We start from the raw sequence: 115,343 nt of genomic DNA, 5'->3' as shown, positions 1-115,343 counted from the left end.
CTTCTCGAAAAACAAAGGGAAGTCTATGATCTGCTGATTGATGAAAATGTAAAACGGGTACAGCTGGAAGAGTCTGTCGCCGAAGTGAATGAACAGCGGGGAAAGCTTACGGACACCATTCGTGTCTTCAACCAGTCGACCCAGGAAGTGAACAGCGCCCTTGAAGAAACCCAGAAGACAGAAGAGTGATGAATACATTGTATTATAGTACAGATAATACCTTGTATTACTACAGAAATACGTTCTGCAGCCTGCCGCTCAGTGAGCGGCGGGATACTGTGGAAGGCCGGCGCTCCATGGATTGACCGTTCTATCCAGTTTCAGTATACTGAATAAGGAACGAACGTTGTATCAATGAAAATCAGGATAACATCTAATACAGATTACAAGAAGGAGAGTTGCTGAAATGGCTGCAAAAAAGAACGCGCAGTTCGATCCAGTGAATACGCTTCATGAGATCGAAGAGAAGTTTGACATGTTCCAGATTCTGAACGAAGACGGGAAGATCGTGAATGAAGAGGCAGATCCGAAACTGTCGGATGAAGAATTGACGGAGCTCATGGAACGCATGGTATATACGCGGATCCTGGATCAGCGGTCCATTGCGCTGAACCGCCAGGGCCGTCTCGGCTTCTATGCACCGACTGCAGGACAGGAAGCGTCTCAGCTGGCTTCCCATTATGCACTGGAAAAAGATGATTTCATCCTCCCGGGATACCGGGATGTTCCGCAGCTGATCTTCCACGGGCTGCCGCTTCACATGGCATTCCTCTGGTCGCGCGGACATTACCTCGGCAGCGACCTCGCTGAAGGGCTGAACATCTTCCCGCCGCAGATCATCATCGGAGCTCAATATGTCCAGGCTGCCGGAGTGGCACTCGGACTGCAGAAACGCGGCAAGAAGAATGTTGTCATGACATACACAGGGGACGGCGGTACGTCACAAGGGGACTTCTATGAAGGTATCAACTTCGCAGGTGCATTCCGATCCCCGGCAATCTTCGTCGTGCAGAATAACCAGTATGCCATCTCGACACCCCGCTCTGTCCAGACAGCGGCGAAAACGCTTGCACAAAAAGGGATCGCAGCCGGTATTCCAAGCATCCTCGTGGACGGCATGGATCCGCTCGCGGTCTACGCAGCGACGAAAGATGCCCGTGAACGTGCACTCAACGGAGACGGACCGACACTGATCGAAACTATGTGCTACCGGTACGGACCGCATACGATGGCGGGAGATGATCCGACACGCTACCGTACATCCGATATCGACAGCGAATGGGAAAAGCGTGATCCGATCGTCCGGTTCCGCACGTATCTTGAAGCGAAGAACCTGTGGAGCGAAGAAAAAGAGAACGAAGTGATCGAACGGGCGAAACAGGAGATCAAAGACGCGATCAAACAGGCCGATCAGGCGCCGAAACAGAAAGTGACGGACTTCCTGAAGATTATGTACAAAGGCGATATGCCATATAATGTGAAAGAACAGTTTGACATCTACACAGAAAAGGAGTCGAAATAACCGATGGCACAAATGACGATGATCCAAGCAATTACCGATGCAATGCGCACGGAATTGAAGAATGATGAAAACGTGCTCGTATTCGGTGAGGACGTCGGGAAAAACGGAGGCGTTTTCCGCGCGACAGAAGGTCTCCAGAAAGAATTCGGCGAAGAGCGTGTATTCGATACACCGCTTGCGGAATCCGGAATCGGCGGCCTGGCGATCGGTCTGTCCCTCACAGGCTTCCGTCCGGTCATGGAGATCCAGTTCTTCGGCTTCCTGTTCGAAGTCATCGACTCGGTCAGCGGTCAGGCTGCACGGCAGAGTTTCCGTACTGCAGGCAAGCTGAACGCGCCGATCACAATCCGTTCACCATTCGGCGGCGGCGTAGCGACACCTGAAATGCATGCAGACAGTCTCGAAGGGATCGTTGCGTCCCAGCCGGGCATCAAAGTCGTCATCCCGTCGACTCCGTATGATGCGAAAGGCCTGCTGATCTCAGCTATCAAAGACGAAAACCCGGTCGTGTTCCTGGAGCACATGAAACTGTACCGTTCGTTCCGTCAGGAGGTCCCTGAAGAGGAATACACGATTCCCCTTGGCAAGGCAGACGTGAAGCGGGAAGGGTCGGATATTACGATCATCGCTTACGGTGCGATGGTGCAAGAGAGCCTGAAAGCTGCAGAAGCGCTTGAAAAGGATGGCCACTCAGCGGAAGTGGTCGACCTGCGCACAGTCCAGCCGCTCGACGTGGAGACGATCATTGCCTCCGTTGAAAAGACGAACCGCGCCATCGTCGTGCAGGAAGCGCAACGCCAGGCAGGAATCGCCGCAAACGTCGTTTCGGAAATCATGGAGCGCGCTGTCCTCAGCCTGGAAGCGCCTGTCCTCCGTGTGACTGCGCCGGATACGGTCTACCCATTCGCACAAGGTGAGAACACTTGGCTGCCGAATGCTGCCGACATCACTGAAACAGCCAAGAAAGTCCTGGACTTCTAAAAAACTACCGACAGACTAAAAAGAGAGGGTGGATCACGTGGCATATCATTTTCGCTTACCAGATATCGGAGAAGGAATTCACGAAGGCGAAATCGTAAAATGGTTCGTTTCCAAAGGGGACACCATCAACGAAGACGATACATTGCTTGAAGTGCAGAACGACAAATCAGTTGTGGAAATCCCATCCCCGGTCTCCGGGACAATAGAGGAAATCCTCGTCCAGGAAGGGACGGTCGCTGTCGTAGGGGACAAGCTGATCCGTATCGACTCCCCGGATCACGAAGACGCAGAAGATGACGAAGCTCCGGCAGAACAGCCGGAGGAAAAGAAGGAAGAAACGGAAGCGCAAGTCCAGTCCGTGGCTGAAGCCGGCCAGAAAATCGATAAGGAAGAGGCTCCTCAGCAAGAGGCAGGTAAGGGTGAAGATACGACGCCTGCAGCGGGTTCCGGTAATGCAGATCCGAACCGCCGGGTGATCGCGATGCCGTCCGTCCGTAAATTCGCACGGGAAGAGGGCGTCGACATCCGCCAGGTATCGGGGTCAGGCAAAAACGGCCGCGTAATGAAAGAAGACATCGAGGCATTCAAACAGGGCGGAGGCAAGCCGCAGGCGGAACAGCCGGTGGCAGAGGAAGCATCCGGAGCTTCTGCTGAAGCAGCACAAACAGCAGAAACGAAACCTGCAGAACAGGCGATCCCTGAAGGGGACTTCCCTGAAACCCGTGAGAAACTGTCCGGTATCCGGAAGGCGATCGCAAAAGCGATGGTAAATTCGAAGCATACAGCGCCGCATGTCACATTGCTCGACGAAGTCGACGTGACCGAGCTTGTAGCACACCGCAAGAAATTCAAGGAAATCGCGGCGGAACAGGACATCAAGCTGACGTACTTGCCGTATGTCGTGAAAGCACTCGTTTCGACACTGCGCAAGTTCCCGGAACTCAATACATCGCTCGACGATGCTGCGGATGAACTGATCTACAAGCATTACTTCAATATCGGTATCGCGGCGGATACGGACCGCGGACTCCTTGTGCCGGTCATCAAGCATGCTGACCGCAAATCGATGTTCGCGATTTCGAAAGAGATTTCGGAACTCGGCGGAAAAGCGCGTGACGGCAAGCTGTCACCAGCGGAGATGAAAGGCGCGTCATGCTCGATCACGAATATCGGATCGGCCGGCGGTCAGTGGTTCACTCCGATCATCAACCATCCGGAAGTCGCGATTCTCGGCATCGGCCGTATTTCCGAAAAACCGGTCGTCAAAAATGGTGAAATCGTTGCTGCACCTATGTTAGCATTATCATTAGTGTTTGATCATCGGGTGATCGATGGTGCAACAGGCCAGCAGGCGCTCAACCATATTAAGCACTTACTCGGAAATCCAGAACTTTTATTAATGGAGGCGTAAACCATGGTAGTAGGAGACTTTCCAATTGAAACAGATACGCTCGTAGTCGGTTCAGGTCCCGGAGGATACGTTGCAGCGATCCGCGCAGCACAGCTCGGCCAGAAAGTGACGATCGTCGAGAAGAATACAATCGGCGGCGTCTGCCTGAATGTGGGATGCATTCCGTCGAAAGCACTCATCTCAGTCGGACACCGCTTTGTGCACGCGCAAGGATCCGATGACATGGGGATCACAGCATCAGACGTCAAGCTCGACTTCAGCAAAGCGATGGCATTCAAAGAGAGCGTCGTGAAGAAGCTCACCGGCGGTGTTGAAGGCCTTCTGAAAGGGAACCAAGTCGAAATCGTCCAGGGGGAAGCCTACTTCTCTGATGCGAATACAGTCCGTGTGATGGACGAAAAATCCGCACAGACGTATAAATTCAAAAATGCGATCATCGCAACAGGCGCACGTCCTGTCGAAATCCCGAACTTCAAATTCTCCGAGCGCATCATCAACTCGACAGGTGCACTCGCATTGAAAGAGCTGCCGAAGAAACTCGTCGTCATCGGCGGAGGCTACATCGGTACGGAGCTCGGTTCCGCCTATGCGAACCTCGGGTCGGAAGTGACGATCATCGAAGGTGCGGACGACATCCTGTCCGGCTTCGAGAAGCAGATGACGCAGCTTGTGAAAAAAGACCTGAAGAAAAAAGGCGTCGAAGTCGTCGTGAAAGCGACTGCCAAAGGTGCTGAAGAGACGGACAGCGGTGTCAAAGTGACATATGAGGCAAAAGGCGAAGAAAAGACTGTCGAAGCGGACTATGTACTTGTGACTGTCGGGCGCCGTCCGAACACTGATGAAATGGGCCTGGAAGAGCTTGGCCTCAAGTTTGAAGACAAAGGCCTTCTCAGCGTCGACAAGCAGAGCCGTACGAGCATCCCGAACATTTACGCGATCGGTGATATCGTGCCGGGCCTCCAGCTTGCACACAAAGCTTCCTATGAAGGGAAAATCGCTGCGGAAGCGATCGATGGACAAAAATCGGAAGTGGACTACCTGGCAATCCCGGCTGTCTGTTTCACAGATCCTGAGCTTGCAACAGTCGGCCTGAATGAGAAACAGGCAAAAGACGAAGGTTATGAAGTAGCAGTCGGTAAGTTCCCGTTCGCAGCAAACGGCCGTGCGCTTTCCCTGAACGCAACTGATGGTTTCGTGAAACTCGTTGCACGCAAGGAAGACGGCCTCCTGCTTGGGGCTCAGATTGCAGGTGAGAATGCATCTGACATGATCGCTGAAATGGCGATCGCTATCGAAAGCGGCATGACACTGGAGGATGTTTCGATGACCATCCATGCACACCCGACACTCGGGGAGATCGCAATGGAAGCAGCCGAAGTGGCGCTTGGCAAACCGATCCATATCCTTTCGAAATAATCACCTGAAAGAGCCTGTCCGGCATGCGCCGGATAGGTTTTTTCAACTATGCATACACTGTTCATGAATGGAGGGAGTCAGATGGAATACAGCTATCCGATACGGGCCGACTGGTCGACAGAGGAGATTGTGATGGTCACCGAGTTTTTCAATGCGATTGAACAAGCATTCGAGAACGGAATCACGCGAAGGGACCTCCTGCAGGCGTATAATGCGTTCAAAAAAGTCGTTCCGTCCATGGCGGAAGAGAAAACGCTTTTCAGGGAGTTCAAGGAAGTGAGCGGTTACGAGAGCTACAAAGCCGTGAAACCGGCCAAGGAAGGCGCCGACGGGGACCTCATCAAAGTCGGAGCAATCTGAACAAAAAACGATTTGGGCAGTGTGCGGTACAAGCATACTGTCCAAATCGTTTTTTACCGCTTATTGCCCGGCGACCTTCTCATATACGGGCAGGAGTGTTTCGAATGTCTCGTCTGCATATGCCAGGAATTCCTCTTCGGTCATCCGGGCAGCTTCCTCACGCTTCAGATGACGCCCGACGAGGAATTCGGCCTTCTTGACATCGTTCAGCCGTTCCAAGAGCTTGCGGATCCCTTCTTCGCCCACTTCCCCGATCGTTTGGGCGTCAGGCTTCATATGATCCCCTGAGACGATATAATCCGAAGGGAGCGCGGTCAGCAGCTTTATATCGTTCTGCAGGCGCTCGGAAATCCCTTTTTTGTCAGGGTTCTCATAAATGACCGCCAGTATGATGAACAGATGGGTCTTCCACAGGCCGATCTGGAAGTGCGGAAGCGCCTTGTAGCCCCGTTTTGCAGGTGCGAAAGCGACCCAGCTGTCCGACGGCGGATTCACCGTGCGCCGGGCGTGTTTTGCAATATGAGCGAAGAATTCCCCTTTTCCCCACGCCGAAAGAATCGGCGCATACCGGTCGCCGAGCATGGCGAACTTCGGCTGGATCTGGTTTTGCAGCGCACTCATGCGTGCCTCCAGTCCGGGTAATTCGAATACGGTAAAATCCATCTCCGTCCAGAAGGTTTTCGACAATTCATATTCCCCTTTCCTTTTTCCGTGTTTATAACTAAAGGCAATGGGGAACAATTTAAGACAAGAGGGCATACAACTAGTTGTCCCAACGGTTCCCGCATATCTTATGGTAACAGGAAAAGGCACATACTTTCAAAAAAGGGGTGTTCACCATGAAACAGGTCGTTCATGTGATACGCAAAGCTGACGTTGAGAAGGAATTCCTGAAAGTGCTGAACTTGGAACTTGACTATGAATTGGCCACTCTCCATGATGCACTGGAGGAAGAGGATGCCAAGCAGATTGCGAAAAGTAAAAAACGGCTCACTGAAATCCATAGTGAACTGGAGAAACTGAATGGGTTTTAACTTGATACCTATCCTTTATCATTAGAAAGGCCTCTGGTCATTGTTCTCTGAAAAGGGATCATGCACAGGAGCCTTTTTTGTTTGGGGCATACAAGCTGTGCTATACTGAGGGAAGCAGAACTGGAGGGATCGGACATGGACTGGGGGGCTATTGACCGTTATGCGAAATCGCTCATTAAAGAAGCGGGGCACCATATAAGATATTCATTTTTCACCGATATAGAAGTTAGTGCAAAATCCTCGCCGGACGATCTCGTGACGAATATCGACAAGGAGATCGAGCAGTTCTTCATCCGCCGCATCCGCCAGGACTTCCCTGATCACCGTATTATGGGGGAGGAGGGTTTCGGGGACCGGATCGATTCTCTGGATGGTGTCATCTGGTTCCTGGACCCGATCGACGGGACGATGAACTTCATCCATCAGAAACGGAATTTCGCCATTTCGCTCGGAATTTACCGGGACGGTATCGGAGAACTCGGGTATGTCTATGACGTCATGGCGGACGACCTGTATTCGGCAGCGCGAGGCGAAGGGGCCTATCTGAACGATATCCGGCTTCTGCCCCTGCAGGAAGTTGAGCTGGAGCAGGCGATCATTGGCGTGAATGCGAGCTGGGTCGCGCCGAACCGCTATGCGGAGCACGAACCGATGATCGAACTTGTGAACCGCTGCAGAGGGACACGCTCTTATGGCTCTGCCGCTCTTGAACTCACACACGTAGCAGCCGGGAGGATCGATGCGTACTTGTCGATGCGCCTGTCGCCATGGGATGTTGCAGGCGGAATGGTGATTGCAGGCGAAACAGGCGCCGTTGCATCCAATATGGATGGGGAGCCGCTCAGCCTCCTCGGCCAGGAGACATTCGTTGTCGCGAACCCGTCGCTGCATCAGCGGCTGCTGGATGACCATCTGAAATTGAAAAAGTGAAGAACAGACCGGGCAGCCGGTTCGTTCTTCACTTGTCCATTTTATAGAAGACCTTGTTCACGGTATTTCTTTTTTGTTTTGAAGCCGTTGCCCATGACCAGCACAAGGGAAAGTATGGCCGCGAAAGCGAGCAGATAGCTTTTCACGCCGACCGCAATCCCGATCATGAACATCGAAAGAATCGCACCCAGGGAGTAGACGACGAACACCCATTTGACATTTTTCAAAAAAATACGCCTCCCGATAAAAGTAAATCGTTTTTTCTCGATGGTTCTTGTGCTATAATAACACAGTTAATCAACTGAATAAAGACAGATGGAGTGAAACAATGACAACTTTACGCAATGATATTAGAAATATAGCCATTATCGCCCACGTTGACCACGGAAAAACGACACTGGTCGACCAGCTGCTCAAACAGTCGGGGATCTTCCGCTCGAACGAGCATGTCGATGAGCGGGCGATGGACTCGAACGAACTGGAACGCGAACGCGGAATCACGATTCTTGCAAAGAATACAGCAATCGAATACGAAGGCACAAAAATCAACATTCTGGACACACCGGGACACGCCGACTTCGGCGGGGAAGTGGAACGGATCCTCAAGATGGTCGACGGTGTCGTGCTCGTCGTCGATGCATTCGAAGGCTGCATGCCGCAAACCCGTTTCGTCTTGAAGAAAGCCCTGGAAATCGATTTGAAGCCGATTGTCGTCGTCAATAAGATCGACCGCGAATTCGCCCGTCCGGAAGAAGTGGTCGATGAAGTGCTGGAACTGTTCATCGAACTCGATGCCAATGATGACCAGCTTGAATTCCCTGTCGTCTTCGCCTCAGGGTTCAACGGAACAGCGAGCCTGTCACCGGATCCTGCTGATCAGGAAGATACTTTGAAAGTGCTCTATGATGCAATCCTCAACAAAATTCCTGCGCCGGTCGACAACCGTGACGAGCCGCTCCAGTTCCAAGTATCGCTTCTCGATTACAGCGACTACATGGGCCGTATCGGTATCGGCCGCGTCTTCCGCGGAACAATGAAAGTCGGTCAGCAGGTAAGTGTCATGAAACGGGACGGTTCGGTCAAGAACTTCCGTGTCACGAAAATGTTCGGATTCCTCGGTCTGAAACGGATCGAGATCCAGGAAGCGTATGCGGGCGACCTGATCGCCATTTCAGGAATGGATGATCTGGATGTCGGCGAGACAGTCTGCCCAACCGATCATCAGGAAGCACTGCCGCTCCTGCATGTTGACGAACCGACACTGCAGATGAAATTCCTCGTGAATAACAGTCCGTTTGCAGGCAGGGAAGGCAAGTGGGTCACATCCCGGAAGATTGAAGAACGCCTGGAGCAGCAGCTGGAAACAGACGTATCGCTCCGAGTGGATCCTACAGATTCCCCGGATGCCTGGATCGTATCAGGCCGCGGTGAACTGCATTTGTCCATCCTCATCGAGAATATGCGGCGTGAAGGGTTCGAGCTGCAAGTATCGAAGCCGGAGGTCATCGTGAAAACGATTGACGGCCAGCGCTGTGAGCCTGTGGAGAATGTCCAGATCGACGTGCCTGAAGAGTATACCGGCGCTGTCATCGAGTCGATGGGTGAGCGGAAAGGCGAAATGCTGGACATGGTGAACAACGGAAACGGACAAGTCCGTCTGACATTCCTTGTACCGGCACGCGGCCTGATCGGGTATTCGACCGACTTCCTGACGCTGACCCGCGGCTACGGTATCCTGAACCATTCATTCGCAGAATACAAGCCGATGTCTGCAGAGAAAGTCGGCGGACGCCGCAACGGAGTGCTCGTCTCCATGGAAAACGGAAAAGTGACTGCGTACAGTATCATGCAGCTCGAAGACCGCGGCACGATGTTCGTCGAAGCGGGAACTGATATTTATGCCGGCATGGTCGTTGGCGAAAACACGCGCGAAAATGATATCACCATCAACCTGACACGTGTGAAGCACGCGACAAACGTCCGTTCCGCAACGAAGGATCAGACAGTATCGACGAAGAAGCCGAAGCTGCTGACACTTGAAGAAGCCCTTCAATATGCAGCGGACGATGAGTACTGCGAGGTCACTCCGGTATCCATCCGCCTGCGGAAGAAGATCCTGGATAAGAACGAACGGGAAAAAGCGCAGAAAAAGAGCAAATAAGCTGCGCAGGGAAAGGAATGTGTTGAATGAAGGTGGAGGATTCAGAGCTCGTAGCGACGAAGATGTCCGGGATCGCAAAGTTCATCTATGAACTGATGCCGAATTTCGATGCCGCCGGCTACGTGCTGTTCGCCCTCGTGTTTTTACTGTCGGCCCTCGTCTATAAGCTGGGGTTTGCCAGGAAACTGAGACCGGTGCAAAATCTTGTCATTTACATCTTTTTGTTCATCGGCTGCCTCGTGCTGACGTTCTTAGCATTTTTCCTTCCGATTGTGGAAGGACTGATCGTGGCGGCACTGATTCTGATCATTTACAGAGTCCGCCGTCTCAACGAACACAAAAAAGATCCAGTCGCATAATTTGCGGCTGGATCTTTTTTTAGAATCCGTCTTCAGCGGGATGGGAACTGCGGCGGAATACATAATGACCGCTTTCCTTCCGCTGTTCGGTCAATGCACCGATCCGGTCCCTGCAGGATTCACACATGAACGTATGGATCGGCCGGTTCCGGAGCTTCTTCGCCAGCGGATCCTCATCGTCGAGTTTACTGATTTCATCGCATAGTACACATTTCACGCGCATTGCTTCACCTCATTTCAGCTGATCCGGATGGAAGTGACACCTTTGATGGGGCTGTCCAGATTGGATCCGTCTTTTTTCAGGATATGGACCGGTCCGTCTTCTTTGATCGGCTTGCCTTTGAGGCTGAATTGGAAGATCAGGTTCTTCGCTTCCTCGATGGGGAAGTCGACATCCCCTTGCGCCGTCACGAATGTCATCGTTGCTGCATCGGGGGCCGGTTCGGCGTTCTTCAGGAACGGTTCGAAAATCATGCCGAACGTTCCGGTCAGCATTTTCTGCTTCTCGTATTTCTTTTCGGATTTCAAAGTCGGAGGATAGGTTGCGCCTTCCATGATTTCACGCGACCAGTGCTTGCCCATCCGTTCTTTGTAATCTTCCATTTCGTCGATCTCCTCTTGTTCCGTCGTGAAATAGGTGTCCAGGTCGATCCGGCGGTCATCGAATATCCAGACAGTCGGATCTATTGTAATCGTATGCTTGACGTTTCCTGTGATCGGTATGATGGTTTCCAAAGTAAAGCCTCCCAGCTCAGTCATATGTCAGTACCAGTATAACGCCTTTTGCGTCCGACCGGTAGTCATCCAGCCGGGCGACTGCACTCTTTCGGGAATTACTTGCAATTTCGACGCTATAAAGCTACAATTTAGGGTATAGCACCTTGCAGAAAAAAGAGGTTTGGGGGGGCGTCCTCATGGATACGGAAGTGCAGGAAACATATCAGGAGAAGGCTATCATGCAGCTGCAGGCGGATGCAGATAAGATCGCACAGCTCATTAAAGTGCAGATGGATAACTTGACGATGCCGCAATGCCCTTTGTACGAAGAAGTTCTGGACACACAGATGTATGGGCTGTCCCGTGAAATCGACTTTGCTGCCAAGCTCGGCCTAATTGACAGGGAACGCGGAAAGAGTATTCTTTCGGCTCTCGAAAAAGAAATGAATATATTGCATGAACTCAGCATGAAAAAATAAACAAAAGACTCAAACTCACTCACAGTTTGAGTTTTTTATTTACAGATACGAGGGATTTTTCTTGAAAAGTTATGCCAAGCGGCTGTTCCGCCATTTTGATTTCCCACTATTTTTCATATATTTAGTATTGCTCCTGTTCGGTTTGGTCATGGTCTACTCCTCCAGTATGGTATGGGCTGCCAACCGGTATGGGAAGCCGGCGGACTACTTCTTCAGCCAGCAGCTCAGAAGCGTGTTCATCGCAATCCCGGCGTTCCTCTTCACGGCATTCCTTCCTTACAAACTGTACAGGAAGAAGCAGTTCATGATCATATCGGTATTTGTCATGCTCGTCCTGCTGCTTCTCGTCCATTTCATCGGTTTCGGAGGCGAAGTCGGATCGCAGAGCTGGATCAATCTCCCGATCGGCAGCCTGCAGCCGTCAGAAGTCGCGAAGATTGTCATGATCATCTATTTTGCAGGCGTGTTTGCGAACAAATATGACGCCGGTACCATCAACAGTATCAATAAAGGGATTGCACCGCCAATCGTCATCCTTGGGCTCGCTGTCGCGTCTGTCATGTCCGAGACGGATATCGGTGCAACCTTTATCATCATTACAACTTCGATCTGTGTCATGGCCGCAAGCGGCATCAATCTGAAAACTTTCGGCAAACTGAGCGGATTCGTTGCCGGAATACTTGTCCTTGTCGGCATCTTCCTGTTCTTCACATGGGATAACATAATGACAGAGGGCAGGCTCGGGCGCTTTGCTGCGTACCGTGCACCTTTCGAATACATGCAGGGGTCCGGCCTCCAGATCGTCAATGGTTTCATTGCGATCGGCGCGGGCGGCCTGTTCGGCCTGGGACTCGGGAACTCCGTCCAGAAAATGGGCTACTTGCCGGAGCCGCACACGGATTTCATCATGGCGATCATTTCCGAGGAACTCGGAATCTTCGGTACGGTAATCGTTATCGGCGGTCTCGGCTTCCTTGTCTTCCGTGCATTCTCACTTGCACTGAAGACGGCTGATCCGCATGCGAGGATGCTCGCTTCCGGCATCGGCGCCCTGATCGGCATCCAGACATTCGTCAACTTGGGCGGCCTGACAGGGCTCATTCCGCTGACGGGTGTCACGCTTCCGTTTATTAGTTATGGCGGAACTTCGATTATTCTGTTATCTTTAGCATTAGGAATATTGATGAATATTTCAATGTTCACGAGATACGAAAAGAATAAATAGAAAAGGGCGTGCCGAAGGTGGAAATGAAATCGATCAAAAAGATTCTGGTTGCAAACCGCGGGGAGATTGCAATCCGTATTTTCAGAGCCTGTACAGAGCTTCAGATCCCGACAGTCGGTATCTATTCAGCAGAAGACCGCGGGTCGTTCCATCGTTATAAAGCAGATGAATCCTATCTGGTGGGGGAAGGGAAGAAGCCAATCGATGCCTATCTGGATATCGAAGGGATCATCGACATCGCAAAAAGGTCCGGTGCCAATGCCATCCACCCCGGATACGGTTTTCTGGCGGAACACGAAGAATTTGCGGCACGTCTTGAACAGGAAGGCATCATTTTCATCGGGCCGACCTCGCGTCATCTCGATATGTTCGGAGACAAGGTCAAAGCACGCACGCAGGCTGTCCGGGCGGGCATTCCGGTCATTCCGGGTACGGACGGACCGGTACGTTCTGTGGAAGAAGTGGGGGCGTTCGGTACTGCCCACGGCTACCCGATCATCATCAAAGCTTCACTTGGCGGAGGCGGACGCGGCATGCGGATCGTCGAGCGGGCTGACGATGTTCAGGAAGCTTTCAGCCGTGCGAAGTCGGAAGCGAAATCAGCATTCGGCTCCGATGAAGTGTATGTCGAAAAGCTGATCCGCAATCCGAAGCATATTGAAGTGCAGATCATCGGTGATACACATGGAAATATTGTACATTTGTATGAACGTGACTGTTCAGTGCAGCGCCGGCATCAGAAACTCGTCGAAATCGCTCCGGCCATCTCGCTCTCAGCTGAATTACGACGGGAGATCTGTGATGCGGCTGTCAAGCTGATGGCGAATGTCAGTTACATAAACGCCGGAACCGTGGAATTCCTGGTGGCAGATGGCGAGTATTACTTCATCGAAGTGAACCCCCGTATCCAGGTGGAGCATACGATCACCGAGATGGTGACCGGCATCGATATCGTCCATACGCAGATCTTCGTAGCGGATGGCGGGAATCTGCACACAGGCCATGCTGCAGTGCCGGAACAGGAACAGATCCCCTTGTTCGGGTATGCAATCCAAGCGCGCGTCACGACGGAAGATCCGCTCAATGACTTCATGCCCGATACAGGCAAGCTGTCAGTATACAGATCAGGAGGAGGATTCGGTGTCCGGCTGGATGCAGGGAATGGCTTCCAGGGTGCCGTCATCACACCTTATTATGACTCCCTTCTCGTGAAAGTATCGACATGGGGAACCACATTCAGGGAAGCAGCGGCCAAGATGGACAGGAACCTGCAGGAGTTCCGGATCCGGGGCATCAAGACAAACATCCCGTTCCTTGAAAATGTCGTCCGGCATGAAAGTTTCATAACAGGGGACTATACGACGAACTTCATCGACGAGGCTCCTGAATTATTTGAATTCCCAGTTAAAAAAGACCGTGGAACGAAAGTGCTCAACTATCTGGGGACGATCACCGTCAACGGCTTCCCGGGAATCGGCCGCGGTTCGAAGCCGGTCTATGGCACTCCCCGCAAGCCGGAACTGGATCTGTCAGTACCGCCGAAGCCAGGAACGAAACAGATATTGGACGAACGGGGTCCCGAAGGGCTGGCAGAGTGGGTCAAGGACCAGAAGGATGTCCTGCTGACGGATACGACATTCCGGGATGCACACCAATCCTTGCTGGCCACTCGGGTCAGGACGGCCGACATGACAAATATCGCAGCGGAATCCGCGCGTCTCATGCCGGATCTGTTTTCATTCGAAATGTGGGGCGGCGCCACATTCGACGTGTCCTACCGGTTCCTGAAAGAGGATCCGTGGGAACGGCTTGCACGCCTGCGGGAGCAGATCCCGAATGTCTTGTTCCAAATGCTGTTCCGCGGCGCCAATGCGGTCGGCTACAAAAACTATCCGGACAATGTGATCCGGGAATTCGTGAAGGAAGCGGCCTCTTCCGGCATCGATGTCTTCCGGATCTTCGACAGCCTGAACTGGATCAAAGGCATGGAAACGGCGATCGATGCCGTCCGCCAGGAGAACAAGGTCGCAGAAGCGGCTCTCTGCTATACAGGCGACGTGCTCGATCCGATGCGGACAAAATATTCGATTTCCTACTATAAAGAGATGGCGAAGGAACTGGAGAGCGCCGGCGCGCATATCCTTTCATTGAAGGACATGGCCGGACTGCTGAAGCCGGAAGCTGCCTACCAGCTCATCTCCGAGCTGAAAGAGACAGTGGCCATTCCGATCCATCTCCACTCACATGACACGAGCGGCAATGGGATCGCCATGTACAAGCGGGCGATCGAAGCGGGTGTCGATATTGTCGACACGGCACTCGGCGCCATGTCCGGCCTGACCTCCCAGCCGTCCGCAAACTCGCTCTATTATGCGCTGCAATACGGCAGCCGGGGTGTCCGGACAGACATCCAGGCACTTGAGGAGCTCTCCTTCTATTGGGAAGACGTCCGTGCCTACTATTCCCATTTCGAAAGCGGGATGATCAGCCCTCATTCAGAAGTCTATGTCCATGAAATGCCGGGCGGCCAGTATTCCAACCTGCAGCAGCAGGCGAAGGGTGTCGGGCTCGGAAACCGATGGAAAGAGGTCAAGGATATGTTCTCCCGGGTCAACATGCTGTTCGGGGACATTGTGAAAGTGACACCGTCTTCAAAAGTGGTCGGCGATATGGCGCTGTTCATGGTCCAGAATGATCTCGATGAGAAAGCGGTGCTCGAGCGCGGACAGTCGATCGACTTCCCTGAATCCGTCATCGAATTCTTCGAGGGGTATATCGGACAGCCATACGGCGGATTCCCCGAGGAACTGCAGAAAGTCGTGCTAAAAGGCCGAAAGCCGCTGACGGAGCGGCCGGGCGAACTGCTGGAAGCAGTCGATTTCGAAAAGGTGAAAAAGGACCTTGCCGAAAAATTGGACCGTCCGGTGACGATGAAAGACGCTCTGGCGTCTGCGCTGTATCCGAAGGTGTTCGATGAATACGCGGCGATCCATAACGATTTCGGCAATCTCTCGGTCATCCAGACGCCGGAGTTCCTGTACGGCATGCGGCTCGGCGAAGAGATCGAAGTCGAGATCGAAAAGGGGAAGACCCTCATCGTCAAACTGGTGTCCATCGGAGAACCTCAGGCGGACGGCACGCGGATCGTCTACTTTGAACTGAACGGCCAGCCGCGTGAAGTGGTCATCCAGGACGTCAGTGTCGAAACGGATGTCGTGAAGAAGCAGAAGGCCGATCCGGGCAACGACGCGCACATTGCCGCAACGATGCCGGGCACTGTCCTCCAGGTGGCCGTGTCGAAAGGCGACCGCGTCCGCCGCGGCCAGCACCTGCTGATCACCGAAGCGATGAAGATGGAGACAACCATCCAGACACCGTACGATGGCGTCGTGAAAGAAATCCACGTCTCGCCGGGGGAAGCAATTTCAACAGGCGATCTCCTCATAGAGCTGGAGCATTGAATACGAAGACACCCGCCGGAATTTCGGCGGGTGTCTTTTGGCTATGGAAAAGATATATGGCTCATCGATACGGAGATTTGCTCATAAACTGCCGGATTCCGCTCATAAACTCGGGAAAGTGATCATAAAAAGAGGATTCCGCTCATAAACTCGGGAAAGTGATCATAAAAACCAGATTCCGCTCATAAACCGGCGTATCCGCTCATAACTTCACAATTTCCGGCTCCTGCAGGCGGATTGCTGCGCCCTGTTGGCACCCTGCCCCGTGCGCTGCGCGCCAGTAAAAGCCTGGCTTGTCGGCTCCGCTGCGCTCCGCATTTTCTGTGGAAATTGCATGGCAAAGGTGCCTTCTCCTCACGAAGTGATCATAACTTGGCGTTTTCGCTCATAAACTCGGGAAAGTAATCATAAATCTCGGATTCCGCTCATAAACCGGCGAAAGTGATCATAAACTGCAGATCCCGCTCATAACTTCACAGATTCCTTGGGTCCGCACCGTGTGAAATAGCCGGCTGGCCACAAGAGGCACTACCGGATAAACCGGTTCCGCCCTGAAGGTAATTCCCCTACAAAAAACAGCCGCCTGGTGCAAGAAACCAGGCGGCTGTTCATCTTACGGCTTATGCACACGCACGCGGGACAACAGCAGAATCATATACGTGAGCAGTCCGAACAGCAATGTGATGAAGAGCGAATGGAGAAGCGCCACTATCAGATTGAGCCGTGTGAAGACGGACAGCATGCCGGTGACCGCCTGTGCGAGCACAAGCAGAAGGGCGATCGACCAGCCCCAGAGGAGCACTTTCTGATCACGGTAGTTGCGATAGACATGGAACGCGATATACGCGAGCCACACGACGATGAGTGCCGCAGCCGTCCGGTGGCCCATCTGGACCCATTCGTTCAGCGTGGATGGCAGTTCGAAGCGGTCATTCCGGCACAGCGGCCAATCCGCACAGGCAAGACTCGATTCCGTGTGACGGACGAGCGCGCCTGTGTAGATGACGAGATACGAATAGACGGTCACGCCGATCGTATGGAATTTGAGTGTCCGTCCGACTTTCAGACGGTCGGCATCGAACTTCTTATCGACTTCGAATATGAGCAGGGTGAGCAGCAGGACAGCCGCAAAGGAAATAAGGGAAATCCCGAAATGCAAGGCGAGGATGAAATCGCCCTGCCCCCACTTTACCTGCGCTGCCCCGATCAGAGCCTGGAGTATCAGGAAGAACACCGCCATGAATGCGAGGAATTTCGTTTCCCGCACGTGGCCGATCGCTTTCCAGGACCAGACGGCCAGCACGACGATCAGGATTCCGACCACACCCGTGACGAGACGGTGGGAGAATTCGATGAGCACTTCGGTCGTGATCTCATCAGGGATGAGCTGACCGTTGCAGCCCGGCCAGTGACGTCCGCAGCCCATTCCGCTGTCGGTTTTCGTGACGAGCGCACCGCCCAGCATGATGAGCAGCATCCCGATTGTCGCAGCGACTGCAAACCACTTCAGATAATTATATCGTTTCAAGCGTAGGCACCTTCTTTTGATAAATATCGACCAGCAGACAGGTCTCTAATTTTCAATGATAGAGAATCCCGTGTTAAAACACAATGGCGGAATGGGAGAACCGGCAGGACAGACCAGTTTTTCACAAAACGTTCATAAAAAAGACCCGATAACTTCACAAACGGCAGCAAGTAATGATTTACTATAGAGGGTGCACTGTATAAATCCTCGCAAGACTGTGCAATTCTATACAAATTGCGTTTATGTATAGAAATTGTGAAGGATTTTCGATATAGTTAAGTATAGCGGTCATTTTCAACCGGTTATTGAAAGGGGGAGTCAAATGTCGAACAGTCGGACGACTGCTGCACAGACAGCACCGGAGACTGCAATCACACCAACATTCTTGAAAGACTTCTTGGCCTTGATTAAAATTGGGATTGTGAATTCCAACTTGATTACTGCGTTCACAGGTCTCTTCTTGGCATTCCAGTTTGCCGGCGTCAGCTTCATACATAGACTGGATCTCATGATTGCAGTGCTTTTTGGAACCGCCCTCATCATTGCCGGCTCGGCCGCACTGAACAACCTGATCGATCGGGATATCGACCCGATCATGACACGGACAAAGACAAGGCCGACGGTCACAGGACGTTTCAAAGCACCTGCAGTTCTCGCAGCCGCACTACTTTTCATTCTAATCGGTGAAATACTTCTGTTCTCAGCGAACACGGTGACAGGCCTTCTTGGTTTCGCCGGAATATTCAGTTACGTTGTGCTCTATTCCATGTGGTCGAAGCGCCGACACGTCTCCAATACGATTGTCGGAAGCCTTTCCGGAGCTGTCCCTCCGCTGATCGGCTGGGCTGCTGTCGACCCGACGCTCGGTCTCGGTGCATGGGCGCTCTTCCTTATCATGTTCGTCTGGCAGCCGCCTCATTTCTATGCGCTTGCCATGAAGAAGACGGAAGAATACCGGGCTGCCGGTATCCCGATGCTCCCAGTCGTCAAAGGATTTGCGCGGACGAAGAAATCCATGCTCGCATGGGTCGTGCTGCTGTTCCCGCTGCCATTTCTGCTGAGCGGACTCGGCACTGCATTCATCATTCTGGCGACGCTGCTGAATATCGGATGGCTGATGCTTGCGCTGAATGGATTCCGTGCAAAAGACGATTTGAAATGGGCGATGTCCATGTTCATCTACTCATTGAATTACATGACAATCTTGTTTGTCTCGATGATTATCTTCTCGATATTCATCTAACCCATCGGAATTCTTTCTTTGACAGGAATTCATTATAGAGAGGTCACTGCTCCTCAAATGGAAGAAAAACATTATTGGAAAGAGAGGGATTATGAAGCGATGATGAAAGGACTCAAAAAATGGCGTCTCCTGTCCTTGTTAGCTGTATTGACTGTTTTCTTGGCAGGCTGCGGTCAACAGGAATTATCTACGCTTTTGCCGGCCGGCCAGGTAGGTAAAGACCAGTTCAAGCTGCTTATGCTTGCTTCAGGTATCATGCTGCTCGTCATTATTGTCGTAGTCGTAATTTATGTATTAGCACTGATTCGTTTCGGCCGTAAGAAACGGGGAGAAGACTTCATTCCTGAACAAACGGAAGGAAGTCAGAAACTGGAGCTGATCTGGACGATCATCCCGATCATCCTCATCACAATCCTCGCTGTGCCTACTGTGTATTACACATACAAACTGGGTGATGTGAAAGCGATGGAAGAAGTCGACGATGACGGAAATGCGAAACACCTCGTTGTCGATGTCACAGCCAAGCTGTACTGGTGGGAATTCGGTTATCCCGATCTCGGTATTGTGACGGCACAGGAGCTGGTCGTGCCGACAGACGAGAAAGTATACTTCAACTTGAAGGCAGCTGACGTCAAGCACTCCTTCTGGATTCCTGCAGTCGGCGGTAAGCTGGATACGAACGTCGAGAACCTGAACAAGTTCTATCTGACGTTCGATCAGGAGTCGAAAGATCTGAAAGACGGCGTATTCTACGGTAAATGTGCCGAGCTCTGCGGACCGTCCCACTCCTTGATGGACTTCAAAGTCAAAACTCTCCCGCGTGACGATTTCAACACATGGGTGAAAAACATGAAGGCGACAGCGGATAAAACCGAAGTTGCCAATGCAGATGGTGAAGAAGTATTCAAATCCAGCTGTATCGGCTGTCACGCAAATTCAGGTGTCGGCGACAGCGGGGCGCAAGGGCCTAACCTAGCAGCCTTCGGTGACCGCAACCGTGTTGCCGGATTCATCGAACACGATAAGGAACATTTGAAAGAATGGATCAAAAATCCACAGAAACTGAAACCGGGCAACAAAATGCCTTCTTTCGAAGATCAGCTGTCCGATCAGGAGATCGACGACTTAGCTGAATACCTGCTTGGCCTTTCCGTTGAGCAGTAACACGCAATGCGATATTGAAGAGGAGGGTAAAACAACGTGAGTTCTGTTGCTCAAAAGAGAAGTTTCGGCGCAGCGTTCTGGGATTGGATGACAACAGTCGACCATAAGAAGATCGGTATTCTATATCTGATCGGCGGCGGTTTCTTCTTCGTCCTCGGCGGAATCGAAGCGATGCTCATCCGTATCCAGCTGCTACAGCCGAACAATGACTTTGTTAGTGCCGGTCTGTACAATGATTTAATCACGATGCATGGTACCACTATGATCTTCCTGGCAGCCATGCCGATATTATTCGGGTTCATGAACTACATCATGCCGCTCCAGATCGGTGCCCGTGACGTAGCATTCCCGTTCATCAACTCACTCGGATTCTGGATGTTCTTCTTCGGGGGACTGTTCCTGAATATTTCCTGGTTCCTCGGCCAGGTGCCTGATGCAGGGTGGACATCGTATGCGTCCTTGTCCATTGCCTCACCAGGCCACGGTATCGATTTCTATGCGATCGGTCTTCAGATCGCCGGGGGCGGTACGCTCATGGCAGGGATCAATTTCCTTGTCACGATCATCAACATGCGCGCACCAGGTATGACATACATGCGGATGCCGCTGTTCACATGGACGACGTTCGTTGCGTCCGCGATGATCCTGTTCGCATTCCCGCCGCTGACTGTCGGATTGTTCTTCCTGACATTCGACCGGATGTTCGGTGCGAATTTCTTCGACCATACAATGGGCGGAAACACAATCATCTGGGAGCATATTTTCTGGATCTTCGGTCACCCTGAAGTATATATCCTGATTCTCCCGGCGTTCGGTATTTTCTCCGAGATCTTCCCGATCTTCTCGAGAAAGCGCCTGTTCGGATATCCGGCGATGGTCTTCGCGACTGTGCTGATCGGATTCCTCGGCTTCATGGTATGGGCTCACCATATGTTCACTGTCGGTCTTGGGCCTACAGCGAACGCGATTTTCGCGGTAGCGACAATGGCGATCGCCGTTCCGACCGGTGTCAAGATCTTCAACTGGCTCCTGACGATCTGGGGCGGAAGCATCCGTGTCACGACACCGATGCTGTATGCACTCGGTTTCATCCCGTCCTTCGTAATGGGCGGTGTCACAGGCGTCATGCAGGGTGCTGCGCCTCTTGACTACCAGCTGCACGATTCGTACTTCATCGTCGCCCATTTCCACTACGTCATCGTCGGTGGTGTCGTGCTTGCGATCCTGGGCGGTCTGCATCTGTACTGGCCGAAAATGTTCGGTACAATGCTCAATGAAGCACTTGGTAAGATCACGTTCATCTTCTTCTTTGTCGGTTTCCACTGTACGTTCCTGATCCAGCACTGGCTCGGGTTCTGGGGAATGCCGCGCCGTGTCTGGACATATATGGACGGACAGGGCTGGAATACTGCCAACGTGATCAGTTCAGTCGGTGCGCTGCTGATGGCTATCGGTGTCATCGTACTGGTCATCAACATCATCATGACGGTTGCGAAGAACGAGCGGATCGGAAACGACCCTTGGGGAGACGGACGTACGCTCGAATGGGCGATCCCGTCACCACCGCCGTTCTACAATTTCACGGCCACTCCGCTCGTCCGCGGATTGGATACAGTCTGGATCGAGAAGTCCGAAGGCAACATGACAGGCCTTACGCCTGCTGAGCCGATTACGGATATCCATATGCCGAACGGTTCCATCATTCCGTTCCTCATGACATTCGGTCTGTTCGTCGCAGGATTCGGTGCTATGTTCCACCAGGAAACGTCTTGGGGTCTGCCGGTGCTGATCTTCGGTCTCGCCTGGACATTCGTTGCAATGGCAGCGCGCTCATTGAAAGATGATCTCGGTTTCCATGTCACGAAAGAACAGATCCAGCGCGATGTGGACAATGCAAGTAAAGGGGGTCGTATCTGATGGATTTGAATAAGAAATTCACCCCGGAAACGTGGCCGGAACATCCGGAGCGTGCGACACTCGAAGCAAAAAACAAATTTGTCGGGTTCTGGCTCTTCCTTGGCGGGGAGACGATCCTGTTCGCGACGCTGTTCGCAACGTATATGGCTTTGAAGAACAAAGGGCCTAGCGGATTCGGTTTCTCCACTCAGGAACTATATGAACTGCCATTGGTCTTTGTCATGACGCTGCTTTTGCTGACGTCTTCACTGACAAGTGTGTACGCCATGCACCATATGAAGAGCTTCAACTTCAAGAAAATGCAGCTGTGGCTCGGGATTACGGCACTGCTCGGACTCGGGTTCCTCGGACTGGAAGTGTATGAGTTCTCCCACTATGTGAAAGAAGGATTCACGTTCGGCAACAGTGCGTTCAGTTCTTCCTTCTTCACACTTGTCGGAACGCACGGTTTCCACGTTGCGATTGGGCTCGTATGGGTTACACTGCTGCTGTTCCGTAATGCGGGACGCGGGCTGAACTTGTATAACGCGACGAAGTATTATACATTCTCGCTCTACTGGCACTTCATTGACGTTGTGTGGGTATTCATCTTCACAGTAGTTTACTTGATGGGAGTGATCGGATAACATGGCAGAAGTAGAAATGTACAAGAGAACACCTGTCGAGCAGGACTTGCTCGTCCGCCGTTCGAAAGAAACAATGCGCGGCCAGGTGATGATGTTCTCTCTTATGATTTTCATGACGCTTGCCTCGTTCACGTTCGTTGTAGCTTATCAGCAGGGAGTCGACGGCTTCACGAAGTATCTTGTGATTCCGGTACTGTTCCTCTTTGCGGCTGTTCAAGTAGCACTGCAGCTTTATTATTTCATGCATATGAAAGACAAAGAGCATGGCGTTCCTCAGATGTTCATGTTCACTGGAGCCCTTCTCGGCTTCCTGATCCCGCTTGCATTCGTCACGATTGTATGGTGGTAAGCAGTTCAACAACCTCCGACTTCGGCCATTGGTCCAAGTCGGGGGTTTTCTGTTTTGTCTGATGTCAAAGAACGTTCATTGTGTTATCCGTCCGGACGTTCTATAATGAAAACAGAACTCATAAAAGGAGCTGGGGCAATTGCCGTTAAGCATATTTGGCTTCCGGGCGCTGTGGAGCCCGTATTTTTTCATCTTTCTCGCTGCATTGACCTTCCTCTATTTTCTGCTGACGAAAAAATGGAGATCGCGTTTTGAAGGGACTGAGCCGGTGACGAACCGGCAGATCATAACATTCCTCTCGGCGATGGTCCTTCTGTATATTGTGAAAGGATCACCGATGGACCTGATGGGGCATATCCTGTTCTCGGTCCACATGTCACAGATGGCGATCCTGCTGCTGATGATCGCACCGCTCTTCATCATCGGGATTCCGAATTTCCTATGGAAGAAAGTGTTCAGCTATCCGAAGATTGCGAAAGTCATCCGGTTCTTCACGAAACCGGTCATCAGCCTGCTGCTGTTCACACTGATGTTTTCACTCAACCACTACCCGCTCGTGCTCGATACCATCAAGCTGAGCCTGCCGTTGCATACAGCGTTCACGCTCGTCCTTTTCGCATCAGCCTTGTTCCTCTGGTGGCCGGTCTTCAACACACTGCCGGGTGAGCCGAAGCTGCATGGTCTGAAAAAGATCGGCTATGTCATCCTCAGTGCCATCTTCCTCACACCTGCCTGCTCGCTCATCATCTTCGCAGATGTGCCGGTGTACGAGACGTACAACAGCGGGGAAGCGTGGCTGCAGGCAATGGCTCTCTGCGTGCCGGCCGGAACCTTGTCAGGCCTGTCGATTTCCGGGCCGGAACTGTTCACCAGTATGCCGTCCGTCTATGATCAGCAGCTCGGCGGAATTATCATGAAAGTCATACAGGAACTGCTGTATGTATTCATCATCGGCAAGGTCTTCTTCACCTGGGCTCAGGAAGAGCAGGACAATGCCGACGAAATCACGCAGAGAGACCTGCTGGAACGCAAAAAGCTGTCTGTACACGGATAATCACTGTACCCTGAATAGAAATGGAGAACGCCTATGGACATCCCTTTTTTACCGACGCTGAGTACCGCACTCATTGTCCTGTCGGGTGTGCTCGTCATCATCGGATGGGTTCTCATCAAGAAACAGCACAGACAGGCGCATAAGAATGTCATGATTGCTGCGGCGGCCGCGGCACTGATGTTTCTGATCATCTACTTGTCCCGGACTGTTATTGTCGGGAACACATCCTTCGGCGGTCCGGACAGCATCAAGATCTATTACACGGTATTCCTGATCTTCCATATCTGCCTGGCAACGTTCGGTGCTGTGCTCGGTGTGTTCTCGCTGGTGACCGGGTTGAAGGATAACCTGCCCAGACACAGGAAGCTGGGCCCCGTCACAAGCCTTGTGTGGGTGTTTGCAGCACTCACGGGCGTTGCGGTCTATCTGCTGCTGTACGTCTTCTACAAAGGCGGGGAAACCACCTCTATGATCAAAGCCATCCTCGGATTCTGACGAAAAAACACGCATACCCGCTGACGGGTGTGCGTGTTTTTTCGTTGTGCCGGTCTATATTTTGAAATTCAGCTTGATGATCCCCGCCTCAATCGCGGTCGTGAACAGGATGACGACCATCGGGCCGATGAAGAACCCGAGGACACCGAATAGCTTCAGGCCGATGAACATGCCGATCAGCGTCGGAAGCGGCGACAGGCCGATCTGGGAGCCCATCACTTTCGGCTCGACCGTCCGCCGGATGATCAGGAGGACAGCCGCCAGAATGGCCAGCTTCGTTCCCATGGCGACATCGCCGCTGACAAATTCATAGAGCGCCCACGGTGCCAGGATGATGATCGAGCCTAGTATCGGAATGACGTCGATGATCCATATGATGATTGACATGACCACTGCATATCTCGGCACGATCAGGAGCAGGCCGACAAAGGCTGCCGCCAGGATGATGAAGCTGACGAGCAGCTGCGCTTTCAGGAATCCGATCACTGTGGCATTCAGCCGTGTTGTCATGTACCTGACTTTTTCAGCTGTCCTGATTGTAAGGCGGTTGTACACTCCCCGTTTCAGCTGCGGCAGTTCCAGCATGAATAGGAACAGGGCGATCAGGAATACGATGAAACTGACAAGGAAATTCGGGATCTCCGCTGCGAGTGCGATAATCCGTTCGTAACTCACCAGTTCAAGGAGCGATGTCTGCATGGACTTGAGCGCCGCCGTGAACTGTTCTTGTGTCGCTTTCACAATATCCGATGGAAGACCGGATGTGTACCTCAGCAGTTTGTCCTGCATATCGATCCAGACGCCTGACAGCGAGTTCAGATACTCAGGTGCGTCTTTCGTGAACTGGACAATGCGTCCGATCAGCGACGTGACAGAGTAGTAGATCCCGACTGCCACAAGCAGGACGACGAAGATGAAAACGGAAATGACCGCAAGCTTCCGCTTCCACTTGAATCTCCGCTCCACAAGTTTCACAAGCGGGTCGATCAGCAGAGCGGTCAGCAGCGCCAGAATGAGCGGTATGGAAACCGGGAGTATAAAAACTAACGCAGTGATGGCGATCACTGCAAAAAGCAAAATGAACAACGTTCTCTTTGTCAACCACTTCGACACCCGGCATACCTCCAAAACGTGTATTATATCTATTATAGCCAATCCGGCTGGAAATGGATATGCAAAAGGCGAGTGTTTCTGATATAGCGGGGCGGCAGAACAAAAATGCCGGCGGCCTGTCTACGGACAGACCGCCGGCGTCTCTTAGTGCCGGATCAGCGTTATTTCAAATTTACAGCCTGCAGGTCTTTCACGAACGCTGCAATCGTCTTCTTGCAGTCGTTCACGACGAATGGCGGATAGAACTCGTCCTCGCCGTATTCGACGCCATGCGGATAGTAATGCTTCCCAAGCTGCGGTGTGATGAATTCCAAAACTGCATCATTGCTGCCGATATCGCCGCCGGGTGTGATAGCGTAGACGCGAAGGTAGTAGATCCCTTCTGCGACTGTATATTTCTTGTCGAACGTCACACGCTCATAATCCCACTGGCCGGCCAGAACCAGGTCATACTTGGCCGCGACTTCTTTAGCGATCGGAAATGTGACCGAAATGTCTTCCAAACCTGTGTTGATAAAGTCCATATCCCAATTTCCTCCTTAAACAGCAGTTCATCGATAATGATTCGTCTTTAATCATAGAACAAAAGGGGAGCGGTTGCAATGGCAACATTGTGGCGCCGGCTGCTGTCCGGCAAACGGGTGGGAAAAGAGTGACTTCCTGCCGGCAAGTCCATTACAATGGAGGAAAGACAGTTCGCGTAAGGAGGAGGGAGAACGTGAAACGGATCTGGAAAGTGGCACTGCTGTTAGTTGTGGTCCTGGCGTTCTTCTATTTTTGGGATGACGGGTTCAAGGAGAACGATCCGCTCGAGTCCCCTGTCAAACCAGGAACGGCCATCAGCGGGGGGGAAGGGCTTCAGCAGCAGGAGGAAGGCAGCATGGCCAAACGGCCGGACCGCGGGATTTCTACATTTGTCGGTAAACCGGCATCCGAACTGCTGGAAGCGTTCGGGAATCCGGAACGGAAGGACTTGTCGGCGTTTGGCTTCGAATGGTGGATCTACCCCTCTGATCCGATGGTGATGGCTGGAGTTTCAGATAACGTGGTGAACCAGATCTACAGTGGAGACCGGGAGGCGGATGTCTATCCATACAGCAATGGGCAGAGCAGTGAGGACATTTACCGGAGCTCCCTCATAGAATCGGAACTGGCGGTCGGCGAGGGAGACAACCAATATACATTTGTCCTGAACGGTGAGGACATCAAGAATAAGATGCTGATCCAGTATGACGGCCTGTTCGCACAGCTCTATATCGACGAGACACAGGGGGAACTGGAAGCCGTGCGGTTCGTCGAGCCGATGACACTTGTGAAGCAGCAGCCGTACGACCTTTTCTATAAAGGTGAGATGGTGGACGTCAAGAAACCTTCATCGGAAGACCAGTTTGCTGTCGATCGGGCACTGGAACGGCAGATTCTCGATATTACGAATCTGTACCGGGGGAATCACGGACTGAATAAGCTGAAGAAGGACTACCGGCTGCAGGTTGTCGCCCGGGAACACAGCAAGGAAATGGCGCTGGAGAATTACTTTTCACAAGATTCGCCGACATCCGGGACACTCGCCAACCGGCTGAAGCTGGCGGACATCGAGGTGAAGAAGGCTGGGGAGAACATAGCGCTGAACTATACGGACGCCATCGAGGCCGTCCATGGCTGGCTGAATTCCCCTGCACACCGGGACGTGCTGCTGGATGAAGATTTCACCCATATCGGAACGGGTGCCTACGGCAATTACTATACACAGAATCTTGTTCAGGAAATCGAAAAACCGGCTCCCTGACAGTCAAGGAGCCGGATGGACCCATGTGCCTTCCTCGGTTCCGGCAATCCCTCGTATATAGAGAGGGGTTGCTGTTTTTTTTGCATAATCAGCAGCGCGCTGCTGGATGATCGGATGACCGGTCTGCAGGAGGGGCAGGAATTGGTCGATGGTCAATTCTTCGAGTTTGCGTGCACCTTCATGCCGACGGGGATCGGCAGTCATGACGCCGGGGACATCCTTGAAGAACTCGACATGCCGGGCGTTCAGGCAGCTGGCGAGCACCACCGCAGTGAGATCGCTGCCTCCCCGGCCGAGTGTCATATACTCACCGTCTCCGCTGATACCCTGGAAACCCGGAATTATGACGCAAGGCACCTGCTTGAATGCCTGTTCGTAGGCGCTTGTCTCCACTCGGCTGATTGCCGCATTACCGAATTCCCCTTCTGTGAAGATGCCGGACTGGCGGCTGTGCATCACTTTGTTCGCTATGCCCGCTTCTTCAAGTTCGGCACTCAGCACTGCTGAGGCAAGCAGTTCACCGCAGGAGGCGGCGAGATCAGAGGCCGCTGTTCCGGGATGGAAGGACGGGGTGATCGACAGGAGCCGGTCAGTGGAATAAGGGCTCTCCTGCCGTCCGATTGCGGACACGACTACAACTGCTTTCCCGTGCTCCAGCAATCCTTCACGAATCCGCTCAATACATAACCGGCGCTGCACCCTATCCTTCATGGCAGCGCCGCCGAATTTTTGTATGATCATCTCTTCTCCCAACTTTCCTCGTGACATTTGCTCATGATGTTTCATACCTTACAGTAGGTTCATCCTTACTATATTCTGCAGGTTGGAAAACGTTCGGGAAGGAGTCATATATAATGCATCTGATTGAGCTGCTGAAAAACTGGCCGTGCACGGTGAAAGGGGAATGGCGGGATGTCAAAATCAGGAGTGTTACGGAGCATCCTGCCCGCGTCTCTCGGAACAGCTTATTTGTCGCACGGAAAGGCGCTAGGTTCGACGGTCACCAGGCGATCGATGAAGCGATTGCGAAAGGGGCGGCTGCAGTGGTGATCGACCGTCCGGTTTCTTCATTGAAACTTGCAAAATGGGCAGAGACAGGAACGGCGATCGTGACTGTGCCGGACAGCAGCAGATTCCTGTCGTACAGTGCTGCAGAACTGGCAGGCAACCCATCGGAAGAGCTGCAAGTCATCGCTGTGACAGGAACGAATGGTAAGACGACAGTGACCCATTTCATCGGTCAGCTGCTGAAGGAAACAGGTGTGAAAGCGGCTGTCATCGGAACGACGGGCTGTTATATAGACGGGAAGCGGCTGGACATCCCGATTCCTTCATTGACTACACCGACCGCGGAGTACCTGCATCCATTACTGCAAGTGTGCAGGCTGGAAGGTGTCACACATGTCGCCCTGGAAGCCTCATCCATCGGTTTGGAAAGAGGACGGCTTGCTGACTGTGCCATCGATATCGGCATCCTCCTCAATGTCGGCACGGATCACCTCGAAGACCATGGCGGCCGGGAAGCGTATGTCGCAGCCAAAAAGAAGCTGGTCACCCTGTCCCGTCAGGTCATCGTCAACGAGGAAGACCCCGTCTGCATGAAGATGGCGGAAGACGCTGCTGTGCCGGTATACAGATTCTGCCGCAGCGAGTATATCGGCTGTTTGGCGTCCGGCAGCATGATCAGCAAGATGCCGACCGGACTCCATAACAGGCTGAATGCCATGGCCGCTGCAAGTGCGGTCCGGCTGCTCGGCATACCCGAACAGGTCATAGAACGGTCGTTCAGTGCGCTGGCGCTGCCGCCCGGCCGGCTCCAGCTCGCGGAAAGTGTGAACAGAAGGGTGTATATCGATTACGCCCATTCACCGGATGCACTGGAAGCGGTCCTGCAGGCGGTCTCCGGGCTGAATCCGAAAAGGCTTGTCTGTGTATTCGGGTGCGGAGGGAACAGGGACCGTGAGAAACGGCCGCTCATGGGGCGGATTGCAGAGAAGTACTGCGACCATGTCGTCATCACATCCGATAATCCGAGAGATGAGGACCCCGGGATGATTGCCCAGCATATACTGCACGGCGTCAAGCATCCGCATAAGATAGAGGTCGAGCTGGACCGTCGGACGGCGATCCGCAGGGCGGTAGGCAGCAGCGGGCCGGATGATATTGTCGTGATTGCCGGCAAAGGGCATGAGACTGTCCAGATCATCAATGAAGACAGCATCCTCTTTTCCGATTATGAAGAGGCGATGGAAGCGCTGAAGGCGGATCAGCTCCTGTAAGAATCAGCGGATGCACTTGTTCCCTCTATTTGGTATACTGTAGGAGAATGGAGGGAATGTATTTATGATGATGACCAACGAATGGCTCGACATCATCGAACAATCAGACGAATTGGCAGACATGATCCTGACATCCGATGTCCTGTCTGATTATCGCTCCGCCCACCGTGCAGTTTACGGGGATGCCGAACTGGTCCGTAAGATCAGGGAATTCTCCGAACTGAAGGAACGGTATGAGGAAGTGCAGCGGTTCGGACGATATCATCCGGATTACAATAGAGTGATGAAAACGATACGCCTCGACAAGAGGGCCTTAGATATGAATGAAAAAGTCGCGGCACTGCGGCTGGCGGAAAATGACGTCCAGTATCTGCTGGATGAAATCAGCGCCACGGTTGCCCGCGCCGTATCCGAATCCGTCAAACTGCCTTCCGACAATACGTTTGTCACGGAAGAGAGCTGCGGAGGCGGCTGCGGATCGGGGGGAGGCTGTTCCTGCTCTGCATGAACATACCGGCAAACTGAAAAGGCTGTACGGCAACCGGGATTCCCGGTACTGCCGTACAGCCTTCTTCTCATTCGGCATCCGGGTCGAGCGATGCCATCACAGTACGCGGCTCGGACGTGATGAACCCTGACACACCTGCGCCTGCCAGCTTGACGACAGAATCCGATGGTGCGTTTTCAACGTAAACGGCAATGTTCAGTCTCCTCAAGAACTGGATGAAGCCAACGCTTGCAGTCTGAAAAGGCCCCAGCTTGCCTGACAGCACGAAGAAATCGCTGCGCGGCTTATACAGATGGCCGAACCGGCTTGAATAGGCTGCATAGGCCTGTTTCAGTTCATCACGTCCTGCGCCGGATGCTGCCCTGTATTGCGTATATAAATTGAACCGGTCCACTTGGTCATCGTACGGACTGATAACTGCCACCTGATCCTGAGCGTCACATTCCTCCAGCAGTTTCCATAGTTTGGACGGCATCAGGCTGCCTTCATATGTATCCGGCGAGTCGGCCAGACGGATGACGAACAGCAGATGGGGGTATGCGGCGAGCATATTTTGCAGAAGGCAGGGCTGTGCAGACTGATGATCGGTATCGTCATGTGAAGTGATGATGATCTCTTCTTCCGGTGTGAGCCGGATATCCACAGCCAGTCCATGGACGCCTAGAGCTGCGGCATCCGCTGCTTGAACATCGCAGTCCGCCGAACCGGCAAGCTGCTGCACTACAATCGGTCCGTCAAAATCCAATGCTTCTTTGTTCCCGCGTGCAGACGGCCGGATGAGTGCTTTGGAAGCGGCCCAAGCTGCGGCTCCCGCCGCACCGACTGAAAGGGCAACCTTCGTCTTCTTTCCCATGTCCCATTCCTCCTTTTAGCTGTTGCTGGGTCCATTATATGACATAACAGGCGAGCTGTCAGTAAAGCCCGGTTGCTGATTTTTCAACAAATATGGTATTGTAAAGGGTAAGAAAAGAGGGATCCCATTGGTTGATCGTCAAGGAGTCATCATTTACCTCCATCACTTGAAACAGGCGAAATCGTTCCGTAAATACGGTCATGTCCATTATATATCAAGACGCATGAAATACGTCGTGCTCTATTGCCGTCAGGAAGAGGTCGATGACGTCATACGGAAAGTGGAAAAGTTGTCTTCCGTAAAAAAAGCCGTCCCTTCCTACCGGCCGTTCGTCCGGACGGAGTATGAAAACGCACGTCCTGACAAGGCGAAAGAGTACGACTATAAAACAGGGCTCTGATATCAGTCGAGCGGCGGAAGCAGATGGTTCAGCCTGAGCACGCCCGTGACATACTGATAATACAGTCTTGTCTCCGGGAACTCGGAAGAATGCTTGAGCTCGACCGGTACAGGACGGCTGCCCGCGGCTGCGGCAGCATCTTCGAACAGCTGCTGCCGTCTGGACATACGGCCGCTGTCAGCCGGTATCCCTTCCCGGCAGATGTAGATCGGGCAGAATCCGCCGTCTCCCGCCGGTGAAAAGGATGCCGCGGGCGACAGTACGCGCTTGCCGCCAGCTGTGGACGTAAACAGGAAGGTCCGCTGGAGACGCGACGCATTCGCAGTAATCAGTTCACATAGTTCGTAAATATCAGAGTACCCTTCACCCAGCTCGATGAATCGCTGCTGTTTCATAAGAAAGCACACCTTTCAAAAAGTATCTTTCCTAATCATAGCATGGCTGCAGCACGTTTGCAGACCCGGATGACAGGAGCAGCCAAAGGAGTGGCACGGATGAGAGTGATCGCAGGGAGCCGGAGAGGCATTCCCCTGAAGACGATAGACGGGACGAATACCCGCCCGACTTCAGACAAAGTTAAAGAAGCGTTGTTCAGTAAGCTGGGTTCTTTTTTTGACGGAGGGATTGCTGTTGAGCTTTTCGGCGGCAGCGGTTCGCTGTCATTGGAATCCTTATCGCGCGGTGCAGATGAGGCGTGGGCGTTCGAGAAGAATCCGAAAGCCTGCGCCATCATGAAAGCGAATGCCGAGAAATGCAGGTTCACATCGGAGCTGCATATTGTCCGCGGTGATGCAAGGACGGCAGCCAAGCGGCTGGATGCGGAAGGTGTGAAAGCTGACCTGCTGTTCCTGGATCCGCCTTATGCCAAACGGGAGTACTATGATCTGGCGCTTCAGTTTGCGGAGGCCGGACTGCTGACGGACCGGGCGGCTATCATATGCGAGCATGACAAACAGCTTGAACTGCCTGCATCTTTCGGCAGTTATACAACAAGCGGTCCGACGGTGTACGGGGGAAGTGCACTATCTATTTACAGGAAATGAGGGTGTATGATGGGGAAAGTGGCAGTAGTGCCCGGCAGTTTCGATCCGCTGACGAACGGTCATCTGGATATCATCAAACGGGCCATCAAGATCTTTGACGAAGTGCATGTAGCGGTGATGAACAATTCGTCCAAGAAACCGCTGTTCTCGGTGGAGGAACGGCAGCAGCTCATCGCACAGGCAACTGCGGAGTATCCGACGGTGAAAATCGATTCGTCGTCAGGACTCCTGATCGACTATGCAAAGAGCATCAACGCATCCGCCATCGTCAGGGGGCTGCGTGCAATATCCGACTTCGAATACGAAATGCAGATCACGTCCATGAACAGGTTCCTGGATGAAGACATCGAGACATTCTTCGTCATGACAAAGAACCAATATTCGTTCCTGAGCTCAAGTATCGTCAAGGAAGTCGCCAAGTATGGCGGGGACGTTTCGGCACTTGTACCGGAAGCGGTGGATCGTGCGCTGAAGAAAAAGTATACATAAACAGGCAATGGGAAGGCGGATGCCATTCCCATTGTTTTTTAGGTTCAGGACAAATTTCCGCTGATTCTGCATATCTCAAAGAAGGAGATAAAGAAAGAGCGGGACAGCCGCGACGCTGAAGATCCGGCCGATGACATAGGGCTTCAGCGACAGTTCAGCAGAGCGGGCGATGACGAACACCTGCATATGGATACTCAGTCCATTGACGGACAGGATTGCCGCGATCAGGTACGGGAACATCGGTGAACCGAAAAAATGCTGAGCGGCCGACTGGACCCCCGACGTCATCTCGAATACGGACAGGACAGCCGTCTTCACGATTCCCATCTCGACCGGGGCGGCCGCCTGGATGACATCCGTCAGCACACTCCCGAGGGAGGAGAAGAAGACGACCGTCGTGGCGACCAGGATGATGATTCCCGAAGACTCCTTGAAGGCGTCCAGCAGCGGAGCGGTGCTCGGTTTGCGCTGCGGAACAGACAGCTGCCGGTCCGCCGGCGGTCTACGGTTCGCCAGCAGCAGGAGGACACCCAGGAAGAAAATGATATTGGCAAGGTGGATAGCAATCAGCAGCTTCCATCCCGACCAGGTATCCCCGAACAGCTCAAGCCCGATATACCCGACGATGAACATCGGGCCGGGCGCATGGCAGGCCGCAAGCAGCAGGCTGCTTTCATAGGCGGACAGCTGGCCATTCCGCTTCATTTCACTGACCGTTACTGCACCGACAGGGAAACCGCCGAACGATCCGAGCGTGTAGGCTTTGAGATAACGCAGCCATCCTTTCGAATTTGTGCCGGTAGCCGGTAATTTCAACAGCCATTGGGTAAGAATGATGTAGGGAAGCAAATAAGGAAGCAGCGCCTGGGTGAATAATGAGGCGCCTGTCACGGCTCCATCGTGGGCGATCCCCGGACGGAGGATGAACAAAGCGATCAGCGCCCAGATCATCAGTACGTTCACCATGCCGTCATGGCACAGCCGGTCAGGATAACTTTCACATGTGCGGCTCCTTTCATAGCACTCTGGTCAGCCAAGAGTGTAATCGTTGTGCTGCTTATTTTCCCGATGGTACACTTAACCATATGTAAACAAAGTACAGGCTATTAACGGAGGTGCAGGTAAAATTACTTTCAAGCGAATCGGCATAACTGCCCTGCTGGCCGTTTTGGTCACACTGTTCATGGTCTTACCACTGGACGGTTATGTATCCCAGCCGGGGGGCGCCTATGAACTGTCCCCGCTCGTCCATGTGGAGGACGGAGACGAAGAAGACACCGGGACATTCAGCCTGATGACGATTTCGGTCGGCAAGGCCACACCTGCCACTTATCTGTGGGCGCACCTCTCGGATAAGATGAAACTTCTGCCGGCGGATAAAGTGCGCCGGCATGGTGAAGACGACCGGGAGTATAATATCCGCCAGCTCCGGCTCATGTCGGACTCCCAATTCAATGCCATCACCGTCGCTTTCGAAAAAGCCGGGAAGCCTGTGGAAATCGATTTTGCCGGGATCTATGTCCAGCTGGTCGTCGACGGCAGTGCCTCGGATGGGAAGCTGGAAGCCGGAGACCGGATCACCGGCGTCGACGGGAAGCGTCTGACGGAACCGGACCAGTTTGCAGCGTACGTGACGGACCAGAGAAAAGGGGATACGATAGAGGTTGAAGGCGCCCGTGAAGGGAAACCCTTCAAAGAGGAGATCACCTTGAAGGAGATCCCTGGAGCGAAAGGGAAAGTGGGCCTCGGAATCCAGTACCAGGAAGACAGGTCATTGAAAACAATCCCGAAAGTGACATTCAACACGTCCGATATCGGCGGGCCTTCCGCCGGCCTCATGTTCACTCTTGAAATCATCAACCAGCTCGACAGCCGGGATATTACGAAAGGCTATACGATCGCCGGTACCGGTGAAATGCTGCCGGGCGGCACAGTCGGCCGCATCGGCGGTATCGACTTCAAGGTGATGGCAGCTGATCGGGACGGAATGGAGATTTTCTTTGCACCGGATGATGAGCTTCCTGAAGAAGTGAAAGCAGCGAACCCGGGCATCAGGAGCAACTATGAGGAAGCCGCGGAAACGGCAGAAAAAATCGGCACGACCATGAAGATCGTGCCGGTGAAGACCGTCGATGATGCCCTGAAGTATCTGGATGGTCTGGAACCGAAGAAATGATTCAGTCCGAAAGAAGCGGAGGGGTCCTGAAGTCGAGGCCAGTCAGCGGATGGACCGGATCGATACCGAATGCATAACAGTCCGAGACATGTGCAGAGATATCGGCTGATACGCTGTCGTGGGCGGCGAGACGGCTGACAGCCGGGAGTGCGAGCCGGCCTTTCTGTTCTTTCAGATAGCGCCGGCCTGCCGCTGTCATGCCGAGCACCCGCAGATGATCCGGATTTCCCGCCGCGATGCGCTGCTCATAGGTGAACCCTGTGAGGATATGGACGAGCATGCGCTGCAGGCGTGTCCATGTATACCGTTTCGATTTCACCTGTGCCATGAACGAAGCAAAGTCCTCCGATTGTTTCGCCGCTTTGTACAGCAGGTGCTCGATGCCTTCAGTAATATCAGCTATTCCGCCAAGCCGTTCCGGCCCGTCACGCAGGATCTGGAAGCGGAGCAGCGGATAGAACGAGTCCCAGCTGCCGAACCGGGAACGCTGTGCAAGCCAGTCGCTGAGGAGCTCATAGGTCGCTGCCGGGACGTATGCCCGGATGCCTTCCAGCCGGCCTCCCTCGCTGAACAGTTCTTTCCGGATGCCTGTCGCGCTTGCGATATGCGTATCGGCAGAGATATCATCGTAATACCCGGCGCCTAAGCGGGGAATCGTGACGGCTCCCATGCGGGATCCGATTTCATCCGCCGCCTCCATATAGTGGAACCCGAGGATGTTGTTCGGTTTGGACAGGTCTGCACAGACGGGATCCTCCTGTGATTGGCGGATTGTCAGTTCATACGCGTCATTGAGGGCTTTTGGATAGCTGATGCCCGACTTCACCGCATTCCGCACCTGTTCTTCGTAATATGGCCGATTCGATTTGATCCGCCTGAGTGTTTCGGCGAATGGCCCGATCGCTCCCTGTTCGCTTCCGAAGCAGTAGCTTGAACAGCATGCCGCATCCAGGAGGCGGATGGCGCCGTCCGCGAAGCCGGATGCGTTCGCCGTCGCCGTTTCATACGGCAGTTCGATGACGAGGTCGATGCCGTTCTCGAGCGCCATCGCCGTCCTCGTCCATTTATCGACAAGTGCAGGTTCACCGCGCTGCAGGAAGTTGCCGCTCATCACAGCGATGACAGCGTCCGATCCGGTCAGCTGTCTTGCCTGTTCGGCGTGATAGCGGTGTCCGTTATGGAACGGGTTGTATTCGGCAACAATTCCGACTGCTTTCATGAGTCTCACGCTCCTTTGGTCTGTGGTCCGCATAGTATTCAGTATAAAGAATAACGGAAGCTGGTGACAAGAAAATATCTTGACATCTATTTTACTCCGCTATATAATCAAAAGTGTTGTCTTGAGGTGATAGGCATGAAATGGTCAATTCATCAATTGCGAAAGTTCAAGCAGGGAAGTATACCGCTTGACGAAGTGGTGGATCTCAGTTCCGTCAAGGAGAAGAATCCCGAAATCCGGGAGATCTCACCTGTTCATCTGACAGGCTACTGTACAGTCGGTTCCAAGAAAATTTCGTTCCATTTCCGGTTGGAAGGTAAGATGATCCTGCCGTGTGCCCGCACATGGAATGATGTGGATTATCCGTTTTCCATCGAGACGGACGAGCAGTTCAGCTGGGACGAATACGTTCTGGCACAGGATGATGAAATCTTCCCGGTGACGGGGGATACGATCGATCCAATGCCGCTTTTCGAGGAGCTGATCCTTCTGGAAGTCCCGATGCAGGTCTACTGCGAAGGGGCGGAAGCCATGACGGAAGCATCCGGAACAGGCTGGTCCTATACGACCGATGAAGAGTACAATAAGCAGCTGGAGGAAGAGCAGGAGACCAAGACGGATCCGAGACTTGCGGACTTAGCAAGATTTTTTGAATCCGATAACGACTAGTCGAAATAAGGAGGTGCCTCTAATGGCAGTACCAAAGAGAAGAACATCTAAGACCAAAAAGAACATGCGCCGTACACATTACAAATTACAGGTTCCAGGTATGACAACTTGTGAAAATTGCGGTGAAATGAAGTTGGCACACCGCGTTTGCAAATCATGCGGTCAATACAAAGGGAAAGTTGTTGCAGGCGAATAATCAAGATTCTGCCGCAATACTTTGGCAGCTCATCGCTGTCTCGAAGACTGCCGGGAAACCATGGTTCCCGGCAGTCTTTTTCTATGCGGAAAACCAACAGGGGGTGCTGAAATGTCTTATTCAATTTCCAGGGACGGACAACTGCTGACGTTTTCGATTGAGCGGCCGGGTGTGCGCAATGCGGTCAGCCATGACGTGATGGACGGGCTGGAGAAGTTCATCCGGCAGCTGGAGACGGATGGGTCCGTCGAATGGGGAGTCGTCACATCCACCGGCAGGAAAGCGTTCTGTTCAGGCGGGGACCTGTCGGAGTTCCACACGCTTCGGACCGCTGACGAGGCGCGTCCGATGCTCCTGCGGATGACCCGGCTGCTGTACCGGCTGGCAGCTGTACCTGTCCCGGTCATCGCCCTCATGGACGGCACGGCGGTCGGGGGCGGCTGTGAACTTGCCGCCGCCTGCGATTTCAGGCTGATGCGTGCAGATGCCCGGGCAGGGTTCATCCAAGGGACCCTCGCTATCACGACAGGATGGGGCGGTGCGTCCCTCCTGTATGAGAAAGAGAGCCTGCATGCGCCGGCACTGCAGCTCCTGATGGGCGCGAAACTCCATGAGGCCCGGACGCTTGAGGAAGCCGGCTGGATTACGTCCGTCTACACCGATGGCAAGCAGGAAGCACTCGTCCGCTTCCTGGACGGATTCCGCACGATCAGCCCCGGTGTCCTCCATGCCTACAAGATGGTCGCTGTAAGGAGGTTTGTACAGACGGGATTGGAGCACCGGATGCTCGAGGAAGCGGAGCAGTGTGCAGTCCTCTGGGAGTCGGATGAGCATCATGAAGCAGTACGGCGGTTCAGGGAGAAAACAGGACGTCCTAAAGATTGAATTTTGCAAAGATAAGAGAATGGTTGAAAACGATTTCAATTATCAGATAAACTAGGGAAAGATACATGAAACTCATCTATCTTACCAGGAATTTATTGACGAGGAGGAGAAGAGGATGGCAGAAGTTCGTTCATCTATGACAGGCACAGTATTCCAGATCGAAGTGGAAGTCGGGCAGGAAGTGAAAAAAGGGGATGTCGTCGTAATTCTCGAGTCCATGAAAATGGAGATTCCCGTGGAAGCCGAAATGGACGGCAAAGTCGCGTCCATTGAAGTGAAAGAAGAAGATTTCGTCGATGAAGGGGACGTCATCCTGACATTCGAAGGATAAGCAGATCACTGAATGGGGGTATTTGCGTGACGAACAGCACAGAAGAACAAAAGGGGTATAACGGTAAGCTCGAGGAACACCTGGCTGCCATTTTTGCCGGCGGCCAGCAGAAGTACCACGATAAAGCAGCCGAGCAGGGAAAATTATTCGTGCGCAAGCGGCTTGAACTGCTCTTCGATAATGGTGAGTATACAGAGGACGGCCGCTTTGCAAACTGCGAAGCAGGTGATCTGCCGGCGGACGGGGTTGTCACAGCCATGGGGAAAGTCGGCGGGCAGACGGTCTGTGTCATGGCGAACGATTCGACCATCAAAGCGGGCTCTTGGGGATCACGCACCGTCGAAAAGATCATCCGGATCCAGGAGACAGCGGAAATGCACAGGGTGCCGATGCTGTATCTGGTGGATTCCGCAGGTGCACGTATTACAGACCAGCTGGACATGTTCCCGAACCGCAGAGGGGCCGGCCGGATCTTCCATAACCAGGTGAGGCTGTCAGGGTTCATCCCGCAGCTGTGCGTCCTGTTCGGACCGTCTGCAGCAGGTGGTGCTTACATACCGGCCTTCTGCGATTTGGTCATCATGGTGGACGGAAACGCATCAATGTATCTCGGCTCGCCGCGGATGGCCGAGAAAGTGATCGGTCAGAAGGTGTCGCTCGAAGAGATGGGCGGCGCGGAGATGCACTGCTCGGTCAGCGGCTGCGGCGATGTGCTCGCAGACTCGGAAGAAGAAGCGATCGCAGAAGCAAAACGGTATCTCGCTTTTTTCCCGGCCAACTTCACTGAATCGGCTCCGCTCAAAGAGGCCGTTGCGGCCAAAACAGGGCGCACGCTAGAGGAAATCATCCCCGAAAACCAGAATGCGCCCTTCAATATGTATGAAGCGATCGACACGCTGATCGATGAAGACAGCTTTTTCGAGGTGAAGAAGAAATTCGCGCCTGAACTCATTACGGGTCTTGCCCGGATCGACGGCCGGCCTGTCGGTATCATTGCCAACCAGCCGAAAGCGAAAGGCGGCGTCCTGTTTGTCGACTCCGCTGACAAAGGGGCGAAGTTCATCAACCTGTGTGATGCCTTCTCAATTCCTCTCCTGTTCCTGGCAGACGTACCAGGCTTCATGATCGGGACGAAAGTGGAACGGGAAGGGATCATCCGCCATGGTGCCAAACTGATCATGGCGATGAGTTCCGCGACGGTACCGAAAATTTCCGTCGTTGTCCGGAAAGCATATGGTGCAGGTCTCTATGCGATGGCCGGCCCGGCATTCGAACCGGATGTGTGCATCGCCCTTCCGACTGCACAGATTGCCGTCATGGGTCCTGAAGCAGCGGTCAATGCCGTCTATTCCAACAAGATCGAAGCGATTGAAGACCCGAAAGAACGCCGGGCATTCGTTCAGCAGAAACAGCAGGAATACAAAGCGGAAATCGATATTTACCGGCTTGCATCTGAAATGATCATCGACGAGATCGTCAAGCCTTCGGATCTGCGGGCTGTGCTTGCGGACAGGTTTGCCCTGTACAGCACGAAAGAAATTCCGCAGCCTCCGCGCAAACACCCGGTATATCCTGTATAATCCGGTATAACGGCTGCCCGGATCGTCTCTGTAAGGGATGGTCCGGGCAGCTTTTTTCCAATGGGAGGGCTATTATGGAGATTGTCATTGCAGGGGCAGGAGCCATCGGGATGCTGATGGGTTCCTATCTGGCGGAACAGGGGCATGGTGTTTCTTTTCTCACGCGCCGGCCCGGCCAGAGCCTGGCATTACAGAAGAACGGCCTGCTCCGCATCGGGGACACCGGCGGGCGGCGGTTTGCGGTGAATGCTTTCACAGAGCCGTCTGACGCGCCGGACGGAGCCCTATGGATTGCGGCGGTCAAATCAGGCAGCCTGCCTAAGCTTTTTGACTCCCTGACGAGCGATGTCCGGATCGGCTACATGCTGTTCATCCAAAATGGGATCCGGCATTTCGAGCAGGCGGATGACCTGCTGTTCCCTTCCATCGGGTTCGCTTCCATCACGCACGGCGCAAACAGGGAGAACGACTGGACGGTCCGCCATCTCGGCAATGGTGTGACAGCCGCTGCACATTACAGGGGGGACCCGCAGCCGTTGGAAGAATTGTGCCGGCAGATGGAAGAGCCGTTCCCGTTCCGGCTGCAGCCGGATGCTCGGGCCATGCTGTACCGAAAGCTGCTGCTCAACTGCTGCATCAATCCGCTGACCGCTCTGCTCGGGATCAGGAACGGGGAGCTTGTTTCGCGGGAGAATGCCTGCAGACTGATGGAAGATGTGTACTATGAACTGGCGGAAGCCTATCCGGATACCGCAGGCCGACTGTCCTTCGCAGATGTAATGACGGTGTGCCGGAACACCGCCGCGAACGAATCATCGATGCTGACGGACCGCAAAAACGGTGACCCCATGGAAATCGACACGATTGTCACCGCGGCCATCGGACCGAATCGGGAGCGGATGCCGGTGCTCGGCCAGCTGGAGAGGCTGCTGAAAGCTATTGACGAAAGGGTAGACCACTGATGAAAGAAGCAATGCAGCATGGACTTGCATTTTTGATAATAGTGCCGTATGTACTGTCCGCCATTTTATTTGCCGGAAGCCGTCTCGCCGGGCGGTCGCAAGTGAAATCGATCCGCATGGCAGCCGACTGGACGGTGCCGCTGCTCGTCATGGCGACTGCATTCGTCCTGGACAGGATGGCTGCACACGCATGGCTGATCGTGGCGTCAGGCATCCTGATTGCAGGGATCGGGTACGCTGTAGCGGAGCGGGTGAAGAGCAAGGAATTCAGTATGCTGCGGATGCTGCGCAACTATTGGCGGATGCTCTTTATCGTGTTTTCCCTGCTCTATCTCGTTCTCCTGGTGATTGGCGCAGCCACGGAGTCTGTCGGATTCCTTGTGCAGTAGACGGCAAGCGTATGTTTTTAAACGCTCGGGGCGGAGTGCTATACTCAGACCATACACAGTTGGCGAAAAAGGGGCTCGAATGATGAAAATTGCATCACATCCTATACATAAGAACAAAATCATGGAGTCATACGGGAATGATCAGGAGTTTGCCGCATCCTATTTCGATTATGGCAGAGGAGAGAATGATTTCAGCAGCCGCCTGGAGGAATTGGACAGCCGGATGTACCAGCGGAAAGAACTGACGGGTACGATCCGGAACTTTCTTGAGCCATACGGGATCTCGGAGTCACAGGCCGCGAACCTGAAGGCGCTGGAAGACGGTGCAGTCGCGGTGGTCGGCGGTCAGCAGGCCGGTCTGCTGACAGGTCCTCTCTATTCTGTGCATAAGGCGATCACCGTCATCCTGCTCGCCCGGCAGCAGCAGGTGAAATTGGGCGTACCGATCGTGCCGGTGTTCTGGATTGCAGGAGAAGACCATGATATCGACGAAATCAATCATATCTACGCGGAACAGGATGGCCGGCCGCTGAAACGGCAGTATCCCGAACGGTTTGTCCTGAAGACGATGGCATCGGAATCTGTCTACAGCCAGGAACAGATGGCGGAATTCATCCGGCTCATCTTCCGTGACTTCGGGGAGACGGTCCACACGAAGCAATTGCTTGCAGACGTATTGGAAGCCGCGGAGCATGAAACGACGTTCACCGGCTTCTTCGTCCGTCTCATGAACGGGCTGTTCAAGGAGCACGGCCTGCTGATGATCGATGCGGCGGACCGGTCGTTCAGGGAACTTGAGAAAGATCATTTCAAGCAGTTCATCCGGAAGTCGGCCGAATTGGCGGCAAGTGTCGCGGAGACCGAATCACGGTTCAGCACAGAAGGCTACGGAGCGCCGATCGAAGCGTCAGGAGACGCGGCGCATCTGTTCTATGTCCATGAGACGGGACGTGTCCTGCTCAGCAGGAAGGATGGCCTGTTCGTCAACGAAGCTGCCGGACTCCGTTTCACGGAAGAGGAATTGCTGGCGACTGCAGAGAAAACACCTTGGCTGCTCAGCAATAATGTCGCAACAAGGCCGATCATGCAGGACCTGATGCTGCCCGTTCTTGCGTTTGTCGGCGGTCCCGGTGAAATCGCCTACTGGGCGTTGTTGAAGCCGGCATTCCGCCTGTTCGGCATCAAGATGCCGATCGTCGTGCCGCGCATCTCGATCACACTCGTCACCCGGAACGCACAGCATGCACTCGAGAAGACCGGTTTGACGGTCGACAGGGTCCTGGCGGGCGAAACGATCATCCGCCGCGAACAGTTTCTGGATGAGCAGAGGGACGAAGGGATGGACTCACTTCTCGGCGAGACCGTTGACCTGCTGACTGTGCAGTACGCAAAAATCCAGCAGCATCTCGGCGATACGGATCTGGGTGCGCTTTCAGAAAAAAACCTTGGGTACCATCTCCGCCAAGTGGAATTCCTGCGGGAGAAGACGGAAGACGCGCTGCTGCGGAAGTATGCAGCGGCTCTCGGCAGCTACAACCTGCTGGAGGGCGATCTGTATCCGGAACGCAATCTTCAGGAACGGACCTATACACCGTTCAAATACCTGAACGAATATGGGCCGTCCCTGATCCGCGATCTCCTCGCCGAAGAGATTCCATCGGACGGCAGCCACGTCATCATCTATCTATGACAATTCGAAAGCACATGATCTGCGCGCAGAAGCGCAGGTCATGTGCTTTTTTGGCTGCGCCAATCGGCGGTGCCGATCCCTGGTATAAGCGCGTGGCTAAAGCGGTTTTAACTGCGACTCGCGCGCAAATCCAGGTCCGGGTCGAAGATAGACGGGCCACGCTTGTGAGTTGACCGCAAAACAATCCGAGCAGCAAACCAGCCAGAACAAACGGCAGCCTGCGAACTGGAAAAACCCGGCCCATCAACCTGCTGGTCCTGGTTGAAAAACACCGCCCTGAATTGTAACAAACGTAATAATCTCAATGAATCGAGTGCTATTGATACAAATTCATTGCAAATACAAAAATGGGTGGAGGAAAGTGGGGGGATGTGGTACATTAAACTTATATAGTGGGGTGAAGGGTATGTTCATGGGTGAATACCAACATTCAATCGATACCAAAGGCCGTCTGATCATCCCTTCGAAATTCAGGGAGCATCTTTCGGATGGTTTCGTATTGACCCGCGGACTGGATAACTGCCTCTTCGGCTACCCGATGAATGAATGGAAGAAACTTGAAGAGAAACTGAAAGCGCTGCCCGTCACAAAGAAAGACGCACGGGCATTCACCCGTTTCTTCTTTTCAGGAGCCACCGAAGCCGAGCTGGATAAGCAGGGGCGTGTCAACATTCCCGCTTCCCTTCTCGGCTACGCCAAAATCGCGAAAGACTGCATGGTCATCGGTGTATCCGGCCGTTTTGAAATCTGGTCGGAAGAAATTTGGCAATCCTACTATGAAGAGTCTGCGGACTCCTTCAACGACATTGCAGAGAATATTATGGACTTCGATTTTTAATCAGTACCAGATGACATGGAAAGCAGGCGGTACCCGTGTTCGATCACACAACAGTATTACTGCATGAAGCAGTGGATGGGCTGGCGATCCAGCCGGATGGAATCTATGTCGACTGCACGCTCGGCGGTGCAGGTCACAGCAAAGAAATCGCAAAGCAGCTTTCTGGCGCAGGCAGACTGATCTGTTTCGATCAGGACATGACAGCAATCGAAGCCGCAAAAGAAACACTTCATGACTACTTGGACCGGGTCACATTCATCCATTCGAACTTCAGCCGCATCAAAGAAGAACTGGCCGCTATCGGAATTGAATATGTCGATGGCATCCTCTATGACCTCGGCGTCTCATCGCCGCAACTGGACACCCCGGAGCGCGGATTCAGCTACAACCACGACGCGCCGCTCGACATGCGGATGGACACGGATGCACCGTTGACCGCGTTCGACGTGGTCAACGAATGGAGCTACCAGGATCTGATCCGGATCTTTTTCCGGTACGGAGAAGAGAAATTTTCGAAGAGCATCGCCCGTAAAATCGAGGAAGCCCGCTCGGAACAGCCGATCCGGACAACCGCTGAACTTGCGGAACTCATCAAAGCAGGCATCCCTGCGGCGGCCCGCCGTACAGGCGGCCACCCGGCAAAACGTGTATTCCAGGCAATCCGGATTGCCGTGAATGACGAACTCGGGGCTGCCGAAACGTCATTGACCGATGCGATCGATCTGCTGAATCCGAAAGGCCGGATCAGCGTCATCACGTTCCATTCCCTGGAGGACAGGCTGTGCAAAACAATTTTCAAGGAAGCCTCGACACTGCCTGAGCTGCCGCCGAATCTGCCGGTGATTCCGGAAGGTCTGGACGTGAAGCTAAAGCTGATCACCCGGAAACCGATCCTGCCAAGTGAGGAAGAAATAGAGGCAAACAAACGAGCCCGCTCTGCGAAATTGAGAATCGCAGAACGCAAGTGAAAGGGGAAAAAACGGAATGGCATTGGAACAGAGAAAGTTTGAACCTACGTACATACCGGAACAGGAAACGCAGACATCTCCTGCCGCTGTCCCTGCTCCGAAACCCCGGAGGCTGTTTTCACCCGGAGAAAAATTCCTTGCTGTTGTGTTCCTTGCTGCGGTTGTCATGTTCTCGACGACGGTCCTGCATACACAGGCGCAAATCAACGACACCAACAAGGATATGCACTATCTTTCAAACAAAATCGAGGAAACATCAAAACAAAATATTGAATTGTCCAACCAAGTAAGTGAAAAATCGACATATGAGCGCATTTGGGAAAAAGCAAAGGAACTTGGCTTGAATCTGAATGAAAGTAACGTAAAGGTCGTGCCTGGACGATGAAAAAAAAGAAATTTCGATTTCAAGGTGGAGCCTTTCTGATGCTGTTTATATTTGGAGGGCTCTTTTTCCTTTTGTTCGGAAGAATGCTCCAGATTCAGATCACCGGACAAATCGACGGCCGTGCTCTCGCGGCGATGGCGGATCAGAAATACTTGAAGGAATCCGTCCTGCGGGCCGATCGCGGTAAAATCGTCGATCGCGCAGGTGAAGTGATCGCCACGGACACGCTCAGCTACCGGCTTGTGGCCGTGCTGAGTGAGAAGGCTTCCAAAGGCTCGAAAAAACAGCAGCACGTCACGGATTTTGAAAAGACGGCCGATGTGCTGAGCCAGTATCTCGATATGGACCGGGATGCGATTTTGGAACGGTTCCAAAATGCTCCGGCCGATGCGTATCAGATCGAGTTCGGGAAAGCCGGACGGTCGATTTCAAACGAAACTGCAGATGCCCTCAAAAAAGAGGAACTACCGGGAATCCGGTTTTTCGAGGACAAGAAACGGCTGTACCCGAACGGAAAATTCGCGTCTTACTTAGTCGGCTTTGCCATGCCTGAAGAGATGAAGGACAAAACAGTCCGGACTGTCGGCAAGATGGGGCTCGAAAAAACGTACGATAAACAGCTGACCGGCACGGATGGGAAGATGAACCTCAAGACTGACCGCTGGGGCATACAGCTGCGGGATAACGAAAAGCAGATCGAGGCACCGAAAAACGGACAGACGATCCAGCTGACCCTCGACAAGACGATCCAGAACTTCGTGGAGGACGCGCTCAACCGTGCGGAAAAGGAATATAAGCCGGAGAAGATGCTGGCAGTCGTCGTGAATCCGAAAACCGGCGAGATCCTGGCAATGAGCCAGCGGCCGTCATTCCACCCGGGAACCCGGGAAGGGCTGACTGATAATTGGCTGAACGAGGCTGTCGAGGAAACATTCGAACCGGGTTCGACCATGAAGATGTTCACTCTGGCTGCCGCTATCCAGGAGAACAAATGGGATCCGAATGCATTCTATAAATCAGGGGAGTACAAAATCTACGACCGGACCATCCGGGACGTCAACCGGACCGGATGGGGGACGATCACCTACCTGGAAGGGTTCCAGCGTTCGTCCAACGTATCGATGGCGTACCTGCTGGAACGGATGGGCGATCAGACATTCATCGATTACTTGAAGAAATTCGGGTTCGGCAAAAAAGTGGGCATCGACCTGCCGAACGAAGCGTCCGGAATCATCCTCGATAACTATCCAAGTGAGCGGCTGACGACTTCCTACGGACAGGGGTCTACTGTGACTCCGATCCAGATGATCCAGGCTGCAACGGCAATCGCGAATGACGGAAACATGATGACCCCGTATGTCATCGACCAGATCATCGATCCGAATACCGAAAAAGTAGTGGAACAGCACTCCGCTGAGGCGAAAAAAAGCCCGATTTCCGAAGAGACAGCAAAGCGGGTGCGTGAGGTCCTGGCATCCACCATCACTTCAGAACACGGTACAGGCAAAAAATTCGCGCTCGACGGGTATGATGCGGGCGGAAAAACAGGCACTGCGCAAATTCCCCGCACTTCAGGAAAAGGATACAGGGCCGGGAACGGCAACTATCTATATTCATTCCTCGGCATGGCGCCGATCGATGATCCCCAGCTGCTGACCTATGTACTTGTCCAGCATCCACAGCTGAAAGAAGGAAAATACGGCTCCGATCCGACTTCCGAAATCTTCACGTCTGTGATGGAGAGCAGCCTAAAGTACCTGAACATCGCTCCGGACAGTGAGCATGCGGACAATACAGTCACGATGGAAAATTATGAAGGAGCACCGTCCGGTAAGACGGCAGCTGCACTGAAAGAAAAAGGGCTCATTCCTGTCATCACCGGTGAAGCCGGGGATATTGCTGCACAATCGCCGGCGGCAGGTACGGAACTGACACCAGGTTCCGTCGTGATGCTGCAAACATCGGGTAACACCTTGCTTCCTGATTTCACGGGATGGTCGAAACGACAGATCCTGACATTCAAAAGTTTTACCGATCTGGACATCCGCGTGAATGGGGAAGGCTATGTCGTCAAGCAAAGTCTGTCCGCAGGCTCTGCGGTCACGGAAAGCGACCCGGTTGTCATTACACTCGAAGAGCCCGAGCAAATGACGGCACCGGAAACGGAAGAAGAACCCGGAGAAGAGAGCCCATCTGACGGGGGAGAAACAGAAGAGGATATTCTGGGCGGATGAATAGCAGCGCTCGCACTCTCATAAATTAGCAGTAAAACGAGAGGTGTGAGCGCTTTTGAAGCAACTGATTGGAACGCAGTCGAAAAAGAGGCTGCGGGCCGTGTTCATTATTTTTCTGCTGATGATCGGTGCAACTACAGGCAAATTGTTCCACGCGCAGATCATTAAGCACGAATGGCTGAAGGAACGGGCGGAGGCCAACTGGGACAGGGAAATCCCGTTCGGCGGCGTCCGGGGAGAGATCGTGGATCGCAATCAGAAGCTGATTGTCGGCAACCAGCTTGCCCCGACGCTGTATTTCATGCCTTCCCAGCATCCGGATCCGCAGGCAGCGGCCGCCAAAATCGCAACCGTCCTGAAAGTTGATGAGAAAGCGCTGGCAGAGAAGATGAGCAAGAAAGAATACATGGTGAAGCTCGCACCGGAAGCGAAAAACATCACAAAAGCGCAGGCGGATGAAATCACAGCTCTGAAAATCCCCGGTCTCTATACGGGCGTCGACTTCATGAGAAGTTATCCGCACGGTGAAATGCTGTCCCGCCTGCTCGGATTCACAGGGTATGACGGACAGGGTCTCGCTGGGATCGAATACGAATATAACGAGTTCCTGAGCGGGAGCGGTGACAAGATCCGCATGTATACAGATGCGAAAGGAACCCCTCTCCCTCATGTGGATGATGATTTCAAAGACGGTGAAGAAGGTTCATCCGTCGTCCTGACGATCGACGCGGAGATGCAGGAGGTCGTGGAACGGGAATTGTCGCAGGCCATGGAAAAGTATGACGCCGCGCAGGCGCTGGCGATTGTTATGAACCCGAAGACAGGGGAGCTGCTGTCACTTGCTTCCGCACCCACATTCGACCCTGCTAATTACCAAAAAGCGAATCCGGATATCTACAACCGCAACCTGCCCGTCTGGATGACATTCGAGCCCGGGTCCACATTCAAGATCATGACGCTCGCTGCCGGACTGGAAGAAAAACTCATCGATCTCGACAATGAAACCTTCAACGATCCGGGTTATACTATGGTAGGCGGCGCACGTCTCCGATGCTGGAAACGGGAAGGGCACGGTCATCAGTCGTTCCTGGAGGTAGTCGAGAACTCCTGTAACCCGGGGTTCATCGAGATTGGCCGGAGGCTCGGGGAAGAACGTCTTTCCTCCTATATCCGCAATTTCGGTTTCGGTGAATCGACCGGTTCCGGTATCGCGGGGGAAGCGAAAGGGATCCTGTTCGCGAAAGATGCGTTCGGACCGGTGGAACAGGCGACCACTTCGTTCGGCCAGGGGATTTCCGTCACGCCGATCCAGCAGGTCCAGGCCGTCGCTGCGGCGGTGAACGGCGGGATGCTGTACAAACCGTATATCGTGAAGGAGATACTCGGACCGGATGGAAAAGCGAAAGTGTCCTATGTCCCGGAGATGAAGCGGCGGGTCATCAGTGAAGAAACGTCAGCCGAAGTCCGGAGGGCCCTGGAATCAGTCGTTGCCAAAGGGTCCGGCCGCAATGCATTCGTCGACGAAATCAGGGTGGGCGGCAAAACAGGGACAGCTCAGAAAGTGCAGGACGGTGTCTATAAGGACGGTGACTACATCGTCTCGTTCATTGGCATCGCGCCGGCAAACGATCCTGAATTGGTCGTCTATGTCGCAATCGACAGTCCGAAAAACTCCGTCCAGTTCGGAGGCGTCATCTCGGCACCGATCGTCGGACGCATCATCGAGGAGATTGCACCGCTGGCAGGCATTGAGCCGCAAAAGGACCAGCTTGAAAAAGAATATCGCTGGGGAGATCCGATCACACAGCGTACACCGGATCTGATCGGCCTGACAAAGAATAAGCTGGCCGAGCAGCAGCATACCATCCGCATCGAATGGCATGGCAAGGGCAAGAAAGTCAAAAAGCAATTGCCGCTTCCTGATACGGAAATCCATGAAGGTGACGTGATCCATGTCTATACGGAGTAACGGCACCATCATTACTGAACCAACAACCAGTTTGGGAACATAGAAGGAGATTTACAAATGACGCTCGTCACTACAATTACGGCAATCGCCGTAACATTCGGCCTAACGGCTATCCTGGGCTATGCCATCATTCCGCTGCTTCGGCGGATGAAGTTCGGTCAAAGCATCCGAGAAGAAGGACCGGAAGCCCATATGAAGAAAGCAGGCACCCCGACGATGGGCGGACTGATCTTCCTTGTCGCAATCCTGATCGCCACGCCGATCCTGTCTTACATAAATGGTGTCCTGACAACACAGACGATCGTCCTGCTGCTGGTCTTGATCGGATTTGGAATCATCGGATTCCTGGATGACTTCATCATCGTTGTCATGAAACGCAATCTGGGGCTCACGTCCCTGCAGAAACTGATCGGGCAGATCATCATTGCGATTTTCGCATTTTTCCTATTGAAACTCGGACCGTTCGATACGGTCATTTCCATTCCGTTTATGGATTTTGAAATCGACATGGGTGTCTTCTATGTCGTCTTCCTCATCTTCTGGCTGGTCGGATTCTCCAATGCGGTCAATCTGACAGACGGCCTGGACGGACTCGTGTCGGGTACATCCTCGATCGCATTCGCTGCATTCGGGATACTGGCGGTCGCCTATAACCAGCAGGACATCGCCATGTTCTCGTTCGTCGTCTCCGGCGCGATGCTCGGCTTCCTCCTGTTCAACATGAAACCGGCACGGGTCTTCATGGGAGATACCGGATCGCTTGCGCTCGGCGGGGCGCTTGCGATGATTTCGATGCTCATCAAGCAGGAATTCCTCCTGCTGATCATCGGGATCGTCTACGTCATCGAAACACTGTCTGTCATTATCCAGGTCATCAGTTTTAAAACAACCGGCAAACGGGTATTCAAGATGAGTCCCATCCACCATCATTTCGAACTTTCGGGATGGTCGGAGTGGAAGGTCGTGCTCGTATTCTGGAGTGTCGCTTTCCTGGCGGCTGTACTCCCCGTCTTAATGGAGGTGATGTAAATGATCAACGCAGCACAATTCGAAGGAAAGAAAGCACTCGTACTGGGACTTGCGAAAAGCGGCCATGCCGCTGCAAGCCTTCTGGCATCCCGGGGAGCGGAAGTCACCCTGAATGACGCCGCACCTGATGAAGGCAATCCATTGGCAGCGGAACTCCGGGAAATGGGAGTGACGGTCATCTGCGGCGGACACCCTGCCGATATTTTGGATGGGGGCTTCGACTTCATCGTCAAAAATCCCGGAATCCCTTACCGGAACCCCGTCATCGTGAAGGCCGAGCAGGTCGGGATCCCCGTCTGGACAGAGATAGAACTCGCATATCTGGTCAGTGAAGCGCCGATCATCGCCATCACCGGGTCGAACGGGAAGACAACTACGACAACGCTGCTGTTCCATATGCTCAATATCGGTGAGCGTCATCCTCTAATTGCAGGGAATATCGGGACAGTGGCAAGTACTGTCGCATCTAAAGCGAAATCTGATGAACTGATCGTCCTGGAAGCCTCGTCGTTCCAGCTGATGGGCGTTGAACAGTTCCGTCCGCATATCGCCATATGGACAAATTTGTATGAAGCTCACCTTGACTATCATGGCAGCCGTCAGGCCTATGCGGAAGCGAAAGCGAGAATCACGGAAAACCAGCAGGCTTCCGATTATCTTATCTACAATGCGGATCAGCCTGAGCTGCTGCGCTACATAGCCGATACCCGGGCGGCCATGATCCCGTTCACTGTAAAAGAGCGGCAGGCGGAGGGGATTTCTGCGGATGACGAGCAGATCTACTGGCTCGGCAATCCAATCATCAGCCGCAGCAAAATCATGCTGCCGGGGGAGCATAACCTGGAGAATATCCTCTCGGCAACTGCTGCTGCCATCCTTTCCGGCTGCGGCCAGGCAGCGATCGAGAGTGTACTCAGCTCCTTCACTGGCGTACGGCACCGCATGCAATTCGTGAAGGAAGTCGACGGCAGGAAATTCTATAATGATTCTAAAGCGACAAATACACTCGCAACAAAAAGTGCATTGTCCTCGTTCCGTACTCCGACTGTCCTGATTGCGGGCGGACTGGACAGAGGCCATTCCTTCGAGGAGCTGAGGCCGCATATGGCGAATGTGAAAGCTGTCATCGGAATCGGGGAGACCGCCGACCGCCTGCTTCAATTTGCCGAGTCGTGCGGTGTTCAGACTCTCCGTGAGACAGACACGCTTGCTGCTGCAGTGGAAGAAGCCTTCAGCGTCTCCGCAAAAGGGGACACGGTGCTGCTGTCACCTGCGTGTGCCAGCTGGGACCAATATCCGAATTTCGAAGCACGCGGTGATGAGTTCATCGAGGCGGTACAGCGTCTGAAAGTGTAAGGCGGCAGCCGGCAGGCTCCGTACAAATACAACCGCGAAAGGATGCATCTACTGGGTTCCAAATACAGAAACCTGTTTCTCATTGCAGCTGTCAGCCTGACGCTGGTCGGTGTTCTGTTCGTCCATTCGGCTGCAGCCTACTGGGGACAGATCCGCTATGCGGATGCGGCGCCATTCGCCCTGAAACAGCTCATTTACATAGGCGTTTCCATAGGTATCGCTTATATGATGATGCGTTCACCGCATCTTTCTAACGAAAAGTTCTGGACAGTCTTCTACATTGGAACAGTCGTCCTGCTCGCTGCTGTCCTGATTCCCGGGATCGGGGCTGTCAGGAACGGGTCACAGAGCTGGATTGCACTTGGCCCCGTCAGTCTGCAGCCGGCCGAGTTCGTGAAAGTGGCATTGATCGGCAAACTGGCGATGAGCATGACCCAGAAGCCGGGCAGACGTGTGTGGGACTGGCGGCATTTTGCGCTTATCCTTCTGCCGTTTGCACTGATCATGATGCAACCTGACTTAGGCTCAGCCGTCATAATGATCGTTTCGGCATTCGTCGTCCTGTTCATAGCCGGGTATCCCCTTTCTTTCTTTGCCTTCCTCGGTTTTGCGGGCATCGGTTCGTTTGCAGCGCTTGTGCTGGCGGCCCCTTACCGGCTGGACCGCATCAAGTCCTATATCGATCCATGGAGCGATCCGCTCGGAAAAGGGTTTCAGGGCATCCAGTCGCTGTTCGCAATCGCACCCGGCGGACTGCTCGGCCACGGGTTCGGCAACAGCCGGCAAAAGTATTTGTACTTACCGGAACCGCAGAATGATTTCATCTTTTCGATTATAGCGGAGGAGACGGGATTCCTTGGAGCGGCGGCGGTGCTTGCGCTGTTCGTCTGCCTGATGATCGGCGCCTTCGGGATCGCTGCAAGAACTGCCGGCTGGCGGGAATGCCTCGTCGTTTCCGGGATGGCTGCGATCATCATCTTCCAGACGTTCCTGAACGTCGGAGTCGTTTCCGGTCTGCTGCCCGTTACAGGGGTGACGCTGCCTTTCATCAGTTATGGGGGATCTTCCATGCTGACAACCTGGCTTGCCGTCGGAGCCATCCTGCACTTTTCAAAAGGCAGGAAAACAGATTGAGTGAAAAGGAGGGGGAGGAATTGGAAAAAGTTATCGACATTGAAGACCGGATTCCCTCCATGCGGAAAAAACGCCGCAGGAAGACGAACCGCAAATTCATCCTTGTCGTGCTCCTATTTGTCACAGCACTCCTCATCCTCCTTTACTTTCAATCTCAAATGAGCAAAATCGACCGCATTGATGTGAATGGGACTGCTCTTCACGACCGCGATTACTACTTGCGGCAGGCAGGTTTGGCAGAAGGTGATTCCCTTTGGGGGTTCAGCGCGCCGGAAGCAGCTGCGCGGCTCAAGGAAGCGGAAGGTGTGAAGGACGCAGCGGTCAAACGAAAATGGCTGAGAAGCGTCACGGTGCATGTTGACGAATGGGAACCGGTTGCACTGCTGGAGGAAAAAGGCGAGTATGAGTTCATTCTCGAAAATGGTGAGACATTCACTCCGGAGTCCGGTGCAGCGGCAGACGTACCGATTGCCGCAGGGTTCACGACGAAAGAACTCCGAAAACAGTTATCATCCCAGCTGCTGCAGATCGACAGCACCGTCTATCAGCTCATTTCCGAAGTGCACCTGCCGGACAAGAAGAACCCGGACAGTGCCGTCCTGTATATGGATGATGGATATGAGGTGCATGCATCACTTTCAACAATGGCGGACAAGCTGTCGTATTACCCTGACATCGTCAATGAGCTGACAGGTTCAGAGAAAGGGATCATCGACGTGGAAGTCGGTACGTATTTCACGCCATACAGCAAACTGGATGGCGGCGGTAAAGCAGGTGAGGATGATGGGAAAGAAGACGGAGAAGAAGACGGAACCGCAGACGGAGACGAAAGCACCGGAGATGCCGATTCGTAAAAAACGGAATAACCGGATTTGGTATGTGCTTGTGTTCCTTGTCTTCGGGTTCATATTGGCGTTCTCCTACCGGACACTCGGACCGGGTTCCGAGTCCCAGAGAATCCATTCCGAGATGGAGGACAGGGAGGAGAGCTACCGGTCGGAGCTGATCGAGCAGAAAGAGCGCAATAAGCAGCTGGCCGATGAAATCACCGCCAAACAAAAGAAAATCACGCAGGCGGAACGAAATTTGAGTGATTCGGAACAAGATCACGATTCACTCGTGAAAGAAGCAGGAGATCTCCGGCTGCTGCTGGGGGCGGTGCCGGCCAAAGGGGAAGGGCTGCGCGTGTCTCTCGAAGACGGGGATTATGATCCCGCTCAGCAGAATCCTAACGAATACATTGTCCATGAAAGCCAAGTGCTCACTGTCGTGAACGAATTGAAGATTGCCGGTGCACAGGCTTTGTCCATCAATGGACAGCGCCTGAGTGCCAATTCGAGCATCAAATGCACCGGCCCGGTGATCACAGTGGATGGACGGACTTTCCCCGCACCTTTCGTCATTGAAGCGATCGGGGATACGGACACACTGAATTCATCGCTGACCTTGAAAGGCGGCGTCATGGATACACTGCTGCTTGATAATATCGTGATGACAATCGAAAAGAAAAAAGAGATCACCATGTCCGCACTGCGGGAAGAAGGACAAAGTTGAACCTGTTGAGAGAGGAGGGACGGACATGCGGCGCAGTTGGATGTTCACAGCCATCCTGTTCATCGTCGGGTTCATGGTAGCTGTCCAGTACAATACCGTCCAGCAGCCTGATGAACGCGACACCCGTGATATATGGGCGATCCGTAACGAACTGGCGAAAGAGCGCAAACTCCATTCCGAACTGCTGACTGAAGTGCGGGGACTCGATGAAACTCTTAAGAAATACAGCGGGTCGGAAAAAGGACAAGCCGGACAAGCGCTGTCTGAGACGGTCCGGGAACTCCGTGAACAGGCAGGCATGACAGAACTCACCGGTCCCGGCATCGTCATCGATGTCAAGCCTTCCGAAGAAAGTATTGCACTCGGGACGCCCCTCCATGAAGTGAGTCCTGAACTGCTGACGCGTTTTGTCAACGACGCCAACCGTTTCAAGGATATCAACATGGAGATCGACGGAAAGCGGATCACCGCATTGAGTGCAATCCGGGATATCAACGGAAACACGACCGTCAATGGACTGCCCGTCCAGATTCCGCCATTCCAAATTAAAATCATATCAGCGGACATGAAGAATAGTGAAAAATTGTATAACTTTCTGCAATCGTCTTCGTTACTGGATGATTTCTATCTGGATGACTTTGTCCTGGAGATCAGCCAGCCGGCTGAAGACGTGACGATCAGCGGACGTACCGATCCGTTCGAAAATCGATTTTTGAAAGAACTGCCAAAGGGGGACTGACCATGTGGCTGCCGATATTAGGTCTCATACTCGGCGTATCACTCGGATTTCTGACGGACATACAAATACCGCAGGAATATGGCAACTACTTGTCAATTGCTGTCCTGGCGGCGCTTGATACGCTGCTTGGCGGTATACGGGCACATATGCAGCGCGTGTATGATGACCTGGTGTTCATCAGCGGATTCTTCTTCAACATCCTCCTTGCAGCGGCCCTTGCATTCCTCGGCGTCCACTTAGGAGTGGATCTCTATTTGGCTGCCATCTTCGCTTTCGGTGTGCGGCTGTTCCAGAACCTGGCTGTCATCCGGCGCATCCTGCTGACGAAATGGTCGGAGGTCCGCAAAGTTTCTGCGGCAAATAATTCAAAATGAAAGGATTTCGAGAGGAGATGGCGAAAATATTTAGACAACACACTCACAATACAATAGAATGGAAGAAGAGTCACAATGGGAGGTGCCAAAGATGAGTCAGTCAAATATGTATGTATCACTCGACATCGGGTCCTCCACTATCAAAGTCCTTATCGGTGAGGTGGATGGCGGATCCCTGCATGTGATCGGGGTCGGCAATGTACAATCCGCCGGTATCCGGAAAGGATCCATTGTGGACATAGACGCAACGGTCCAGTCGATTCGCAAAGCGGTCGAACAGGCGGAACGGATGACCGGCCTGCGTATCCAGGAAGTGATCCTCGGGATCCCTTCCAATGGAGTGGCGCTGCAGGACGTCAAAGGCGTTGTCGCCGTCAACTCCGAAAATCGTGAAATTACAGATGATGAATTGGATCGTGTCATGGAATCTGCGCAAGTGATGTCCGTTGCACCTGAACGCGAAATCGTGAATATTATCCCGAAACAGTTCATCGTCGATGATTATGATGAAATCAAGGATCCAAGGGGGATGATCGGTGTCCGTCTCGAAATGGACGGTACAATGATCACCACCTCGAAAACACTCGTGCACAATATTCTGCGCTGCGTGGAGCGTGCAGGCCTTTCCATCCGTGAAATCTACCTGCAGCCGCTCGCATCGGGGACATTCGCCCTGACAGAGGATGAGATGAACCATGGAACGGCGTTCATCGATATCGGCGGCGGGTCGACGACGGTGTCCGTATTTTGGGACAACCGGTTTGCGGCGACAGCGGTCCTGCCTGTAGGTGGCGACCATATTACAAAAGACCTTTCAATCATCCTGAAGACGCCGACGGAGCAGGCCCGCAAGATCAAACATCAATACGGCCATGCTTTCTATGATGATGCGTCGGATGATGAGCTGTTCGAGGTCCCGGTCATCGGGGCGGATACAAAAGACCAATACAGCCAAAAATACATATCGGAGATCATCGGAGTCCGTCTTGAGGAACTGTTCGAACTGGTTCTTGAAGAATTATACCGTATGGGCATCCGGGATCTGCCGGGTGGAGTTGTGCTGACAGGCGGCACAACGAAGATGGACGGCATCCTGCAGCTCGCGCGCCATGTCCTGAATACGCGTGTGCGAATTTATACGCCCGAGTATATCGGGGTGCGTGAACCGATGTATTCAACGGCGGTCGGTCTGATCCGTTATGCCAGCATGGAAGATGCATTCTTCGGGTTCCACAGCGCCGAATCGGTTGGACAGGCGAGCGAGGAAACCGCGACTGCGGCCCCAGTGAAAAAGAATCAGGAACCGAAACAGCAGAAGGAATCGATCATCGGCAAAACCAAACGCTTCTTCGACAGCTTTTTTGAATGAACCAATGCATGTCCAGTACTGAAGTTGAATGATTAGGAGGAAAATAAGATGCTAGAGTTTGATACAAATATCGAAGCACTCGCGGTCATCAAAGTAATCGGAGTTGGAGGCGGCGGCAATAACGCGGTCAACCGGATGATCGAACACGGTGTACAGGGCGTGGAATTCATCGCAGTGAATACGGATGCGCAGGCACTGAACTTGTCACAGGCTGAAGTGAAGCTGCAGATCGGCGGCAAGCTGACACGGGGACTGGGTGCAGGCGCCAACCCGGAGGTCGGTAAAAAGGCCGCTGAAGAGAGCCGCGAGCAGCTTGAAGAAGCGCTGCGCGGAGCGGATATGGTGTTCGTCACAGCAGGCATGGGCGGCGGAACCGGGACAGGTGCTGCACCTGTCATCGCGCAGGTCGCAAAAGACCTCGGCGCACTGACTGTCGGTGTCGTGACGCGGCCGTTCACATTCGAAGGACGCAAGCGGTCGACGCAGGCGATCGGCGGAATCACTGCTATGAAAGAATCGGTCGATACGCTGATCGTCATCCCGAACGATAAGCTGCTCGAAATCGTTGACAAGAACACACCGATGCTGGAAGCGTTCCGCGAAGCGGATAACGTCCTCCGTCAGGGTGTCCAGGGTATCTCAGACCTGATCGCCGTGCCGGGACTTATCAACCTGGACTTTGCAGACGTCAAGACAATCATGTCGAACAAAGGTTCAGCCCTTATGGGGATCGGTATGTCGACCGGTGAAAACCGGGCATCGGAGGCTGCGAAGAAAGCCATCTCCAGCCCGCTGCTCGAAACGTCGATCGACGGAGCGAAAGGTGTCCTCATGAATATCACGGGCGGTTCGAATCTGAGCCTGTTCGAAGTGCAGGAGGCTGCAGACATCGTCGCGTCCGCTTCGGATGAAGACGTCAACATGATCTTCGGTTCCGTCATCAACGACGATTTGAAAGACGAAATCGTCGTCACGGTCATCGCTACCGGCTTCACCGATGAACAGATCTCAGCAACGCGCGGAAACCGGACTTCGGGTTACGGCGGAGTCCGCCAGCGGGAGACACAGGCGCCGCAAAGCCATGCGCCGCAGTCCAATCCTGCACGGCATGAAGAGCCGCAGCACCACCAGCCTTCTCAGCAGGAGCCTGTGAGGAACCACACACCTCAACAGCAGCAGCAGCCGCAGGACGATGGTCTGGACATTCCGACCTTCTTGAGGAACCGGCGCCGCAAATAAATGAACATACAAAAAACCTCTGACATTTCTGTCGGAGGTTTTTTTCTTTTCTGACGTTCGGTTCCTGTCGAACTTTTTTCAGGAATGATGACGCAGACTGACAAAACTCTTACGGGATGCATGGTAGTCTTGCAGACAAGGAGGACAGCCTATGTATGGAGAAATCATGATCGGTGTCAATCTGGTATTCAATTACACTGTACTGGCGTTCGCCAATGCTGCGGGGCAGATGCGCACCAGCAGGAAGCGTCTCGCTGCCGCGGCATTTGCAGGAGCACTGCCGGCGGTTATCTTCCAAGGGTCACTGGCCGCTTCGGGTGCCGCCCTGCTTCTGATGGTCGGCACAGCTTTCGGGTTCAGGATGAAGCAGCTGGCCGGTGCAGCGGGACTCGTACTGATGGGCGCCCTCCTGGCAGGCGGACTGCTCTCGGCGATCCCCTTCAGCGAATGGGGGCAGGCGGGCCATGTCCGGACAGCACTTTTTGCAGGACTGGCATTCGCTGTGCTGCAGTTCGTCAAAGGGAAATGGCTGTCTGTCCGCCAGCTGAGCCGGCTTTCGGAATTCCGGAGCTCTTCCGTCCTTCGGCTCTTCGGCCGCTCCCTCCCCGTTGAAGTGTTCATCGATACGGGCAACAGCTGCACGGAACCGCTGTCAAATGATGCCGTCCACTTCGTCTCGCTGCGTGCTGTCCGGGAGGCCATACCGGAAACCCTGCTCCGCCGCCTGGAAAACGCATTGGATACAGGCATTCCCGACCTGTCGACGTTTCCTGAAGACAGCCGGAAGCTGCTGCGCCTGATACGGATCCAGACAGTGGACGGCACCGGCTGGGCAGTCGGCATCCGGTTCGATGAATGGGTCCTTGAAGGCGGCCGGCGGCTTGACCCAGGCTACATTGTACTGACTTCAGAGAACACCCGGTATCCGCATCAGGCGTCCGCAATCTTACACGTCTCAGCCTTGGAAACAGGAGAAGAAAGGGGAATGGTGCATGCTACATGAACTGAAGAAATGGCTTGCAGTCTTGTCTGGGATCTTCAAGAAGAAGAACGGAACATTTTATATCGGCGGTCATGAGTCGCTGCCGAAACCTCTCACACGCGAGGAAGAGGCCGAGACGATCGCCGCCTATATGGCCGGGGATCAGCAGGCGCGCGATCGCCTGATCGAGAAGAACCTCCGGCTTGTCGTCTACATCGCCCGCCGTTTCGATAATACGAATACGCATATCGAAGATTTGATCAGTATAGGGGCGATCGGTCTCATTAAGGCGATCGAGACGTTCAAAAGCGATAAGAACATCAAACTGGCAACGTATGCCTCACGCTGCATCGAAAACGAAATTCTGATGCATCTCAGGAAAACGAACCGTCTCCGTTCGGAAATCTCGTTCGATGAGCCGCTGAACTCCGATGCGGACGGCAACGAGCTTCTGCTGTCCGACATACTCGGGACGGATGAAGATATCATTACGGACGATGTCGAAAAGAAGATGGAGCGCCAGCATATGATCGAAGCGGTCACGACGCTCAGTGATCGTGAACGCCATATCATGGAATGCCGCTTCGGCCTGACAGGGAAGATGGAGATGACGCAGAAAGAGGTGGCCGACCTGCTCGGCATTTCCCAGTCTTATATTTCACGTCTCGAGAAGAAAATCATTTCGGATCTGCGTGAACGGCTCAACCAGCCGATCACCTGATGGGTATAATTGGCGGTATCGAAAACCGAATAGAACACCACTCCGGGGATAAGCTATCCTGTACAGTCATCTACAGAATACGGAGGAATTCAGATGGTACGTACAAGAGTGGAAATCTGCGGTATCGATACATCTACTTTGCCGCTTCTGTCGAGTGAGGTAATGAAAGAGACGTTCATCCGCCTGCAAAGCGGCGATGAATCCGCACGTGATGAGTTAGTGACAGCCAATTTACGTCTCGTCCTGAGTCTGGTCCAGCGGTTCGCCTATCGCGGTGAACCGGCGGATGATCTGTTCCAAGTCGGCTGTGTCGGCTTGCTGAAGTCGATCGACAACTTCGATTTAAAACATAATGTCAGGTTTTCAACATACGCTGTCCCGATGATCGTCGGGGAGATCAAGCGCCATCTGCGCGATCACCATACCGTCCGCGTGTCGAGGTCGCTGCGGGATATCGCTTATAAAGCCATCCGTGCGAAGGAAGATTTCATCAACGAACATCAGCGTGAACCGAGAATATCGGATCTGGCAGCGCTGACAGAAATCCCGGAAGAGGACATCCTGCTTGCATTGGACGCAATTCAGGACCCGATGTCACTCCACGAGCCGATGAACGGAGATGGCGGCGATCCGATCTATATGATGGATCAGCTGCATGACAAAACGGTTTCAGAAGAACGCTGGCTGACGTACGTGTCGATGAAGGAAACGATGACCGAGCTGGACGGCCGGCAGCAGCTGATCCTCTCCAAACGTTTCTACCTCGGCCAGACACAGACGGAAATCGCAAAAGAACTCGGGATTTCCCAGGCACAGATTTCAAGGCTCGAAAAGCAGGCGATCGCTCAAATACGAGCTGGCATGGAACAGAGCAAATAATGACTTGACGCAATGTGCATCGCGCATTGCGTTTTTTTTGCGGGCTTGTGCATAGACTGTGAAGAAGGAGGGATTCTATGCGGTTTTCAGAAATCCAAAAGAAAGAAGTGATCGATCTTAACCGCGGGAAGTTTCTCGGTTTCGTACAGGATGCTTCGATCGATGTCACAGACGGTAAAATACAGACGCTTCATATTGGTGGTACGGAGCGCTCGTTATTCATGGAGTCGCGGGTCAAGGACCAGAAACAGGTGAGATATGAGGAAGTGGTCACCATCGGTAAAGATATCGTGCTGATCCAAAAGAAACTGCCCCCTGGAATGACTAATCATTGATAACTGACGCACTGCTTGGTACAATGGAACAAAGTATCCAGAAAAGTAGTGAAGATGATGACACGTTTACAACAGCGAATCACCATAATCGAAGAGGACGTGCGCCAGGCGTGTGAACGGGCCGGCAGGGATCGCGGGGACGTAACAGTCGTTGCAGTCACAAAACAGGTGTCCGGACAGCGCGCAAAGGAAATTCTCGGCGAAGGGATCATCCATCTCGGGGAGAACCGTCCGGAAGGGCTTCTGGCCAAACAGGAAGTGATTCCTCAAGGTGCGGTCTGGCATTTCATCGGGAATGTCCAAAGCCGCAAAGTGAAGGAGATCATCGAACGGATCGACTACCTGCATTCCCTCGACCGCCTCAGCCTGGCGAAAGAGATCCAGAAACGTGCCGTCGAACCGATCGACTGCTTTGTACAGGTCAACGTCTCCGGTGAAGCTTCAAAATCGGGTCTTGCTCCGGACGAGACCGAAGAATTCATCAGTAAGCTGCGCGAATACGATAAGATACGTGTCATCGGCCTGATGACGATGGCACCGAATACGGAAGACGATCAGCTGATCCGATCCGTGTTCAGGAGTCTCCGCGAATTGCGGGACAAACTTGCTGCCAAGCAGATGCCGCATGCACCGGTGACGAAGTTGTCCATGGGGATGTCAAATGACTACATCATTGCAATCGAAGAGGGCGCAACCCATGTGAGGATCGGGACAGCACTCGTCGGTTCGGAAAGCGGGGGAGACGAATGAGCATCAAAAACAAATTCGAGAAATGGTTCTACCTTGACGAGGAAGAAGCGGCAGCCCAGGAGGCGGAAGTCCGGCAGCCGGCGCCTGTGAAACAGGAGCGCAAGCCGGGCAAACCGGCTCCGATGAAAAACGCCCCGATGCCGAAACCATCCCGTGAAAACCAGCCGGCCGGGAACATTGTCAGCCTCCAGAGCGTCCAGAAATCATCGAAGGTCGTTCTTTTGGAACCGAGGGTCTATGCAGAAGCCCAGGACATTTCCGAGCATCTGATGAACAAGCGTGCTGTCATCGTCAACCTGCAGCGGATTGACCGCGATCAGGGCGTCCGGATCGTCGACTTCCTGAGCGGTTCCGTCTATGCGCTCAACGGGGACATCCAGCGGATCGGCACGGATATATTCCTCTGCGTGCCTGAAAACGTCGAAGTGAATGGCTCCATCTCCGACTATATGAATGAAAGAAACTGAATGAGGTGTACCGACCGTAATGGATTTATTACTGCTTCAACTATTTAAAGTGATCAGCTTAGCGCTGACTGTCTACTCGATAGCTCTTGTCATCTATATCCTGATGTCATGGGTGCCGGCTTCGCGGGATACTGCGTTCGGAAGGATTCTAGAAAAGATTGCAGAACCTTATTTGGGGTTTTTTCGGAAATTCATCCCGCCGCTCGGCATGATCGATATTTCTCCAATCGTAGCATTGCTTGCGCTCCGTCTGATCGAAAGAGGGCTCGCATCGATATTCATCTGGCTGCTGAATGTCCTGTAAGTACAGGATTACCAGACCTGACAGAAAACATCACATCCTCACTCCGTGGGGATTTTTTTATAAGGAGACAGACCAATGGATGGCATCTTGCAGCATTTCAGAAAAGAAGAACAGCCCTTTGTCGAACTCGTGCAGGACTGGGTCCGGGAAGTCGAGGACCTCTATTCCCCGAAACTGACAGGTTTCCTCGATCCGCGTGAGCGGTTCATCGTCCAGTCGGTGGTCCGGGGAAGCGGCCTCCTGACAGCGGAACACGGCGGTTTCCAGGAGGCCGAACGGAAACGGCTGCTTCTGTATCCCGATTATTATGCACCGACGGAGGAAGATTTCCAGATTGCCGTCTTCGCCATCCGCTATGCGGCGAAATTCGTGACACTCGAACACCCGGCCATTCTCGGTTCCCTGATGGGGCTCGGTCTCGACCGCTCGAAATTCGGGGACATCCGTCTGGAAGGCGAAGCCGCCCAGTTTGCAGCCGCCTCGGAAATCGGCGCGTATCTGGAGGCGAATTTCACATCCGCCGGAAAAGCGAAAGTCCGTCTTGAAGAAGTCGGCACGCCCGAAGAGTATATCGAGACGGACGAAGAATGGACGGAGGAGACCCGGATTGTCAGCTCCCTCCGCCTGGATACCGTCCTGTCTTCACTGCTCAATAGTGCCAGGCAGAAATCGGCTTCGTATATAACAGGCGGAAAAGTGAAAGTGAACTGGCGTGTCGTCGAGCAGCCGTCTTTCGAACTGAACGAATCGGACGTGCTATCCGTCCGGGGGTACGGGCGCTTCAAAGTGATCGCCATCGAAGGGCGCACGAAAAAGGACAAGATCCGTCTGGTTGCCGGGAAGTTGGAATGATTTTTCAGGGACGGACTTTAGAAAAAGCCGGTTTTCTGTTATAGTCAACGGTAGATGCATTAAGATCATCAAAAGGGGAGAGACTTGAATGGCGCTTACACCAATTGATATACATAACAAGACGTTCGGCAGCAGATGGCGGGGCTACGACGAAGACGAAGTGAACGAATTCCTGGAGCAGCTCATGAAAGACTACGAAAACCTGATGAACGAAAACAAGGAATTGACACGCAAACTGAAGGAGACCGAAGATCAGATTGCGCATTTCAATGCGATCGAGGATACGCTGCAGAAGTCGATCATGGTGGCGCAGGAAGCGGCTGAAGACGTCCGCCGCAACTCCACACAGGAAGCGAAGCTGATCATCAAGGAAGCGGAGAAGAATGCAGACCGCATCGTCAATGAAGCACTCTCCCGTTCCCGTGAAATCTCGATGGAAATCGACGACTTGAAGAAGCAGTCGAAAATCTTCCGAAACCGCTTCCGCATGCTGATCGAAGCCCAGCTGGACCTAGTGAAAATGGATGACTGGGATGAACTGCTGGAATATGAGGCAAACACGAAGAAGCTCGAAACAGCGGCCGCAGACGACGAGTGACCGCAGCTTGACGAAAGACCCTGCCGCAATTATAATATGGTTCATATTACAAGACAGGCGCTGAAAGAGACAGTACTTTCCAGACAGGTGTGATGCCAGCGAGCCGGGGAGGGTGGGAGCCCGGCCAGACACATGGGAAGGAAGATCACTCCGGAGCCGGACTGCCGACCGCAGTCCCGGAACACACCCCGTTACGGTGTTCGAGAGGCAGCTGTATGACGCAGCTGCAACTAGGGTGGTAACGCGAGCACAATCCTCGTCCCTTTTTGGGGACGGGGATTTTTAGCGTTCAGGATAGTGGATGTACGTGCTTGGGACCGAGCTTGGATGACTAGAAACCGAGGAGGAATTGGAATGGATTATAAAGAAACACTGCTGATGCCGAAAACGGACTTCCCGATGCGCGGCGGCCTGCCAACGAAAGAACCGCAGATGCAGGAGAAATGGGATCAGGAAAACATGTACCGGAAAGTGCAGGAACGCACAAAAGGCCGGCCGGTGTTCATCCTGCATGACGGACCGCCTTATGCGAATGGCGATCTCCATATGGGGCATGCGCTCAATAAGGTGCTGAAGGATATCATCGTCCGCCATAAATCCATGACGGGCTACCATGCGCCGTACGTGCCGGGCTGGGATACGCACGGTCTGCCGATCGAGCAGGCACTCGTGAACAAAGGGGTCAAACGGAAAGAGCACAGCATCGCGGAATTCCGTGAAATGTGCAAAGAATACGCCCTTCAGCAGATCGACAACCAGCGCTCGCAATTCAAGCGGCTCGGTGTGCGCGGTGACTGGGAGAACCCGTACATCACACTGAAGCCTGCATTTGAAGCGCGGCAGATCAAAGTGTTCGGTGATATGGCGAAAAAAGGCTATATCTACAAAGGACTCAAGCCTGTCTACTGGTCCCCATCATCGGAAACCGCTTTGGCGGAAGCGGAGATCGAGTATCAGGACAAAAAGTCGCCGTCCATCTACGTCAGCTTCCCGGTCCGTGACGGAAAAGGTCTTCTGGACGATGACGTCAACTTCCTGATCTGGACGACGACACCTTGGACGATTCCTGCAAATCTTGGTATTTCCGTGCATCCGGACTTCGTCTATACGGTTGTTGCAACAGGCGGGAAAAAGTTCCTCGTGGCAAAGGACCTCGTCAAACAGCTGGCAGAGGAACTTGCATGGGAGGATTATGAGACAGCAGGCGAATACAAAGGCCGCGAACTTGAACTGATGACTGCAAGCCATCCGCTCTATGACCGTGAATCCCTCGTCATGCTCGGCGAACACGTCACAGCAGATGCAGGTACGGGCTGCGTCCATACAGCACCCGGCCACGGGGAAGATGACTTCCACGTCGGCAAGAAATACGGGCTCGGCGTCCTGTCCCCTGTCAATGACCGCGGTGTCATGACGGCGGAGGCCCCGATGTTCGAAGGCCTCTTCTACGAAGACGCGAACAAAGCGATCACCGAAAAGCTGAAGGAAGTTGGCGCACTCGAAAAGCTGTCATTCTTCACCCACTCCTATCCGCACGACTGGCGGACGAAGAAACCGGTCATCTTCCGGGCGACGTCCCAGTGGTTCGCGTCGATCGAGTCATTCCGCGGTGAACTGCTGGAAGCGATCCGCAACACGAAGTTCACGCCGGCCTGGGGCGAGACGCGCCTGTTCAACATGGTGCGCGACCGCGGGGACTGGTGTATTTCCCGGCAGCGTGTATGGGGTGTTCCGATCCCGGTATTCTATACGGAGAATGACGAGCCGATCATCACAGATGAGACGATCGATCACATTTCCAATCTGTTCCGTGAACACGGATCGAACATCTGGTTCGAGTGGGACACGAAAGACCTGCTTCCGGAAGGGTTCACTCATCCGGGCAGCCCGAACGGTTCGTTCACGAAAGAGACGGATATCATGGATGTCTGGTTCGACTCGGGATCGACCCATCAGGGTGTGCTTGTGGAGCGTGACGACCTGTCGTATCCGGCGGACCTGTACCTGGAAGGCTCCGACCAGTACCGCGGATGGTTCAACTCATCCCTGACGACAAGCGTCGCCATCAACGGCATCGCCCCTTACAAGGGACTGCTGAGCCATGGCTTCACCCTCGACGGCGAAGGCCGTAAAATGAGTAAATCGATCGGCAACGTCATCCTGCCGTCCAAAGTGATGAACCAGTTCGGTGCCGATATCCTGCGCCTGTGGGTAGCTTCCGTCGACTATACAGCGGACGTCCGCGTGTCCGACTCGAACTTCAAACAGGTGTCCGAAGTGTACCGGAAGATCCGCAACACGGTCCGGTTCCTTCACGGTAATACGTCAGACTTCAATCCGGCGGAGGATGCAGTGCCGTTCAGCGGGCTCCGTCCTGTCGATCAGTATGTCTACGCGAAACTGCAGGACCTGATCCGCGAAGTGCGCGATGCGTATGAGAACTATGAATTCGCAGTCGTCTATCATGCCATCAACTCGTTCTGTACGAACACATTGAGCTCATTCTACCTGGATATCGCAAAAGACGTCGTCTATATCGAAGCTGCGGACCATCCGCACCGCCGGGCGATGCAGACGGTCATGTACGAAGCGCTGATCACCCTGCTCAAACTCGCAGCACCGATCCTTCCGCATACAGCGGATGAAATGTGGGCGTATCTCGAGCATGAAACAGCAGAGAGCATCCAGCTGACGGATATGCCGGATGCGCAGGATCTCGGAACCGAAGAACTGCGCAGCGCATTCGACCAGCTGATGGCTGTCCGCGATGATGTATTGAAAGCACTGGAAGAAGCACGGAACAGCAAAGTGATCGGCAAATCGCTCGAGGCGCATGTCTCCGTCGCGCTCCGCGATGACCTTGCTCCGCTTTTTGAAACCGGGGACATCAACTTCGCCCAGTTCTTCATCGTTTCGGAATTCAGCGTCATGCCGGAATCGGAGCTGCCTGCACAGGCGGAACAATTCCCGTCCGGCAAGATCGCCGTCGGGAAAGCGTCCGGTGAAAAATGTGAACGCTGCTGGACGATTTCAGAAACGGTCGGGCAGGACGGCAAGTATCCGGAACTGTGCGCACGCTGTGCAGACGTCGTATCGCACCATTACGCATAATTGACAACATCCGACACTGCAGAGACGCCGGCCAGCCGGCTGCTGCAGTGTCTTTTGCGTGACGTGCCGTTTGGCGTGTACGCAGCCCTCCGGGGTATGATAAACTTAAACCGACACTGCAGGACGGAGGGAACAGGTTTGCTGATTTATTACAGTATCGCGGTGATTGTCATTTTGCTCGACCAGCTGACAAAATGGGCAGTCGTATCTTCAATGGAAATCCGGGAGCGTATTCCGCTGATCGACCCGTATCTCAGTCTGCTGTCCCATCGGAACCGCGGCGCGGCATGGGGCATGCTGGAAGGGCAGATGTGGCTGTTCGCCATCGTGACGGTCGCGGTCATCGCAGGCATCGTCTACTTCTTCCAGAAGGAAGCGAAAGGCAGGCCGCTGTTCGCCTGGGGACTGATGCTGCTGCTGGGCGGAGCGATCGGTAACTTCATCGATCGGATGGTACGCGGGGAAGTCGTCGATTTCGTCAGTGTCCTCATCCCGGTCATCAACTATGATTTCCCGATATTCAACGTGGCGGATGCCGCATTGACGATCGGTGTCATTCTCGTCATCCTGCATCTTTTATTGGAAGAAAAAAAGGATAAGAAAGCAAAGGTGGACTAATGGAGCAGATTCAATACATCATCGAACACGAAACAGCCGGGGAGCGGATCGACAAAGCACTGACAGCCGCCAATCCCGACTGGTCACGGACGCTCATCCAGCAATGGGTGAAAGAGGGGATCGTGCTTGTCAACGGCAGCACGGTGAAGGCGAATTACAAGGTGAAGGACGGCGACGTGCTGACGGTCGATGAGCCGGAGCCGGAAGAACTCGATATCCCTGCAGAAGATCTGGATCTTGATATCGTCTATGAAGATAAGGATGTGCTTGTCGTCAATAAGCCGAGCGGGATGGTCGTCCATCCGGCACCCGGCCATACGACAGGGACGCTTGTGAACGGTCTCATGTATCATTGTGACGACCTGTCGGGCATCAACGGCGTCATGCGCCCCGGGATCGTACACCGGATCGACAAGGATACTTCCGGGCTGCTCATGGTAGCGAAGAACGACAAGGCCCATGCCTCGCTTGTGGATCAGCTTATGGCGAAATCAGTGACGCGTGTCTATACAGCCCTCGTGCACGGACATATCCCGCATGACAACGGCACGATCGACGCGCCGATCGGCAGGAATCCGAAAGACCGGCAGAGCATGGCGGTCGAGAATAACGGCAAAAATGCCGTCACCCACTTCAAAGTGCTGGAACGTTTCGGGGATTTCACACTCGTCGAATGCCGGCTGGAGACGGGGAGGACCCATCAGATCCGTGTCCATATGAAATATATCGGCCATCCGCTTGCGGGAGATCCGAAATACGGACCGAAAAAGACGATCGAGTTCGACGGACAGGCATTGCACGCAGGTACGCTCGGATTCGTCCATCCCGTATCCGGCGAGTATATGGAATTCGAAACGCCGCTGCCTGAAAATTACAGACAGCTGCTGGATGAGATGCGCGCAAAATAAGGTTGACGCGCATTCCGGAACACGGTATGCTTGTAATAGAAATCGAATAGCGGACCTTTAATGCCAATCCAGAGAGGTTGGGAAGGATGCACGGATTTCCAGGACGCCTGCCTGAGGGGGAGGCTGTCATCTGGATACGATTGCGCATGCAAACCTTCCTGCCCGAACGACGGCCGGAAGGTTTTTTGTTTGGGCACAGACATGCCGCTGAGACGTCACAAGTGGAAATCGAGGAGGAACCGGAATGGCAGAAAAAGCGAATATCTTGGATGAAAGTGCGATCAACCGTGCACTGACACGGATCGCCCATGAAATCATCGAACGCAACAAAGGGATCGACCATTGCATACTTGTCGGCATCAAGACACGGGGAGCTTTCCTGGCAGCCCGGCTGGCGGAGAAGATCGAACAGATCGAAGGCCGCCCAATCCGGACAGGCGAACTCGATATTTCGCTGTACCGGGATGACCTCGGACTGAAATACGAGAACAAGGAGCCCCTGGTGAAACAGGTCGATATCAACTACAGCCTGGCAGATGAAAAGGTCGTGCTGATCGATGATGTGCTCTATACAGGAAGAACTGTGCGGGCTGCGATGGATGCGGTCATGGATCTCGGCCGGCCGGCAGCGATCCAGCTGGCGGTGCTCGTCGACCGGGGACACCGGGAACTGCCGATCCGCCCGGATTTCGTCGGGAAGAACATCCCGACATCGAGCGGTGAGCGGGTCGTCGTCAACTTGACGGAATCCGACAGCGAAGACAGTGTCACCATCCATTCCAGATAATCGACCCAAGATTCGGAGGCTGTATGCAAATGGCAGAAAAAGTATTGGACGTCCATGAAAAACCGGAAGCCGGCAAATGGCTTGCGCTCAGTCTCCAGCATATGTTCGCGATGTTCGGGGCGACGATACTCGTCCCCCAGCTCGTCGGACTGAGCCCTGCAATCGCACTGCTGACGAGCGGAATCGCAACACTGGTGTTCATCGTCATAACGCAGGGGAAAGTGCCCGCCTACCTCGGCTCCTCATTCGCCTTCATCGTACCGATCCAGGTGGCGACGAAAACAGGCGGAATCGGCAGCGCCATGATCGGCAGCATGTTCGTCGCACTTGTTTACGCGATCGTGTCACTCATCATCTGGAAGACCGGGCATAAGTGGATCATGAACATCCTGCCGCCGGTCGTTGTCGGGCCGGTCATCATGGTGATCGGTCTCGCAGTCGCACCGACGGCTGTCGGGATGGCGAGCCGCATCGACGTGGACGGCGTGTCCACCTACAGTCTTCTTCATTTTTCGGCAGCGATCGTCACGCTGGCCGCCGCGGTCATCTGCATGATGTTCTTCCGCGGCGTCATAAGCCTGATGCCTGTGCTGATCGGAATCATCATCGGCTACATCTACTCGGCGGTCATCGGTATCCTGGACTTCCAGCCTGTCATGGAGGCGAAGTGGTTCGCATTTCCGGACTTCCTGATTCCGGGCGTCACATATGACTTCGTCGTGACACCGACACTGCTGTTCATCATGGTGCCGATCGCGATTGTCACGATTTCCGAGCATATCGGCCATCAGCTCGTGCTCGGCAAGGTCGTGGAGCGGGATTTCATCCGCGATCCGGGGCTGAACCGCTCGCTGCTCGGTGACGGGGTCGGGACGCTGATCAGCGGTCTGCTCGGCGGACCGCCGAAGACGACGTATGGCGAGAACATCGGCGTCATGGCGATCACCCGGGTCTACAGCGTGTATGTCATCGTCGGAGCCGCCGTGTTCGCCATCCTGTTTTCGTTCCTCGGAAAAGTGATGGCGCTCATCGCAACGATTCCGACAGCGGTGCTCGGCGGAATTTCGATCCTGCTTTTCGGGATCATCGCATCATCCGGCCTCCGTATGCTCGTCGACAACCATGTGGATTTCGACAACCAGCGCAACCTGGTCATCACGTCGATCATCCTGGTCATCGGCATCGGCGGCGCCTCGCTCAATTTCAGCGAGACATTCCATATCGAAGGGATGGCACTGGCAGCGATCGTCGGCGTGCTGCTCAATCTGCTGCTGCCTGGCCGGGAGAAGCAGACACTCGAGGATCATCCGGAAGATCCGATCTTCATCAGCAAAGACAACTGAATACGCGTGACCTTTTAACATTGTACTGAGAGACAAGGAAAGGTTTATGTGAATGGTGTCCTGGACTGACAGGACCCGTCTGTACATAAATAGCCTTCCTGCCTGCCGGGAAGGCTTTTTTTACGGCCTTTCCTCAACTAAAGGAGGATGACAGCATGGAAAACTTACTGACAATGACACAATTCAACGAAGAGGAAATCATGGAGATCCTGAATTATGCGGAATATTTGAAGCGCCACGGCATCCGTGAATTGCCCGGGAAATACTTGGTGAGCAACCTGTTCTTCGAACCGAGCACCCGGACGAAACTGAGCTTCGAAATCGCGGAACGGAAATTGGGTCTTGAGATCATCCAGTTCGATCCGGGCCACTCGAGCACGACAAAAGGGGAGACGCTGTTCGATACAGTGAAGACCCTGGAAGCGCTCGGTGTCAACGCGGTGGTCATCCGTCATCCCGAAAAGGATTATTACAAGCAGCTGGAAGGCATCAGGATCCCCGTCTTCAACGGAGGGGACGGCACTGGTCAGCATCCGAGCCAGTCGCTGCTGGACCTGTTCACCATCAAAGAGGAATTCGGCAGTTTCCGCGGCTTGAATATCGTCATCGCAGGAGATCTGTCACACAGCCGCGTCGCCGCTTCCAATGCCGAAGCGCTGAGGAAGCTCGGTGCGAACGTCAGTTTCGTCTGCCCGCCGGAATGGTCCGGCGACTACGATGCGCTGCCGGAGTGGGATCAGATCATCGGAAAAGCGGATGTCGTCATGCTGCTGCGTGTGCAGCACGAGCGCCATGATGAAAAGATGAGCTATTCGAAAGAGGAATACCACGCCCGCTACGGTCTGACCGAAGAACGCGCAGCAAAGTTGAAAGAGGATGCAATCATCATGCATCCTGCGCCCATCAACTGGGGTGTCGAAATCGCTGAATCACTCATGCATCATGCGAAGCTGCGTGTCTACGAAGCGGTGGAGAACGGTGTCTATATCCGCGCGGCAGCGATGGAAATGATTTTACGGGGAGGAAACGTACATGCACAAGCTGCTCCGAAATATCTGGCTATATGATGAAACACCCGAAGACCTGAAGGACGTCCGTATCCGGGACGGGCGGATCGAGGAAATCGGGAAGGGACTTGCGGAAAACGATGCAGAACTGATCGATGGCAAGGGGCTTTGTCTCGCACCCGGGTTCGTCGATGTCCACGTCCACTTGCGTGAACCGGGCGGAGAACGGAAAGAGACGATTGCGACCGGTACGGAAGCGGCGGCAAAAGGCGGCTATACGACAATCTGCGCAATGCCGAACACGCGGCCTGTCCCGGACACGGCGGAAAATTTGGAATACGTCAATGACTTGATACGCCAGCATGCATCGATCCGGGTGCTGCCGTACGCATCCATTACGATCCGGGAAGCCGGGAAGGAGCGGACGGACCTTGCAGAACTGAAAGCGCATGGTGCCTTCGCGTTCACGGATGACGGCGTCGGCATCCAGGAAGCCGGGATGATGTACGAGACGATGCAGGATGCCGCGAAGCTCGATATGGCGGTCGTCGCCCATTGCGAAGACAATACACTGATCTATGGCGGCGCGATGCACGAAGGGATCCGCAACAAGGAACTCGGACTGCCGGGCATCCCGTCAGTGGCTGAGTCGGTCCACATTGCACGGGACATCCTGCTCGCTGAAGCGGCAGGCGCCCACTACCACGTATGCCATGTCAGCACGAAGGAATCCGTCCGGGTGATCCGGGATGCGAAACGGGCAGGCGTGCGTGTCACCGCTGAAGTGACACCGCATCATCTGCTGCTGACCGAGCACGATATTCCCGGCGACGACGCGATGTGGAAGATGAACCCGCCGCTCCGGGGACATGAGGACCTGGCAGCTCTGAGAGAAGGGCTGTTCGACGGCACAATCGATTTCATCGCCACTGACCATGCACCGCATACAGCGGAGGAAAAAGCGGCAGGATTCAAGAAGGCGCCGTTCGGGATCACAGGGTTCGAAACAGCCTTCCCGCTTCTGTATACGCACTTCGTAAAAAACGGGGACTGGTCGCTGAAGCAGCTTGTGGATTGGCTTGCAGGTAAGCCGGCTGACGTATTCCGCCTTCCTTACGGGAAGCTCGCAAAAGGAATACCGGCGGATCTCGTGCTGCTCGATCTGTCGGCAGAACGGACGATCGAGCCGGCGTCATTCCTCTCAAAAGGCAAGAACACGCCATTCGGAGGGACGACATGTACAGGATGGCCTGTCATGACGCTGTACGGCGGACAGACAGTCTATGAAGATAAGGAATAGGAAACACAGATAAGACAGAGCAAACAGACAGGATGACAGCAAAGGAGGTCCGCAAATGATACTGCAAGACAAGATGGTCATTCGAAGCAAACGTCAGCTTGCTGACCGCATCATGGAAATGGAGCTGGAAGGGGAACTGGCGGCGGAAATCACATCGCCCGGCCAGTTCGTCCATATTCGGGTAACCGATACATATGAGCCGCTGCTCCGCCGGCCAATTTCAATCGCTTCCTATGACAGGGACCGCCGGCGGATGACGATCATCTTCCGGGCGGAAGGAAGAGGGACGCAAATCCTTGCGGAAAAAGCTGTGGGTATCTCCGTCGACGTACTCGGACCGCTCGGGAACGGGTTTCCGAGCGGGCAGCCGAAGCCGGGCGAAACGGTACTGCTGGTCGGCGGAGGCATCGGGGTGCCGCCGCTCTACCAGCTGTCGAAAGAGCTGACAGCTGCGGGTGTCCGTGTTGTCCACGTGCTCGGGTTCCAGACGGCATCCGCCGTCTTCTATGAACAGGAATTCTCAGCACTCGGCGAAACGCGGATCGTCACAGCTGACGGCACTGCCGGCGAGAAGGGATTCGTGACGGATTCCCTACGTGCGCATCCTGTCGATTTCTCTGTCTATTATACATGCGGACCGACACCTATGCTGTCCGCAGTGCAGGAGGCGTATGCCGGCAAACCCGGCTACCTGTCATTCGAGCAGCGGATGGGCTGCGGCATAGGCGCCTGCTTCGCCTGTGTCTGTGAAACGAAAGAAACTGACAGCCGGCCGTACGTCAAAGTCTGTTCGGACGGACCGGTATTCCCAGCAGGGGTGGTGGCCATATGAACCGGTTGGCGGTGGAACTGCCGGGCCTGTCACTGAAGAACCCGATCATGCCGGCATCAGGCTGTTTCGGCTTCGGCAAGGAGTACGGCAATCTGTATGATCTGTCCCAGCTCGGCGCGATTATGATCAAAGCGACGACTCTGGAGCCGCGCTTCGGAAACCCGACGCCGCGTGTCGCAGAAACGGCAGCCGGCATGCTGAATGCCATCGGCCTGCAGAATCCCGGCCTGGCCAGCGTGCTGCAGGATGAACTGCCGCGGCTTGCAGAGATCGACGTGCCGATCATCGCGAATGTCGCGGGTTCCGAAGTGGCTGATTATGTCCAGGTGGCGGAAGCGATCTCACAAGCGCCGAACGTCCAGGCGCTGGAACTGAATATCTCGTGTCCGAATGTCAAATGCGGAGGGATCGCATTCGGCACGGATCCGGTTCTCGCCGGCGAACTGACGGCGGCGGTCAAAGCCGTATCGTCCGTGCCTGTCTATGTGAAATTGTCGCCGAATGTCGCGGACATCACTGTGATCGCACAAGCTGTCGAAGCAGCCGGTGCAGACGGACTGACGATGATCAATACACTTGTCGGCATGCGGCTCGACCGGAAAACCGGCAAGCCTGTCATCGCGAACAGGACAGGAGGGCTGTCCGGCCCTGCGGTGAAGCCCGTCGCGATACGGATGATCCATGAAGTGAGCCGGGCAGTCGGAATCCCGATCATCGGAATGGGGGGCGTGACGGACACAGGGGACGTCATCGACTTCCTGTCGGCGGGCGCAAGCGCGGTCGCCGTCGGTACGGCGAACTTCGTCAATCCGTTCGTCTGCCCGGAGATCATCCGCGAACTGCCGGCAGCGCTTGATGAAATCGGGGCAGCCACGGCAGCGGAGTTAATCGGAAGGAGCCACAGAGTATGAATACATCACCGATCATCGCACTCGATTTTGAAGACGGACAGTCGGCCATGACCTTCCTCGAGCCGTTCGAGACAGGAACGTTCGTGAAAGTCGGGATGCAGCTGTTCTATAAGGAAGGTCCTGCAGTCGTCCACCAGCTGAAAGAGAGAGGGTTCGACGTGTTCCTCGATTTGAAACTGCATGATATCCCGAATACGGTGAAGTCGGCGATGACTTCAATCGCTCAGACTGGCGCGGATCTGGTCAATGTCCACGCGGCTGGCGGTGCGGCCATGATGGAAGCGGCGCTGGAAGGGCTTGACAAGGGGACGGCGGCAGGGGGACGGCGCCCTTCGCTCATAGCGGTGACACAGCTCACCTCCACCACCGAAGAACAGATGCAGCGTGAACAGCTGATCGGACGGACGCTTGATGAGTCCGTTCTGCATTATGCAAAGCTCGCGCAGACAGCCCGCTTGGACGGCGTCGTGTGCTCTGTCCTGGAGACAGGGAAGATCGCCGATGCCTGTGGGAAGGAATTCCTGAAAGTGACGCCGGGCATCCGGATGGCGGATGATGCGGCGCACGATCAGAAGCGGATCGCAACCCCAACGCAGGCGAGGGAGCTCGGATCGACACATATCGTCGTCGGCCGGTCGATCACCCAGGCGGCGGATCCGCTCACAGCCTATCGGGAAATCGTGAATCAATGGAAAGGGATGGATGGACGATGATGAAACAGGAGATTGCAGAAATATTGCTGAACGCGGAGGCTGTGACACTCAGTCCCGACGAGCCGTACACATGGGCGTCCGGCATCGAGTCGCCGATCTACTGTGACAACCGGCTGATCATGTCCGACCCGGCCGGACGGCGCCGGGTGGCGGAAGGGCTTGCGGAGATCATCCGCAAACAGTATCCAAACACAACAGTCATCGCGGGAACAGCGACAGCAGGAATCCCGCACGCTGCCTGGGTTGCGGACATCCTTGGCCTGCCCATGGTCTATATCCGGTCGAAAGCGAAAGGGCACGGACGCAGTAAACAGATCGAGGGCCGTGTGAAACCGGAGGACCGCGCAATCATCGTGGAAGATCTCATTTCGACAGGGGGCAGCAGTCTGACGGCAGCGGCAGCACTCCGTGATGAGGGTATACCCGTGGAAGGGATCGTCTCCATCTTTACATATGGTCTCGACAGCGCCGATCAGGCATTCGCGGAAGCGGATCTGACGTATACAAGTCTGACGGATTTCGATGCGCTGGCCGAAGTGGCGGCACGCACAGGCGCCATCCGCCAGGAATCCCTGGCTCCGCTGAAGGACTGGCACGGCAGATTGAAGACAGGGGCACTGCACAATTGACAGGAAGCAGGGATGGCCTCCCCTGCTTCTTTTTTGGTTCCAGGAAGGAATGATATCTTGATCGGCTGGAAAAGCATCCTGCGGGGAAGGAAGCGGAGATCATCGAGAGTTTGGCCGCGGGAGTGGGGCTGGACGGAGGCTGATTGTGAAGTTATGAGCGCAGCGGGCCTGTTTATGATCACTTTCGGGGTTTTATGAGCAGATCCGGACGTTTATGAGCGGAATCCTGGTTTTATGATCACTTTTCCGGATTTATGAGCGGAATGGTCTGGTTTATGATCACTTTCAAGTTTCCCGGGGCGTCCCTGCTGCAAGGACCGCCAATAACCACTGGGAATACGAAAAAACCGGCGGGGCTGCTGCCCTGCCGGTGTGCTGATCATGCTTTCAGTTTGCGGACGAGGTCCTCGTCCGGTGTGACATAGACCGTCTGCTGTTCAAAGTAGATAACAAAGCCGGGTTTCGAGCCGTTCGGCTTTTTCACATGCCGCACTTCCGTGAAGTCGACCGGCACGGAAGCGGAGCCGCGCGCTTTGCTGAAATAGGCAGCAAGTGCTGCCGCCTCCTGGATCGTCCCGTCATCGGGCTGTTCGTCATGGATGACGACATGGGAGCCCGGGATGTCCTTCGTATGCAGCCAGATATGATTGCGGGCGGCCAGCTTCGATGTCAGCCAGTCGTTCTGCCGGTTGTTCTTGCCGACGGAGATCTTGGTGCCCGACGTCGACACGTAGGACTCCGGCATCGGCTTTTTCGGCTTCGCTTTCTTCTTGCCTTTCCGTGCTTTCATCAGCCCGAGATCTGCCAGTTCATCCCGGATTTCGTCGATATCATCGGTCGATGCCTGCATGACCTGCTGCTTCACCATTTCGAAATAGCTGATGTCCTCGGCTGCCTTTTCGAGCTGGTCGGCAATCTGGATCAATGCATTTTTCGCTTTTGCATATTTCGAGAAGTAGCGCTGGGCATTCTCGATGACCGTCTTGCGCGGATCGAGCGGGATGGTGACCGTCGTGCCCTGTTCATAATAGTTGTCGACTTCCGCTTCCTTCTGCCCTTTCCCGATTGCATAGCTGTTCGCGGTCAGCAGTTCGCCGTAGAGCTGGAACGTATCGAGCCGCCCGGCATCCTTGCGTTCCTTCTCGAGTTTCTGGACTTTCAGTTTCAATTTCGCGATCTCGTTGTCGAGCCAGCGCTCGAGATCGGCGGCCTGCGCCTTCACCCGCTCACGGACCGCACGTGCAAAGTACACTTTGTCGAGCAATTCGCCGAGAGTCGGATAGAGCGTCGGCGGCTGACCGGTGAAGGTCAGATCCGCTGCCGAGAACAGCAGCTTGCCGTCCTTCTCGACTGCATTCGGTCTGAATGGACCGTCCGAGAAAGTGCGCACGAATTCATTGTACACATCGAATGCCCGCGGGCTGTCCGCATTGTGCATCCGGTACAGCAGCTCCTCGGCGTGGACGGGAGAGAAGCCGGACAGACGGCCGACGACCGCTTTCGGCGAGTCGAATTCCGGCAGCAGTGTGTCGAATTCCTGTTCCGTCAGTTCGAACGGATCGAGTTTGTCCTGGGCGGGTGCCGGTACATACGGCTGGCCCGGCATGATGGTCCGGTAGCTGTTGACCGCAGGCGGCAGGTGCTTCAGACTGTCGACGATCATATTGCGTTCCGGATCGATCAGCACAAAGTTGCTGTGCCGGCCCATGGTCTCGAAAATGATTTCGCGTTCCATATCATCGCCGATTTCGTTTTTCGAACGGATCCTGAATGTAAGGATGCGGTCCGTGCCTGTCTGCCGGACAGCGGTCACCGTGCCCCCTTCCAGGTGTTTCCGCATCGTCATGCAGAACATCGGCGGTTCCGATGGGTTCTGGATCGTCTCTTCCGTGAACTGGACACGTGCATAGGAAGGATGGACCGAAAACAGCAGTTTCCGGTTCTGTCCCTCAGCACGGATGACCAGCACGATCTCCTGGGCGTTCGGCTGATGGATCTTCGTGATCCGGCCGTTTTCGATTGCTTGCAGTTCGCGTCTCATCGCGGTTGTGAACAACCCGTCAAATGCCATGTGAATTCCTCTTTCTTTTCGTTTTCTCCATTTTAGCACTAGACGGCTGACATATGGTATAATACGAATACATTCTTCGGATCGTTCCCGGTCAGGGCTGATTTGAAAAGAAAGACTATAGTTTAGAAGAGGGATTCCATGTTTAAACAACGAGGGCTTTTGATTGTCCTGTCCGGCCCCTCGGGTGTCGGAAAAGGGACTGTCCGGAAAGAACTGTTCACACAGCCGGATACGAATTATGAATATTCGATTTCGATGACGACGCGGCTGCCGCGGGAAGGCGAGACGGATGGCGTCGACTATTATTTCCGTCCGCGCGAGGAGTTCGAACGCCTCATCGCGGAGGGCAAGCTGCTGGAGCACGCCGAGTATGTAGGGAACTACTACGGGACGCCGCTCGATTATGTGAACGAGACGCTCGACTCCGGTCGGGATGTCTTTCTCGAAATCGAAGTGGTCGGCGCAGCGCAAGTGCGTGAAAAGATGCCGGACGGACTGTTCATCTTCCTGGCGCCGCCGAGCCTGTCGCATCTGGAGCAGCGGCTCGTCGGCAGGGGCACGGAAGTACTCGAAGTCATCGCATCGCGCGTTGCAAAAGCGCGGGACGAACTCGAGATGATGGATCTGTATGATTATGTCGTGGAGAACGACGAAGTCTCGAAAGCGTGCGACCGCATCAACGCCATCGTCACAGCGGAGCACTGCAGACGAGAACGTGTCGAAGAACGCTATTTAGCTATGCTGGAAGGGGAATGAAACCAATGCTGTATCCATCGGTAGATTCACTGAAAGAGAAGATCGATTCGAAGTACACGCTCGTATCACTGGCAGCGAAGCGCGCCCGTGATATCCAGGAAAACCATAACGAAGAGACGATGAAGTACAGATCGCACAAAAATGTCGGCAAAGCACTGGAAGAAGTTGCAGCCGGCCTGCTGAACAAGCAGAAGACCGATGATTCGATCGTCTATGAAGACGAGATCTGAGAACTCCCAAGCTGAATAAGAAATGGACGCTCCCTTAGAAATCGATTTTCTTGGGGAGTTTGTCATTTTTGGAAAGGATTGAACATCTTGCTGACAAACAAAAAGATCTTACTTTGCGTGACAGGCGGCATCGCAGTCTATAAGGCGGTGGCACTCGTGAGCAGACTGAGCCAGGCAGGTGCGGCGGTCAAGGTGGTCATGACGGAATCCGCCACGGAATTCGTCCGGCCCCTGTCGTTCCAGGTCATGTCCCGGAATGATGTCTATACGGATACATTCGATGAGAAGGACTCCTCCGTCATCGCGCATATCGACCTTGCCGACTGGGCAGACCTGATCATAGTCGCTCCGGCGACCGCGAATGTCATCGGCAAGCTCGCGAACGGGATCGCGGACGATATGGTCACCACACTGCTGCTTGCGGCGACAGCCCCGGTCTGGATAGCGCCGGCCATGAATGTCCATATGTACGAGCATTCGGCAGTCCTGCGGAACATCGACCGTCTGGCGCGTGACGGCTATGAATTCATCGAACCGTCGGAAGGGTTCCTGGCCTGCGGCTATGTCGGCAGGGGACGTCTCGAAGAACCCGAGAAGATCACAGAACTGGCCGCTGCCTTCTTTACAGAGCAGCCGCAGCGTCCGCTTGCGGGCAAGAAAGTGGTCGTGACAGCCGGCCCCACCCTGGAACGGATCGATCCTGTGCGGTACATCTCCAATTTTTCAAGCGGCAAGATGGGCTATGCGATGGCGGAAGCCGCAGTCGCACTGGGGGCGGACGTCGTCCTGATCACAGGGCCGGTTGCACTCGATCCTCCTGAAGGTGCGGCGGTTGTCCGTGTCGAAAGTGCTGCTGAAATGCTGGAAGCCGTGCTTGCGCAGTATGATGATGCCGATTATGTCGTGAAATCGGCGGCTGTCGCGGATTATCGCCCGCAGACCGTGCATCCGAACAAGATGAAGAAGAAAGAAGGCAATTCGGTGCTGGAACTGGAACGCACGGCCGATATCCTGAAAACACTCGGTGACCGGAAGACGCACCAATGCCTCATCGGGTTCGCAGCTGAGACGGATGATGCGATCACGTACGGAAAAGGGAAACTCGCTTCGAAAAACCTGGATTGGATCATCGTCAACGACGTGACGGATCCGTCAGGCGGTTTCGGAAGCGATTCGAACGTCGTGACCCTCCTGTCGAAAGACGGCAGTGAAACACCGTTTCCCGCCATGGAAAAACGGGCGCTTGCGAAGGAGCTTCTGACAGCTGTCGCGGCGCAGGGATCTGATGCGCAATGATCGCAGAAGTGATTGTGGATGTTGCCGCCTATCCGATCGACAGGCCTTTCGACTATAAGATCCCGGAACTGTTCCGCGGATTCGTCGAGCCCGGCATGCGGGTCAAAGTGCCATTCGGTCCGCGCAAAGTGGCAGGTTATGTCGTCGGGCTGAAAGAGACGAGCGGTCTGGATGAGACCAAGCTGAAGTCCGTCGAGCAGCTCATCGATTTCGAACCGGTCCTGTCGCCGGAACTGCTCGAAATGTCGAAATGGCTGGCGGAAGATACGCTCGCCTACCGGATCGATGCCCTGCAGGTCATGCTGCCGGCAGCGATGCGTGCGAAGTACGAGAAATTCATCGTCGCTATGAAGCCCGATGGGATCCAAGGCGAGGCACTCATGGATATGATGGGCGGCAGGGAACGGGTGCCGCTGAAAATGGCGGATACCCCCGAATTGCTGAAACAGCTGAAGGCCGCCGCAGCGAGCGGAGCGGTCCGTGTGGAAACACTCGTCAAGCAGCAGACCGCGGTCAAGAAAGTCCGTATGATCACCATCCAGGATGCGGCTTCGATCGAGGGGGTTCTGTCCGGGCTGTCCAGACAGGCAGCCAAACAGCGCAGGCTCCTTGAGTGGATGCTCAGCCATGCAGGTGAATCGATGGAAGCCGGACGTCTGCTGAAAGAGGCGGACGTCACTGCGACCGTCCTGAAAAGTGTGATCGACAAAGGGGCGGCGCAGGAGAATAAGACAGAAGTGTACAGGGAGCCGGAAGATGTCCGCATGGAAGAGGCTGCCGTCCCCCGTGAGCTGACCGCCCATCAGCAGGAGGCGGTCGGGCAGGTGACGGACGCATTCCGTAACGGACAGGACAGCGTATTCCTTCTCCACGGCATTACCGGCAGCGGCAAGACGGAAGTCTATCTGCAGACGATCGAGGAAGTCGTGAAAAACGGCCGGGAGGCGATCGTCCTCGTGCCTGAGATCTCCCTGACCCCGCAGATGACATCGCGTTTCAAGGAACGTTTCGATGATCAGGTCGCTGTCATGCACAGCGCCCTTTCTGCGGGCGAGAAGTATGATGAATGGCGAAGGATCCACCGGAAGGAAGTGAAAGTGGTCGTCGGCGCAAGGTCGGCTGTGTTTGCTCCTTTCGAAAATCTGGGCATCATCATCCTGGATGAAGAGCACGAATCGACCTACAAGCAGGAAGACTCACCGCGCTACCACGCGCGCGACGTCGCGATCTGGCGCGCTGCCTACAACCGCTGTCCGGTCATACTTGGCAGCGCAACCCCTGCACTTGAATCGTATGCACGCGCTTCGAAAGGGCTCTATCACCTTCTAGAGCTGCCTGTCCGGGTGAAAGAGCTGGCACTCCCGTCCGTCCATGTTGTCGATATGCGGAACGAACTGAAGGAAGGCAACAGGTCGATGTTTTCCGTCCCTCTCGCCGAAGCGATCCGGGAACGGCTGGACAGGCATGAGCAGACCGTGCTGTTCCTGAACAAACGCGGATTCTCTTCTTTCGTACTGTGCAGGGACTGCGGCACGACGATCCAATGCCCGAACTGCGACATCTCCCTGACCTACCACCGGGCCAGTGAAAGCCTGAAATGCCATTACTGCGGTCACGAAGACGCGGTTCCGCAAGAATGCCCGGAATGCGGCAGTGAGCATATCCGTTTCTTCGGCACAGGGACGCAAAAGGCGGAGGAAGAGATCGGCCGCCTGTTCCCGGAAGCCCGTGTACTGCGGATGGACGTCGACACGACAAGGCAGAAAGGGTCGCATGCCCGCCTCCTGCAGAAGTTCGGTGAAGGGAAAGCGGATATCCTGCTCGGCACCCAGATGATCGCAAAAGGGCTCGATTTCCCGAACATCACGCTCGTCGGCGTGCTCGCAGCCGACACGACCCTCCACCTGGCCGACTTCCGGGCTGCCGAGAAGACGTTCCAGCTGCTGACGCAGGTGAGCGGGCGGGCCGGCAGACATGAACTGGAAGGGGAGGTCTTCATACAGACCTATACCCCTGAACACTATGCGATCGAACTGTCGAAGGCCCAGCTCTATGAGCCGTTCTATGCGATGGAAATGGGGGCGCGCAAGCAGTTCGGCTATCCGCCGTTCTACTATATCGTCAACATCCAATTCAGCCATGAGAACCTGCTGAAAGTCGTCGAGTATGCTGAAAAGGCGGCACGTTTCCTGACAGAGAGGCTCAGTCCGGAAAGTGTGCTGATCGGACCGACAGCATCGGCGGTCAGCCGGGTGAATAATAGATATAGGTACCAATGTCTGATAAAATACAAAAAAGAACCGAAACTGACAGAGACACTGCAGGCGCTCATCCGTCATTACCGCACCGGATGGATCAAAGACGGGCTCCTGCTGTCTGTGGATAAATCCCCGGTCGTCATCTATTGACGGGGCGAGAAAAGAGGAATTCGTTTGACTGTACTGGAAATCGTGAAATACCCTGACAAAATACTTGAAACGAAAACAGCGGAAGTCGTGAAGTTCGACCGCAAGCTGCACAAACTGCTCGATGACATGATGGAAACGATGATCGCATCAGACGGTGTCGGCATCGCAGCGCCCCAGGTCGGACAGTCGATCAGGGCGGCCATCGTCGATATCGGCGAAGGGGATCCGCCGATCGAGCTCATCAATCCTGTCATCACCGCAGTGGGCGGGGAAGACACCGATCTTGAAGGATGCCTGAGCTTCCCGGATCTGTATGGAGAAGTGAAGCGGCCGTTCTTCGTGCGGGTGGAAGCACAGGAACGGGACGGCTCCCTGTATGAACTCGAGGCGGAAGGCTATGAAGCCCGGGCGATCATGCACGAGATCGATCACTTGGACGGCATCCTGTTCAATACGAAAATCAGCCGCATTGTCGATGCTTCGGAATTCGACGAACCGGATGAAACGCTGGCGGCGTTAGGAGAGGACGTGACGGAAAATGAGTAGACTCGTGTTCATGGGCACGCCTGATTTTTCAGTGCCCATCCTGCGTATGCTCCACGAAGAAGGCCACGAGATTGCAGCAGTCGTAACGCAGCCGGACCGGCCCGTCGGACGCAAGCGTGTCCTGACCCCGCCGCCTGTGAAAGCGGAGGCGCTGCGTCTCGGACTGCCTGTCATCCAGCCTGAAAAGCTGAAAGGATCAGAGGAACTTGCAGAGATCATCGCACTTGAGCCGGATCTCATCGTCACAGCCGCTTTCGGCCAGCTTCTGCCGAACGATTTGCTGGATGCCCCGAAACTCGGCTGCATCAACGTGCACGCCTCACTGCTGCCGGCCTACCGCGGCGGTGCGCCGATCCACCAGGCCGTCATGGACGGCTGTGAAGAGACCGGCGTGACGATCATGTACATGGTGCAGAAGCTCGATGCCGGGGACATGATCTCACAAGTGAAAGTGCCGATCACGGAGACTGATGATACCGGCAGCATGTTCGGCAAGCTTTCGGCTGCCGGTGAACAGCTGCTGAAGGAGACGCTGCCCTCCATATTGGAAGGGACGAACGAACGGATCCCGCAAGACGAGACGCTCGTGACATTCGCCCGCAATATCAGCCGCGAACAGGAACGGATCGACTGGAACCGGCGCGCGCGGGATATCCATAACCAAGTGCGCGGCCTGTCGCCATGGCCGACAGCCTTCACGACCTTCCGCGGGGAAAACGTGAAGATCTGGAAAACCGAAATGGCCGAAGGTTCAGCGGACGGAGCTGCCGGTGACATCACGGATATCCAGAAAGACCGGATCATCGTCCGGGCCGGCGACGGAAATTCCGTCGCCATCACGGAGCTCCAGCCTGCCGGCAAGAAGCGGATGACGGCATCGGTCTTCCTGAACGGTTCCGGAAACGACTGGAAAAAAGGGGAGCGTTTCGTATGACGGCAAAGAAGAAGACGATCTGGAAAGGGAATGTCCGTGACGCTGCCCTCTCGATCCTCCTCGAAGTGAGCCGCAATCAGGCCTACAGCAACCTTCTGCTGACGAGGACGTTCGAAACGTATGATATCAAAGACCAGGACAAAGGGCTCCTGACGAATTTGGCGTACGGCACACTGCAGCGCAGACTGACGCTCGATTACTATCTCGAGCCGTTCATCAAAGGGAAGCTTGATGACTGGGTGCGTGAGCTGCTGCGCCTGTCGCTGTATCAGATTGTGTACCTGACGAAGATTCCGCCCCACGCGGCCGTCAACGAAGCCGTCGAAATTGCGAAGCGGCGCGGTCATAAAGGCACGGCGAGCCTGGTCAACGGTGTGCTCCGTTCCGTCTTGCGGCAGGGCGTCCGCTCGATTGATGATATTCCCGACGAGACGAAACGGCTTGCCCTTGCAACGAGCCATCCTGAATGGCTGATCCGCAGATGGATCGACCAGTACGGCATGGAAGAGACCCAGCGGATGGCGGAAGCGAACAACATCCCGCCGGTCAATACAGCGCGTGTCAACACGGTTCACACGACAGTGGAGAAAGCGCTCCATCAGCTGAAGAGCGAAGGGGCGAAAGCCGAAATCGGCAAAGTGGTCCCTGAGGCGATCTACTGCCATAGCGGCAATGTCGCTAATACGTATACGTACACGAAAGGCTGGCTGACCGTGCAGGACGAAAGCTCCATGCTGCCGGTCTACGCACTGGATGTGCAGCCGGGCATGAAAGTGCTCGATATGTGTGCGGCACCAGGCGGCAAGACGACTCAGATCGCAGAGCATCTGGCGGATACCGGTGAAGTCCATGCACATGACCTGCATGAGCATAAGCTTGAACTGATCGAACAGAACGCGGACCGGCTCGGACTGAAATCGATCTGGACATCGAGCGGCGACAGCCGGGAACTCAGGGATGTGTATGAAGCGGAATCGTTCGACCGAATCCTCGTCGATGCACCGTGCAGCGGTCTCGGTGTCATCCGTCGCAAACCGGAAATCAAGTACAACAAGACGGAACAGGACGTCGAATCGCTTGCCGAAATCCAGGCGGAACTGCTGGAGACGGCATGGACACTCGTTAAACCGGGAGGCAAGATTGTCTACAGTACATGCACGGTGGATAAAACCGAGAATGACGGCGTTGTCCTGCATTTCCTCGAACGGCATCCGGAAGCTGAAAAGGAAGTGCCGGAATTTTTCCGGGAGGCCGGTCTTTCAACACCGAATGGCATGCTGCAAGTGATGCCGCACCACTTCGGGAGCGACGGCTTCTTCGCAGCGGCCATCGTGAAGCCGGAGCTTGAGCAGTAAAGTCAGAAATGATTGGGGGAAACGATATGCTGTTCAGTGTTCGGACGGACATAGGCAGGAAACGTACGTTCAATGAAGATCAGGCTGCTGTATTTGAACTTGATGACGGAACCGTACTCGCCGTCATAGCAGACGGGATGGGCGGCCATCGGAGCGGTGATGTAGCGAGTGCAATGGCGGTCAGGCTGATGGGGGAACTTTTCAGCGGACTCCGCGGCCATACTCCCGGGCATGCCGAGAAATGGACAGCCTGGCTGGATGACTGTGTGCGGGACGTCAACCGGCTCATTTATGAGAAAGCGCAATCATCTGCGGAACATGAAGGGATGGGGACGACACTGGAAGCAGCCGTCTTCCAGGGCGGAAACTGCTACATCGCACATGTGGGGGACAGCCGTGTCTATAAAATCCGCGCTAATACGATCACACAGATCACAAAAGATCATTCCTACGTCAATGAGCTGCTCGCAAGCGGTGAAATTACGGAAGCTGAGGCGGAAGTCCATCCTCAGCGAAATTGGATCATGAGAGCTGTCGGTTCCGAACGCAGCATCCGGCCTGATTTCTATCACGTCCCATTTGAGTATGGCGACTGTCTGCTCATGTGTACGGACGGGCTGAGCAACAAAGTCGATGAAGGAACGATGCGGGAACTGATCGAAGCGGATGGTACGGTGGACAGCAAAGTAACGAAGCTGATCGATCTTGCGAATGAACGGGGCGGAGAGGATAATATCACAGCGATCCTGCTCACACTCCCTGAACAGGGAGCGGATGCTATATGATCGGTAATCGGATCGGGGACCGCTACGATATCATCGGCACGATCGGCGAAGGGGGCATGTCGAAAGTCTACCTGGCGCATGACCTTATCCTTGACCGTGACGTCGCCATCAAAGTACTTAATTATGAATTTGCGCACGAAGAAGAGCTGAAACGCCGTTTCCAGCGGGAGGCGCTGTCCGCGACAAGTCTAACCCACCCGAACATCGTCAATATTTTTGACGTGGGTGAAGAGGGAGAACTCCATTATCTTGTAATGGAATATGTCAAAGGCATGACGCTGAAGCGCTACATACTCGAGCAGGGCCCGCTTTCGCCCGAAAAGACGATTCCGATCATGCTGCAGCTGACAGCCGCGATTTCAAATGCACACCATAACGGCATTATCCACCGTGATGTCAAACCGCAGAACATCTTGATGGACGAAGACGGGAATGTGAAGATCACCGACTTTGGTATCGCCATGGCGCTGACAGCGACGTCGCACACGAAAACGAACTCCGTCCTCGGTACGGTCCACTATCTTTCGCCGGAACAGGCACGGGGAGGCATGGCGACGAAGAAGTCCGATATCTATTCACTTGGCATCGTTTTCTACGAGCTGCTGACCGGAAAGCTGCCGTTTTCCGCGGAATCCGCCGTGGCAGTCGCATTGAAGCATCTTCAGGAAGAAACTCCATCCGTCCGTGCGGAACACCCGGAAATCCCGCAGAGCGTGGAGAATATCATCCTGAAGGCGACGGCGAAGGATCCGCGCCACCGATACGTATCCGCAGATGCCATGTATGAAGATTTGCAGACATCCCTGAGTCCGTCGCGCGCGCGCGAAGCGAAATTCACGCTGCCCTTTGATGAGGATGAGACCCGGGCCCTGCCAGTCATCAAAGATGTGCCGCAGCTGATCGATCCGGAAGAGACAGTGAAGCTCGATCCTGTGAAACCTGCACCGAAGCAGCCGAAATCGGATCCTTTGAAAAAGAAGCGGAAAAAGTGGCCTTGGCTGGTCGCCGTGTTCCTGCTGCTGATTGCAGCCGGAGCGATTCTGTATCTGACGGGCGTATTCGATCAGCAGGCGACCGTACCGGATGTCCTTGGCAAGACGGAAGCTGATGCAATCGCCCTGCTCGAAGAAAATGGGCTGGTTGTCGACGGCAAAGCAGTCGAGCAGCCTTCTGAAGAGTACGAAGCGGGTGAAGTTTTCCGGACAATCCCGGAAGCGGGCAAGGAACGGGACAAAGGGAGCGCTGTGAAACTGTATGTCAGCACCGGCAAGGAGACAATGACCTTCAGTGACTATTCCGGACGTGAATACAAGTCCGTCAAAGAGCGGCTGGAAACGTATGATTTCCGTTCCGTGGAGGCCGAAGAAGTGTACGACGACAAACCGGAAGGGACGATCCTGAGTCAGGATCCTGAGCCGGATACGGAAGTCGTACCGAGCGAGACGGATGTCGTCTTCACCATAAGCAAAGGGCCTGAGCTCGTTACATTGGAGAGCCTCACCGGCTACACCGATGATCAGCTCAATGCCTATGCAAAATCATCCGGCTTCAACATCACCGTGAAAAAGCGCACGCATTCCGACAGCATCCCGGAAGGACAGGTCCTGAGCCAGGATCCTGCAGCGGGGCAGTCCCTGCCGATCGGAGCGAAAGTCGATGTCATCGTCTCGAAGGGTCCTGCACAGAAACCTGTCAAGCTGTACGTGAAACGCATCAAGATCCCGTATGAAGAGGCTGCTCCGGATGGGTCGGATGAAGACGGGGAAGACGAGGACAAAAGGGAGCCGCAGACCGTCCGCATTTATATCCAGGACAGGTCCCATTCAATGACGGACCCTGCAGAGAAGTTTGACATCACGGAAGACACCGAAAAACAGATTACCGTCGAGCTGGAAGAAGGCCAGCGGGGCGGCTACAAAGTGATGAGAGGTTCCACTGTAGTGGATGAAAAGACATTCGATTACAAAGACATTCAATAAGAAAGAGGGATAGGATGCCGGAAGGACAAATTCGAAAAGCGCTCAGCGGTTTTTATTACGTGAACGATGAAGGGGCCACGGTCCGTTCCCGGGGACGCGGCGTATTCCGGAAACGGAAAATCACCCCGCTCGTCGGCGATTGGGTGACCTATGTGCAAGAAGGCGGAGAAGACGCCACAATCACCGAAATCCACCCGAGAAAGAATGAACTGGTGCGCCCCCCTGTTTCCAATGTGGACATCGCGCTGCTGGCTGTTTCCATCGTCGAGCCGGCGTTCAGTCCCGGACTGCTGGACCGGTTTCTCGTGCTTGTCGAATCGCACGGAATCGAGCCCATCATCTGCCTGACCAAGAAGGACAAAGCTGCGGCTGCGGAATTGGAAACTGCAGAACAGTGGGCCGGCTACTACAGATCCATCGGCTATCCGGTCCTTATGACGTCAATCGGCGATCCGGAAATCCTTGACCTCCTCAACCCTTATTTGAAAGGGAAGACAGCGGTTCTTGCCGGCCAGTCGGGTGTCGGGAAATCGACGCTGCTGAATACGCTGCTGCCGGAGCTGCTGCTCGAGACAGGGGTGATTTCGGAATCCCTCGGGCGCGGTAAGCATACGACCCGTCATGTTGAACTGCATGAAGTGGCAGGCGGTCTTGTTGCGGATACGCCGGGCTTCAGCTCACTCGAGTTCGACACGATGGAAAAAGAGGAGCTGGGCAGCTGTTTCCCGGAAATCGCGGCCGCGTCCGAGCAGTGCAAATTCAGAGGCTGTCTGCATTTGAAAGAGCCTTCCTGTGAAGTGAAGCGGCAGGTGGGATCCGGTCAGATCCTGCAGAGCCGCTACGATAACTACCTGCAGTTCCTGCAGGAAATCATGGACAGAAAGCCGAGGTATTAATAGAATGATCAAACTGGCACCGTCAATCCTATCAGCGGATTTCGCGAAATTAGGAGAAGAGATCAAAGAAGTGGAGCGGGGAGGCGCGGACTGGATCCATGTCGATGTAATGGACGGTCATTTCGTCCCGAACATCACGATCGGCCCGCTGATCGTCGAGGCGATCCGTCCGGTGACGGACCTGCCGCTCGATGTCCATCTGATGATCGAGGAACCGGACCGATATATCGAACAGTTCGCAAAAGCGGGCGCCGATTATATCACCGTCCATGTGGAAGCGTGCCGTCATCTGCACCGCACCGTCCAGCTTATCCGGTCGTTCGGTGTGAAGCCGGGCGTCGTGCTGAATCCCCATACCCCGGTGGAAACGATACAGCATATTCTGGAAGATATCGACCTGGTGCTGTTCATGACCGTCAATCCGGGATTCGGCGGGCAGAAGTTCATCCCGTCTGTCGTACCGAAAGTGAAGCAGTTGTCCGATATGCTGAAAGAACGCGGCCTGTCCGTAGACATCGAGATCGATGGCGGTATTACACCTGAAACGATCGGTGTCTGTGCGGAAGCGGGAGCTACTGTCTTCGTTGCAGGGTCCGCCATCTACAATAAGGAAGACCGCGCAGCGGCCATCCGCGATATCCGCGAAGCTGGCGAGCGGGCACTCGGCAAGTGAAGACGATCATCATATGTGCAGGAGGGCCGGAGGATGAACTGATTCCTCTGGCTCCTTTTGCAGAAGAGGATGCCTGTTTCATCGGAGCGGACAGGGGAGCTGTCCATCTGCTTAAGGCGGGGATCACGCCGGCGGCGGCTATCGGGGATTTCGATTCAGTGACAGCTGAGGAGTTTGCGGCAATCGAAGCGTCGGGCTGCCCGGTCGACCGCTGGCCCGCAGAGAAGAACGAGACGGATACGGAGCTGGCACTGCAGACGGCTCTCCAAATGGATCCCGGCCGTGTGATCATCACAGGCGTGACCGGCGGCCGTCTGGATCACATGTTTTCGGCCATCCAGCTGCTCGGACGGTATGCAGCCCTGCAGACAGGGACAGAACTGCTGCTGGCCAACCGGCAGAACGAAATGAGGATTCTGCATGCCGGCTCTTCGGAAGCCGTCCGCAATGCAGCCTATCCCTATCTGTCATTCTTCCCGCTGACCGAAACCGTCGAAGGGCTGACACTGCGGGGTGTGAAATATGAAGTGACCGGCGAAACGATGCATTTCGGTGACACGCGCTTCACGAGCAATGAAATACTCGGACCGTCCTGTACTATCTCATTCCGCACGGGCATATGTTTAATGGTAAGGAGCTCAGATTCCTGAAAGGAGTGGGAACTTGCGGATTTATACATTTACATTGCCTAAGTTTGTCAGCGGAATTGTACGGAAGTGCATGGTGGTGTTCTCGAAAGAGGAAACAGCGAAAGCGAAGACGAAACCAGCTGCCGCTTCAGCGAAGAAACGGAAAAAACGCAACGAAAAAACGCCGGGCTGACCACAGCCTGGCGTTTTCTTTACGTTGCGGTCTATTATACACGCTGAACTTTACCTGATTTGAGTGCGCGGGCAGAAACCCATACACGCTTCGGCTTGCCATTTACAAGAATACGGACTTTTTGAAGGTTTGCACCCCAAGTACGTTTGCTGGAGTTCATTGCGTGGGAACGGTTATTCCCCGAGCGTGCTTTGCGACCTGTAATTACACATTCTTTAGCCATTTTATAACCTCCTCGCGAATGATGATTAATATAATTCGCATACTAGAACAATTTATCATATCCACAAGAGGCTTGCAAGCTTTTTTCACTGTTCTTTCAAGTAGTATTCCTTTACACGACAAAGAAAACGCTTGCTTTCTTTTCTTATAAGGGGTGATATAGTACAATGATGACAGTGAAACTGGATGCAGGAGGGATCGTGGCATGTCAATTCAATTGGAAAACGATTATGGCAAGATTGATATAACGAATGATGTGATCGCCCGGGTCACCGGTGAAGCTACAGTCGAATGTTATGGTGTTGTCGGCATGGCGTCCAAGCACCAGATTCGGGACGGGCTTACTGAAATATTGCGCAAAGAGAATTTCAGCAGGGGCGTCATCGTAAGAAACGCAGGGGCCGATATGCAGATCGATCTGTACATTATTGTCGGATACGGGACGAAAATCACGGAAGTTGCCTACCAGGTGCAATCCAAAGTGCAGTATACACTGAAAAAAATACTCGGATTGACGATTGGTGCCGTCAATATTTACGTACAGGGCGTTCGTGTAACGAACCTGTGAAGGAGGAACACAGTTCAATGAAGTCGATCGATGGACAGAAGTTTGCGGAAATGGTGCAGATGGGTGCACATCACCTCAAACAGAATGCAGATTATGTAGATTCTTTAAACGTATTCCCGGTGCCGGATGGCGATACAGGGACGAATATGAATTTGTCGATGACCTCCGGGGCGAAAGAGACGGCGGCGAACAGCTCCGGGCACCTCGGCAGGACATCACAGGCGCTGTCGAAAGGACTGCTGATGGGCGCGCGGGGCAACTCAGGTGTCATCCTGTCTCAGCTGTTCAGAGGATTCGGGAAAGCGGTCGAAGATAAGGAGACCCTGACAGCGGGTGAATTTGCCGCTGCTCTTAAGTATGGCGTGGAAACAGCCTATAAAGCGGTCATGAAACCTGTCGAGGGCACGATCCTGACAGTTGCCCGTGAGGCGGCACAGCAAGCTGTGGAAACAGCTGCGGAAAGCGATGACCTGATCCAAGTGATGGAGGCGACAGTCGCTGAAGCGAAACAATCGCTGAAACGGACACCGGATCTGCTCCCTGTCCTGAAGGAAGTCGGCGTTGTCGACAGCGGCGGCCAGGGGCTCGTCTATGTGTACGAAGGATTCCTCGCTTCGCTGAAAGGGGAGGAACTGCCGGAGCGTACAGTTGTCCAGTCGATGGATGAACTTGTCAGTGCAGAGCATCACCGCAGCGTCCAGGGATTCATGGACACGGCGGATATCCAGTATGGCTACTGTACGGAATTCATGGTCAGGTTCGAAGAGGACAAGACGAAAGACCATCCGTTCGATGAAACCCAGTTCAGGCAGCAGCTGAGCGAACTCGGTGATTCGCTGCTGGTCATTTCCGATGAGGAGATCGCAAAAGTACATATCCATACGGAAGACCCGGGTGACGCACTGTCATACGGTCAGACGTTCGGTTCCCTCATCAACATCAAGATCGAAAACATGCGCCAGCAGCATATGGATATCGTCGGTAGCCCGGCGTCCGGAAATGCGGGCAAGGAGCCTGCTGCGAAGCATCCGTATGCCATCGTGACCGTCGCCATGGGCAGCGGAATCGCTGAATTGCTCAGGAGCATCGGGGCTTCCTATGTCATCGAAGGCGGCCAGACGATGAATCCGTCGACGGAGGACATCGTGAAGGCGATCCGGGAAGTCGGCGCTGAGCGGGTCCTGATCCTGCCGAACAACAAAAACATAATCCTGGCAGCCGAGCAGGCAGCGGAACTTGCGGGCATCGAGGCGGCAGTCGTGCCGACAAAGACGGTCCCTGAAGGGCTGGCGGCAATCCTGGCATTCAATCCGGAAGCGCAGGTCTCCGCGAATGCCAAAACGATGACAGCAGCAGCGGCAAGTGTGAAGACCGGTCAGGTGACGACCGCAGTGCGCGACACGACAATCGACAATGTCTCGATCCATAAGGACGATTATATGGCGATTGCGGACGGTAAGATCACGATTGCGACACCGTCACTTGAAACGACGATGAAAGCCCTGATCGGTGAACTGATTACTGAAGATGACGAAATTGTCACGATCATCTATGGGGAAGACGTGTCGGAGAAGGAAGCGGAAGAGATGGCCGCCTACATCGAAGGGCAGTCCTCCAACGTGGAGATCGAGCTGTACAGCGGCAGGCAGCCATTGTACCCATATATCCTTTCAGTGGAATGATGTAAAACGACAAAAGCGTCCCAGCCTTGCTGGAGGCGCTTTTCCTATGGGCATAGACGTTCGTGATTTTTGTTATCCGGCCGTTTTTCGTGTAGAATGGAAACTAGGAAGATGTGTAAAAAGGGGGAGTTTTCGTTGAAATATAGATCCGTATTTGAAATCATCGGTCCTGTCATGATCGGTCCGTCATCATCCCATACAGCAGGTGCTGCCAGGATCGGACTAGTTGCACGCGATCTGTTCGGCAGGCAGCCGGATTGGGCGCGTATCCATCTGTATGGATCGTTCGCCGAAACCTACAAAGGGCATGGAACGGACGTAGCGATCATCGGCGGCCTGCTCGGATATGACACATTCGACGAACGCATCCGGACAGCTTTCGACGATGCGGGGAAACTCGGCATGTCCTTTGAATTCATCGCAGAAGAGGAAGAGGCGGATCATCCGAACACCGCAAAGCTTGTGATCGGCGATGACGAAGGTGTCATGGAACTGGTCGGGATCTCAATCGGCGGCGGCACAATGGAAGTCGTTGAGCTGAATGGTTTCACACTGCGGCTGTCAGGTCATTTCCCGGCGCTTCTCGTCGTCCATGATGACCGTGCAGGTGTCATCGCAAATGTCTCGAACGCTATTGCCGCCCAGGATATGAATATCGCACATATGGAAGTCGGCAGAAAAGAGAAAGGGAAGATGGCGCTGATGGTCATCGAAGTCGATCAGGTCGTGACCGATGAGCTGATCGAGCAGCTGCGTGCTCTTCCGAACGTCACACAAGTTTCGACATTGGCAAACTGAGGAGGCGGACAACTATGGATATTTTGTTTTCAACAGTGAAGGAATTGGTGGAAGTTGCTGAGAAGGAACAGCAGCCGATCTCGGAGATCATGATCCGGCAGGAGATGCTCCTGACACGCCGTTCACGTGAAGAGATTTTCGCTCAGATGGAGAACAACCTGGCAGTCATGGAAAGTTCGGTCGAAGAAGGGCTGAAAGGCGTCCATTCCAAGTCGGGGCTCACCGGCGGGGATGCTGTACTTATTCAGGAGTATATGAAAACCGGCAAGGCCCTCTCAGGTGAACTGCTGCTCGATGCGGTCAGCAAGGCTGTCGCGACGAATGAAGTCAATGCAGCGATGGGCATGATCTGTGCAACCCCGACTGCCGGCGCGGCAGGGATTGTGCCGGGCACTCTGTTCGCAGTGAAGAATAAGCTGAATCCGACGCATGAGCAGATGGTGAACTATTTGTTCACGACAGGGGCGTTCGGCTTCATCGTCGCGAACAATGCGTCGATCTCCGGCGCTGCAGGAGGATGCCAGGCAGAGACGGGTTCAGCTGCGTCCATGGCGGCCGCAGCGATTGTCGAAATGGCGGGCGGCACGCCGCAGCAGAGCGCGGAAGCCTTCTCGATCGTCATGAAGAACATGCTCGGTCTCGTCTGTGACCCTGTCGCAGGGCTCGTCGAAGTGCCGTGTGTGAAGAGGAATGCGATGGGGGCAGCCAAAGCGCTCGTCGGTGCGGATATGGCGCTCGCAGGCGTCGTCAGTGTGATCCCGACGGACGAAGTCATTGAAGCGATGCATAAGATCGGCCAGTCCATGCCATCCGCCCTCCGCGAAACGGCAAAAGGCGGTCTGGCTGCAACACCGACAGGAAAAGCGCTGGAAGCCGAGATTTTCGGGAAGGACAAGGAAGCCCGTGACACAGTCACTAAGTGATCCTGTCACTTCACTGAAAGGGATCGGGAAGACGGCCGGTGAACAGCTGGCTTCGCTCGGGATCGAAACAATCGAACAGCTGGTGCTGACATTCCCTTACCGGCATGAGGATTTCAGGCTGAAAGATCTGGCTGAAACGCCTCACGGGGAACGGCTCACGATAGAAGGACGGGTGGAGAGTGTTCCATCCGTCCTCTTTACCGGCAGCAGGAAATCACGGCTGCAGATCCAGCTGCTGGTCGGACCGCATCTGGTGAAAGCGGTCTTCTTCAACCAGCATTACCTGAAAGAGAGGCTGAATCCGGGACAGATCATTACGGTCACCGGGAAATGGGACCGCGGCCGGCAGCTCATCAATGTCAGCAATTTCAAGGATGGTCCGAAAATCGGACAGGCTGATTTTGAACCGGTGTACAGTCTGAAAGGTGTCGTCAAGCAGCCGACATTCAGGCGGTGGATGCGCCTGGCGCTCGACGAGATCGAAGGCAGCATGCCCGAAACGCTGCCCGCCTCCCTGCTTACGGCCTACAAGCTGCCGACGCTCGCCGAGACGCTCGAGATGGTGCATTTCCCGACCGCGCCTGATGATGTGAAACATGCCCGAAGGCGCGTTGTCTACGAAGAGCTCCTCCATTTCCAGCTGAAGATGGCCGCCTTGAAAAAAGTGCGGAAAGCCGCCGGGAAAGGGACGCCGATCGGATACGATATCGAGAAACTCAAGCAGTTCATCGCCACGCTGCCGTTTGAACTGACAGGCGCCCAGAAGCGGGTCGTCAATGAACTGTGCGCGGAATTGAAAAGCCCGCTCCGCATGAACCGGCTGCTTCAGGGCGATGTCGGGTCCGGAAAGACGGTCGTTGCTGCCATCACACTGTATGCGGCCATCACTGCAGGCTACCAGGGGGCCCTGATGGCGCCGACCGAAATATTGGCGGAACAGCATGCGGAGACTTTAGCCGGCTGGCTGGAACCCGCGGGTGTCTCTGTCGCTTTCCTGACAGGTTCGACAAAAGGGAAGGCGCGCCGTGAAATCCTCGGACGATTGGCGGCAGGTGAAGTGGATCTTCTGATCGGCACCCATGCGCTCATCCAGCCGGACGTCAATTTCAGGAAACTCGGACTTGTCATCACGGATGAACAGCACAGATTCGGTGTCGAACAGCGCCGCATCCTGCGTGACAAAGGGGAGCATCCTGATGTGCTGTTCATGACAGCGACACCGATCCCGAGGACGCTGGCCATCACGGCCTTCGGAGAAATGGATGTCTCCCTGCTCGACGAAATGCCGGCAGGCCGCAAGGAGATCGAGACCCACTGGCTGAAAGAAGAGTCACTGACACCCGTGCTGCGGCGGATGGAGAAGGAACTGCAGGCAGGGCGGCAGGCATACGTAATCTGCCCGCTAATCGAAGAATCCGACACACTGGACGTACAGAATGCGGTCGACGTATTCGGGCAGCTTTCGGCTTATTTTGCAGGCCGTTATACTGTCGGACTCATGCATGGCCGGCTGCATGCCGATGAAAAAGAACAGATCATGCGGGATTTCAGCGAGGGGAAGATCGACTGCCTCGTCTCGACGACAGTCGTCGAAGTCGGCGTGAATGTACCGAATGCGACATTCATGCTCATTTACGATGCGACCCGTTTCGGTCTTGCTCAGCTCCATCAGCTCCGCGGACGTGTCGGACGCGGTGCGGACCAGTCCTACTGCGTGCTGCTCGCGGACCCGAAGACGGAAGAGGGAAAAGAGCGGATGATGACAATGGCCGAGACGAACGACGGATTCCTGCTTGCGGAAAAAGACCTGGAGCTCCGGGGTTCCGGTGATTTCTTCGGCAAGAAACAGAGCGGCCTGCCGGAATTCAAGATGGCCGATCTCGTCCACGATTATCGGGCGCTGGAAACAGCAAGACAGGATGCCGAACGGCTGCTTGCGACCGATGAATTCTGGAATGATGCCGATTACGCCGGCTTACGGAGAACGGTGGAGGAATCCGGAGTGCTTGAGAGTGAGCGTATCGACTGAGTGCAGGTGTGTTTCCCCGTTCGCGGTCAGCTTTACAAGCAGGAAGAATGCGAAAGAGCAGACCGCTCTTGCATTCTTTTTTTTTACTTTATATACTGTTACTATTACCAAGTGCTAATCAGGAAGGGGAAGGCGACGTTGCGTTTACAGAAAAAGGACCGTCAGCAGGAGCTTCAGCAGCTGCTTGAAACAACCCCCTTCCTGACGGATGAAGAGATTGCACAGCATTTCAGCGTCAGTGTCCAGACCATCCGGCTGGACCGGCTGGAGTGCGGGATCCCGGAACTGCGGGAACGTCTCCGGTCGGCGGCAGCCGAAACGATTGCCGGGAAAGTGAAGGCGCTGGAACAGGACGAGGTGATCGGGGAGATCATCGATATCGAACTGGACAGCAGAGCGATATCGATCTTGGATATCACGGCTGCGCATGTATTCCAGAAAAGCGGTATCGCACGCGGTCATCATCTGTTCGCACAGGCCAATTCCCTGGCAGTCGCCGTGCTGGACGATGAGCTGGCACTTACCGCGAAATCTGTTCTCCATTTCGTCAAGCCGGTGAAAGCGGGCGACCGGGTCATCGCGCGGGCGGCAGTCCGGAGCCGCAGCGGCAGCCGGGCCGTTGTCGACGTCGATTCCACTGTCGGGGAAGAGACTGTATTCAGCGGGGAATTTCAGATGTACCGTTCGACCGCGGCGGACAAGGAGGATGCCAAATGAAAATAGCTGTAGATGCAATGGGCGGTGATAATGCCCCTGAGGAAATTATCGCAGGGGCACTGCAGAGCCTGAAAGACTACGAGGATATACATATTGAACTTTTCGGGGACCGGGAGAAGATGGCTCCGTACCTGGAAGACCATGACCGGCTGACGGTCACACACTGCAGCGAAGTGATCGGACCGGACGATGAGCCGGTACGCGCCGTGCGGAGGAAGAAAGATGCCTCCATGGTTAAGATGGCGGAAGCGGTGAAAGAAGGCAGGGCGGACGCCTGTGTCTCCGCAGGCAATACTGGCGCTTTGATGGCGGCAGGCCTGTTCATCGTCGGCCGCATCCAAGGGATCGAACGTCCCGCATTGGCACCGACCCTTCCGACGCTTGGCGGAGAAGGGTTTGTCCTGCTGGACGTCGGTGCCAATGCCGAAGCAAAGCCATCCCACCTCGTGCAGTACGCGATCATGGGCAGTATTTACGCGGAGAAAGTCCGGGGAATCCGGAACCCGCGTGTCGGCCTGCTGAACATAGGAACGGAAGAAGGAAAAGGGAACGACCTGACAAAGGCCGCGTTCGAGGAATTGAAGATGGCCCCTTTGAATTTTGTCGGCAACGTCGAAGCGCGTGATCTCCTGACAGGCACGGCAGATGTCGCCGTGACGGACGGATTCACCGGTAATATGGTACTGAAGACGATCGAGGGCACTGCGGCCGGGCTGTTTTCGATGCTGAAGGACGTGTTCGCGTCTTCATTGAAATCCAAGATCTCGGCAGCTCTCGTCAAAGATGAGCTGCGGGGATTAAAGCACCAGATGGACTATACAGAATACGGTGGTGCCGGATTGTTCGGCCTGAACTCACCGGTCATCAAAGCGCATGGCTCATCCAATGCCAATGCTTTGAAAAACGCAATACGGCAGGCACGCACGATGGCTGAACACCGTGTGACTGATACAATACGCGAAACGATTGTCGAGGAGGAAGCATGATGACGAAACTAGCATTCTTATTTCCCGGACAAGGGTCCCAGAAAGTCGGGATGGGAACGGAATTGGCTGCGGACGAGAGCGGGCGGCAATTTTTCGAGACAGCAGACTCAGTGCTCGGGTTCCCGCTGAGCAGACTGATGGAAGAGGGGCCTCAGGAAGAATTGACGGTAACGTATAATGCACAGCCTGCACTCCTGACGGTCGGCGCGATGGCAGCAGACCGTCTGATCCAGGCGGGGATCCGTCCTGACTATACGGCAGGACACAGCCTGGGCGAGTACACAGCATTGTATGCCTCGGGTGCCCTGACGTTCGAAGACGCCGTGCGGATCGTACATAAACGCGGCCTGTTCATGAATGAAGCGATGCCGGCGGGAGAAGGCGCGATGGCAGCAATCCTGGGCCTCGATCAGGAGACGCTGACCGGTGTGACGGATGCCGTCAGTGCAGAAGGGAAACTCGTCCAGCCGGCGAATTTGAACTGTCCGGGGCAGATTGTCATCTCTGGCACGAAGGAAGGCGTGGACGCGGCCTGCGCCCGTCTGAAGGAAGCCGGTGCGAAACGTGCGCTGATGCTCGATGTCAGCGGACCGTTCCATTCCGAACTCATGCGTCCCGCAGCAGGGAAGCTCGCGGAAGTGCTCGAAAACACAGACCTGCACGATGCGGCTGTTCCTGTCATCGCAAATGTGACGGCGGAGCCGGTGACGGACAGCAGTGAAGTGAAACGGCTGCTGATCGAACAGCTGTCTTCCCCGGTGCGCTGGGAGGAGTCCGTACGCACAATGATAGATGCCGGCGTAACCAAATTCATCGAATGCGGTCCCGGCAAAGTGCTGAGCGGGCTGGTCCGCAAGATCGACCGGTCGGTATCCGTCTGGCCGGTGTATGACGAAGAGACACTGGCGGCTGTCATCGAAGCGGCAAAGGAGTGGGACTGATGGAGAGGTTCACAGGTAAAACGGCTGTCGTCACAGGAGCGTCGCGCGGCATCGGCCGGGAGATCGCACTGCTGCTGGCACGTGAAGGCGCGAGCGTAACCGTCAACTACAGCGGCAGCAAGGAACGTGCTGATGAAGTCGTATCGGCGATCGAGGCGGACGGCGGACGGGCGATCGCTGTCCAGGCGGACGTCACAGACCCGGACAGCGTGAAAGCGCTGATGGCTGAAACGCTCGAAACATTCGGCTCGATCGATCTTCTCGTCAATAACGCGGGCATCACGAAGGACAATCTCCTGATGCGCATGAAAGAGGACGAGTGGGATGCAGTGCTCGATACGAATTTGAAAGGCGTCTTCCTCTGCACGAAAGCGGTCTCCCGCCAGATGATGAAACAGCGCGCCGGACGCATCGTCAACATGGCGTCGGTTGTCGGCATTGCCGGCAATGCAGGACAGGCGAACTATGTAGCCGCAAAAGCGGGTGTCATCGGACTGACAAAAACGACGGCCAAGGAACTCGCGGCCCGCGGAATCACCGTGAATGCGGTTGCACCGGGATTCATCACGACCGATATGACGGATGCTCTCAGTGACGACGTTAAAGATGGGCTGCTCGGCAGCATTCCGCTCGGCTCCCTCGGCCGCCCGGAAGATGTGGCGAAAGCTGCTGCTTTCCTGCTGTCTGACGATGCATCCTATATTACGGGCCAGGTGCTGAACGTGGATGGCGGTATGGTGATGTAAGCGATCACCTATGCTTTATGGTCAGGCCAGCTCCGGCGGGCAGGGCTCGGAGTCGCTTCGAACTGGAAAACAGGACAGAGAGCGTCCTGTTCTTCCAGTGCTCCAGCGCCTGTCGCCTCTAGCAGCCCGCCTGCGCTTTTTTGTAATCCAGCTCCGGCGGGCAGGGCTCGGGATCGCTTCGATCCTGGAGACAAGGCGAAGGGCGCCTTGCCGTCCAGGCTCTCCAGCGCCCGTCGCCCTAGGCGCCCGCCTGCGCTTTATGTGTAATCCAGCTCCGGCGGGCAGAGGCTCGGGGTCGCTTCGGAATTGAAAACAGGACAATAAGCGTCCTGTTCTTCAATTCCTCCAGCGCCTGTCGCCTCTACCAGCCCGCCTGCGCTTTATAGCCTTGAAAGGAGGTGAGTTATATTGTCTACAGTATTGGATCGCGTGACGAAGGTTGTTGTTGACCGTTTGGGGGTTGACGAGAGCGAAGTGAAACCTGAAGCTTCTTTCCGTGATGATCTCGGCGCTGACTCTTTGGATGTCGTTGAGCTCGTAATGGAACTGGAAGATGAATTCGACATGGAAATTTCCGATGATGACGCTGAGAAAATCGGCACAGTCGGAGATGCTGTCTCTTATATCGAAGAAAAAACTAAATGATCGCAGCATAGAGACTCTTTCGTCCTTTCCCCGGAAAGTGCGGAGGCGTCTCTTTTCCATTTTGCACTGCGCGTTGCGACAAGGTAGAATAGAAAGGTATGTGCAAAGAAAGGCAGGTTGACTGAATGACGACTAATAAGAAACCGACAGGCAAGACATCGAAGGCTGTTCTTCCGGGTTCCGTGCGCAGGAAATTCGATGAGCTGCAGGAACGGCTGGACATCCGATTCACGAATGTGTCCCTGCTGTATAATGCGTTCACTCACTCTTCATATGTGAATGAGCACCGCAGCAAACGTTTTACCGATAACGAGCGGCTTGAATTCCTGGGGGATGCCGTACTGGAGCTTGCCGTGTCGCAGTATCTGTATGCGACCGAACCCGGAAAAAGTGAAGGGGAGCTGACCAAACTGCGTGCCGCCATCGTCTGCGAACCTTCGCTCGTCACGTTCAGTACCGAACTGAACTTCGGCGATTACATCCTCCTCGGCAAAGGCGAGGAACTGACCGGCGGACGGACCCGGCCTGCGCTTCTTGCCGATGTGTTCGAAGCATTCGTCGGTGCGCTCTACCTGGATCAGGGGTTTGATGTAGCTACTGACTTCCTCGAAGGGATCGTGTTCCCGAAGATAGGGCTTGGAGCTTTTTCGCATGTGATGGATTACAAAAGCCGGCTGCAGGAAATCGTCCAGCAGACCAATCATGGGCAGCTGCATTACCGGATTGTGGAAGAATCAGGTCCTGCACATGCGAAAAAGTTTCTAACGTATGTGGAGCTCGGTGACACGAAGCTCGGTGAGGGTATCGGCCGTTCCAAGAAAGAAGCAGAACAGGAAGCAGCGCGCCAGGCAATCCAGCAGCTATTGGAAGAGCATACAAAAGAGGAGAGCTGAACGTGTTTTTAAAACGACTGGAAATCATCGGATTCAAATCCTTTGCCGATAAAGTATCCATCGATTTTGTTCCGGGCGTCACGGCTGTCGTAGGCCCGAACGGCAGCGGGAAGAGCAATGTCATCGATGCGATCCGGTGGGTGCTCGGTGAGCAATCCGCGAAATCACTGCGCGGTGCCAAGATGCAGGACGTCATTTTTGCAGGCAGTGACTCCCGAAAAGCGCTGAATTTTGCGGAAGTGACCTTGACCCTGGACAACTCGACAGGCCTGTTTCCGCTCGACTATACGGAAATCAGCGTCAGCCGGCGTGTGTTCCGTTCCGGGGAGAGCTCCTTCCAGCTGAACGGACAAGTGTGCCGCCTGAAGGACATCAATGACGTCTTCGTGGACTCCGGATTAGGCAAAGAAGCGTTCTCCATCATCTCCCAGGGGCGGGTCGATGAAATCCTCAACAGCCGTCCCGAAGACAGGCGGAGTATCTTCGACGAAGCGGCAGGTGTCCTGAAATACCGCATGCGCAAGAAAAAAGCGGAATTCAAGCTGATTGAAACGGACGACAATCTCGACCGCATCCTTGATATCCTCAAAGAACTCGATGACCGGATGGAGCCGCTTGCCGAGAATGCGCGCGCGGCTGAACGCCATCGGACGCTGGCATCCGATTTGCGGGAGGCGGATGTCCGGCTGATGAATGCGGAAGCCCATGCACTCCGAACCGAACTGCAGGAGAACCGTTCCGCATCGGATGAAAAGAGGGGAATCCGTACTCGCCTTGAAAAGACAGTCTCAGCCGTGGAACAGGAGACTGCAGACGCAAAAGCCATGCTGGCTGCCCTCGACACAGCTGTCGGCGCCCTGCAGGAACAGCTTGTCACGGCGAGCGCCGAAGCCGAGAAATGGGAAGGGCGGCGGCTGCTGTCGATCGAGAAACAGCGGAATGCAAAAGAACGCTCGGTGCGTCTTGCGGAAGAACTCGAGACTGTCCGCCGGTCCTTGGAACAGCTGGAAGCAAGAAAATCGGAGCTGCTCCATGAAACCGAAACGACGAACGGGCAGCTGTCGGAAAAAACCGAAGAGATGGCGTCCATATCCAAGAAATTGAAGCGGTCCCTTGCAGAAACGGAGCAGGAAATTGAAAACCTGAAATCCTCCTATATCGAAGTGCTGAACAAAGAAGCGACCGTGCGCAACGAACTGAAACATATCGAGGAGCGGCTCGCAGGCGAACAGCATTCCTCCGAAAAATCGGGCGAACAGACGCTTGAGCTGCGTACACGAATAGCGGAACTGCAGAAGCGGAAAGAAGAACAGTCGGAAACACTCCGGCGGATGAGGGATGAATCGAAGAAAGTCGCTGCCCAATCCGAAGAAGCCAGACAGAACCTGAAGCAGAGCGAGCAGCGACTCGCAGAAACGCAGAAACTCCAGCAGCAGGCTGTGAATAAGCGGTACGAACTGCAGGGGCGGCTGCGTGCGCTGAAAAGCATGGAAGCCGATTTTTCAGGCTTCTATTCCGGTGTCAAGGAAGTGCTGCTTGCGAAACAGTCGGGCACACTCCAGGGCATCGAGGGGGCGGTCGCAGAACTCATCAACGTCGACAGGAAACATCTGAAGGCAGTGGAGACGGCACTCGGCGGCGCCATGCAGCATATCATCGCAACTGCTGAACCGGCTGCACGGACAGCGATCCAGTACCTGAAGAAGAAGAACTCCGGGCGGGCGACATTCCTGCCGCTCGATGTCATGAAGGCAAGGTATGTCCCAAATGATGTACTTGCGAAGGTCAGACACCATGGGAGCTTCATCGGCACAGCCGAACAGCTTACCGGCGCCGATCCGAAATACAAGAACGTGATCGCGAACCTGCTCGGTGCGACAATCGTGGCGGATACATTGACCGGCGCTTCCGAAATCGCCAAGCTCGCCGGCTACCGGTACCGGATCGTCACGCTGGACGGCGATGTCGTCAATGCCGGCGGTTCCCTGACTGGCGGCGGCTCGAAAGGCCAGTCGACCGTATTCTCCCGGAAGGCGGAATTGGAAACCCTGACCGGACAGCTCGCAAAGCTGAACGAATCCGTGGAAGCGGCTGAACAGAAGGCGAGAGACATCAAATTCGCCACTGCCGGCAGTCTGCAGACAGTGACTGCCGCCGACCGCAGGCTCGCGGAGCTGAAATCGGCTGCAGAAGAAATCGATGCTGCGCTCCGTGAAACCTCATATGAGCTGCGTACGGCCGAAGCCCAGTACCAGATGTTCGAACGGGACCGCGCAGGTGCGAAGGACACAGCGAGCACACTGCTCACAAAACGGTCGGATCTCGAACGTCAGCAGCAGCTCCTGAAACGCGAGCAGCAGGAGATCCAGAGAGCTGTCGCATCCCTTGAGCGTCTGGCGGCTGACCGCCGTACGGAAGAACAGGTCCTGCGAGAACGGTACAGTGAACTCCGTGAACAGACGGCGGTACTGCGTGAGCAGGCGGCCCACAAGGCCGCGCTCGCAGAAGACGCCGGCCGCGAACTTGAGGCGTCGGAAACCAGGCTTCGCCGTCTTGAAGAGGAGAACCGTTTCCTGTCCGGCCAAGAGCAGGGCGAAATGCTGTCGCCAGAAGAAATCGAACGAAAAATCACCGAAACGGCAGCTGCTGTCGAATCATTGAAATCGGATCTTCTGGCCAAAAAGGAAGAACGCGACCGGATCAGCGGGGAAGTCGGGGAGAGAGAACTGCTCCTGAAGAAGGAAGCGGACCGGCTGGCACAGCTGGCTGCGGAGCTGAACCGGCTTCACGTGCAATATTCCAGAAGCGAAGTGAAACTGGAATCCCTTGGCGGCCGGCTGCTGGAAGAGTACGGGCTGTATCCGGACTTCGAGGTGCCGGAAGGTTTCGACGAAACGGAAACCCGCAGGCGTGTCGAACGGCTGAAACAGGAAATCGCTTCCCTCGGGCCGGTCAACCCGGGGGCTGTGGAAGAATACAGGGAAGTGCTGGAGCGGCACACGTTCTTGACCGAACAGCGCAATGATCTGCTCGAGGCGAAGACGACGCTGGAAGAGGCGATGTCGGAGATGGATACGGAGATGAAGACCCGCTTCACCTCGACATTCAATGCCGTCCAGCAGCGTTTCCGGACAGTCTTCAAGGAAATGTTCGGCGGCGGGGAAGCCGACCTTGTGCTGACGGATCCCGGCAATATGCTCGAAACGGGCATCGATATCATTGCACGCCCTCCGGGGAAGAAGCGCCAGAACCTCAGCCTTCTGTCCGGCGGCGAGCGGGCGCTGACCGCGATCACGTTATTGTTTGCAATCATCGAAGTCCGCCCGGTGCCGTTCTGTATATTGGATGAAGTTGAAGCCGCACTGGATGAAGCGAATGTCATCCGGTACAGCCGGTACTTGAAGAAGTTTTCAGAGGACACGCAGTTCATCGTCATCACCCACCGGAAGGGAACGATGGAAGGGGCGGATGTCCTGTACGGCATCACCATGCAGGAATCCGGCGTATCCAGGCTGCTGTCAGTCAAAATGTCTGACGTGCCGGAAGCTGCCCTGCAGACAACCTAACAGGGGAAAGGAATGTAGGCATTATGTCATTCTTCAAGAAAATGAAAGAAAAAATAACAGGCACGAACGAAGCCGTCACCGGAAAGTTCAAGGACGGCCTGAGCAAGACGCGGGACTCATTCACATCCAAAGTGAATGACCTCGTAGCCCGTTTCAGGGAAGTGGACGAGGAATTCTTCGAAGAACTGGAGGAAGTGCTTCTGCAGGCGGATGTCGGCTTCGAGACGGTCATGGAACTGATCGATCAGCTGAAAATGGAAGTCAGGCGCAAGAACATCAAAGACACAGCCGGCATCCAGACAGTCATCTCGGAGAAACTTGTCGATATTTACAATGCACAGGGTGAAGACAGCAATGCACTCAACATACAGGAAGACGGAATCACCGTCATCCTCATGGTCGGCGTCAACGGAGTCGGCAAGACGACGACAATTGGGAAGCTGGCATCCCGCCTGCAGGCGGAAGGCAAAACGGTCATGCTTGCAGCCGGGGATACATTCCGGGCAGGGGCGATCGATCAGCTCGTCGTCTGGGGCGAGCGGGCAGGTGTCGAAGTCATCCGCCAGTCAGAAGGATCCGATCCGGCCGCCGTCATGTACGATGCCGTGAACGCGGCGAAGAAACGCGGTGTCGATGTCCTGATCTGCGATACAGCGGGCCGGCTGCAGAACAAAGTGAACCTGATGAACGAATTGCAGAAAGTCCACCGTGTCATCGGCAGGGAGATCGAGGGGGCCCCCCATGAAGTCCTGCTGGCACTTGACGCGACAACCGGACAGAATGCACTTATCCAGGCGGAAACCTTCAAGGAAGCGACCGATGTTACGGGTATCGTGCTGACCAAGTTGGATGGCACGGCAAAAGGCGGAATCGTCCTTGCGATCCGCAGCAAGCTGAACATCCCTGTGAAATTCGTCGGTCTCGGCGAAGGCATCGATGATCTGCAGCCGTTCGAGCCGGAAAAGTATGTATACGGCCTGTTCGCAGAAGGGTTGGAACTGGAAGCTGAAGAGGAATCTGCAGAAGAAAGTGCAGACAAGTAAATTCCCTTGACAGTGATTCCGGCAGCGGCTACTATTAAGGGAGATATGAGGAGGAGTTCCGATGCTTGAGAAAACGACCCGCGTCAATTTCCTCTTTGATTTCTATCAATCGCTGTTGACGGACAAACAGCGCATTTACATGGAACTGTATTACCTCGACGACCTGTCCCTCGGTGAGATTGCCGAAGAGTACAATGTGTCGAGACAGGCGGTCTACGATAATGTGCGCAGGACGGAAGCGATGCTGGAAGACTACGAAGCCAAACTCATGCTGTTCGGCAAGTACCAGCAGAGGGCGTTGATGATCGAACAGCTTGAACAGCATCTCGCCGCAAACCGGTCAATGACTGAGGAAGCGGCCGGCCTGCTGCGGCAAATAAAAGAGCACGACTAGGGAGGTTCTGTGCATGGCTTTTGAGGGATTGGCGGAGCGCCTGCAAGGGACGCTTCAGAAAATTACAGGCAAGGGCAAGATCAGTGAAGCCGACGTCAAGGAAATGATGCGCGAAGTCAGGCTTGCACTGATCGAGGCGGACGTCAACTTGAAAGTCGTCAAGGAGTTCGTCAAGACGGTAAGCGAGCGATCTGTCGGACAGGACGTCATGAAGAGCCTGACACCGGGACAGCAGGTCGTGAAGATCGTCAAAGACGAATTGACGAACTTGATGGGCGAAGAGCAGTCCGGCATCCAGTTCGCACGCAAAGCGCCGACGGTCATCATGATGGTCGGCCTGCAGGGGGCCGGGAAAACGACAACTTCCGGAAAGCTTGCCAACTCGCTGCGAAAACGCAACAACAAGAAACCGCTGCTCGTCGCGGCGGACGTCTACCGTCCGGCAGCCGTCCAGCAGCTGCAGACGATCGGGAAACAGCTCACCATTCCGGTCTTCTCTCTCGGAACGGACGTGTCACCTGTCGAAATCGTCCGGCAGGCGCTTGCAAAGGCGGATGAAGACCATAATGACGTAGTCATCATCGATACGGCGGGACGTCTCCATATCGACGAAGCGCTCATGCAGGAACTGAAAGATATCCGCGAGCTCGCTTCACCGGATGAAACGTTCCTCGTCGTCGATGCCATGACAGGTCAGGATGCCGTCAATGTCGCGAAGAACTTTGATGATACGATCGGCATCACAGGCGTCGCGCTCACCAAACTGGACGGTGATACACGCGGCGGGGCGGCATTGTCCATCCGTTCCGTCACCCAAAAACCGATCAAGTACGTCGGTATGGGTGAGAAGATGGACGCGCTCGAACCATTCCATCCCGAGCGCATGGCATCACGGATCCTCGGCATGGGCGATGTCATGTCGCTCATCGAGAAAGCACAGGAAAACGTCGATGAGGAAAAGGCGCGGGATCTCGAACAGAAACTGCGCACACAGACCTTCACCCTCGATGATTTCCTGGACCAGCTCCAGCAGGTGAAGAAGATGGGGCCGCTCGATGAGATCCTCAAGATGATGCCGGGCTTCAACAAAATAAAAGGGCTCGAGAACGCTCAGGTGGATGAAAGCCAGATGGGGAAAGTCGAAGCGGTCATCTATTCGATGACGACCCAGGAGCGTGCCACGCCTGAAATGATCAATGCGAGCCGCAAGAAACGGATCGCAAAAGGGTCAGGCACGTCGATCCAGGAAGTGAACCGACTGCTGAAGCAATTCGAGGAAATGAAGAAGATGGTGAAGCAGATGACCGGGGCGCAGATGAAGAACAAAAAGAAGATGAAATTCCCCGGCATGGACGCATTTTTCAAATAAACCGGCGTAAATGACAGGTGTTAAGAAAAAACACTTTACAAACACCAAGAAGGTTGATAATATACTATCTTGTGTGAAACTATTCGGAGGTGCAACAAATTATGTCAGTTAAAATTCGTCTAAAACGTATGGGTGCAAAGAAATCACCTTTCTATCGTATCGTAGTTGCCGATTCACGTTCACCGCGTGACGGCCGTCAAATCGAAACAGTCGGAACTTACAACCCGCTCACGAAGCCGGCTGAAGTGAAGATCGACGAAGAAAAAGTACTGCAGTGGATGCAGAACGGCGCAAAGCCGTCCGATACAGTCCGCAACTTGCTTTCTGAGCAGGGCATCATGGAGAAATTCCATAACGCGAAACTCGGTAAGTAATCAGGAGGTGTGCTCATGGAGCAGCTGATCCAGACAATCGTGAAACCGCTGGTCGATCATCCTGAATCGGTGCAGATCGAAAAGGATGAGCAGGACACCCGGATTGCCTACAAACTTTCCGTCCACCCGGAAGACATGGGGAAGATCATAGGAAAGCAGGGCCGTGTCGCAGGCGCGATACGGACAATTGTGACATCAGCTGCAGGCAGCCACCGCGGTAAACGGGTCTATCTCGATATCGTTGACTAACACTGTACAAGGGAGGAGCCTCGGTTCCTCCCTTTTTCATACGGCAGAATCACTACGGACAGAAGGAAGGGTCGGCCTATGCAATGGTTTAACGTTGGAGAACTTGTCAATACACACGGCGTCCAGGGGGAAGTGCGGGTCTTGTCACGCACCGACTTTCCCGAGGAACGCTTTGCAGTCGGCAGCGAACTGGCGCTCTTCATGCCGAACGAAACAAAACCTGTTCACCTGAAGATCGCAAGTTCGCGCCGCCACAAAAATTTCTACCTGCTCACGTTCGAAGGCCATTACAACTTGAGCCATGTCGAGAAGTATAAAACCGGTATGCTGAAAATCTCCGAGAACCAGCTCGGCGAGTTGGAAGACAACGAGTTCTACTATCATGAAATCATCGGCTGCAAGGTCGTCTCCCTGGAAGGGGAGACAATCGGCACAGTCACGGAAATCCTGGAAACGGGTGCGAACGATGTCTGGACAGTGACACCCGAAACAGGCAAACCGCATTACATCCCGTACATCGAAGACATCGTCAAGGAGATCGACGTACCGAACAAGACAATCACGATCGATGTCATGGAAGGTCTCCTGTCATGATGAACGTCCAGGTCCTGTCGCTGTTCCCCGAGATGTTTACCGGGGTGTTCAATTCCTCGATACTGAAAAAAGCCCAGGAAAACGGAGCGGTGCAGCTCGGCGTGACGGATTTCCGGGAGTACTCGGAGAACAAGCATAAGAAGGTCGATGACTATCCATATGGTGGCGGTGCCGGGATGGTGCTGAAACCGGAACCGCTGTTCAATGCGGTGAAAGCGGTGACGAACGGATCTGAAAAGCCGCCGCGGGTCATCCTCATGTGTCCGCAGGGGGAGCGGTTCAGCCAGGCGAAGGCGGAAGAACTTGCAGAAGAAGAGCAGCTCGTGTTCATCTGCGGTCATTATGAAGGGTATGATGAACGGATTCGCGAGCATCTTGTGACGGACGAGCTCTCCATCGGCGACTTCGTCCTGACAGGCGGCGAGCTGGCGGCGATGACGATGATCGACAGTATCGTCCGCCTGCTGCCGGGGGTCCTCGGCAACAACGTCTCCTCCGTGGAGGATTCCTTTTCGACGGGACTGCTGGAGCATCCGCAGTATACACGTCCGGCAGATTATGAAGGTCTCCCGGTTCCGGATGTCCTGCTGTCCGGCAACCACGCCGAGATTGACAAATGGCGGATGGAACAATCGCTGAAGAGGACATTCGAGCGGCGGCCGGATCTGCTGGAAACCTATCCGCTGACGCCGGAGCAGCAGAAGATCCTCAGCCGTCTGAAATCCCAGCAGTAACGGTTGCGCAACCGTGGCAGCTGTGCTAACATGATATACGTGCTTCTATGTGAGCACATACTTAACTGATGTTCCGCTGCGGCCAAGCTGGCTGCAAGAGCCTCTAAGGATAGGAGAGAGAATCATGCAACAACTTATTGCAGATATCACGAAAGACCAGCTGAAAAGCGACCTGCCGGCATTCCGTCCGGGAGACACAGTACGTTTGCACGTGAAAATCGTGGAAGGTACACGTGAGCGGATCCAGCTGTTTGAAGGTGTCGTCATCAAGCGCCGCGGAAGCGGAATCAGTGAAACGTTCACAGTCCGTAAAATTTCCAACGGTGTCGGCGTTGAGCGTACATTCCCTGTACACACACCGAAAATCGCAAAACTAGAAGTGACACGCCGCGGTAAAGTACGCCGTGCGAAGCTGTACTACCTTCGCAACCTGCGCGGAAAAGCTGCACGTATCAAAGAACTTCGATAAGCATAAAAAGAAGGAGACCGCTCAGGCGGCCTCCTTTCTTTTTGCCTCAGACCCGGCTGTACTGTTACAATTGGAACAATAGACTGCAGGAGGCGTGGGCATGACTGGGGAGAAACAGAAAAGCGAAACATTTGAATGGATGAAAGCACTTCTGATCGCTTTCGGCATTGCGGCGGTCATCCGGCTGTTCTTGTTCACGCCGATTGTCGTAGACGGCGTCTCCATGATGCCGACACTTAAAGATGGCGACAAGATGATCGTCAACAAGATCAGCTATACGGTCGGAAAGCCTGACCATTTCGATATCGTGGTTTTCCATGCACCCGAACAGAAAGATTACATCAAACGGGTCATCGGCTTACCGGGCGATGAAATCGAGTATGTGGACGATGTTCTCTACATAAACGGAGAAGCCCAAAAGGAACCATATTTGGATACGTACAAAGAGGATCTGGCGGGCGGGACACTGACGGAGGACTTTACGCTGGAAGAGAAGATCCACCGGCAGACAGTGCCTGAAGGGCATGTATTCGTCATGGGGGACAACCGGCGGATGAGCAATGATTCCCGGCATATCGGTGCCATCAGTATCGATCAGATCATAGGCACGACAAAATTCGTTTTCTGGCCGATGAAAGATATCGGACCGGTGGAGTGAAAAGGACGGGATTGGCACATGGCAATACAATGGTTCCCCGGACACATGGCGAAAGCCAGGCGGGAAGTTACCGAGCAGCTGAAATTGGTCGATATCGTGTTCGAACTCGTGGACGCACGGCTTCCGCTGTCATCACGGAATCCGATGATCGACGAAGTCATTCATCAGAAACCGAGATTGCTGATCCTCAATAAGATGGATCTGGCGGATGAACAGGAGACGGCAAGGTGGATCCGCCATTTCGCGGAGCAGGATATCCAGGCGATCGCCATCAATTCGTTTGAAGGCAAGGGCCTGCAGACTGTGACGAAAGCGGCAAAGGACGTCCTCGCTCCGAAGATTGAACGGATGAAGAAACGGGGCATCCGGCCTGGAGCCATCCGTGCGATGATTGTCGGCATCCCGAATGTCGGAAAGTCGACGCTCATCAACCGGCTTGCCAAGAAAAATATCGCCAAGACAGGGAATAAGCCGGGCGTCACGAAAGCCCAGCAGTGGATCAAATACGGAAAAGAGCTGGAGCTCCTCGATACCCCGGGGATCCTCTGGCCGAAGTTCGAAGACCCGGAGACTGGCCAGAAGCTGGCATTGACAGGCGCCATTAAAGATACAATCGTCAATATGGAAGACTTGGCAGTATACGGACTCCGTTTCCTGGCAGACCGCTATCCCGACAGGCTGGAAGAGCGGTATGGGTTCACTACCGCTGAAGAAGACACCCGAGAGCTGTTCGACGCAGTCGGGGCACGCAGGAAAGCCTATACGACAGGCGGGGAAATCGACTATGACAAAGTCGCCGAACTGATCGTCCAGGATGTCAGGAGCGGAAATTTCGGACGGCTGACGTTCGACTGGACAACTGAACAGGTGTAACAGCGGCTGAAGCCGGCTCTGACAGCCGGCTTCAGCTTTTTCATATCGAAATCGAAGGATTCCGGCCGATATAAGAAACAAACCATTTCACGTGAAAACAGAGGGTGAGCGAGTGAAGACGATACAGACGATCAAAGAGGAACTGAAAGCGGCATCCGGACCGGCCGACTGGATAACGGAACTGGAGCACGATCAGCGGGCAGGTGTCCAGCAGGCACTGAAAACCTGGCGCAGGTCATATGAAAAGCGCCGTGTCCTGGAGGAGAACCACCGCAGCAAGCAAGAGTTCGATCTGTCGTTCGCACCGTTTCCGGAGGCGCTCGGTGCCGGGACCGACGAAGCGGGCAGGGGCCCGCTTGCCGGGCCTGTGGTCACGGCGGCTGTCATTCTTCCTCAGGAAGCTGATGGACTGATCGGTCTTGACGATTCGAAGAAGATTACCCGGAAACAGCGGGAACATCTCGCTGAAGAGATCAGGCAGACAGCTGTCGCCTGGTCGGTCCATATCCAGTCCGCTGAGCGGATCGATGAAGTGAATATCTACGCCGCGACCCGGGAATCAATGGAACAGTCGATCCAATCCCTTGCTGTAAGACCGGATTATGTGATGGCGGATGCAATGACACTGTCAGCGGACTGCCCGTCCGCCTCCATCATAAAAGGGGATGCACAGAGCCTGGCGATCGCTGCAGCCTCGATACTGGCAAAGACGGAGAGGGACAGGCTGATGGACGAGCTGCACAAAGAGTATCCAATGTATGGGTTCGGAAAACATGCAGGGTACGGAACGCCTGAACATCTGGAGGCCCTCCGGCTGCACGGTCCGTGTCCGTATCACCGAAGGACATTCGAACCGGTCAAATCGATGATTGCCGGAAAGGGGACAGACTGATGAATTATCCATCGATCGGCCAGAATATGCCGCCCAATGCATTGGGTGCAGTGCAGTCCGGCACACAGCTCAAGATGCGCGAAGGGCAAGTATTCCACGGCAAGATCCAGCAGCTGTTTCCCGGCGAAATGGCGGAAGTCCAGATCGGGAGCCAGAAGATGCATGCCAAGCTGGAAGTGCCATTGAAAGCGGGAGACAGCTACTATTTCCAAGTGAAGGCGACCGAGCCAGAACTGCAGCTGAAGATCATCTCGGGACCGCATGGGCAGAAAGAGCCGCAGAGTGCCAAAATCGACAGCCTGCTGGAGACCATGCAGCTGCCGAAGACGCCGCAGATGCGCCAGCTTGCGGAATCATTCATCCAACAGCAGCTCCCTATGACGAAAGAGGCCCTTCTTGCAGGAGAAGCCCTGTTGAAACAGACATCCCCTGCGCAGATGCAGGCAGCCGTCCAGTCGATCGGAAAACTGACGGCCCTGAAACTGCCGGTCACTCCCCAGCTGTTCCAGGCAATGATGGGGGTCGAGACGAAACAAGGCCTGCATTCTGTCCTCGGCGGCCTGCAGACGGCTCTGGAGGCGGATCCGGCCATCCCGGCGGACGGTAAACAGGAGATCCGGCAGCTTCTCCAGCAGCTGAAGCTGCCGCTGCTGGAAACGAACGGCGCAAGACTGTTTGCATTGACGATCAGGACTGCACTCGACCCGTCCGCGCAGGCAGGCGACCGGTTCCAGGCAGTACAGCTGCTGAAAACGTCAGGAGTGCTGCCGGCGGGTACATCCCTTGCAAATCTTCCTGAAGTTTTGGCGAAGCTGGTTACGCAGGGTTCCGTCGGAGAGTCTGCCGTGAAGCCAGGACAGCAATTCTCCGCGCAAACGGCCCGGAATGCGCCACAGGCAATGCCTGGGTCTGCTGCAGACGTGCAGGCGCCGGCCGCGAAAAGTGACAGCCGGCAGGTCCTTGCCTTGCTGCAGCAGGCGGATGGAGCAGCGAAACTGCCGCAAGCGACCGCGGCCCGGCTGGCCCGTATGCTGGAGCAGTCGGATTTGCCTCCTGCTGTCAAGACGCAGGCTGCCGGCATACTGGCAACCAGTATGCAGACGGACGAGCCGGCAGCGTCCGTTCTGACCAAATTGAGCAGGCTTTTCTTCACGGAATCCACTGACCGTATGCTGCTGCCAGGCTTGCGTCAGACGGAGACGGCGCCTGGCGGGGTGCAGGCGCCATTTCAGGCACCTGATGAGCCGCAGCCCGCTTCTTCGGTACCGACACTCATCCGGGCCGCAGTGGATGCTGCAGGAGGCAGCGGCAGGCTCGCGCAGCTGGTTCTCCAGGCGCAGCAGTCCGACTCACCGGCCATCCAGACATTAGCCGCAGCAGCGGAAGGACGGACGGCAGAGGAACTGACAGGGCACGCAGTGAAGCAGGCGATCCAAACCGTGCTCACGAAACTGGGTGTGAACTACGAGGCCGGACTGGCCACGAAGGAGCCGGATATCCAGCAGATACAGGATTCACTCAAACCCCATTTGGTCGCCCTCCTGCAGAACAGTTCGGCAGGTCCCGCACTGCGTGAAGCGGCAGAGGCTGCCGTCTCCCGCCTGAACGGCCCGCCGCTCCAGTCGGTCGATACAGGGGCCCAGCAGCAGATCATCATGCAGCTGCCACTGACGCTGCAGGGCAGCAGGATCGACGCCACACTCGAGTGGAACGGCCGTCTGAAAGACGATGGAAAAATCGACCCCGATCATGCGCGCGTGCTGTTCTACCTGGATCTTGAGGCACTGAAGAAAACGGTCGTCGATATGCAGGTGCAGAATAAGGTCATCACCCTGACCATCTTCAATGGAGATCCCCGTCTTCAGTCAACCGGGCAGGTCCTGCAGGGGAAATTGGAGGAAGGGCTTGAAGAAGGCGGCTACAAACTGTCTGCGGTCCGCTTCAAACCATTCAGGGAGGAAGACGCCGGGCAGAAAAAACTACATCCATCAT

At 54.5% G+C, this 115,343-nt stretch carries 120 protein-coding genes and 1 other annotated feature (2 of these 121 cut by a window edge); of the genes, 106 read left to right on the top strand and 14 right to left on the bottom strand.

Features of this window, described 5'->3' with window-relative positions:
• From BN1190_RS11235 to BN1190_RS11210, 6 genes are all read left to right on the top strand, one after another.
• On the top strand, positions 1 to 189 hold the 3' end of the coding sequence (locus BN1190_RS11235; protein WP_040286985.1) for a YkyA family protein. The gene continues 444 nt to the left of window position 1, outside the view; 189 of the gene's 633 nt are visible here — the last part of the coding sequence; the start codon falls outside the window, past its left edge; its stop codon occupies positions 187 to 189.
• A gap of 217 nt (positions 190 to 406) precedes the next feature.
• The gene (gene pdhA / locus BN1190_RS11230; protein WP_040286984.1) at positions 407 to 1,522 is read left to right on the top strand and encodes a pyruvate dehydrogenase (acetyl-transferring) E1 component subunit alpha; all 1,116 of its coding nucleotides are present in this window, start codon (positions 407 to 409) and stop codon (positions 1,520 to 1,522) included.
• A 3-nt stretch (positions 1,523 to 1,525) separates the two neighbouring features.
• A complete protein-coding gene (locus BN1190_RS11225) occupies positions 1,526 to 2,503 on the top strand; it encodes an alpha-ketoacid dehydrogenase subunit beta (protein ID WP_040286983.1) in 978 nt (325 codons plus the stop codon).
• Between the two features lie 37 nt (positions 2,504 to 2,540).
• Positions 2,541 to 3,914, top strand: coding sequence for a dihydrolipoamide acetyltransferase family protein (locus tag BN1190_RS11220; RefSeq protein ID WP_040286982.1), 1,374 nt, complete (start codon positions 2,541 to 2,543; stop codon positions 3,912 to 3,914).
• 3 nt (positions 3,915 to 3,917) lie between these two features.
• The gene (gene lpdA, locus BN1190_RS11215) at positions 3,918 to 5,330 is read left to right on the top strand and encodes a dihydrolipoyl dehydrogenase (protein WP_040286981.1); all 1,413 of its coding nucleotides are present in this window, start codon (positions 3,918 to 3,920) and stop codon (positions 5,328 to 5,330) included.
• Between the two features lie 81 nt (positions 5,331 to 5,411).
• Positions 5,412 to 5,690: a UPF0223 family protein gene (locus BN1190_RS11210; RefSeq protein WP_040286980.1), complete on the top strand. Its 279-nt coding sequence runs from the start codon at positions 5,412 to 5,414 to the stop codon at positions 5,688 to 5,690.
• Positions 5,691 to 5,750: 60 nt separating this feature from the next.
• Here BN1190_RS11210 and BN1190_RS11205 read toward each other — a convergent pair whose 3' ends face one another.
• Positions 5,751 to 6,377: a YktB family protein gene (locus BN1190_RS11205; protein WP_040286979.1), complete on the bottom strand. Its 627-nt coding sequence runs from the start codon at positions 6,375 to 6,377 to the stop codon at positions 5,751 to 5,753.
• 152 nt (positions 6,378 to 6,529) lie between these two features.
• Between BN1190_RS11205 and BN1190_RS11200 the strand changes: the two genes are divergently transcribed.
• Positions 6,530 to 6,724 carry a hypothetical protein gene (locus BN1190_RS11200; protein ID WP_040286978.1) on the top strand — a complete coding sequence of 65 codons (195 nt, stop codon included), beginning with the start codon at positions 6,530 to 6,532 and terminating at the stop codon, positions 6,722 to 6,724.
• 135 nt (positions 6,725 to 6,859) lie between these two features.
• Positions 6,860 to 7,654: an inositol monophosphatase family protein gene (locus BN1190_RS11195; RefSeq protein ID WP_040286977.1), complete on the top strand. Its 795-nt coding sequence runs from the start codon at positions 6,860 to 6,862 to the stop codon at positions 7,652 to 7,654.
• Positions 7,655 to 7,695: 41 nt separating this feature from the next.
• On the opposite strand, the gene BN1190_RS11190 is transcribed toward BN1190_RS11195, so the two are convergent.
• Complete coding sequence (locus BN1190_RS11190; protein ID WP_040286976.1) at positions 7,696 to 7,881, bottom strand: YlaF family protein; 186 nt, start codon at positions 7,879 to 7,881, stop codon at positions 7,696 to 7,698.
• Between the two features lie 101 nt (positions 7,882 to 7,982).
• Here BN1190_RS11190 and typA point away from each other — a divergent pair, with 101 nt between their 5' ends.
• On the top strand, positions 7,983 to 9,815 hold the full coding sequence (gene typA / locus BN1190_RS11185) for a translational GTPase TypA (protein WP_040286975.1): 1,833 nt from the start codon (positions 7,983 to 7,985) through the stop codon (positions 9,813 to 9,815).
• Between the two features lie 26 nt (positions 9,816 to 9,841).
• Positions 9,842 to 10,174 carry a YlaH-like family protein gene (locus tag BN1190_RS11180; RefSeq protein ID WP_244898710.1) on the top strand — a complete coding sequence of 111 codons (333 nt, stop codon included), beginning with the start codon at positions 9,842 to 9,844 and terminating at the stop codon, positions 10,172 to 10,174.
• 19 nt (positions 10,175 to 10,193) lie between these two features.
• Here BN1190_RS11180 and BN1190_RS11175 read toward each other — a convergent pair whose 3' ends face one another.
• Both BN1190_RS11175 and BN1190_RS11170 read right to left on the bottom strand, forming a co-directional pair.
• Entirely contained in the window at positions 10,194 to 10,397 is a 204-nt protein-coding gene (locus BN1190_RS11175; protein ID WP_040286974.1) for a YlaI family protein, read from the bottom strand.
• Positions 10,398 to 10,411: 14 nt separating this feature from the next.
• Positions 10,412 to 10,909, bottom strand: coding sequence for a hypothetical protein (locus BN1190_RS11170; RefSeq protein ID WP_040286973.1), 498 nt, complete (start codon positions 10,907 to 10,909; stop codon positions 10,412 to 10,414).
• 179 nt (positions 10,910 to 11,088) lie between these two features.
• Here BN1190_RS11170 and BN1190_RS11165 point away from each other — a divergent pair, with 179 nt between their 5' ends.
• From BN1190_RS11165 to pyc, 3 genes are all read left to right on the top strand, one after another.
• Complete coding sequence (locus BN1190_RS11165; protein ID WP_040286972.1) at positions 11,089 to 11,370, top strand: YlaN family protein; 282 nt, start codon at positions 11,089 to 11,091, stop codon at positions 11,368 to 11,370.
• A gap of 61 nt (positions 11,371 to 11,431) precedes the next feature.
• Complete coding sequence (locus tag BN1190_RS11160; RefSeq protein WP_040286971.1) at positions 11,432 to 12,595, top strand: FtsW/RodA/SpoVE family cell cycle protein; 1,164 nt, start codon at positions 11,432 to 11,434, stop codon at positions 12,593 to 12,595.
• A 23-nt stretch (positions 12,596 to 12,618) separates the two neighbouring features.
• Complete coding sequence (gene pyc / locus BN1190_RS11155) at positions 12,619 to 16,056, top strand: pyruvate carboxylase (protein WP_040286970.1); 3,438 nt, start codon at positions 12,619 to 12,621, stop codon at positions 16,054 to 16,056.
• A 613-nt stretch (positions 16,057 to 16,669) separates the two neighbouring features.
• On the opposite strand, the gene BN1190_RS11150 is transcribed toward pyc, so the two are convergent.
• Positions 16,670 to 17,584 carry a COX15/CtaA family protein gene (locus BN1190_RS11150; RefSeq protein ID WP_040286969.1) on the bottom strand — a complete coding sequence of 305 codons (915 nt, stop codon included), beginning with the start codon at positions 17,582 to 17,584 and terminating at the stop codon, positions 16,670 to 16,672.
• A 322-nt stretch (positions 17,585 to 17,906) separates the two neighbouring features.
• On the opposite strand from BN1190_RS11150, the gene cyoE reads away from it, so the two are divergent.
• The 7 genes from cyoE (at position 17,907) to BN1190_RS11115 (ending at position 24,432) form a co-directional block, all read left to right on the top strand.
• Entirely contained in the window at positions 17,907 to 18,827 is a 921-nt protein-coding gene (cyoE, locus tag BN1190_RS11145; protein WP_040286968.1) for a heme o synthase, read from the top strand.
• A gap of 99 nt (positions 18,828 to 18,926) precedes the next feature.
• Positions 18,927 to 19,991 (top strand): cytochrome c oxidase subunit II, encoded by a 1,065-nt coding sequence (gene coxB, locus BN1190_RS11140; RefSeq protein WP_040287289.1) that lies wholly within the window; start codon positions 18,927 to 18,929, stop codon positions 19,989 to 19,991.
• 36 nt (positions 19,992 to 20,027) lie between these two features.
• Positions 20,028 to 21,908, top strand: coding sequence for a cytochrome c oxidase subunit I (ctaD, locus tag BN1190_RS11135; protein ID WP_040286967.1), 1,881 nt, complete (start codon positions 20,028 to 20,030; stop codon positions 21,906 to 21,908).
• On the top strand, positions 21,908 to 22,534 hold the full coding sequence (locus tag BN1190_RS11130) for a cytochrome c oxidase subunit 3 (RefSeq protein WP_040286966.1): 627 nt from the start codon (positions 21,908 to 21,910) through the stop codon (positions 22,532 to 22,534). The genes ctaD and BN1190_RS11130 overlap by 1 nt, the downstream gene beginning before the upstream one ends.
• Position 22,535: 1 nt before the next feature.
• On the top strand, positions 22,536 to 22,883 hold the full coding sequence (locus BN1190_RS11125; protein WP_040286965.1) for a cytochrome C oxidase subunit IV family protein: 348 nt from the start codon (positions 22,536 to 22,538) through the stop codon (positions 22,881 to 22,883).
• 139 nt (positions 22,884 to 23,022) lie between these two features.
• On the top strand, positions 23,023 to 23,937 hold the full coding sequence (ctaG, locus tag BN1190_RS11120; RefSeq protein WP_040286964.1) for a cytochrome c oxidase assembly factor CtaG: 915 nt from the start codon (positions 23,023 to 23,025) through the stop codon (positions 23,935 to 23,937).
• Between the two features lie 33 nt (positions 23,938 to 23,970).
• Positions 23,971 to 24,432, top strand: coding sequence for a DUF420 domain-containing protein (locus tag BN1190_RS11115; RefSeq protein ID WP_040286963.1), 462 nt, complete (start codon positions 23,971 to 23,973; stop codon positions 24,430 to 24,432).
• A 54-nt stretch (positions 24,433 to 24,486) separates the two neighbouring features.
• Here the strand turns inward: BN1190_RS11115 and ytvI are convergent, their stop codons facing one another.
• Both ytvI and BN1190_RS11105 read right to left on the bottom strand, forming a co-directional pair.
• A complete protein-coding gene (gene ytvI / locus BN1190_RS11110) occupies positions 24,487 to 25,545 on the bottom strand; it encodes a sporulation integral membrane protein YtvI (protein WP_040286962.1) in 1,059 nt (352 codons plus the stop codon).
• Between the two features lie 161 nt (positions 25,546 to 25,706).
• The gene (locus tag BN1190_RS11105) at positions 25,707 to 26,069 is read right to left on the bottom strand and encodes a YugN family protein (RefSeq protein WP_040286961.1); all 363 of its coding nucleotides are present in this window, start codon (positions 26,067 to 26,069) and stop codon (positions 25,707 to 25,709) included.
• 194 nt (positions 26,070 to 26,263) lie between these two features.
• Between BN1190_RS11105 and BN1190_RS11100 the strand changes: the two genes are divergently transcribed.
• Positions 26,264 to 27,331 carry a CAP domain-containing protein gene (locus BN1190_RS11100; protein WP_040286960.1) on the top strand — a complete coding sequence of 356 codons (1,068 nt, stop codon included), beginning with the start codon at positions 26,264 to 26,266 and terminating at the stop codon, positions 27,329 to 27,331.
• A 3-nt stretch (positions 27,332 to 27,334) separates the two neighbouring features.
• On the opposite strand, the gene BN1190_RS11095 is transcribed toward BN1190_RS11100, so the two are convergent.
• Positions 27,335 to 28,072 (bottom strand): aspartate kinase, encoded by a 738-nt coding sequence (locus BN1190_RS11095; RefSeq protein ID WP_040286959.1) that lies wholly within the window; start codon positions 28,070 to 28,072, stop codon positions 27,335 to 27,337.
• A gap of 113 nt (positions 28,073 to 28,185) precedes the next feature.
• Between BN1190_RS11095 and BN1190_RS11090 the strand changes: the two genes are divergently transcribed.
• Positions 28,186 to 29,610: a UDP-N-acetylmuramoyl-L-alanyl-D-glutamate--2,6-diaminopimelate ligase gene (locus BN1190_RS11090; protein ID WP_040286958.1), complete on the top strand. Its 1,425-nt coding sequence runs from the start codon at positions 28,186 to 28,188 to the stop codon at positions 29,608 to 29,610.
• Between the two features lie 64 nt (positions 29,611 to 29,674).
• Positions 29,675 to 30,118 carry a YlbF family regulator gene (locus BN1190_RS11085; protein ID WP_040286957.1) on the top strand — a complete coding sequence of 148 codons (444 nt, stop codon included), beginning with the start codon at positions 29,675 to 29,677 and terminating at the stop codon, positions 30,116 to 30,118.
• A gap of 67 nt (positions 30,119 to 30,185) precedes the next feature.
• On the opposite strand, the gene BN1190_RS11080 is transcribed toward BN1190_RS11085, so the two are convergent.
• Positions 30,186 to 30,971 (bottom strand): hypothetical protein, encoded by a 786-nt coding sequence (locus BN1190_RS11080; protein WP_040286956.1) that lies wholly within the window; start codon positions 30,969 to 30,971, stop codon positions 30,186 to 30,188.
• A 127-nt stretch (positions 30,972 to 31,098) separates the two neighbouring features.
• On the opposite strand from BN1190_RS11080, the gene BN1190_RS11075 reads away from it, so the two are divergent.
• On the top strand, positions 31,099 to 31,371 hold the full coding sequence (locus BN1190_RS11075) for a YlbG family protein (RefSeq protein WP_040286955.1): 273 nt from the start codon (positions 31,099 to 31,101) through the stop codon (positions 31,369 to 31,371).
• Between the two features lie 2 nt (positions 31,372 to 31,373).
• On the opposite strand, the gene BN1190_RS11070 is transcribed toward BN1190_RS11075, so the two are convergent.
• Entirely contained in the window at positions 31,374 to 31,766 is a 393-nt protein-coding gene (locus BN1190_RS11070) for a DUF7147 family protein (protein WP_040286954.1), read from the bottom strand.
• A 42-nt stretch (positions 31,767 to 31,808) separates the two neighbouring features.
• Here BN1190_RS11070 and rsmD point away from each other — a divergent pair, with 42 nt between their 5' ends.
• Together rsmD and coaD are read left to right on the top strand one after the other, a co-directional pair.
• Positions 31,809 to 32,414, top strand: a complete 606-nt coding sequence (gene rsmD / locus BN1190_RS11065) for a 16S rRNA (guanine(966)-N(2))-methyltransferase RsmD (RefSeq protein WP_338066437.1) — start codon at positions 31,809 to 31,811, stop codon at positions 32,412 to 32,414.
• A gap of 6 nt (positions 32,415 to 32,420) precedes the next feature.
• Positions 32,421 to 32,903, top strand: a complete 483-nt coding sequence (gene coaD, locus BN1190_RS11060; RefSeq protein WP_040286952.1) for a pantetheine-phosphate adenylyltransferase — start codon at positions 32,421 to 32,423, stop codon at positions 32,901 to 32,903.
• A gap of 75 nt (positions 32,904 to 32,978) precedes the next feature.
• Here the strand turns inward: coaD and BN1190_RS11055 are convergent, their stop codons facing one another.
• On the bottom strand, positions 32,979 to 33,869 hold the full coding sequence (locus tag BN1190_RS11055) for a hypothetical protein (protein ID WP_144036087.1): 891 nt from the start codon (positions 33,867 to 33,869) through the stop codon (positions 32,979 to 32,981).
• A gap of 139 nt (positions 33,870 to 34,008) precedes the next feature.
• On the opposite strand from BN1190_RS11055, the gene BN1190_RS11050 reads away from it, so the two are divergent.
• Positions 34,009 to 35,079 (top strand): SepM family pheromone-processing serine protease, encoded by a 1,071-nt coding sequence (locus BN1190_RS11050; protein WP_338066446.1) that lies wholly within the window; start codon positions 34,009 to 34,011, stop codon positions 35,077 to 35,079.
• 1 nt (position 35,080) lies between these two features.
• Here the strand turns inward: BN1190_RS11050 and BN1190_RS11045 are convergent, their stop codons facing one another.
• The gene (locus tag BN1190_RS11045; RefSeq protein ID WP_040286950.1) at positions 35,081 to 36,298 is read right to left on the bottom strand and encodes a nucleotidyltransferase; all 1,218 of its coding nucleotides are present in this window, start codon (positions 36,296 to 36,298) and stop codon (positions 35,081 to 35,083) included.
• 135 nt (positions 36,299 to 36,433) lie between these two features.
• Here BN1190_RS11045 and BN1190_RS11040 point away from each other — a divergent pair, with 135 nt between their 5' ends.
• The 42 genes from BN1190_RS11040 (at position 36,434) to pyrE (ending at position 76,235) form a co-directional block, all read left to right on the top strand.
• Positions 36,434 to 36,967: a YceD family protein gene (locus tag BN1190_RS11040; RefSeq protein ID WP_040286949.1), complete on the top strand. Its 534-nt coding sequence runs from the start codon at positions 36,434 to 36,436 to the stop codon at positions 36,965 to 36,967.
• Positions 36,968 to 36,989: 22 nt separating this feature from the next.
• Entirely contained in the window at positions 36,990 to 37,163 is a 174-nt protein-coding gene (gene rpmF / locus BN1190_RS11035; RefSeq protein ID WP_082023351.1) for a 50S ribosomal protein L32, read from the top strand.
• A 111-nt stretch (positions 37,164 to 37,274) separates the two neighbouring features.
• Positions 37,275 to 38,048 carry an enoyl-CoA hydratase/isomerase family protein gene (locus tag BN1190_RS11030; RefSeq protein ID WP_040286948.1) on the top strand — a complete coding sequence of 258 codons (774 nt, stop codon included), beginning with the start codon at positions 37,275 to 37,277 and terminating at the stop codon, positions 38,046 to 38,048.
• Between the two features lie 115 nt (positions 38,049 to 38,163).
• Positions 38,164 to 38,379, top strand: coding sequence for a biotin/lipoyl-binding carrier protein (locus BN1190_RS11025; RefSeq protein WP_040286947.1), 216 nt, complete (start codon positions 38,164 to 38,166; stop codon positions 38,377 to 38,379).
• Positions 38,380 to 38,459: 80 nt separating this feature from the next.
• A complete protein-coding gene (locus BN1190_RS11020; protein ID WP_244898731.1) occupies positions 38,460 to 39,959 on the top strand; it encodes an acyl-CoA carboxylase subunit beta in 1,500 nt (499 codons plus the stop codon).
• A gap of 74 nt (positions 39,960 to 40,033) precedes the next feature.
• Positions 40,034 to 40,921 carry a ketopantoate reductase family protein gene (locus tag BN1190_RS11015; RefSeq protein WP_040286945.1) on the top strand — a complete coding sequence of 296 codons (888 nt, stop codon included), beginning with the start codon at positions 40,034 to 40,036 and terminating at the stop codon, positions 40,919 to 40,921.
• Entirely contained in the window at positions 40,921 to 41,310 is a 390-nt protein-coding gene (locus tag BN1190_RS11010) for a DUF3397 domain-containing protein (RefSeq protein ID WP_040286944.1), read from the top strand. Before BN1190_RS11015 ends, BN1190_RS11010 begins: the two co-directional genes overlap by 1 nt.
• Positions 41,311 to 41,392: 82 nt before the next feature.
• Positions 41,393 to 43,000 (top strand): bacillithiol biosynthesis cysteine-adding enzyme BshC, encoded by a 1,608-nt coding sequence (gene bshC / locus BN1190_RS11005; protein ID WP_040286943.1) that lies wholly within the window; start codon positions 41,393 to 41,395, stop codon positions 42,998 to 43,000.
• Positions 43,001 to 43,406: 406 nt separating this feature from the next.
• Positions 43,407 to 43,838, top strand: coding sequence for a division/cell wall cluster transcriptional repressor MraZ (mraZ, locus tag BN1190_RS11000; RefSeq protein WP_040286942.1), 432 nt, complete (start codon positions 43,407 to 43,409; stop codon positions 43,836 to 43,838).
• Between the two features lie 35 nt (positions 43,839 to 43,873).
• Positions 43,874 to 44,806, top strand: a complete 933-nt coding sequence (gene rsmH / locus BN1190_RS10995) for a 16S rRNA (cytosine(1402)-N(4))-methyltransferase RsmH (RefSeq protein WP_040286941.1) — start codon at positions 43,874 to 43,876, stop codon at positions 44,804 to 44,806.
• A gap of 16 nt (positions 44,807 to 44,822) precedes the next feature.
• On the top strand, positions 44,823 to 45,191 hold the full coding sequence (gene ftsL / locus BN1190_RS10990) for a cell division protein FtsL (protein WP_040286940.1): 369 nt from the start codon (positions 44,823 to 44,825) through the stop codon (positions 45,189 to 45,191).
• A gap of 83 nt (positions 45,192 to 45,274) precedes the next feature.
• Positions 45,275 to 47,425: a penicillin-binding protein gene (locus tag BN1190_RS10985; RefSeq protein ID WP_244898709.1), complete on the top strand. Its 2,151-nt coding sequence runs from the start codon at positions 45,275 to 45,277 to the stop codon at positions 47,423 to 47,425.
• Positions 47,426 to 47,546: 121 nt separating this feature from the next.
• Entirely contained in the window at positions 47,547 to 49,394 is a 1,848-nt protein-coding gene (locus BN1190_RS10980) for a penicillin-binding transpeptidase domain-containing protein (protein ID WP_082023388.1), read from the top strand.
• Positions 49,395 to 49,451: 57 nt separating this feature from the next.
• Positions 49,452 to 50,423 (top strand): phospho-N-acetylmuramoyl-pentapeptide-transferase, encoded by a 972-nt coding sequence (gene mraY, locus BN1190_RS10975; RefSeq protein ID WP_040286937.1) that lies wholly within the window; start codon positions 49,452 to 49,454, stop codon positions 50,421 to 50,423.
• On the top strand, positions 50,424 to 51,779 hold the full coding sequence (murD, locus tag BN1190_RS10970) for a UDP-N-acetylmuramoyl-L-alanine--D-glutamate ligase (RefSeq protein WP_040286936.1): 1,356 nt from the start codon (positions 50,424 to 50,426) through the stop codon (positions 51,777 to 51,779). It abuts the gene before it with no gap.
• A 42-nt stretch (positions 51,780 to 51,821) separates the two neighbouring features.
• On the top strand, positions 51,822 to 52,913 hold the full coding sequence (gene ftsW / locus BN1190_RS10965) for a putative lipid II flippase FtsW (RefSeq protein ID WP_040286935.1): 1,092 nt from the start codon (positions 51,822 to 51,824) through the stop codon (positions 52,911 to 52,913).
• Positions 52,914 to 52,933: 20 nt separating this feature from the next.
• Complete coding sequence (locus BN1190_RS10960) at positions 52,934 to 53,767, top strand: cell division protein FtsQ/DivIB (protein ID WP_052461797.1); 834 nt, start codon at positions 52,934 to 52,936, stop codon at positions 53,765 to 53,767.
• Positions 53,697 to 54,467: a DUF881 domain-containing protein gene (locus BN1190_RS10955; RefSeq protein WP_338066436.1), complete on the top strand. Its 771-nt coding sequence runs from the start codon at positions 53,697 to 53,699 to the stop codon at positions 54,465 to 54,467. The genes BN1190_RS10960 and BN1190_RS10955 overlap by 71 nt, the downstream gene beginning before the upstream one ends.
• Before the next feature lie 25 nt (positions 54,468 to 54,492).
• Positions 54,493 to 55,206, top strand: a complete 714-nt coding sequence (locus BN1190_RS10950; RefSeq protein WP_040286934.1) for a DUF881 domain-containing protein — start codon at positions 54,493 to 54,495, stop codon at positions 55,204 to 55,206.
• A gap of 2 nt (positions 55,207 to 55,208) precedes the next feature.
• Positions 55,209 to 55,580, top strand: a complete 372-nt coding sequence (locus BN1190_RS10945) for a small basic family protein (protein ID WP_040286933.1) — start codon at positions 55,209 to 55,211, stop codon at positions 55,578 to 55,580.
• A 91-nt stretch (positions 55,581 to 55,671) separates the two neighbouring features.
• Positions 55,672 to 56,949, top strand: a complete 1,278-nt coding sequence (ftsA, locus tag BN1190_RS10940) for a cell division protein FtsA (RefSeq protein WP_040286932.1) — start codon at positions 55,672 to 55,674, stop codon at positions 56,947 to 56,949.
• 48 nt (positions 56,950 to 56,997) lie between these two features.
• A complete protein-coding gene (gene ftsZ / locus BN1190_RS10935; RefSeq protein ID WP_040286931.1) occupies positions 56,998 to 58,188 on the top strand; it encodes a cell division protein FtsZ in 1,191 nt (396 codons plus the stop codon).
• Positions 58,189 to 58,339: 151 nt separating this feature from the next.
• Entirely contained in the window at positions 58,340 to 59,191 is an 852-nt protein-coding gene (locus tag BN1190_RS10930; RefSeq protein ID WP_040286930.1) for a sigma-E processing peptidase SpoIIGA, read from the top strand.
• On the top strand, positions 59,181 to 59,891 hold the full coding sequence (sigE, locus tag BN1190_RS10925; protein WP_040286929.1) for an RNA polymerase sporulation sigma factor SigE: 711 nt from the start codon (positions 59,181 to 59,183) through the stop codon (positions 59,889 to 59,891). The genes BN1190_RS10930 and sigE overlap by 11 nt, the downstream gene beginning before the upstream one ends.
• 93 nt (positions 59,892 to 59,984) lie before the next feature.
• Positions 59,985 to 60,770, top strand: coding sequence for an RNA polymerase sporulation sigma factor SigG (gene sigG / locus BN1190_RS10920; RefSeq protein ID WP_040286928.1), 786 nt, complete (start codon positions 59,985 to 59,987; stop codon positions 60,768 to 60,770).
• 77 nt (positions 60,771 to 60,847) lie between these two features.
• Positions 60,848 to 61,105 (top strand): PRC-barrel domain-containing protein, encoded by a 258-nt coding sequence (locus tag BN1190_RS10915; protein ID WP_040286927.1) that lies wholly within the window; start codon positions 60,848 to 60,850, stop codon positions 61,103 to 61,105.
• A 57-nt stretch (positions 61,106 to 61,162) separates the two neighbouring features.
• Positions 61,163 to 61,855 (top strand): YggS family pyridoxal phosphate-dependent enzyme, encoded by a 693-nt coding sequence (locus BN1190_RS10910; RefSeq protein WP_040287285.1) that lies wholly within the window; start codon positions 61,163 to 61,165, stop codon positions 61,853 to 61,855.
• Entirely contained in the window at positions 61,852 to 62,322 is a 471-nt protein-coding gene (locus BN1190_RS10905) for a cell division protein SepF (RefSeq protein ID WP_040286926.1), read from the top strand. Before BN1190_RS10910 ends, BN1190_RS10905 begins: the two co-directional genes overlap by 4 nt.
• A 19-nt stretch (positions 62,323 to 62,341) precedes the next feature.
• Positions 62,342 to 62,626, top strand: a complete 285-nt coding sequence (locus BN1190_RS10900; RefSeq protein ID WP_040286925.1) for a YggT family protein — start codon at positions 62,342 to 62,344, stop codon at positions 62,624 to 62,626.
• Positions 62,627 to 62,701: 75 nt separating this feature from the next.
• Positions 62,702 to 63,478 carry an RNA-binding protein gene (locus BN1190_RS10895; protein WP_040286924.1) on the top strand — a complete coding sequence of 259 codons (777 nt, stop codon included), beginning with the start codon at positions 62,702 to 62,704 and terminating at the stop codon, positions 63,476 to 63,478.
• Between the two features lie 88 nt (positions 63,479 to 63,566).
• A complete protein-coding gene (locus BN1190_RS10890; protein ID WP_040286923.1) occupies positions 63,567 to 64,076 on the top strand; it encodes a DivIVA domain-containing protein in 510 nt (169 codons plus the stop codon).
• A gap of 51 nt (positions 64,077 to 64,127) precedes the next feature.
• Positions 64,128 to 64,343 (top strand) — a binding site (T-box leader).
• Between the two features lie 87 nt (positions 64,344 to 64,430).
• Entirely contained in the window at positions 64,431 to 67,187 is a 2,757-nt protein-coding gene (ileS, locus tag BN1190_RS10885; protein ID WP_040286922.1) for an isoleucine--tRNA ligase, read from the top strand.
• 138 nt (positions 67,188 to 67,325) lie between these two features.
• Positions 67,326 to 67,805, top strand: a complete 480-nt coding sequence (lspA, locus tag BN1190_RS10880) for a signal peptidase II (protein WP_040286921.1) — start codon at positions 67,326 to 67,328, stop codon at positions 67,803 to 67,805.
• Positions 67,805 to 68,713, top strand: a complete 909-nt coding sequence (locus BN1190_RS10875; protein WP_040286920.1) for an RluA family pseudouridine synthase — start codon at positions 67,805 to 67,807, stop codon at positions 68,711 to 68,713. Before lspA ends, BN1190_RS10875 begins: the two co-directional genes overlap by 1 nt.
• A 244-nt stretch (positions 68,714 to 68,957) precedes the next feature.
• A complete protein-coding gene (gene pyrR, locus BN1190_RS10870; protein WP_040286919.1) occupies positions 68,958 to 69,500 on the top strand; it encodes a bifunctional pyr operon transcriptional regulator/uracil phosphoribosyltransferase PyrR in 543 nt (180 codons plus the stop codon).
• A gap of 29 nt (positions 69,501 to 69,529) precedes the next feature.
• On the top strand, positions 69,530 to 70,843 hold the full coding sequence (locus tag BN1190_RS10865; protein WP_040286918.1) for a solute carrier family 23 protein: 1,314 nt from the start codon (positions 69,530 to 69,532) through the stop codon (positions 70,841 to 70,843).
• A 155-nt stretch (positions 70,844 to 70,998) separates the two neighbouring features.
• On the top strand, positions 70,999 to 71,910 hold the full coding sequence (locus BN1190_RS10860) for an aspartate carbamoyltransferase catalytic subunit (protein WP_040286917.1): 912 nt from the start codon (positions 70,999 to 71,001) through the stop codon (positions 71,908 to 71,910).
• On the top strand, positions 71,876 to 73,150 hold the full coding sequence (locus BN1190_RS10855) for a dihydroorotase (protein WP_040286916.1): 1,275 nt from the start codon (positions 71,876 to 71,878) through the stop codon (positions 73,148 to 73,150). Before BN1190_RS10860 ends, BN1190_RS10855 begins: the two co-directional genes overlap by 35 nt.
• 55 nt (positions 73,151 to 73,205) lie before the next feature.
• A complete protein-coding gene (locus BN1190_RS10850; protein WP_040286915.1) occupies positions 73,206 to 73,982 on the top strand; it encodes a dihydroorotate dehydrogenase electron transfer subunit in 777 nt (258 codons plus the stop codon).
• The gene (locus tag BN1190_RS10845; RefSeq protein ID WP_040286914.1) at positions 73,979 to 74,893 is read left to right on the top strand and encodes a dihydroorotate dehydrogenase; all 915 of its coding nucleotides are present in this window, start codon (positions 73,979 to 73,981) and stop codon (positions 74,891 to 74,893) included. The genes BN1190_RS10850 and BN1190_RS10845 overlap by 4 nt, the downstream gene beginning before the upstream one ends.
• Complete coding sequence (gene pyrF / locus BN1190_RS10840; protein ID WP_040286913.1) at positions 74,890 to 75,606, top strand: orotidine-5'-phosphate decarboxylase; 717 nt, start codon at positions 74,890 to 74,892, stop codon at positions 75,604 to 75,606. The genes BN1190_RS10845 and pyrF overlap by 4 nt, the downstream gene beginning before the upstream one ends.
• On the top strand, positions 75,606 to 76,235 hold the full coding sequence (gene pyrE / locus BN1190_RS10835; RefSeq protein WP_040286912.1) for an orotate phosphoribosyltransferase: 630 nt from the start codon (positions 75,606 to 75,608) through the stop codon (positions 76,233 to 76,235). Before pyrF ends, pyrE begins: the two co-directional genes overlap by 1 nt.
• Before the next feature lie 379 nt (positions 76,236 to 76,614).
• Here pyrE and BN1190_RS10830 read toward each other — a convergent pair whose 3' ends face one another.
• Positions 76,615 to 78,306: an Rqc2 family fibronectin-binding protein gene (locus tag BN1190_RS10830; RefSeq protein ID WP_040286911.1), complete on the bottom strand. Its 1,692-nt coding sequence runs from the start codon at positions 78,304 to 78,306 to the stop codon at positions 76,615 to 76,617.
• 138 nt (positions 78,307 to 78,444) lie between these two features.
• Here BN1190_RS10830 and gmk point away from each other — a divergent pair, with 138 nt between their 5' ends.
• The 13 genes from gmk to spoVM all read left to right on the top strand — a co-directional run bounded on the left by gmk (position 78,445) and on the right by spoVM (position 90,986).
• Positions 78,445 to 79,062: a guanylate kinase gene (gmk, locus tag BN1190_RS10825; protein WP_040286910.1), complete on the top strand. Its 618-nt coding sequence runs from the start codon at positions 78,445 to 78,447 to the stop codon at positions 79,060 to 79,062.
• 5 nt (positions 79,063 to 79,067) lie between these two features.
• A complete protein-coding gene (gene rpoZ / locus BN1190_RS10820; RefSeq protein WP_040286909.1) occupies positions 79,068 to 79,292 on the top strand; it encodes a DNA-directed RNA polymerase subunit omega in 225 nt (74 codons plus the stop codon).
• An 87-nt stretch (positions 79,293 to 79,379) separates the two neighbouring features.
• Positions 79,380 to 80,588, top strand: coding sequence for a bifunctional phosphopantothenoylcysteine decarboxylase/phosphopantothenate--cysteine ligase CoaBC (gene coaBC / locus BN1190_RS10815; protein ID WP_040286908.1), 1,209 nt, complete (start codon positions 79,380 to 79,382; stop codon positions 80,586 to 80,588).
• Positions 80,585 to 82,996, top strand: a complete 2,412-nt coding sequence (gene priA / locus BN1190_RS10810; protein WP_040286907.1) for a primosomal protein N' — start codon at positions 80,585 to 80,587, stop codon at positions 82,994 to 82,996. Before coaBC ends, priA begins: the two co-directional genes overlap by 4 nt.
• 24 nt (positions 82,997 to 83,020) lie before the next feature.
• Positions 83,021 to 83,542 (top strand): peptide deformylase, encoded by a 522-nt coding sequence (gene def / locus BN1190_RS10805; protein WP_052461796.1) that lies wholly within the window; start codon positions 83,021 to 83,023, stop codon positions 83,540 to 83,542.
• Complete coding sequence (fmt, locus tag BN1190_RS10800) at positions 83,535 to 84,476, top strand: methionyl-tRNA formyltransferase (RefSeq protein ID WP_040286906.1); 942 nt, start codon at positions 83,535 to 83,537, stop codon at positions 84,474 to 84,476. The genes def and fmt overlap by 8 nt, the downstream gene beginning before the upstream one ends.
• Positions 84,473 to 85,831, top strand: coding sequence for a 16S rRNA (cytosine(967)-C(5))-methyltransferase RsmB (gene rsmB, locus BN1190_RS10795; RefSeq protein ID WP_040286905.1), 1,359 nt, complete (start codon positions 84,473 to 84,475; stop codon positions 85,829 to 85,831). Before fmt ends, rsmB begins: the two co-directional genes overlap by 4 nt.
• A 26-nt stretch (positions 85,832 to 85,857) precedes the next feature.
• Entirely contained in the window at positions 85,858 to 86,616 is a 759-nt protein-coding gene (locus tag BN1190_RS10790; RefSeq protein WP_040286904.1) for a Stp1/IreP family PP2C-type Ser/Thr phosphatase, read from the top strand.
• Positions 86,613 to 88,595 carry a Stk1 family PASTA domain-containing Ser/Thr kinase gene (gene pknB / locus BN1190_RS10785; protein ID WP_040286903.1) on the top strand — a complete coding sequence of 661 codons (1,983 nt, stop codon included), beginning with the start codon at positions 86,613 to 86,615 and terminating at the stop codon, positions 88,593 to 88,595. Before BN1190_RS10790 ends, pknB begins: the two co-directional genes overlap by 4 nt.
• A 14-nt stretch (positions 88,596 to 88,609) precedes the next feature.
• Complete coding sequence (gene rsgA, locus BN1190_RS10780; RefSeq protein WP_040286902.1) at positions 88,610 to 89,491, top strand: ribosome small subunit-dependent GTPase A; 882 nt, start codon at positions 88,610 to 88,612, stop codon at positions 89,489 to 89,491.
• Positions 89,492 to 89,495: 4 nt separating this feature from the next.
• A complete protein-coding gene (rpe, locus tag BN1190_RS10775) occupies positions 89,496 to 90,164 on the top strand; it encodes a ribulose-phosphate 3-epimerase (RefSeq protein WP_040286901.1) in 669 nt (222 codons plus the stop codon).
• Positions 90,161 to 90,814, top strand: a complete 654-nt coding sequence (locus tag BN1190_RS10770) for a thiamine diphosphokinase (protein WP_040286900.1) — start codon at positions 90,161 to 90,163, stop codon at positions 90,812 to 90,814. The genes rpe and BN1190_RS10770 overlap by 4 nt, the downstream gene beginning before the upstream one ends.
• Before the next feature lie 13 nt (positions 90,815 to 90,827).
• Positions 90,828 to 90,986 (top strand): stage V sporulation protein SpoVM, encoded by a 159-nt coding sequence (gene spoVM / locus BN1190_RS10765; RefSeq protein ID WP_144036086.1) that lies wholly within the window; start codon positions 90,828 to 90,830, stop codon positions 90,984 to 90,986.
• A 34-nt stretch (positions 90,987 to 91,020) separates the two neighbouring features.
• Here spoVM and rpmB read toward each other — a convergent pair whose 3' ends face one another.
• Positions 91,021 to 91,209 (bottom strand): 50S ribosomal protein L28, encoded by a 189-nt coding sequence (rpmB, locus tag BN1190_RS10760; protein WP_082023348.1) that lies wholly within the window; start codon positions 91,207 to 91,209, stop codon positions 91,021 to 91,023.
• A 204-nt stretch (positions 91,210 to 91,413) separates the two neighbouring features.
• On the opposite strand from rpmB, the gene BN1190_RS10755 reads away from it, so the two are divergent.
• From BN1190_RS10755 to BN1190_RS10640, 24 genes are all read left to right on the top strand, one after another.
• Positions 91,414 to 91,776: an Asp23/Gls24 family envelope stress response protein gene (locus tag BN1190_RS10755; protein WP_040286899.1), complete on the top strand. Its 363-nt coding sequence runs from the start codon at positions 91,414 to 91,416 to the stop codon at positions 91,774 to 91,776.
• A 17-nt stretch (positions 91,777 to 91,793) separates the two neighbouring features.
• A complete protein-coding gene (locus tag BN1190_RS10750) occupies positions 91,794 to 93,458 on the top strand; it encodes a DAK2 domain-containing protein (protein WP_040286898.1) in 1,665 nt (554 codons plus the stop codon).
• A 135-nt stretch (positions 93,459 to 93,593) separates the two neighbouring features.
• Positions 93,594 to 94,256: an L-serine ammonia-lyase, iron-sulfur-dependent subunit beta gene (gene sdaAB, locus BN1190_RS10745; RefSeq protein WP_040286897.1), complete on the top strand. Its 663-nt coding sequence runs from the start codon at positions 93,594 to 93,596 to the stop codon at positions 94,254 to 94,256.
• A gap of 14 nt (positions 94,257 to 94,270) precedes the next feature.
• On the top strand, positions 94,271 to 95,179 hold the full coding sequence (gene sdaAA, locus BN1190_RS10740; protein WP_040286896.1) for an L-serine ammonia-lyase, iron-sulfur-dependent, subunit alpha: 909 nt from the start codon (positions 94,271 to 94,273) through the stop codon (positions 95,177 to 95,179).
• Entirely contained in the window at positions 95,160 to 97,208 is a 2,049-nt protein-coding gene (gene recG / locus BN1190_RS10735) for an ATP-dependent DNA helicase RecG (RefSeq protein WP_040286895.1), read from the top strand. The genes sdaAA and recG overlap by 20 nt, the downstream gene beginning before the upstream one ends.
• A 138-nt stretch (positions 97,209 to 97,346) precedes the next feature.
• Positions 97,347 to 97,925, top strand: coding sequence for a transcription factor FapR (gene fapR, locus BN1190_RS10730; RefSeq protein ID WP_040286894.1), 579 nt, complete (start codon positions 97,347 to 97,349; stop codon positions 97,923 to 97,925).
• A complete protein-coding gene (gene plsX, locus BN1190_RS10725) occupies positions 97,922 to 98,911 on the top strand; it encodes a phosphate acyltransferase PlsX (RefSeq protein ID WP_040286893.1) in 990 nt (329 codons plus the stop codon). Before fapR ends, plsX begins: the two co-directional genes overlap by 4 nt.
• Positions 98,911 to 99,852, top strand: coding sequence for an ACP S-malonyltransferase (gene fabD / locus BN1190_RS10720; protein ID WP_179860778.1), 942 nt, complete (start codon positions 98,911 to 98,913; stop codon positions 99,850 to 99,852). The genes plsX and fabD overlap by 1 nt, the downstream gene beginning before the upstream one ends.
• On the top strand, positions 99,852 to 100,598 hold the full coding sequence (gene fabG, locus BN1190_RS10715; protein WP_040286891.1) for a 3-oxoacyl-[acyl-carrier-protein] reductase: 747 nt from the start codon (positions 99,852 to 99,854) through the stop codon (positions 100,596 to 100,598). Before fabD ends, fabG begins: the two co-directional genes overlap by 1 nt.
• A gap of 408 nt (positions 100,599 to 101,006) precedes the next feature.
• Positions 101,007 to 101,243 carry an acyl carrier protein gene (locus BN1190_RS10710; protein WP_040286890.1) on the top strand — a complete coding sequence of 79 codons (237 nt, stop codon included), beginning with the start codon at positions 101,007 to 101,009 and terminating at the stop codon, positions 101,241 to 101,243.
• A 125-nt stretch (positions 101,244 to 101,368) separates the two neighbouring features.
• Entirely contained in the window at positions 101,369 to 102,136 is a 768-nt protein-coding gene (gene rnc / locus BN1190_RS10705) for a ribonuclease III (RefSeq protein WP_040286889.1), read from the top strand.
• 2 nt (positions 102,137 to 102,138) lie between these two features.
• Entirely contained in the window at positions 102,139 to 105,702 is a 3,564-nt protein-coding gene (gene smc, locus BN1190_RS10700; protein WP_040286888.1) for a chromosome segregation protein SMC, read from the top strand.
• Between the two features lie 23 nt (positions 105,703 to 105,725).
• Positions 105,726 to 106,745: a signal recognition particle-docking protein FtsY gene (ftsY, locus tag BN1190_RS10695; protein ID WP_040286887.1), complete on the top strand. Its 1,020-nt coding sequence runs from the start codon at positions 105,726 to 105,728 to the stop codon at positions 106,743 to 106,745.
• Positions 106,746 to 106,806: 61 nt separating this feature from the next.
• Positions 106,807 to 107,139 carry a putative DNA-binding protein gene (locus BN1190_RS10690; RefSeq protein ID WP_040286886.1) on the top strand — a complete coding sequence of 111 codons (333 nt, stop codon included), beginning with the start codon at positions 106,807 to 106,809 and terminating at the stop codon, positions 107,137 to 107,139.
• 13 nt (positions 107,140 to 107,152) lie between these two features.
• On the top strand, positions 107,153 to 108,508 hold the full coding sequence (ffh, locus tag BN1190_RS10685; RefSeq protein WP_040286885.1) for a signal recognition particle protein: 1,356 nt from the start codon (positions 107,153 to 107,155) through the stop codon (positions 108,506 to 108,508).
• Positions 108,509 to 108,609: 101 nt separating this feature from the next.
• Positions 108,610 to 108,882, top strand: a complete 273-nt coding sequence (rpsP, locus tag BN1190_RS10680; protein WP_040286884.1) for a 30S ribosomal protein S16 — start codon at positions 108,610 to 108,612, stop codon at positions 108,880 to 108,882.
• A gap of 15 nt (positions 108,883 to 108,897) precedes the next feature.
• The gene (locus BN1190_RS10675; protein WP_040286883.1) at positions 108,898 to 109,131 is read left to right on the top strand and encodes a KH domain-containing protein; all 234 of its coding nucleotides are present in this window, start codon (positions 108,898 to 108,900) and stop codon (positions 109,129 to 109,131) included.
• A gap of 78 nt (positions 109,132 to 109,209) precedes the next feature.
• Positions 109,210 to 109,725, top strand: a complete 516-nt coding sequence (gene rimM, locus BN1190_RS10670; RefSeq protein ID WP_040286882.1) for a ribosome maturation factor RimM — start codon at positions 109,210 to 109,212, stop codon at positions 109,723 to 109,725.
• Positions 109,725 to 110,459, top strand: coding sequence for a tRNA (guanosine(37)-N1)-methyltransferase TrmD (gene trmD / locus BN1190_RS10665; protein WP_040287283.1), 735 nt, complete (start codon positions 109,725 to 109,727; stop codon positions 110,457 to 110,459). The genes rimM and trmD overlap by 1 nt, the downstream gene beginning before the upstream one ends.
• 124 nt (positions 110,460 to 110,583) lie before the next feature.
• Entirely contained in the window at positions 110,584 to 110,928 is a 345-nt protein-coding gene (gene rplS / locus BN1190_RS10660; RefSeq protein ID WP_040286881.1) for a 50S ribosomal protein L19, read from the top strand.
• Positions 110,929 to 111,028: 100 nt separating this feature from the next.
• Positions 111,029 to 111,586 carry a signal peptidase I gene (gene lepB, locus BN1190_RS10655; RefSeq protein ID WP_040286880.1) on the top strand — a complete coding sequence of 186 codons (558 nt, stop codon included), beginning with the start codon at positions 111,029 to 111,031 and terminating at the stop codon, positions 111,584 to 111,586.
• Positions 111,587 to 111,604: 18 nt separating this feature from the next.
• Positions 111,605 to 112,459, top strand: coding sequence for a ribosome biogenesis GTPase YlqF (ylqF, locus tag BN1190_RS10650; protein ID WP_040286879.1), 855 nt, complete (start codon positions 111,605 to 111,607; stop codon positions 112,457 to 112,459).
• 112 nt (positions 112,460 to 112,571) lie between these two features.
• Positions 112,572 to 113,351, top strand: coding sequence for a ribonuclease HII (locus BN1190_RS10645; RefSeq protein WP_040286878.1), 780 nt, complete (start codon positions 112,572 to 112,574; stop codon positions 113,349 to 113,351).
• Positions 113,351 to 115,343, top strand: partial view of a hypothetical protein gene (locus BN1190_RS10640; protein ID WP_040286877.1) — the 5' portion only. The gene runs 38 nt beyond the window's last position; only the first 1,993 of its 2,031 coding nucleotides appear in the window; the start codon lies at positions 113,351 to 113,353; its stop codon lies off the right edge, out of view. Before BN1190_RS10645 ends, BN1190_RS10640 begins: the two co-directional genes overlap by 1 nt.

It is taken from the genome of Sporosarcina koreensis (assembly GCF_000826145.2).
Taxonomy (GTDB): Bacteria; Bacillota; Bacilli; order Bacillales_A; family Planococcaceae; genus Sporosarcina; species Sporosarcina trichiuri.
The sequence above is the reverse complement of the archived record's forward strand: the minus strand, read 5'-3'. Positions and strand labels throughout refer to the sequence as shown.

Bases quoted from the DNA above. Each gene is read 5' to 3' on its own strand.
- pdhA (WP_040286984.1), top strand. From the start codon at position 407: ATGGCTGCAAAAAAGAACGCGCAGTTCGATCCAGTGAATACGCTTCAT.
- BN1190_RS11225 (WP_040286983.1), top strand. From the start codon at position 1,526: ATGGCACAAATGACGATGATCCAAGCAATTACCGATGCAATGCGCACG.
- lpdA (WP_040286981.1), top strand. From the start codon at position 3,918: ATGGTAGTAGGAGACTTTCCAATTGAAACAGATACGCTCGTAGTCGGT.
- BN1190_RS11210 (WP_040286980.1), top strand. From the start codon at position 5,412: ATGGAATACAGCTATCCGATACGGGCCGACTGGTCGACAGAGGAGATT.
- BN1190_RS11200 (WP_040286978.1), top strand. From the start codon at position 6,530: ATGAAACAGGTCGTTCATGTGATACGCAAAGCTGACGTTGAGAAGGAA.
- BN1190_RS11195 (WP_040286977.1), top strand. From the start codon at position 6,860: ATGGACTGGGGGGCTATTGACCGTTATGCGAAATCGCTCATTAAAGAA.
- typA (WP_040286975.1), top strand. From the start codon at position 7,983: ATGACAACTTTACGCAATGATATTAGAAATATAGCCATTATCGCCCAC.
- BN1190_RS11180 (WP_244898710.1), top strand. From the start codon at position 9,842: ATGAAGGTGGAGGATTCAGAGCTCGTAGCGACGAAGATGTCCGGGATC.
- BN1190_RS11175 (WP_040286974.1), bottom strand. From the start codon at position 10,397: ATGCGCGTGAAATGTGTACTATGCGATGAAATCAGTAAACTCGACGAT.
- BN1190_RS11165 (WP_040286972.1), top strand. From the start codon at position 11,089: ATGGATACGGAAGTGCAGGAAACATATCAGGAGAAGGCTATCATGCAG.
- pyc (WP_040286970.1), top strand. From the start codon at position 12,619: ATGAAATCGATCAAAAAGATTCTGGTTGCAAACCGCGGGGAGATTGCA.
- cyoE (WP_040286968.1), top strand. From the start codon at position 17,907: ATGTCGAACAGTCGGACGACTGCTGCACAGACAGCACCGGAGACTGCA.
- coxB (WP_040287289.1), top strand. From the start codon at position 18,927: ATGATGAAAGGACTCAAAAAATGGCGTCTCCTGTCCTTGTTAGCTGTA.
- BN1190_RS11130 (WP_040286966.1), top strand. From the start codon at position 21,908: ATGGATTTGAATAAGAAATTCACCCCGGAAACGTGGCCGGAACATCCG.
- BN1190_RS11125 (WP_040286965.1), top strand. From the start codon at position 22,536: ATGGCAGAAGTAGAAATGTACAAGAGAACACCTGTCGAGCAGGACTTG.
- BN1190_RS11115 (WP_040286963.1), top strand. From the start codon at position 23,971: ATGGACATCCCTTTTTTACCGACGCTGAGTACCGCACTCATTGTCCTG.
- BN1190_RS11105 (WP_040286961.1), bottom strand. From the start codon at position 26,069: ATGGACTTTATCAACACAGGTTTGGAAGACATTTCGGTCACATTTCCG.
- BN1190_RS11095 (WP_040286959.1), bottom strand. From the start codon at position 28,072: ATGATCATACAAAAATTCGGCGGCGCTGCCATGAAGGATAGGGTGCAG.
- BN1190_RS11090 (WP_040286958.1), top strand. From the start codon at position 28,186: ATGCATCTGATTGAGCTGCTGAAAAACTGGCCGTGCACGGTGAAAGGG.
- BN1190_RS11085 (WP_040286957.1), top strand. From the start codon at position 29,675: ATGATGATGACCAACGAATGGCTCGACATCATCGAACAATCAGACGAA.
- BN1190_RS11080 (WP_040286956.1), bottom strand. From the start codon at position 30,971: ATGGGAAAGAAGACGAAGGTTGCCCTTTCAGTCGGTGCGGCGGGAGCC.
- BN1190_RS11070 (WP_040286954.1), bottom strand. From the start codon at position 31,766: ATGAAACAGCAGCGATTCATCGAGCTGGGTGAAGGGTACTCTGATATT.
- rsmD (WP_338066437.1), top strand. From the start codon at position 31,809: ATGGCTGCAGCACGTTTGCAGACCCGGATGACAGGAGCAGCCAAAGGA.
- coaD (WP_040286952.1), top strand. From the start codon at position 32,421: ATGATGGGGAAAGTGGCAGTAGTGCCCGGCAGTTTCGATCCGCTGACG.
- BN1190_RS11055 (WP_144036087.1), bottom strand. From the start codon at position 33,869: ATGGTGAACGTACTGATGATCTGGGCGCTGATCGCTTTGTTCATCCTC.
- BN1190_RS11045 (WP_040286950.1), bottom strand. From the start codon at position 36,298: ATGAAAGCAGTCGGAATTGTTGCCGAATACAACCCGTTCCATAACGGA.
- BN1190_RS11040 (WP_040286949.1), top strand. From the start codon at position 36,434: ATGAAATGGTCAATTCATCAATTGCGAAAGTTCAAGCAGGGAAGTATA.
- rpmF (WP_082023351.1), top strand. From the start codon at position 36,990: ATGGCAGTACCAAAGAGAAGAACATCTAAGACCAAAAAGAACATGCGC.
- BN1190_RS11030 (WP_040286948.1), top strand. From the start codon at position 37,275: ATGTCTTATTCAATTTCCAGGGACGGACAACTGCTGACGTTTTCGATT.
- BN1190_RS11025 (WP_040286947.1), top strand. From the start codon at position 38,164: ATGGCAGAAGTTCGTTCATCTATGACAGGCACAGTATTCCAGATCGAA.
- BN1190_RS11015 (WP_040286945.1), top strand. From the start codon at position 40,034: ATGGAGATTGTCATTGCAGGGGCAGGAGCCATCGGGATGCTGATGGGT.
- BN1190_RS11010 (WP_040286944.1), top strand. From the start codon at position 40,921: ATGAAAGAAGCAATGCAGCATGGACTTGCATTTTTGATAATAGTGCCG.
- bshC (WP_040286943.1), top strand. From the start codon at position 41,393: ATGAAAATTGCATCACATCCTATACATAAGAACAAAATCATGGAGTCA.
- mraZ (WP_040286942.1), top strand. From the start codon at position 43,407: ATGTTCATGGGTGAATACCAACATTCAATCGATACCAAAGGCCGTCTG.
- ftsL (WP_040286940.1), top strand. From the start codon at position 44,823: ATGGCATTGGAACAGAGAAAGTTTGAACCTACGTACATACCGGAACAG.
- BN1190_RS10985 (WP_244898709.1), top strand. From the start codon at position 45,275: ATGCTCCAGATTCAGATCACCGGACAAATCGACGGCCGTGCTCTCGCG.
- BN1190_RS10980 (WP_082023388.1), top strand. From the start codon at position 47,547: ATGATCGGTGCAACTACAGGCAAATTGTTCCACGCGCAGATCATTAAG.
- mraY (WP_040286937.1), top strand. From the start codon at position 49,452: ATGACGCTCGTCACTACAATTACGGCAATCGCCGTAACATTCGGCCTA.
- murD (WP_040286936.1), top strand. From the start codon at position 50,424: ATGATCAACGCAGCACAATTCGAAGGAAAGAAAGCACTCGTACTGGGA.
- ftsW (WP_040286935.1), top strand. From the start codon at position 51,822: ATGCATCTACTGGGTTCCAAATACAGAAACCTGTTTCTCATTGCAGCT.
- BN1190_RS10955 (WP_338066436.1), top strand. From the start codon at position 53,697: ATGGGAAAGAAGACGGAGAAGAAGACGGAACCGCAGACGGAGACGAAA.
- BN1190_RS10950 (WP_040286934.1), top strand. From the start codon at position 54,493: ATGCGGCGCAGTTGGATGTTCACAGCCATCCTGTTCATCGTCGGGTTC.
- BN1190_RS10945 (WP_040286933.1), top strand. From the start codon at position 55,209: ATGTGGCTGCCGATATTAGGTCTCATACTCGGCGTATCACTCGGATTT.
- ftsA (WP_040286932.1), top strand. From the start codon at position 55,672: ATGAGTCAGTCAAATATGTATGTATCACTCGACATCGGGTCCTCCACT.
- ftsZ (WP_040286931.1), top strand. From the start codon at position 56,998: ATGCTAGAGTTTGATACAAATATCGAAGCACTCGCGGTCATCAAAGTA.
- BN1190_RS10930 (WP_040286930.1), top strand. From the start codon at position 58,340: ATGTATGGAGAAATCATGATCGGTGTCAATCTGGTATTCAATTACACT.
- sigE (WP_040286929.1), top strand. From the start codon at position 59,181: ATGCTACATGAACTGAAGAAATGGCTTGCAGTCTTGTCTGGGATCTTC.
- sigG (WP_040286928.1), top strand. From the start codon at position 59,985: ATGGTACGTACAAGAGTGGAAATCTGCGGTATCGATACATCTACTTTG.
- BN1190_RS10915 (WP_040286927.1), top strand. From the start codon at position 60,848: ATGCGGTTTTCAGAAATCCAAAAGAAAGAAGTGATCGATCTTAACCGC.
- BN1190_RS10910 (WP_040287285.1), top strand. From the start codon at position 61,163: ATGACACGTTTACAACAGCGAATCACCATAATCGAAGAGGACGTGCGC.
- BN1190_RS10905 (WP_040286926.1), top strand. From the start codon at position 61,852: ATGAGCATCAAAAACAAATTCGAGAAATGGTTCTACCTTGACGAGGAA.
- BN1190_RS10900 (WP_040286925.1), top strand. From the start codon at position 62,342: ATGGATTTATTACTGCTTCAACTATTTAAAGTGATCAGCTTAGCGCTG.
- BN1190_RS10895 (WP_040286924.1), top strand. From the start codon at position 62,702: ATGGATGGCATCTTGCAGCATTTCAGAAAAGAAGAACAGCCCTTTGTC.
- BN1190_RS10890 (WP_040286923.1), top strand. From the start codon at position 63,567: ATGGCGCTTACACCAATTGATATACATAACAAGACGTTCGGCAGCAGA.
- ileS (WP_040286922.1), top strand. From the start codon at position 64,431: ATGGATTATAAAGAAACACTGCTGATGCCGAAAACGGACTTCCCGATG.
- BN1190_RS10875 (WP_040286920.1), top strand. From the start codon at position 67,805: ATGGAGCAGATTCAATACATCATCGAACACGAAACAGCCGGGGAGCGG.
- pyrR (WP_040286919.1), top strand. From the start codon at position 68,958: ATGGCAGAAAAAGCGAATATCTTGGATGAAAGTGCGATCAACCGTGCA.
- BN1190_RS10865 (WP_040286918.1), top strand. From the start codon at position 69,530: ATGGCAGAAAAAGTATTGGACGTCCATGAAAAACCGGAAGCCGGCAAA.
- BN1190_RS10860 (WP_040286917.1), top strand. From the start codon at position 70,999: ATGGAAAACTTACTGACAATGACACAATTCAACGAAGAGGAAATCATG.
- BN1190_RS10855 (WP_040286916.1), top strand. From the start codon at position 71,876: ATGCACAAGCTGCTCCGAAATATCTGGCTATATGATGAAACACCCGAA.
- BN1190_RS10850 (WP_040286915.1), top strand. From the start codon at position 73,206: ATGATACTGCAAGACAAGATGGTCATTCGAAGCAAACGTCAGCTTGCT.
- BN1190_RS10845 (WP_040286914.1), top strand. From the start codon at position 73,979: ATGAACCGGTTGGCGGTGGAACTGCCGGGCCTGTCACTGAAGAACCCG.
- pyrF (WP_040286913.1), top strand. From the start codon at position 74,890: ATGAATACATCACCGATCATCGCACTCGATTTTGAAGACGGACAGTCG.
- pyrE (WP_040286912.1), top strand. From the start codon at position 75,606: ATGAAACAGGAGATTGCAGAAATATTGCTGAACGCGGAGGCTGTGACA.
- BN1190_RS10830 (WP_040286911.1), bottom strand. From the start codon at position 78,306: ATGGCATTTGACGGGTTGTTCACAACCGCGATGAGACGCGAACTGCAA.
- gmk (WP_040286910.1), top strand. From the start codon at position 78,445: ATGTTTAAACAACGAGGGCTTTTGATTGTCCTGTCCGGCCCCTCGGGT.
- rpoZ (WP_040286909.1), top strand. From the start codon at position 79,068: ATGCTGTATCCATCGGTAGATTCACTGAAAGAGAAGATCGATTCGAAG.
- priA (WP_040286907.1), top strand. From the start codon at position 80,585: ATGATCGCAGAAGTGATTGTGGATGTTGCCGCCTATCCGATCGACAGG.
- fmt (WP_040286906.1), top strand. From the start codon at position 83,535: ATGAGTAGACTCGTGTTCATGGGCACGCCTGATTTTTCAGTGCCCATC.
- rsmB (WP_040286905.1), top strand. From the start codon at position 84,473: ATGACGGCAAAGAAGAAGACGATCTGGAAAGGGAATGTCCGTGACGCT.
- BN1190_RS10790 (WP_040286904.1), top strand. From the start codon at position 85,858: ATGCTGTTCAGTGTTCGGACGGACATAGGCAGGAAACGTACGTTCAAT.
- pknB (WP_040286903.1), top strand. From the start codon at position 86,613: ATGATCGGTAATCGGATCGGGGACCGCTACGATATCATCGGCACGATC.
- rsgA (WP_040286902.1), top strand. From the start codon at position 88,610: ATGCCGGAAGGACAAATTCGAAAAGCGCTCAGCGGTTTTTATTACGTG.
- rpe (WP_040286901.1), top strand. From the start codon at position 89,496: ATGATCAAACTGGCACCGTCAATCCTATCAGCGGATTTCGCGAAATTA.
- rpmB (WP_082023348.1), bottom strand. From the start codon at position 91,209: ATGGCTAAAGAATGTGTAATTACAGGTCGCAAAGCACGCTCGGGGAAT.
- BN1190_RS10755 (WP_040286899.1), top strand. From the start codon at position 91,414: ATGTCAATTCAATTGGAAAACGATTATGGCAAGATTGATATAACGAAT.
- BN1190_RS10750 (WP_040286898.1), top strand. From the start codon at position 91,794: ATGAAGTCGATCGATGGACAGAAGTTTGCGGAAATGGTGCAGATGGGT.
- sdaAA (WP_040286896.1), top strand. From the start codon at position 94,271: ATGGATATTTTGTTTTCAACAGTGAAGGAATTGGTGGAAGTTGCTGAG.
- plsX (WP_040286893.1), top strand. From the start codon at position 97,922: ATGAAAATAGCTGTAGATGCAATGGGCGGTGATAATGCCCCTGAGGAA.
- fabD (WP_179860778.1), top strand. From the start codon at position 98,911: ATGACGAAACTAGCATTCTTATTTCCCGGACAAGGGTCCCAGAAAGTC.
- fabG (WP_040286891.1), top strand. From the start codon at position 99,852: ATGGAGAGGTTCACAGGTAAAACGGCTGTCGTCACAGGAGCGTCGCGC.
- rnc (WP_040286889.1), top strand. From the start codon at position 101,369: ATGACGACTAATAAGAAACCGACAGGCAAGACATCGAAGGCTGTTCTT.
- ftsY (WP_040286887.1), top strand. From the start codon at position 105,726: ATGTCATTCTTCAAGAAAATGAAAGAAAAAATAACAGGCACGAACGAA.
- BN1190_RS10690 (WP_040286886.1), top strand. From the start codon at position 106,807: ATGCTTGAGAAAACGACCCGCGTCAATTTCCTCTTTGATTTCTATCAA.
- ffh (WP_040286885.1), top strand. From the start codon at position 107,153: ATGGCTTTTGAGGGATTGGCGGAGCGCCTGCAAGGGACGCTTCAGAAA.
- rpsP (WP_040286884.1), top strand. From the start codon at position 108,610: ATGTCAGTTAAAATTCGTCTAAAACGTATGGGTGCAAAGAAATCACCT.
- BN1190_RS10675 (WP_040286883.1), top strand. From the start codon at position 108,898: ATGGAGCAGCTGATCCAGACAATCGTGAAACCGCTGGTCGATCATCCT.
- rimM (WP_040286882.1), top strand. From the start codon at position 109,210: ATGCAATGGTTTAACGTTGGAGAACTTGTCAATACACACGGCGTCCAG.
- trmD (WP_040287283.1), top strand. From the start codon at position 109,725: ATGAACGTCCAGGTCCTGTCGCTGTTCCCCGAGATGTTTACCGGGGTG.
- rplS (WP_040286881.1), top strand. From the start codon at position 110,584: ATGCAACAACTTATTGCAGATATCACGAAAGACCAGCTGAAAAGCGAC.
- lepB (WP_040286880.1), top strand. From the start codon at position 111,029: ATGACTGGGGAGAAACAGAAAAGCGAAACATTTGAATGGATGAAAGCA.
- ylqF (WP_040286879.1), top strand. From the start codon at position 111,605: ATGGCAATACAATGGTTCCCCGGACACATGGCGAAAGCCAGGCGGGAA.